The organism is Nonomuraea roseoviolacea subsp. carminata, assembly GCF_024172185.1.
GTDB classification, from domain to species: Bacteria; Actinomycetota; Actinomycetes; order Streptosporangiales; family Streptosporangiaceae; genus Nonomuraea; species Nonomuraea roseoviolacea.
Genome location: NZ_JAMZEC010000001.1, coordinates 2,050,927 through 2,166,269 on the forward strand (window position 1 = coordinate 2,050,927; position 115,343 = coordinate 2,166,269).

Below are 115,343 nucleotides of genomic sequence, written 5' to 3' on the forward strand. Positions count from 1 at the left end.
CTTCTTCCTCTGGCACGCGCCGGTGATCACCTTGTACTACAAGGTGACCGACAGCCGGCCGTTCAGCGGCGACTTCGTCAAGGTGGCGATCCTGACGTTCGTCGGCTCGCTCCTCGTGAGCGTGGCCAGCTACCACCTCATCGAGGAGCGGGCCCTCAAGCTGACCGGGCGCCGGTCAGCATCGGCTCCTCCGCCGGAAGCTCCGGCGGAGCGTCCGGCTGAGCCGGTTCGCTGACGAGCCGGCCGAACAGCACGCCCATGGCGGCACAGGCGACGAGCTGCGGGACGTGGTCGGTGAGCACGTCCACGTCCGCGCCGTAGTCGCGCAGCGCCATGGCCGCGGCCAGCGACGCGGTCGCGAGGCAGAACAGCAGCGCCGCGGCCCAGTGCGGGGCGAGCCACCGGGGCAGCGCCCGCCGGGCCGGGGCCCACAGGACGGCGACGACGACGGCGAGCACCACGAGCATGCCGGCCCAGCCCGCCACCCAGGCGCCGAAGGCCATGCCCGCGGCGATCGCGTACGGCATGCGCCAGCCCGAGAGCCGCGAGCGCCCGGCCGCGGCGGTCTCCATCACGTGCTCAGGGCGCGGCCCGCGCATCACCAGGGCGAGCAGCGCGAGCAGGGCGATGCCGCCCAGGCCCAGCGCGAGGGCCAGCCAGTACGGCCGGTCGGGCCCGTACTCCAGCCGGACGGTGCCCGAGGTGCCGGCGGGCAGCTCCCACGCCTGCTTCCAGCCGTCGATGCGGACCGGCCGCAGCGTCTGGCCGTCGAGGCTGGCCCGCCAGCCGGCGTTGTAGTTCTCGTTGACCACGAGGAAGGAGTCCTTGGGCGCGCTCACCCGGACCTCGCGCTCGGACTGCGTCCACGTGCCGGGGGCCGCGGCGCCCTCGACCTGGAGCGGCTGCTCGGGCAGCGCGCCGATCACCAGCCCCTCGACGGCGAACGGGTCCCAGCCGGCGGCCCGCACCCGGTTGTCGCCCGCCGACAGCGTCACCCTGCCGCAGGCGGTGAACCGGACGGGCCGCTGTTCGAGCAGGTCGGCGTAGGTGCCGGTGACCCGGGTCTGGACGACCTTGCCGTTGACCCGCAGCTCGGGGCCCTGGCCGCAGGGCAGCCGGAACGGGATGCCCTGGGGCCGGCTGGCCGGGCTGACCCCGGGGATGATCAGCTCGGTCACCTGGAGGCGCCGCGACACGGGGAAGAAGCGCAGCTTGAGCTGGGTCGTGGTGATGGGCTTGAACCTGATGACGCCTCCGGCGTCCACGCGGCCGCTGCGCACCACGCCCTTGTCGCCGGCGATGATGATGTCGAGCGGCTGCTTGTCGCCGCCGGGCCGGGCGACCTGGAGGCGGGAGATCGTCTTCTTGCCGTTCCAGCGCAGGGTGAGGGTGGGCTCGCCGTCGCTGGGCGAGGGCACCCAGGTGGTCGCGGCGTCGGCGTCGAAGGCCGACCTCGGCGCGACCACGGGGTCCTTGCTGACCTGCGAGGTGCCCTGGACGCGGGTGAGGTCGGCGCTGAGCCGGCTGTAGCGGTCGACGAGCCCGGCGTCGCGCAGGATCGCCGTGCCCTGGAGGGCGGCGGCGTGCCGGCGCTCGGCCGTGAAGGTGCGGTCGAAGCCGGCGCCCTCCTCCCCCGGCCGGGCGAGCAGCGGGTTGCACACCCACCGGTCGCGGTTGCGCATGCACTGGGGGCGCGCGTCGAGCCCGCGGTCCATGACGTACGCGTCGCCGCTCCTGCCGGGCAGCCGGATCGTGCGGCCGGGCAGCACGCCGGGGATCGTCATCTCGGTGATGCCGACCCGCTGCACGAAGCTCCAGTCGCTGTCGTAGGTGGCGAGGATCCTGATCCGCAGCCAGGTCGTCGTCCCGGGCGGGGCGTGCAGCGTCTGCGGCTCGTTGGTCTGCCGGACGTCCTGGACCAGCCGCCCGTTCTCGGTCTCCACGGCCACGCGCCTGATCGACTGGCCGAGCAGCACGTTGTTGGTGAAGGTGACCTTGAAGTCGGGGATCTCGCGGGGCTGGGGCAGGTCGACGCGCAGCCACTCGCCCTCGGGGCGGTGCCAGCCGCCGCTCTCCCAGCCGGTCTCGTAGTCGCCGTCCATGGCCGCCCACGGGCCGCGCCCGGGGGTGCTGAGGCCGGAGATCGCGTCGCTGTCGGCCACCGAGGAGGAGGCGGTGATGGCGGAGATGCCGTCGTACTCGGCGGTCGAGGTCTCCTCCAGCCAGCCCTTCTCCAGCAGGTCGAGCGCGCGCACGCCGGTGAAGTCGGCGCGCCGGTCGGCGGTCAGCGTGGGTGTCCAGTTCGTCCGGATCTCGCCGAACTGCCGCTCGCGCAGCCGCAGGGCGTCGCTGACGACGGTCGGCACCTCGTACGTGCTCGCGTCGTCGTTGACCAGCACCGGGCCGGTGCCGAGCAGCCCGAGGTCGCCCATCGTGAGCAGCGAGTCGGGGCCGCCGCGCACGCGCACCGCGTCGCCCGCGGCCTCCACGCCGACCAGGTCGGCGTTGCCCGCCACCTCGTACAGCTCCAGGGCGGGCGCCGGCCAGTCGACGGAGTCGACCGCGTCGTCGGTGAAGCCGTCGCCCACCTCGCCGCCGAACGCGCGGATCCGGCTGATGCCGGGCGACTCGCGCAGCGCCTCCTGGACACGGGCGGGCCAGGCCCCCTGGAGGTTGGCGCGCATGAGGTCGTTGCGGACGAGCAGGTAGTGGACGCCGAGGCGGCGCAGCACCTCGGTGAGGCCGGCCGAGCCCTCGCCGGAGGTGAGACGCTGGTCGACGGCGTCGAGCAGCCGGGTCAGGCCGACCGAGCCGGCGGCCGTGACCTGCCGGGCGGTCCAGCGGGCCTTGAACAGCGGCTGCATGGGGTCGTCCACCGGCCGGCCCCACAGGTACTCGCCGAACTTGGCGCCGGGCACGACGAGCACGCCGTCGTCGCCGGCGTTCTCGTTGATCCAGGCCGCGGCCTGCCGCCAGTAGAGCGGCACCTCCTTGAACGAGCCCGGCATGGCGAGGCCCTGGTTGAAGACCGGGAGCACGAGCCCGGCGAGGGCGGCCAGGGCGACCACCCGCACGGGCAGCCGGACGTTGGCCCGCAGGCGCGCGGCCAGCGGCAGCCCGGCTGTGGGCCGCGCGGCGCGGGCCCGGCGATGGGTGACGGCGAGCAGGTGGGCCAGGCCGAAGGCCATCGGCAGCCGCACCAGCGGGTCGAACTTGCGCAGGTTGCGCAGCGGCGCGAGCGGACCGTCGAGCAGCCAGCGCATCGGCTCGGCGACGATCGGCTCCAGCGCGCTCGTGTGCCCGGCGACCAGCGCGGTGACGCCCACGAGGAACAGCGTGATCACGAAGCCGCGGGCGGGCAGGTCGCGGCGCACCAGCCCGGCCAGGCCGAGCGCGGCGAGCACGCCGGTGACCACGACCATGGCGGCCGAGGTGGCGATGGCGTAGCCGGGCGGCTGCTGGTCCACCCCGTTGACGGTCAGGAAGCGCACCCAGTCGGAGGTGCCGCGCAGCACGTTCGTCAACGACGTGACGGCCGTCGTCGTAGACGCGTTCTCGGTGTAGGGCAGGAACGAGAACGCGTACCGGCCGACGAGCAGCAGCGGCGCCCACCAGAACAGCGTGGCCACCGCGACCGCGCCCGACCACCAGCCGAGCAGCCGCCAGCGCGGCACCGGCCGCGGCCGGGTCAGGATGTAGACGACGGGGGCGACGAGCACGGCGAGCACGGCGACGGCGTTCACGCCGCCGCACAGCGCGACGGCCAGCGCCGAGCGGATCGCGCCGCGGGCCCGCTGCCCGGTCTCCGACGCGGTCAGCAGCGGGACGAGGATCCACGGCAGCATCGCGGCGGGCAGCCACTCGATCGAGATCTCGCCGAGGATGGACAGCGCGCGCGGGGCCAGCGCGTACGCCAGGGCGCCGGCGATCCGGGTGCCCGGCGTACCGACGCCGAGCTGCCGCGTCAGCCGCTCCACGCCGAGGAACGCCACGCTGAGCAGCAGCGTCAGCCAGAGCCGCTGCGTCACCCACGGCTCGACGCCGGCCAGCTCGCCCAGCGCGAAGAAGGGGCCCATGGGGAACAGGTAGCCGGCGGCCTGGTTCTGGAGCTGGCCGAAGTGCTGGAGGTCCCACAGGTGGGCGGCCCGCTCCAGCCAGCCGAGCGGGTTGAGCGCCAGGTCGATCTTGGTGTCGCCCATGATGCTGCCGGGCCTGGTGGTGAACGACAGCACGGCGAAGCCGAGGCAGCAGAGCAGCAGCCACACCCGGTGCCGGGCCTTGTCGGTCACCACCGCTCGCGCTGTCTCGGAAGCGCCTACCACCGCTCCTCCCTCAGGGGCGCCGGGACGGCCCACATGGGGGCCGGCGCGGGACGGCCGCGGATCAGCTCGGCCATGCGTTCCGCGCTGCTCTGCCACGAGAACCGGGCCGCCCACGACCGGCACCGGTCGGCGTACGCGTCGGCGCGGCCGCCGGCCAGCTCGTCGAGCGCGGCGGAGACGCCCTTGGCCAGGTCGGTGCCCTCGGGCAGCAGCCAGCCGGTCTCGCCGTGCCGTACGGCGTCGCGCAGCCCGTCCACGTCGAAGGCGACCGTCGGGACGCCGAGCGCGGCGGCCTCCAGCACGCACAGACCCCAGCCCTCGCCCTGGGAGGCGTTGACCTGGAGCCAGGCGGAGGCGATGAGCCGTTCCTTGTCCGCTTCGGACAGGTATCCGTGCATGGTGACGCCCTCCGGCAGCCGGGCGCGCAGGCGCGCCTCCTCGGGGCCGCGGCCGACGACGTCCACGGTCAGGCCGGGCCAGCGCTCCCTCAGCTCGGTCACGGCGTCGATGAGCAGGTCCACGCGCTTGTGCGCGACGAGCCGGCCGACGCAGACGAGCCGGGGGGCGGCGCTCTTGCTGATCCCGGCGGGCGCGCCGACGCTCACGCCGTTGGGGACGATGTGGATGGGGCCGGTCCAGCCGAGCCGCTCGCGCATGGCCTCCACGGTGGACGGCGAGACGGCCACGCTCCGGTGCCGGCGGTAGGTCCAGCGGGAGACCGGCCCCTCCAGGAAGCGGCCGACCGCGGCGAGCCAGCGCGGCAGGTGGACGCCGAACTGCCGGTCGTGGACGTGGTGGACCACGCAGATCACGCCGGTGCGGCGGGGCAGCACCCAGGGGGTGAAGAACGGGATGCCGTTCTGGCAGTCGAGCACCGCGTCGAACCGCGAGCGGCGGGGCAGCAGCCAGGCCAGCACCCGGGCGTAGACGGAGAACGGCCCGCCCATGCGGGCCAGCCGTACCCCGTCGATCTCCTCGCGGGCGCGTTGCCCGGGAGCCCGCGCGGTCACGAAGTGAACGGTGTGGCCCGCCGCCGCGAGGCGGCGGGCCATCTCCCACGCGTAGGTCTCGGCGCCTCCCGCGGCCGGATGCCACGGATCACGCCAGTTGACGACGGCGATGTTCACGGATACCCGACGGGGTCGAGCGGCGGCTCCCAGGCGGGGGCGCCCGCCGCGCGCGGCTCCAGGCGCAGCGTCAGCCAGATCCGGCCGAGCTCCAGCACGATGCCGGCGCTGTGCCGGGCCGGTGAGAAGCGCGAGCCGGGCATGTCGCGCCACTGCACGGGGATCTCCAGGACGTTCGCGCCCCGGTCGGCGCACCGGGCGAGCAGCTCGACGTCGAAGGCGAAGCCGGGCGTGCGCAGCCGCGCGGCGACCTCGCGGACGAGCGCGCCGTCGAAGAACTTGAAGCCGCACTGGGTGTCGCTGACGCCGCGCACCAGCGCCCTGGCCAGGGCGCGGAAGCCGACGGCGCCCAGCTCGCGCACCCGGCTGTGCCGGTTCTCCACGTCGGAGAAGGCGTGGGCGCGGGAGCCGACGACCACCCGCTCACCGGAGAGCAGCAGGCCGAAGGCGGCGTCGATGGCGCTGAGGTCGGTGGCCATGTCGGCGTCCAGGAACCCGACGAAGGGAGCACGGGTCTCCAGCAGTCCGGCGCGGACGGCGGCCCCCTTGCCGGGGGTCTCGCACCGGGCCAGCCGGACCGGGACCGTCCCCCGCGGCCAGGTCCTGACGATCTCGGCGGTGGAGTCCGTGCTGTTGTTGTCGACGACGATGACGGCGGTCGGGAACGGCATGCGGGCAAGCTTCGCGCACAGCTGCAGGAGCCCCCCGGGGAGTCGTCCTTCCTCGTTGTAGGCGGGAATGACGATCTCGAGCAGTGGTGGTCGGCTCGTCCTCTCGTCCCCTTGGCGGGAGGGCGGCATGACGGTGGTATTTACCGGTCGCCGTAGTTGTAGAGCGGCTGGTTCACGGGCGTCGCGGTGGCGCCGGTGAAGGAGACCGTCGTGACGGTCGCGACGAGGGCGGCCACGGCGATGCCGATGATCGCTGCTAAGAGGATCTTTATCACTGGGGGGTTCCTCCTGGGGCGCGGCACTTGCGGGGGACCGTCACCAACCTAGAACCAATTCTCGCTACTCGGAAGTAGCTAAACGAAATCTTAATAAAGCCACTGATCAATGGACCTATTCGGACGAACCTTGAGCAATCGGCCCGCCGAAACGATACAGCCGCAGGTCAGGAGTGTCCACGAGCAGCCTCGCCCCCTGGAGCAGGCGGTCGAAGTCGCGGCGCTCGGCCGGGGTCCCGGCGTCCACGACGACGTACCGAAACCCCGCTCCGGCAAGGCTTGGCGAGGGCGCTTCTAGTACGCGTTCTACCATTTGCGCCCGTTCGTCCTCGCTGGGCACCACCATGGCGCCGACGCGCACCGTGTCGTCGGCGACCACCTCCCGGCCCCGGCCGGCGAAGAAGCGCTGTGCCGGGTCCAGCACCGGGCGCCCGCCGTTCCAGGGGAAGCGCCGGTAGGACTCGAACGGCAGGACGAGCACGTCGCCGGGCTCGGGGTCGCGCCGGATCGTCTCGCGGGCGGCCGTCCAGCCCGCCGGGTACGTCACCGCGCGCAGCGCCCCCGCCCCGCCCCACGCCATCGTGGGCAGCACGGCCAGGGGCACGGCCACGAGCGCGGCGACCCACCGGCCTCCTCCCGCCGACGACCGCCCCCCTCCCCCGAACGACCGGCCCGGGACCGCCCGGCCCGCGACCGACCGGTCGGCGAGCGCCCTGTCCGTGAGCGCCCTGTCCGCGAGCGCCCTGTCCGCGAGCGCCCGCGACGCCGCGGCGGCGGCCAGCCCCAGCCCGGCCGCCTCCAGCAGGGCGAGGGGCGCGACGAACTGCTGGGCGTCCCGGAACACCGCGAACCCGCCCCAGAGGTGGATCAGCCCGGTGAGCGCGGCCCGGCCCGGGGCGGTCACGCCCAGGCACGCCACCCCGAACCCGGCCACCGCCGCCGCCACCAGCCCCCACCGCCAGGGCAGCTCTCGCCGCACCACCCGTCCCCGCCAGGAGAAGCCGGCGAAGGCCGCGAAGCCCGCGATCCCGGCCAGGGCGAGCAGCAGCCGGACCGTGGCGCCGACCGGCGTGCCGTACCCGGCCGGCACCGCGTACGCGTTCCAGATCCCGCCCAGCGACAGCAGACTGCCCACCGCACCGAACGGCCCGTCCGCCCGCGCCGCGAACGCCTCCACCCCGACGCCGTCACCGGTCACCGCGGCGGGCCGCAGCAGGGCCGGCACCAGCCACGGCAGGCTGAACGCCCCCAGGACGACGGCCGCCACGACGACCCGCCGCACCCTCGGCCGCCAAGCCGGCGCGCCAGGAAGGGGCTCATCGCGAAGGGGCGCCCCGCGAACGGGCGCCCCGGAAAACGCCGCGACCGGAAGGGCCGTCAGTGCCGTGACCGTCATGGCCGCGAACCCGCCCACCGCCGCGGGCAGCGCCGCCACCGCGAGCCGCCCCGCCCGCGGGGCCGGGGCCCACGCCGCGGCCACCACCCACGGCAGCCCCGCGTACCCCAGCAGCAGCGCCCACTGCCCCATCAGCAGCCGCTCGGCCACGTACGGGTTCCACACGTAGAAGGCCCCCGCCACGAGCCCCGGTCCGATCCCCATCCCACGCCCAAGCCCGCGCCCGTCCGACGGCACCAGCCGCGCCGCCCCCGAGCAGCCGAGCACGAAGACCAGCAGCAGGACCACCTTCTGCACCAGCTCACCGGGCAGTACGGCCGACAGCGCCGTGACCACCGCGTCGCTCGGCACCACCCGCGGCGCGCCGCCCGACAGCCCGAACGTGAAGCGCGAGAACTCCGGGTCCGGCACGAACACCATGTCCTGCGCCAGCACGAACCCCCATCCCAGGGCGGGCCCGAGCGCGAGGCAGCCCAGCACGAGACCGAGCAGGGCGGCGGCCGGGGTGCGGGACATCCCGCTATGACATCACAACCGCACAACGGGCATTCCACCTCAATCCCCACCTGGATACGCTTCGCAGCGGGGAACCGGGGGGACCGCTGCAGCGGGAGGACGGGGTGACGAGCGAGGAGGCGGCCGCGGCCCGCCCGAGGCAGGACGAGCAGCCGGTGACGGCCCGGCCACGACAGGGCGAGGAGCCGGCGGCCCGCCCGCGGCAGCACGGCGACATCGTGCTGGCCGCGGCCATCGCCATGATCGCCGTGCAGCTCGTCTGGCGGTTCGACTTCATCCGCCGGACGTACTTCCGCCAGGACGACTTCACCTTCATCGCCCGCGGCCTGGAGCACGGCCTGACCTGGGACTACCTCATGCGGGTGGACTACGGGCACCTGATGCCGGGGCCGTTCGCCATCCACTGGGCGATGGGGCGGGCCGGCGTCTACAACGACGTGCTGGCCCACCTGGTCACGCTCGGCCTGCTCGCCGCCGCCGCGTTCGCGCTGCTGAGGCTGCTGCGGCTGCTGTTCGGCACGCGGCCGGCGATCCTCGTGCCGCTCGGGTTCTACCTGCTGACGCCGCTGCTGGTCTCGTCGCTGTCGTGGTGGGCGGTCGTCATCGAGACGCTGCCGTTCCAGATCGCGCTGGCCATGGCGCTGGGCTCGCAGGTGCTCCACGCCCGCACCGGACGCTTCCGGCACGCGCTGGCCGTGGCCGCGTGGGCGGTGTTCGCCATGGTGTTCTTCGTCAAGGCGCCGTTCATCCTGGTGCTGGCGTTCGTGCTGACGATCGGCTGGTTCCCCGGGGCGCGCCGCCGGGCCGGCGCCTGGCTGCTCTATCTCGCCGTCGTCGCGGGCTACGCGGTGGTCTTCTTCCGGCAGCTCTTCACGTCGGTGCAGCTCACCAACGACACGGTACGGCCGGCGTTCCCGGACCCGGGCGTGGCCGTGAGCTTCGCCTGGAAGCTGCTGTCCGCCGCGCTGGTGCCGGGCGCCCTGGGCGGGCCGTGGCAGTGGTACCCGATCAGCGAGGACTACGCCATCGCCGCCGCCCCGCGGGCGCTCGCCTGGGCCGCTCTGGGCGTCGCGGTCGTCGCGGTGGGCGTGTCGCTGTGGTACCGCAGACGGGCCTGGCTGGCGTGGCTGACACTGCTCGGCTACTTCGTGCTGGCCGACGTGGTGCCCGTCATGATCGGGCGCATCGTGCAGCTCGGCCCCGACCTCGGCGGGCAGGAGCTGCGGTACGTGTCCTCGACCGCGATGCTGCTGGCCGTCGTGATCGGCCTGGCGTACATCCCCGTGCTCGGGGAGCCGGACCCCTGGCGCCGCCCGGCGCCCGGACCGCGCCGGCTGCCGCGGGTGCGCGCCGCGCTGCGGTACGCGTGGGTGCCGGTGGCCGCCGCGTTCACCGCCGGCTCGGTGTGGACGGCCGTCGCGTACGCGCGGATGCCGCTCGGCGACCACGTGAAGAGCTACGTCGCGACGGGCCGCGCCGCGCTGGCCCGCGCCCCGATCAACGCGGTCATCCTGGACGCGCACGTGCCGGCCAGGGTCGTGCTGCCGCTGTTCTTCCGCGACTACGCGCTGGTCTCCCGGGTGCTCGGCCCCGTCGCGCCCAACCCGGTGACCTGGACGCGGCGGCTCACCGGCCCCGTGGCCAACCCGCTGGCCTTCGACGACGCCGGACGGCTGCGCCCCGTCGACATCCAGGGCATGACGATCCCCCAGCGCGGCGGCTGCACGCCGGTCTCGTCCCGGGAGAAGCGCTTCCGGCTGCCCGCGGCCGTGCCGGACGGCGAGTGGACCGTGCAGGTCGGCTACCTCAACCCCACGCCGTCCACGATCGCGGTGCGGCTCGGGGGCGCGGTGACGACGGTGCCGGCGGGCAAGGACTTCGGGTGGACGTTCGCCACGGTCGACGGCGGCGGCTCCGACGTGGGCATCCGGACGACCGACGGCCGTACGGTGTGCGTGGGCGAGATCAGGCTCGGCGTGCCGCGCCCGGCGGCGAACGGCACCCCGACCCCGCTCCAGCCGGTCAGCCCCTGAGCCGCCCGGCCTCTCCGCGCACCCCGTGAGTCCCCCGTAGGGGGCCGGTCGATCGGTGGCCGGCCCCCACCTCTACGCGGCCCCCGCGGTCAGCGGCCGGGCTCCGGGTCCCGGGGCAGGCCGAGCATGCGCTCGCCGATGATGTTGAGCTGCACCTCGGTCGTCCCGCCGTAGATGGTCATGGCGCGGGTGGCGAGCACGGCGCGGTTCCAGTAGCCGGCGTCGCCGAGCGACATGTCGGCCGCCACCACCGCCGCCTGGCCGAGCAGCGAGACCGCGGTCTCCGACACGTGCTGGGCGTGCGCGGTGGACAGCAGCTTGCGCACCGACGCGTCGGCGCCCGGCTCGGAGCCGGCGAGCTGCTTGAGCGTCACCCGCAGCGACAGCGCGTTGATCGAGTGGCCCTCGCAGATCACCTCGGCGACCTGGTGCGCCTCGACCGGGGTGAGCTCCCGCCCGAGCCGGCCGGCCAGCCCCAGCAGGTCGGGCACCGACGCGCCGGTGCCGCCCGAGCCGGAGGAGAGCGAGACGCGCTCGTTGGACAGCGTGTTGCGCGCCACCCGCCAGCCGTCGCCCACCGCGCCGACCACCAGGTCGTCGGGCACGAAGACGTCGTCGAGGAACACCTCGTTGAACAGGTTCTCGCCGGTCATCTCGGTCAGCGGCCGGACCGTCACGCCGGGCGCCTTCATGTCGACGAGGAAGTACGTGATGCCCTCGTGCTTGGAGCCGGCCGAGGAGTTGCGGGCGACGCAGATGCCCCACTCGGCGACGTGCGCGACGGAGGTCCAGATCTTCTGGCCGTTGAGCCGCCAGCCGCCCTCGACCCGCTCGGCCTTCATCTGCAGCGAGGCCAGGTCGGAGCCCGCGCCGGGCTCGGAGAAGAGCTGGCACCAGATCAGCTCGCCGCTGAGCGTCTTGGGCAGGAAGCGCTCCTGCTGCTCCGGCGTGCCGTACGAGACGATCGACGGCACCACCCACGCGCCGATGATCATGGCGGGGAGGCGGACCCGGGCGGCCTTCAGCTCCTGGGCGATCAGCACCTGCTCCAGGGGCGAGGCCGCGCGGCCCCACGGCTCGGGCAGGTGCGGCATGACGAAGCCGCGCGCGGCCAGCGCCCGCTTCTGCTCCACGCCCTCCAGCGCCTTGATCTCGGCGATCTCGGCGCGGAGGGACTCGCGCAGCTCCTCGGCGCCCTCCGGCAGGTCGATCTCCATCTCCCGGGACACGCCGCGCAGCGCCAGATCGGTGACCGTGGCCGCCCAGCCGGCCGACGGGCCGAGGAGGGCGCGCAGCGTCAGCGCGCGCCGGTAGTACAGGTGGGCGTCGTGCTCGAAGGTGTAGCCGATGCCGCCGAACGTCTGGATCGCGTCCTGGGCGCACCGCACGGCCGCGTCGGGCGCCATCACCCCGGCGATCGCGGCGGCGTACTCCAGCTCGGCGCCCTCGGCGCGGGTGGCGTCCCAGACGGTCGCGCGGGCCTGCTCCAGCGCCACCAGCATCCGCGACAGCTTGTGCTTGATGCCCTGGAACTGGCCGATCGGGCGGCCGAACTGGACGCGTACCTTGGCGTAGTCGGAGGCGGCGCGCACGCACCAGGCGGCCAGGCCGGCGGCCTCGGCGCCGAGCAGGACGGCGGCCAGGTTGCGCACGTCGAGGCCCTCGACGCCCTCCAGCACCCGCCCGGCGGGCACGGTCACGTCCGCCAGCTCCACCTTCGCCGACGACCGGGTGAGGTCCAGGGACTTCAGCGGGGTGACGGCAGCGGCGGCGGCGTCGAGCGCGATCCACACCTCGCCGCCGCCGGCGGACACGGGCAGCACCAGCACGTCGGCGGACGCCCCGCCCAGCACCGGCTCGACGGAGCCCGAGACCGCCAGCGACCCGTCGTCGGCGAGCGTCCCCGTCAGCCCGCCCGCGCCGCCGAAGGCCGCGCCGGTGAGCGCCACGGCGCCGGTGAGCGTGCCGTCGGCGAGGTCCGCGAGCAGGTCGTGGCGCTTGGAGGCGTGCACCACCGCGCTCGCGAGCACGGTCGGCACGTACGGGCCCGGCGCCAGCCGCTCGGCCAGCGCCTCGACGGCCACCGCGGCCTCCAGCAGCCCGTAGCCGGAGCCGCCGGCCTCCTCGGGCAGGTGCAGCCCCAGCAGCCCCTGCTCGGCGAGCCCCGACCAGAACGGGGGCCGCTCGTCCGTCGGGGTCCGCGGCAGCTCGGCGGGGATGTTCCGCTCGGCCCAGCCGCTCACCGACTCGCGGAGCGCCTCGTGCTCCTCGCTCAACCCGATCGCCATAGGTCATCCTCCAGCCGCGGTCCCGGTCATGCCAGAACCATATTCTAGAGGATGCTTCTGGGCTTAAGGGAAGACGTTCACGCGGCGAGGGCGGCCAGCATGAGACGCCGGGCACGGGCCCCCGCGGTGGCGTCGCCGAGCAACTGGATCTCCTGGTTGGCGGCCATCGCGATCCCCGTGAGCGTCGTCACGAGGTCGTCCGCGTCCAGGGACGCCGCGATGTCGCCCGCGCCCTGCGCGACCACGACCTGCTCGCGCAGGAAGGCCCGCCACCGGGTCACGACGTCGAGCAGGAGGCCGCGCAACTCGCCGGGCCGGCCGTCCAGCTCGCAGGACGCGGCGGTGACGAAGCAGCCGTTGGGGAACGGGCCGCCGTCCAGGTAGCCGCACCACAGGTCGATGACCGCGCGCAGGCGCGGCAGGCCCGGCTCCGCCTTCTCGCCCGGCGCCACCACGGCGGCCGTGAACATCTCGGCCGCCTCGGCCAGGACGGCGGCTTGCAGCGCGGCGCGGGAGCCGAAGGGGCCGACGACGCCCGCCTTGCTCATGCCGAGCGCCTCGGCCAGGGAGCCGATGGTCAGCGCCTCCAGGCCGTCGGTGGAGGCTCTCGTCACGCCGGTGGCGACGATGCGGTCGCGGGTCCGGCGGGCCTCCTCGGCGCACAGTGTGGTGATCGACCTGCTCGGACACCCGGAAGGAGTCCTGGAGGGCGGCCCCCTGTCGGCGCCCATGCCGAAGGTCGTCCCGCCCCGCACCCAGGGCGACGTGATCGCGGGGCTGTGCACCCACCTCCACCGCGACCACACCGACGCCGGGGCGCTGGCCGAGGCGCTGCGCCCCGACGGGCGGGTGCTGCACCCCGCGTCCTTCGGCGGCGACGACCACGAGAACCTCTGGACGCTCCAGGGCGACCGCGAACTCGACGAACGTGACCTGACCCGGCAGCCGATGGGGTACTGGGAGACCGTCACGATCGGCCCCTTCACGATCGCGGCCGTCCCGGCCGTCGACACCCTGGGTGACCCGCAGGTGTCCTGGGCCGTCGAAGCCGGCGGCAAGCGGGTGCTGCACCTGGGCGACAGCATGTTCCACGGCTACTGGTGGCGCGCCGCCCACCGGTTCGGGCCGTTCGACGCGGTGCTCACGCCCATCAACGGGCCCACCGTGTGCTTCCCGCACTGCCAGCCGCCGAGCCCCTACCCGGCCTCGCTCGACTCACGCCAGGCGGCCGTGGCCGCGCGCCTGCTGGGGGCGAAGGTCGTGGTGCCCATGCACTACGACGGGTTCCACATCGACACCTTCTACCACACGCAGCCCGACGAGCTGCCCCGGTTCCTGGACGCGGCCTCCGGCGAGACCTACGAGGTCGCCGCCCTCGAACAGGGCGAGCACCTCACCCTCTAGGCGGGGACGATCCGCCTCCGGGCGGGGCGATCCGGCTCTAGGCGGGGGCGATCCGGTCGGCCAGGGTGTTCAGGTCACGCCAGCGGGACTTGCCGCTCTCCGGGATCGAGGCGAACAGCATCGCGGGCTTGGCCCGGCCAGCGTTCACGACCGAGACGAGCCCCTGGGCCACCCGCCGCCCGCCGTCCGTCTCGTAGGCGACCTCGAAGGCGAGCGTCCAGCCCTTGCCGAGGGCGGCCCGCTCGGAGCCCGTCCAGGTCAGGGTGGCGCCGGGCGGGTACTGGGCGCCGAGCGCCCACTGCGCGGCGCGCGCGGCGAGCTTGCGGTAGTCCGACTCCTTCGACGGCGGGGTCGCGGGCGCCGCGCCCGGCAGCGGCGCCGAGCCGATCAGCGCGCCCGGGGTGCCCGGCGCGGTCGCCTTGCCGGCGCGCTGCGCCACCGTGAACGGCGCGACCGTGGCCGTCTTCCACGGCGAGCCGAGGCGCGGGTACGACAGGCCGGTCTTCTGGTCGTCCACCAGGCCGATGACGACCGAGGCCGTGCCGGGCAGCACGGCGTACTCCTTGGCGGCGGGCACGGACGGCAGCGGCGCCGCGGCCTTCGACTGCGCGGTCCTCGACGGCGCGACCTTCGACGGCGCGGCCGAGCCGGCGGCCGTCGGCTCCGAGGCGGGCGGAGGCGGGATCGAGCCGCCCTGCGGCTGCTGGTTCTTGGGCACGTCGCCGGAGAAGAGGATGAAGATGAGGACCACGGCCACCACGGTGGCGATGATCGCGCCTAGCAGATAGACGACCCGGATGGGGATGTCACCGATACGGCTGACGAGGCCGGTCCTGGGCGGCGCCGGGGGGAGGGTCGGCGGCAGGGGGTACTGCTGCTGCGGCGAGGCCCCCGGCCCGGCCCCGACCCGGGTCGCCGCGCCCGCCCACGTCCCGGCCTGGGGCCCGGAGCCGTACGACGAGCCGGCCTGAGGCCCGGAACGCGGCTGCGGGCCATAGGGGGAAGCGCCCTGCGGCCCCGAGCGCGGCTGCGCGCCGTAAGGGGAAGCGCCCTGAGGGCCGGAGCGCGGCTGCGTGCCGTACGGCGAGGAAGGCTGTGGCCCGGACTGCGCCTGAGCGCCGTGCGGCGAAGCCCCCTGGGGGCCGGAGCGCGGCTGCTGACCGTACGACGAACCGGCCTGGGGACCCGAGCGCGGCTGCGGGCCGTACGGCGGGGTGGGCTGGGGGCCGGACGGGCGGGGCGTGGGGGGCCGGGAGATCCAGACCGTCTCATCCGCGGGACCGGCCGTCTCCTCCGCGGGCACGACGATCTTCCGGAACGGGGTCGTGGGAGCATCTTGAGAGGGCTGCTGGTCACCGACGTCCGCCATGACCTTGAGGTTACGTCACTTCACGCCGGGATATTTCCGCCATATCCCAGCCAGAATTATATTCTGTAACCCACGGTCCCCACCCGCAGGCCCCAGACGTCCACGAAATCCCCGCGACCCCCGCCAACAGGACAAACGTCACAATGGCGTATCTTTCTCCGCCCATCGGGCAGGTATCACCGCATGAGGAAGATCGTCGCAGGATTCGCCATGACCATCCTGCTGACCGGTTGCGCGGCGCTCCAGTCCGCGGACACCGCCGGTCCCACGACACCCTCCGAAGGCACGGCCACCGCCACCGCCACGACCAGCCCTCCGGCCGGCGCGGGCGCCCCGCCGTCGCCCCAGGCGCTGGAATCCGCGTACGAGCAGGTCATCAAGGAGGTCCTGCCGTCGATCGTGCAGATCACCACCAAGGTGGGCCTCGGCTCGGGGATCGTGTACGACACGGCCGGCCACATCATCACCAACGCGCACGTGGTCGGGGAGGCCACGCAGATGCAGGTGACGCTGGCCACCGGCGGCGCCGGCCGCAGCGCCCGGCTGGTCAGGTCGTTCCCGGCCGGCGACCTCGCGGTGATCAAGGTGGACGACCCGAAGGGGCTGAAGCCCGCCCGGTTCGGTGACTCCGCCAGGCTGCGCGTCGGCCAGCTCGTGCTGGCCATGGGCAACCCGCTCGGCCTGTCGGGCAGCGTGACCGACGGCATCGTCTCCGCCCTCGGCCGCACGGTCAGCGAGCCGCAGGACCCGGAGTCCCCCGGCGCGACGATCGCCAACGCGATCCAGACCTCGGCCGCCATCAACCCCGGCAACAGCGGCGGCGCCCTGGTGGACCTGTCCGGCCAGGTCATCGGCATCCCGACGCTCGCCGCCACGGACCCGAACCTGGGCGGCGGGGCGGCGCCCGGCATCGGCTTCGCCATCCCCAGCAACACCGCCACGGACATCGCCGGCCAGATCATCCGCCAGGGCAAGGTCACCAACACCCACCGCGCCGCCCTCGGCATCCGGGGCAGCACGGTCGTCGGCCAGGACGGTCAGCCCGCGGGGGTCGGGGTGATCAGCGTCGAGCCCGGCAGCGGCGCCCAGAAGGCGGGCATCCGGGCGGGCGACGTGATCGTCTCGATCAACGGCACCCAGACGCCGACCATGGCGGCCCTGTCGGAGACGCTGACCACGCTCAAGCCCGGCGACCAGGTCAAGGTCGGCCTCGTCCGCTCGGACGGCGGCCAGGCCACGGTCACCGCCACCCTGGGCGAGCTGCCCGGCGACTGACCCGGCGGAGCGGTGCTCACTGGCGGGCGTCGAAGACGATCTCCACGCGGCGGTTGCGGGCCCGGTTGGCCTCCACGGGCTTGCCCTCGACGATGTTCGGCAGCTTGGGCCGGCTCTCGCCGTACCCCTGCGCCTGGAGCGCGACGTCCGCGCCCCCGAGCAGCCCGCGCAGCGCCTGCTCCACCGCCTGCGCGCGGCGCTGCGACAGCCGCAGGTTGTACGCGTCGGAGCCCTGGTCGTCGGTGTGCCCCTGCACCTTGACGGCGCCGCCCGCGCCCTCGGCCTTGACCCGCTCGGCGACCACCTGGAGCCGCTTGCGGGCGGCGCCGGTCAGCGTCCACCGGTCCAGCGCGAACAGCACGTCGCTGGTGAGCGCGACCGTGACCTGGGTGCCGCGCCTGGTCTCGCTCTGGGCGCCGTCGAGCGACTCGACCTCGCCGACGACGTCCTCGACGGGCAGCACGAGGTCCTCCACGGGCGCGTACGCGTCCGAGGGGACAGGCGGGACGGTGGGGCTGAACAGCGGGGTCGCCGGCAGGAGCAGCCCGGCGGCGACGCCGAGCGAGGCGACGCTAAGAAATCGGGACATCGGTGAGCACGCCGATCATCGGCATCTCCACGTTGATCTTCGTGACGTCCGCGGGCGGAGCCGCGAAGACGGCGTAGAGGGAGCTGGTGGCGCCGTTCTCCAGGAACTGCCCCTGGGTCTTGGAGCAGACGCACTCGCTGTCGGCGCTCGTGCCGTTGCGGGCCACGCGGTAGCGCTTGGCGTTGACCGGGTCGATGAGCGAGACGGCCGACACCGTCATGTCGAGGGTGGCGGTGCCCATGCCGTTGTGCAGGTTGACCTTGCCGTCGAGCGCGGTGACGGTCCAGGTGAGGGTGGCCGTCCGGCCCTGGCGCTTGAGGCCGGTGATGTCCACCCGCGCCTTGCCGCTCTGGCCGCCGGACGTCGTGCTCGCCTCGCGGCTGGCGATCACCTGGGTCTGCTGGGGCGCGGCGGGGGCGGTGGTGGCGGCGGTGGTGGTCTCGGTCCGCGCCGTGGTCTGCTGCGCCTGCCCGCCTTCGCCGCTGCCGCTGCCGCTGCGCTGACCACCGGGGATCACCCCGCAGCCGGTCAGCGCCACGGCCGTCACGGCCAGCGCGATCGTCTTCCGCATGATCGTGGATCACCTTTCGGGGGGGGAACGCCTCCGGCACCGGAACCCGGATGACCGCAGGAGTAAGACTGTCCCACAAGCGCCTCAAATGCCTCAACTTTCACCGTTGTCACTGGTCAGCGGCCGTCAAGGCCCTCGCAACCGGCCCGTCCCCATAATCAGGGGCCAACCAGGCAAAAAACCCAGACGCGGCCGCCAGACGAGGACACTGCCATGCGACGCCTACCGAGGGTGATCACACCCGCACTCGCCGGCCTGCTCATCGCGGGCCTGGCCGCCACCGCGCAGCCCGCCCAGGCCGCCCAGCTCTCCCCGGCCGCCCCGGTGGCGCGGAGCGCCCAGGTCGCCCAGGCGGCGCCGGGCACGCCCGCCGCGCTCACCGCGTACTACGGCCAGCGGCTGGCCTGGAAGGCGTGCGGCGGCGCGTACCAGTGCGCCAGGCTCAAGGTGCCGCTCGACTACGCCCACCCGGCCGGCGACCGGATCGAGATCGCGGTGATCCGCCTGCCCGCCACCGGCAGGCGGATCGGCTCGGCCGTCATCAACCCCGGCGGCCCCGGCGGGTCGGGCATCGAGGCGGCCAGGAACGCCGACGCCTTCCTGTCCCCCGCCGTCCGCGCCCGCTTCGACCTGGTCGGCTTCGACCCCCGCGGCGTCGGCGCCTCCACCCCCGTACGCTGCTTCACCGACGCCCAGCTCGACGCCTACTACGCGATCGACCGGACGCCCGACACCGCCTTCGAGGTCAAGAACCTCGACCTGGCCCAGAAGCAGTTCGCCCAGGCGTGCAAGGCCCGCTCCGGCAGGCTGCTGCCCCACCTCGGCACCCCCGACGCGGCCCGCGACATGGACGTGCTGCGCGCCGCCCTTGGCGAGTCGCGCCTGACGTACGTGGGCTTCTCGTACGGCACCTTCCTCGGCGCCACGTACGCCGACCTGTTCCCCGGCAGGGTGCGCGCCCTGGTGCTCGACGGCGCCATCGACCCCACCCGCACCGGCGACGAGGTCGGCACCGGCCAGTCCGGCGGCTTCGGCGTGGCCTTCGACTCGTTCCTGCGCGACTGCTTCAGGCGCGCCGGCTGCCCGTTCCGCACGCACAAGCTGAGCGCGGCCAACACGAAGCTGGAGGCGCTGCTCAAGCGGGTGGACAGGGCGCCGCTGCGCAACGAGTACGACGGCAGGCAGGCCAGCGAGTCGATCGTGATCACGGGGATAATGTCGGCCCTCTACAGCGAGTCGGCCTGGCCCGTGCTGCGCCAGGCGCTGGCCGAGGCGTTCCAGGGCGACGGGACCAGGCTGCTGCTGCTCGCGGACTCGTACAACGAGCGCCGGGCCGACGGGACGTACGCCAACAGCTTCGCCGCCCAGGAGGCCGTCGACTGCCTCGACCACCCCGCCACCCACAAGCCCGACCCCAGGAACGGCACCTCGCCGTGCGACTACTGGCCGGTCAGGCGCAGGACGTCGGTCCGGCCGCTGCGGGCCGACGGGGCGCCGACCATCCTGGTGATCGGCACCCTGCGCGACCCGGCCACGCCGTACAAGTGGGCGCAGGCGCTGGCCTCGCAGCTCTCGTCCGGCGTGCTGCTCACCTTCGACGGCGACGGCCACACCGCGTACCGCAAGGGCTCGGCGTGCGTGGACAGCTACGTGGACCGGTACCTGCTCACGCGGACCGCCCCCGCGAACGGCGCGAACTGCCCGAAGATCAAGGCCGTGACGTCCAGGTGACGACGTCCGGATGACACAGAGGACACGCCCCGGCGCCCGCCCTCGGCGCCGGGGCGTGCGGCTATTCACCGACCACGTACGGCATCGCCCGGTCGAGCCCGAGCCGCTCCCCGCCGCGGAAGGCCGCCGTGTACGCCCGCTGACCCAGCGCCTCGCGGGTGCGCGCCACGCAGTTCCGGTGGTCGCGCTGGTGCGGCCAGAACGTGGCGGGCGAGGCCCCCATCGCCTGCCAGAGCGCATGGGCCACGCCGAGCATGCGGGCGGCGCGCTCGTAGCGGCCGTACGACCCGGCGATCCAGGCCAGGACCTCGACGCACTCCGCGAGCCCCCACCGGTCGTTGATGGCCTTCCTGATGGCCATCGCCTCCTTCAGCATCGCCTCCGCCCGCTCCGGATTGCCCTGGTGCCAGGCGGTGATCCCGACGGCGAACAGGGCGTACCCGCGCGAGGGCTCGGCGCGCCGCTTCTCGCACAGCGTCAGGAACTCCTGGGCCAGCTCAGCGGCGCGCTCGGGGTCCAGCTCGGCGCTGAACGAGGCGTCGTAGTACAGGTTGATGCCCAGGGCGCTGAGGTCGCCGCGGTCGACGTGCGCGGCCCGGGCCTTCTCCATGAGCGTCATCCCGCTCCTGGAGTCGCCCTCCGAGAAGGCGACCATGGCGGAGACCTGCGTCGCGAACGCCCGCGTCTCGTCGTCACCTGCCTCGCGCGCCAGCCGCTGGGCCTCCTCCAGCATGTCCTCCGCCTCGGCGCGGTCGCCCTGGTACAGGGCGAGCGTCGCGGCCGCCCACAGCCCGGTCCGGCGGGCCCGCGAGTCCGGCGGCACGAGGTCGAGCCCCCGGTCCAGCCAGTGGCGACCCTCGGTCATGGAGCCCGCGAGGATCCAGTAGCCCCACATCGCGGCCACCATGTCGAGCCCGCAGGGGCAGTCCTCCGGCTGGGCGTACGACAGGTCGAGCGCGACGCGGATGTTGGCCAGCTCCGCCACCAGCTCGCGGTAGCGGGCGAGTTGCTCGGGCACCAGCCGGTCCACCCGCCGCTCGGTGACGAGCCGGTGGTAGTGGTCGCAGAAGCGCCGCCGCAGCGCCTCCTCCTCGCCACCGGCCGCCAGCTTCTCCCGGCCGTACGAGCGGATGCTCTCCAGCATGTGGTAGCGGACGCCGTCCTCGTGCGGCTCGGCGACCAGGATGGACTTGTCCACCAGCCCGGCCAGCAGCTCGAACACGTCCCCGGGCTCGATGCCGTCGCCCTGGCAGACCTCCTCGGCGGTGTCCACCTCCACCCCGCCCGCGAACACCGACAGCCGGCACCACAGCCGCCGCTCGGCCGGCGTGCACAGGTCGAAGCTCCAGTCCACGGCCGCGCGCATCGTCTGGTGGCGCGCCGGCCCGTCGCCGCCCGCGCCGGCGTCGAGGATCTCGAACCGCTCGTCGAGGCGGCGTTCCAGCTCATCCACCGGCGTGGAGGCGAGCCGCCCGGCCGCCAGTTCGATGGCGAGGGGGATGCCGTCGAGGCGGCGGCAGAGCCGGGCGAACACCCGGGCGTCCGCGCGGTCCAGGGTGAAGCCGGGGCGCACCCGCGCCACGCGGTCGGCCAGCATGCGGACGGACTCGCTGCGCGTGATGTCGCGGGGCGCGGCGGCGGGGTCGGGCACCGACAGCGAGGGCACCACGAGCACCTGCTCGCCCGCCACGCCGAGGATCTGCCTGCTGGTGGCCAGGACGCGCAGCCGGCCGGCGCCGCGCAGCAGCCCGTCCACGAGCTTCGCGCACGCGTCCAGCAGGTGCTCGCAGTTGTCGAGGACGAGCAGCATGCGCCGTTCGGCCAGGTAGTCGACCAGCACGCTCATGGGGGACGGTCCGGCGTCGCGCACGCCGAGCGCGGTCGCGACCGTCGGCACCAGCAGGTCCGGGTCCTCCAGGGAGGCCAGCTCGACGATCTCCACCCCGTCGTCGTACGCCGGCCCCAGCGCCTCGGCCACCCGCATCGCCAGCCGGGTCTTGCCGACCCCGCCGGCGCCGGTGAGCGTCAGCAGCCGTCCCCGCGCCAGCAAGCGCCGGGCCGCGGACACCTCGCCCCGACGCCCGATGAAGGTGGACGTCTCAGCGGACGTCAGCACTGGATGTAGCACGGCTTGTACACGCTCTCGCCGCCCCCTGCCGGCTTCCCCGCCGGTCGCGCGGTCAGCCGATGACCGGCACCGTTCCTCCAGGTTAAGCGCAGAGCGCGCGGAACGCACCAGCGCGTTCCCGTCGGCGGCTCGGTCGCCGGCGCGGCGGACGTGGGTCAGCCGCGCCGGCGACCGTTCTCACCACCAGTACCGCCGCCCGCCCACCGGCCGCCCGACCGAGCCGAGAACCAGGAAGACGACGCCGATGAGCAGCAGGATGCCGCCGATGGTGTAGAGGATCGAGATGCCGAGCAGCCATCCCAGCACCACGAGTATCAGACCGAGAATGATCACATTGCCCTCCATGGACAACCGGGACTGCCCCGGACTCGCATCTCCACTTCCCAGAGATCGGCCTCTATCACGATCTTGACCTTGTTGTGACGGAGATATGTGCGGAGCCGCCGCGGCGGGCGTCCCCGGTGGGCTCAACCCCGGGACGGCCCTGACGTCTACTGAGGAGCGAACTCGGGGCGCAGGCCCTTGGCGCGTACCTCGCTGGCCGGCGGGGAGGGAACAAACGGTTCTGCCTCGATGAGGTGTCGGCGGAACCACTCGGCCGCGAGGCTCATCGCCCGGCCGAGTCCGGGTTCCACGGACAGGCCGCGCTCGTCGTAGGGCAGGATCTCCAGGCGTTTCGGTTCGCGGGCCCGGTCGTAGGCGGCCAGGACCTCGTCGATGTCGTGGGTGAGGTCCTCACGACCGGTGACCAGGAGGAGCGGCCGGGGAGCGACGCGCTCCAGGAACGCCTCCGGCGTCCACAACAGGATCTGGGCCAACGACTCGGCCTCCACCTCGTCGTCGAAAGTCGGGAAGACCTCCTTGGCCAGTTCCAGGTAGTCCACGATGTGCGGATCTCCGGTGCCGAGCAGCGGCATGCGCATCCCGCAGCCCGTCTCGTACCGTTGCCGCAGATCCTGGTCGACCACGTCGAGCAGACCCTGGACACCGGCCCGGCCGCGGGCCTTCTCCATCGCGCGCCAGCCGTTGAACATGCTGGGGTTCTGGCAGACGACGCATCCGACTCGGCGGTCGATCGCGGCCGCCTGGATCGCCACTGTGGCGCCCAGGCTGTGCCCCCACAGCCCGATCCTGGCCGCGTCGACCTCGGGGCGGCCTTGCAGACAGGTGATGGCGTTGCGGACGTCGTCTACGTAGCGGTGCGGGAAGACCTGGCCGCGCGGCCGGCCCTCGCTGGCGCCGATGGTGCGGTAGTCGATGGCGAGGACGGCGAAACCTGCCTGAACCAGGTAGGCGGCGCCCGGCGCCAGTGCCTCTTTGACCATGTGGACGCTGTGGCCCATCACCACGCCGGGCACTGGCCCGTCGGCTTCCTGCGGTAGGTAGAGGTCGGCCGCGCAGTGTACGTCGCCGCTGCGGAACCTGACGTGCTCGATCGTCATCGTGTGCCTTCCGTGGACAGAGTGGGAGGGGTCCAGTCCCAGAGCCGGGCGCTCTTGCGACGGGCCACGCCGGAGGAGGCCAGGCGGGTCATCGTGGTCATGAGCCGGTAGGTGGTGCCGCTGGTGGACAGGCTGAGCTTGGGGTCGGCCCTGGCCATGCGCTGCACCTGCTGGGTGCGGGTGCGGCGGGCCTGGTCGTAACGGGCGAGGAACTGTGGGACGGAGCTCGTCGCGGCTGCCTCGGCGGCGAGCACGACGGCGTCCTCGAGCGCCTGGCAGGCGCCCTGGGCCAGGAAGGGGGTCATCGCGTGGGCGGCATCGCCCAGCAGCGCGATGCGGCCCTGGGCGTACGAGGGCAACGGGTCCAGGTCGTAGATGTCGTGGCACAGCACCGCTTCGGGCGGCGTGGCGGCCAACAGGGTCGGGATGGGCTCGTGCCAGCCGCGCGTCCTGGCCGACAGCTCACGGAGATCGTCGTCGAAGCGCAGGCCCGGCTGCTCCTGACGGACGGTGAGGAACCAGAACACCCGCTCGCCGATCAACGGGTGCGCGCCGAACCGGGCGCCGCGGCCCCAGGTCTGGAACCCGCGCACCGCCCGGACCGCGCCCGGCCTCGTCACCCCGCGCCAGCACAGGATGCGCTGGAAGACGGGCTCGGGCGCGTCGGGCCAGACGCGGCGGCGTACCGTGCTGTGGATGCCGTCGGCCCCGACCAGCAGATCGGCCCGCAGCTCGCCGCCGTCCCGGCAGGTGACCGTGACGCCGTCGCCGTCCTGGCGGACGCCGGTCACCTCGGCGCCGGTACGGATCCGCTCGGCCGGCACGTGGCCGGCCAGCACGCGCTGCAGGTCGGCACGGTGGTTGGCGAGCAGCGGCGCGTCGGCGGCCGGCTGGAACCGCATCAGGTGGGTCCCGTCCGGCAGTCGCATCGTGGCGCCGGCCTCGGTGGGCACCGAGCATGCCCGGAACTCCTCGCCGACGCCGAGGGCGTCGGCCGCGCGCAGCGCGTTGGGTGCGAACGACCAGCCGGCGCCCACCTCTCCCAGCTCCCGGGCCTGCTCCAGCACGGTCACGTTCCACCCGCTGCGCAGCAGGCCGACCGCCGCGGCCAGCCCGCCTATCCCGGCTCCGGCCACGATGGCGCTGCGGCCCTGCTCACGCCTCATCGGAATCTCCCTCGTGCCGCGGCCCGGGCATGCTCGCGAAGGCCTTGTCCATCCAGTCGAAGACGTTGTGCGCCGCGCGCAGCCGCCCGGTGCGCGCCGGATCGGAGCCGGCCAGCTCCATGCCCGCCGCGGTGATCTCACGGAACGCGGCCAGGCCCGCGACCCTGCGCCGGACGACCCGTTCCCAGGCGTCGTCGTCCACCCGGTAGTAGTGGGTCTTCTGCCCCGGACGGGTGCGGCGGCGCACGAATCCGGCGTCGATGAGCAGGCGCATGCTGGTGGCCAGCGACGCCCTGCTCGCGCCGATCGCCTCGGCGATCCGGCCCGCCGACTGCTCCGGCGGGTCGCAGATCATCAGCCAGGCCAGCACGCGGCCGGCGATGGGCGGCACGGCGTACTCGTCGATGCAGAACGCCGCCGCCTGCTCCACCCACTCCAGGATGCGCTCCCGGTCGTCTGTCATTCCAGCCGCCTGTCTGTATCGTCCATGATGTTCAGTATGTACTGAATATTGTGGAGATACAAGCAGCTTGCCGGGATGTACGTGGCCGTTACGCCGTCAGAAGATCCGCCAAGAACGAAACCGCATGGGCCATAAGTCCGGTCTGGGCTAGGTTGCCGGAATGCGTGAAGTGATCACCCCGGACGGCCGCACCCTCGCCGTCGAGGAATGGGGCGTGCCCGACGGCACCCCGGTCTTCTACCTGCACGGCACCCCGATGAGCCGGCTGGCCCGCCATCCCGACGACACCCTGTTCACGGGCCTCGGCATCCGGCTGATCACCTTCGACCGGCCCGGGTTCGGCGGCTCCACGGCCCGGCCGGGGCGGCGCGTCGTGGACGGCGCCGACGACGTCGCCGCCGTCGCGGACGCCCTCGGGCTCGGCCGGTTCGCCGTCTACGGGGTCTCCGGCGGCGGCCCGCACGCCCTGGCCTTCGCCGCCCGCCACCCGGACCGCGCCCTGCGCGTCGCCTCGCTGGCCGCGCTCGCGCCGCGCGACGCCGACGGGCTCGACTGGACGGCCGGGATGATGGCCGGCAACGTCCGCAGCGCCGAGGTGGCCCTGCTGGACCGCGACGCCATGACGGCCCACCTCGGCGCGGACGCCTCGGCGCCGCCCCGGCTGCCGGACACCGAGGCCGCCGTCCTCAGCCGTCCCGAGGTCAGCGCCATGCTCGGCGCCGCGTACGCGGAGGCGGTGCGCCCCGGCCTCGACGGCTGGGTGGACGACGCGTTCGCGCTGTTCGGCAGCCCGTGGGGCTTCGACCCTGGCTCCATCACCGTGCCGGTGCGGCTGTGGCACGGCGAGCTGGACACGGTCGTGCCGGTCGCCCACGCGCGCTGGCTCGCCTCCCGCATCCCCACCGCCACGCTCACGGCGCAGCCGGACGCGGGGCACGCCGGCCACTTCGACGCCACCCCGGCCATCCTCGCCTGGCTCCTGGAGCCGTCCGGCTGAGGCCGGGCCCGCTCAGCGGGCAGGAGCGCACAGGGCGGCGTCGAAGGCGGCGAACAGGTGGCCGTCGTCCTTCGGGGTGCCCGTGACGTAGACGGTCGCGGCCCGGCCGGCGCGGTCGCGCCCGCTGAGCACCCGCACGCCCGGCAGGCCGCCGTCGTGCATCCAGACGGGGCCGCAGCTCAGCGGGTAGGTGTAGACGCCCAGGCCGTAGCGGCTGCCCGCGGGGTCGTCGCCCGGGACGGCGTGGGCGGTCATGGTGCGCAGCGTCGCCTCGGGGACGGACTGCCAGAAGCGGTTCAGGTCCTCGGGGGTGGAGACCAGACCCCCGCCCGCCCCGAACGCGTGCCCGGGCAGCCGGGTCTGGTCCGCCTCCCCCGCGTCCGGAGCCGCGGGGTTGACGCCGTACGTGTGGGCGTGCCGGCCCCGGATGCCCAGCTCGCCGCTCCTGGGCCAGTACGTGCCGGGCAGGCCCTTCAGCACGCCCTCCTCGGTGACCCGGCGGAAGTCCTGGCCGGTGACCTTCTCGATGATCATGCCGGCGACCAGGTAGTTCGTGTTGGAGTAGGACCACCGCTCGCCGGGCTTCGCGACGGGCTCGCGGGTCAGGGCCAGCCTGAGGTGCTCGGCCGGGACCGCGGGCTTGGTCCAGTCGACCAGGTCGAAGTACTCGGGCAGGCCGCTGGTGTGCTGGAGGAGCTGGCGGACCGTGATCGGCGCGCCGCGCAGCGAGCCGGGCAGGTACCGCTCGACCTCGGCGTCCAGGTCCACCTCGCCCGCCTCGGCCAGGCGCATGAGCGCGGCCGCGATGACGGGCTTGGTGACGCTGGCCGCGCGGAACCGGCCGTCGCCGCCGACCATCGGCGCGCCGGTGCCGCGCCGCGCGGTCCCCGACGTCCAGGTGGTGGTCCGGCCGTTCCGGTCGCGTACGGACAGGACCGCTCCGGTCATGCCGTCCTGGGTGGTGAGCCGGTCCAGCCGTTGCTGGACGTCCGGGCGGTGGGCGGCGGCGAGGGCCGGGGAGGACGCGCTCAACAGGACGATCGCGGCGGTGGCCGCGGCGAGGTACTTACCCACCATCGTGGACATCTCCTTGTTTCCGGGTGACGTCCTCATCCTTGATCGTCCGCCGCCCGCGATCAGTCACGCGTCCCGGCCTCCCGTGGTAGGGCGGGCACCACCGTGAAAACCGATCGCCGTCGCGTCGCCCCGCCGACGACAATGGCGCGATGGTGAGCAAGCGCCCCTACGCCGACGCCGACCTGCCCCTGCTCCAGCGGAGCATGGCCGACTGGATCGCCCGCGCCGGCCGCTGCGGCTACGACCACATCGGCGAGCTGCCCCACCGCATCTACGAGAACCTGCGCGGGCGCCGTCCCGTCGGCGAGGTCGTCCACGTCTGGGAGCAGGCCGGCGCGCCGGCCGGGCTGACCGTCAACACCCGCTTCGGCAACGCCTTCGACGTCTTCACCGCCCCCGAGTTGCGCGGGACCGAAGCCGAGATCGCCATGATCGAGGACGCCGCCGCGACCACCGGCCAGGGCGCCGCCGAGGTGCTCACCGACGTCTGGGACTGCGACCACACCCGCATCGAGGTGCTGGAACGCCTCGGCTTCAGCCGCTTCCGCGTCTGGGACGACGTCCAGGAGATGGCGCTCGCCGACGCCCCGCCGGAGCCGGAGCCCCTGGCGGGCTTCACCGTCCGCCACGCCCGCCTGTCCGACGCCGCCCACCTGGCCGAGGCCCGCAACGGCGCCTTCCAGGCGGGCTGGACCGCCGCCGAGTATCGCGACGAGGTCATGCGCAAGCCCGGCTACGACCCCGCCCGCGAGATCGTCGCCGAGGCCCCGGACGGCCGCGTCGCCGCCTTCGCCGTCTACTGGACCGACGAGCGCAACGGCCTCGGCCACTTCGAACCCGTCGGCACCCATCCCGCCTTCCGGCGCCGGGGCCTGGCCCGTGCGGTGATGCTGCACGCCATGCACCGCATGAGGCCGCTGACCACCGTCACCGTCAACCACAACGCCGAGAACCTCGCGGCCCGCAAGCTGTACGAGAGCCTCGGCTTCACCCCGCGCCACCAGACCTACGGCTACCGCCGGCGGCACCCCTGAACCGTGATCAGCCGGGCCGGTTGCCGGTCGGGATCACGATCTTGGTCTGCGCGCCCTTGGTGAGGTAGTACGTGGTCCACGTCTTGACCGCCTCGTCGAGGAGCCAGGCGGCGGCGGGCACCAGCGGCAGCCCGATCAGCCCCTCCCGGAACTGCACGAGCAGCGGCCAGGCGGTCCTGACCACGGGGTCCCACAGCGGCTCGCGGGGGATGCCGTTCCAGTCGGCCGCCTGGTCGCCGGTGAGGTACCTGGCGAAGGCGTTGACGAGATGCCTGTCGATGCCGCCGGGACTGGTCAGCTCCGCGAGCATGCCCCGCAGGGTCGCGTTCAGCTCCACCCCCTCCGTGGTCGGCCCCATGTTCCTGGGCAGGACGATGTCCGACTGTGCGTACGCGGAGTCCCAGGTGGCGGGCATGAACTCGTCCCTGATGCCGAGCATGTGCCCCATCACCTGCAGGCCGTGCAGGTATCCCGCGGCCTCGGCGGAGGAGATGCGCACCCGCCACTCGCGCATCCCGCGCATGGAGTAGGTCGCCAGGGTGTGCCAGGTGACGAGCATGTCCTCCTGGCTGATCGGGACGGGGCCGGGCCAGTGGGGGGACGACTTCAGCAGATGCCGCACCGCCGCGTGCACCAGCCTGGTCTTCACGGCCTCGACCACGGCCGTGCCGCCGGCCGTCCAGGCGTTCCGGGGCCTGATCGCGTACGCCAGGATGTTGGTCTTGGCGACCCGGTCCTTCAGGTCCGCGCCGCCCGCGGAGTAGTAGACCGCGCGGGCCTCCTTGGGGATGGCGGTGGCCAGCATGCCGGCGCCGACGATGGCGAGGACGACGATGTAGTTGCCCTTGAGGGTGTGGAAGCGGGACCCGGCGTCCAACTTGGCGGGATCGGCCCACGACGGGAGCTGACGCGCCTGCTCGATGAAGGCGCGCAGGTCGTCCGGCAGTCCCGCGGGCAGGGGCTGGTCGTTGTGGTTCCAGTCGTACAGCAGCCGGTTGACCTCGGGGATGACGCCGCGGTCGAACAGCGAGGCGAGGAGCGGGTCGGCCACGTCGTCCCACACCCACCGGGGGTCGGCGCCGCTGCCGGAGCCCGCGACCGAACCGCCGGCCGGCCAGGTCCAGTCGCCGGACGGGGAGTCGGCCCGGGCCGGGGAGGCCACCCCTAACGCGCCGAGCGCTCCCAGGGCGGTGCCCGAGATCAGTATCTCGCGCCTGCTCAGCTCTGCCATGCTCTGCACTCCTTCGAGGTGGGGGGTCCCGCTCAGGGTGTGCGATCGGCGATCCGCGTCCGCGTTCGGCGCGTTCGCGAGAGGGTGATACTCAGAAACAGATCATGAGTCTATGTATCATCATCAGACCACAACGTGACGGAGATCACAAGACCGTGGTGAGGCAGAATCGACACAGGAGGTGATCGTGGAGTCTGTGCTGTCCGCGTTCATGGCGCCGTCGGACTCGGAGTCGTTGCTGGAGCGCGCCTACGTCGACGCCGTCGAGCGGGTCGACGACCTCGACGAGCTACGGACGCGCATCCTCGACGCGGCGTACGAGCAGTTCTGCCGGCTGGGGATCAGGCGCTCCACCATGGAGGACGTCGCCCGGCTGGCGAAGGTGTCGCGGATCACGGTCTACCGGCGGTTCGACTCCAAGGACACCCTGGTCGAGCACGTGGTGCGCCGGGAGTTCCGCCGCTACTTCGACCGGTTCCTCATCGACATCGAGCAGGCCGACACCGCGGCCGACAGGGTGGTCCTGGGCTTCGTGTCCTCGTTGCGGGCGATTCGCGGCAACCGGCTGATCGGCGGCCTCATCGCCACCGAACCGGACCTGCTCGTCCCCTCCATGACGGCCGACGGCGGCCAGACCCTCGCCACCGTGCGGCAGTTCGTCGCGGGGCAGCTCCGCCGCGAGCAACGCGCGGGCAACGTGCCGGACAGCCTGGACGCCGACCTCGTGGCCGAGATGATGGTGCGGATCTCCACCTCTTTCCTGACGATCCCCAGTGCCGTCGTCGACCTGGACGACGAGGGGCAACTGGCGGCGGTGGCCCGCCGGTTCCTCGTACCCATGCTGGAGCCGCCCACCCGTGGCCCTCAGTAAGACGGTGAACAGCATCAGCGACCCGAAGTGCCCGTGGTTCGACGAAATGGACGACTCGAGCCGGTGGTGACTGGTGAACGGCAGCCCGTTCCCGCAGGCCACGCCGGCCTCGGCGGGTCGAAGCAGGGGCCCTTCCTCGTCCGCGGGCCCCTGCACGAACGCGTCCACTACGTGGACCTGACGACAGGCAAGCTCTGGCGCCGCAAGCACTGACACGGTGGTGCCAGCCTTACCGGCAAGAGGCCGGTCCACAGGATCGAGACGGCGAGGGCCGATCCCTACGGTTGAACGCATGAACAAGCTCTCCCTACTGACGTTCGGCCTGGTCGCGGCGCTGGCCGCGCCGATTCTGGCCGCCCCGGCCCACGCCACTTCCGCCACTTCCGACAAGTCCGACAAGGGGGTCGTGGCCGGGCTCGACCGATACGCCCGCCCGCTCAGCGACTTGAACGCGCTGTCCGAGATGACCCGCGACGCCTCGATCGTGGGCATCGGCGAAGTGACCCACGGGTCAAAGGAGCTGTTCACCGTACGCAACCAGATATTCCGGCACCTGGTCAGAAACCAGGGCTTCACCACGATCGCCCTTGAGGCGCCCTGGTCGGCGGGCGTCCGGCTGGACGAGTACGTCCGCACCGGAAAGGGCGACCTGCGCACGATCATGCGCGAGGACTTCCAGCACTCCTACGGCTTCTGGCAGACCAAGGAGTGGATGGACCTCTACACCTGGATGCGCGAGTACAACCGCACGGCCCGCCACAAGCTGCGGGTCATGGGCTTCGACATGGGCGACGTCCATCCGGACCAGTACCGGCGAGTGATCGCCTGGGCCGAGAAGAACAAGCCCGCGATCGCGCCCGATCTGCGCCGCCGCTACGCCGATCTGCTCGCCCTCCCCGGCGGTACGGCGGAGCGCATGGAAGCCATCGCCGCCCTCCCGGCGGAGCGGCGCAAGACCCTGGCCGAGAACGCCGAGGCCGCCTACCGCCTGGTGGAGAAGGCTCCCCCGATCGTGGCCCAGGAGGCGCGGGTCATCGCGCAGATGGCCACGATGTACACCCTGGACGGCCCCGCCATGCACCGCCACCGCGACAGGTCCATGGCGGAGAACACGTGGTGGTGGAACCGGCACACCGGCCTGAAGACGGTGGCGGCGGCTCACAACGGCCACATCGGCTACGTCTCGGCCTGGCCGGAGATGTACCCGGTCACCCAGGGCGCCCATCTGCGCGCGATGGCCGGCAAGTCCTACGTCGCCATCGGCACCACCATCCACAGCGGCCGGTTCCGCGCCATGGATCCGAAGACCGGCAAGATCGGGGTCTTCGACACCGGCGCCCCGGGCACCGGCAGCAGCGAGCACACGCTCGACAAGGTCCGTCACCGCGACTATCTCCTGAGCCTGCGCCAGGCCGGCCAGAACCCGGCGGTGCGCACCTGGCTGGACACCGCCCGCCCCACCTACACGATCCCGGCCACGTACCTGCCCGAGATGTTCACCAAGCCCCTGGCCCTGGGCAAGGCCTACGACTCGCTGATCCACCTCCACCGCGTGAAGGCCGCCGACCCCCTCTGAGCCGCGCGACTCCTGCCCGTACAACGCAAAAACGGCGGTGTCCGTGAGGGCACCGCCGTTTTTGACATGAGTGGAGGTGGCGGGAATCGAACCCGCGTCCTTCAACCCCAAGACAGGGCTTCTCCGGGCGCAGCCTGCTGTGCTTTTCTCAGCCCCGGCGATCACGCAGGCGAGTCGCCGACGGGCTCAGCCACTGTTTGGTTTCCCGATCACCCCCGTGGCCGGGTTGATCGGTTGAGCCTTCTAGCGATGCCAGGTCCCGGGCCGAAGGCGCTCCCGGGCTGACAGTGGTTTCGCTACTTAGGCAGCGAGACCCAGGGAGTCCTGGGCCACCACAGTGCGCTTGGAATTGGCACTTGTTGTTTGCGGTCACAGGATTAACGAGGTTATGTCCGCAGTCCTCGGCCCGCTTCACCTGACTTGCAAGGTCAAAGTCGAAGCCAGTCACCCCCTGTGCAGTTGTCAACACGGTCTCCGCGCTTGCGCGCAGTGCTTCCGAGCGGGGACCGAGCAACATGAAGATACAACCCACAACGCCTGCGATGCCAACTTGATTCCCGGCGTTCCCCCCGCGTTCGCCCGCCGCCGGTGGGCGGAATACGGCGAAACCCCCGGGAACGCGGCCTGAAGCGCACGTTCCCGGGGGCCGACCGGCAGGGTCGAGCCGGTCCGACGGCAGGACTTCCCCCGAGATGAAGTCCTGGTCTCATCGCGATGACTGGAACCGCAACCCCCCGAGCGGCCCAGTCATTCTGTAAGACGCCGCCGGAGGCCCGGCGGGTTGCTCCGCGCCGTCAGCGTTGCGTCAGGACCTCGCCATGGAACGGCATGACCCTACGCGCCCCGCCTCCGGCGCTCCACGGGCCGAGCCGGCGGCCGACGGTGCGCCCACGGGCCGAGCGGCCGACGGTGCGCCCCACGGTCGGAGCCGACCGACAGTGCGCTCCACGGGCCGAGCCGGGTGGCCGCCGGCGCGTCCCGTGGGCCGCGCCGGCTCCTGCCGGGCCGAGCCTCAGCCCTGGTCGCGCAGCGCGCCGAAGAAGTCGCCCGCGATGGCCGCCGGGTTGTAGTTCTTGGCCAGGACGGCGATCGCCAGGTCGCCCTGCCAGCCCACGAACCAGCGCTGCCGGCTGCTCTCGTCACCCGCCGCCGCGGACACCCCGTACACCTGCCCCCGGCCCGCCTGCGCGGGCGAGCCCTTGGCGCCCGCCTGCATCATCGCGGTCAGCGTCGCGCGGACCTTCGGGTCGAGCGGCACCGGCTGCGGCGTCGGCGCGGGGGCGATCTCGCCCGTGGGGTCGGGCGACTTGGGGTCGGTCACGAGCACGGGCGGACGCCACGTGCCGGAACCGACCGCCGCCGCGACCAGCGCCATCGACAGCGGGCTCATCTGGACGCTCTCGCCCGCGATGGCCTTCGCCTTGTCCGCGTCGCTGCCGAGCTCGCCGACCGAGCCGCTGAACGACTTGAGCGGGAGCTGCCACGACTGCCCGATGCCGAACGCCTTGGCGCTCTGCGCGAGCGCCCCCGCGTCCACCAGGCGGGCCAGCGAGGCGAGGGCGGTGACGCAGCCCCTGGCGAAGTTCTCGGTGAGCGTCGGCGCCGGCTCGCTCACGCCGGCCGCCTGGCCCGCCTCGACGAACCGGGCGCCCCCGACCGTGCGCTCCGCCGGGCACGCCAGCCGCAGCTTCGGGCTCACGTTGCCCTTGACCAGGGCGTCGGTGGCGATGATGGAGAACGTGGTGCCGGCCGGGAACTTGCCGGCCAGGGCGTCCTTCTCCTGGTTCATACCGCTCGTGGCGACCGCCCGGATCTCGCCCGTCGCCTTGTCGACCGCGACGAGGGCGCTGGTCCGGCTCTGCTCGACCGCCTGGTCGGCGGCCTGCTGGACGGCGCTGTCGATGGTCGTCTTGACCGACTGGTTCGCGCGGCCGGGCCACTCCTTGAGCACCGCGACGTCCTTGCCGGTCTTGGCGTCGAGGATGACCACCTTGGTCTGCGTGGAGCCGGTGAGGTAGTCCTGGTACGCCTTCTGCAGGCCGCTCTGACCGATCGAGTCGCCCGCGCGCTGCGGGCCGCCGAGCTTCTGCTCGTCCTCGGGGGTGATGGCGCTGACCTTGCCGACCAGGTCCTTGGGCTCCTTGGGGGCGAGCGGCTGCGGCTGCGGCTGCACCGTGAGCTGCTCGATCTGGGCGAGCCGGTCCTTCAGCACCAGGTAACGGGTGCGGCCGAAGTGGGCCAGCGGCACCATCCGGTTCGGCGGGGACGACCGGATGCGGTTGAGCAGCCGGTCGTGGGGGAAGCCGGTGATCTGCGCCAGCCGCTGCACGACCTCCTCGGCCTGCGCGCCGAGCTGCGAGGGCACCACGCCGGCCACGTACAGCACCTGCGGGCTCTGCAGCGAGTCGCCGTTGCGGTCGTTGATCGGCTGGCGCGGGATCGCCTCGGGGTCCACGGCGAACCGCTGCCCCTCCTTGAGCTGCGGGTGGATGACCGAGGGCGACCAGCGCACCTTCCACAGGCCGTCGACCAGGTGCAGGGGCAGCACGCCGTCGTAGCCCCACAGCGGGCTGTTCTCGCCCAGGTCCACCTCGGCCCGGAAGTCGGCCTTCGCCTCGTCGCCGTTCAGGGTGACGTTCTTGATCTTGAAGCGGAAGGACGCGGCGTCCAGCTCCAGCTTCACGTCGGACAGCGTCTTGCGGACCGCCGCCTCGTCGCCGTCGGTGCGGCGGGCCGCGAGCTCGTAGTCGCCCGTCTGCCAGCCCACGAGGAAGTCGCGCAGCGCGTCGTGCGGCGACGACTCCTCGAAACAGCCGGTCAGAGTCGTGGACGCGACCGCGAGCGTGGCGAGCGCGGACAGCGTACGGCGAAGGCGGGGACGGCTCATCGGTTGCGGTGGCGCAGTGCCCTGGCCATCTCCCGCTTTGCCTGCTGCTCGGCCAGCGTCTGCCGCTTGTCCCAGTCCTTCTTGCCGCGCGCCACGCCGATCTCGACCTTGGCCCGGCCGTCCTTGAAGTACAGGGAGAGCGGCACGATCGTCAGGCCGCCCTCCTTCACCTTGGCGGCCAGCTTGGCGATCTCCTTGCGGTGCAGCAGGAGCTTGCGCTTGCGGCGGGCGGCGTGGTTGGTCCACGTGCCCTGGGAGTACTCGGGGATGTGCACGTTGAGCAGCCACGCTTCGCCGTCGTCGATGGTGGCGTATCCGTCGATGAGCGAGGCGCGCCCCTCGCGCAGGGACTTGACCTCGGTGCCCTGCAGCACGAGGCCGGCCTCGTAGGTGTCCTCGACGTGGTAGTCGTGCCGAGCACGCTTGTTCTGGGCGATGACCTTCCGCCCCGTCTCACGTGGCATGCCTCGACCTTACCGGCGTTCCTCTAGACCCTGAGATAGCGGCGGAGCGTGACGAACGACGCCAGGATACAGATCAGCACGCCGATCACCATCGTGAGGGAGATGGCCGTCGCCACCTCGTCCCAGCCCAGCGGCGCCCCGATGGCGATGAACTTGGTGATCTCCTCGAACATGAAGACCTTCGCCACGATGAGCAGGACCGCGGCCAGCACACCGCCGATCAGGCCGGCGATCATGCCTTCCATCACGAACGGGAGCTGGATGTAGAGGTTCGAGGCGCCGACCAGGCGCATGATGCCGGTCTCACGACGGCGGTTGAAGGCCGACAGCCGGACGGTGTTGCCGATCAGCAACGCGGCGGCGAGCACCAGGATGACGGCGATGGTGATGGCCGCCCATCGAAGCGTGTCGAGCATGCTGAAGAACTTGCCGATCAGCTCTCTCTGATTGATCACCTGAGAGACGCCCGGCAGCACCTCGGCCGCCTTCACGATCGGCTCGTAGTTCTCGGGATCGGTCAGCTTGAGCCGGAACGAGGTCGGCATGTCCTTGACCGTCGCGGCGTCGATCAGCGCCTTGTTGGTGGAGAAGGACTGCTTGAAGTTCTCGTAGGCCTGCTTCTGGTCCTCGTAGATCACCCCGCCGGGAGAGACACCGGGGATCTTCTCGAGCTGGGCCTTGAGAGCGGCGGTCTCCTCGGAGGTGACGCCCTTGCCCTTGCACTTCTCGGCAGCGGAACCCTGATTGCAGAGGAAGACCGAGACCTCGACCTTGTCGTACCAGTAGCTCTGCATCATCGAGACCTGCGAGTTGATCATCAGGCCGACGCCCAGCATCGCCATGCCGACCGCCACAGTGATCACCACCGCGATCGTCATGGTCAGGTTGCGACGGAGGCCGATCCAGACCTCGGAGAAGATGAAATTCGCCCGCATGGTTTGCCTGCTGCTCCCTGTCAGTACGCCTGGCCGTACACGCCACGCGACTGGTCGCGGACGATCTTGCCGTCCTCCAGCTCCACGACACGCTTGCGCATGGAGTCGACGATGGCCGCGTCGTGCGTGGCCATGACGACAGTAGTGCCGGTTCGGTTGATGCGGTCCAGCACCTTCATGATGCCGATGCTCGTCGCCGGGTCGATGTTGCCCGTCGGCTCGTCGGCCAGCAGGATCATCGGCCGGTTGACGAACGCGCGCGCCATGGCGACACGCTGCTGCTCGCCACCGGACAGCTCGTCGGGCATGCGGTGCGCCTTGCCCTCCAGGCCGACCAGCTCGATGACCTCGGGCACCACCTTGCGGATGAAGCGCCGCGGCTTGCCGATGACCTCCAGGGCGAACGCCACGTTCTCGTAGACGTTCTTGTTCGGCAGCAGCCGGAAGTCCTGGAAGACGCAGCCGATGCGGCGGCGCAGGTGCGGCACCTTGAAGTTGGAGAGGCGGGCCAGGTCCTTGCCGGCGACGTGGATGGCGCCGGAGTTGGGCCGCTCCTCCTTCAGGACCAGTCGCAGGAACGTGGACTTGCCTGATCCCGAGGGACCGACGAGGAACACGAACTCGCCCTTGTCCACGTCCACCGAGACGTGGTCGAGCGCGGGCCGGTTCTGGTTCGCGTAGACCTTGGTGACATTATCGAAATGGATCACGAGAGCATCACGGCATGCCAGTCTAGGGGTCAGGACGGAAGCGAGGGTGGCACATGCCCACTTCCCGCCGCGCGGCCGTCGGGGACGTCTTTCTTTACCGATGATCGACGTTCCGATTGGCCAGGGGACAGTCTAGGGGGAAGACTGGCATGGAACGTCCATAACGGAAACAAAACGATTGTGCGGCTACACTTGGGGCTGACATGAGTTGCCAACACCTCGTCTGCGCGCAGTGCGCCCACCCGGTCATCGAGGGTCGCTGCGCGGTCTGCCGCGCCAACCGCGAGCGGATGCACAACCACGGCTTCGCCGGGCTGTCACCCGCTCTCATCGTCGGGCTGCTGCTCGCGCTGTTGTTCCTGACCCTCGTGCTCAAGCACCTGAGCGGCCTCTAGGGGGCGCCGGGGGCGCCCGGACGGCTCTAGACGGCCGCCTCGGACTCCTGCCGGCGCATCCAGCGGATCTCCGACTCGATGAACCCGTCGAGGTCGCCGTCGAGCACGGCCGACGGGTTGCCCGCCTCGGTGCCCGTGCGCAGGTCCTTCACGATCTGGTACGGGTGCAGCACGTAGTTGCGGATCTGCGTGCCCCAGGACGTCGTCGTGGCGCCGCGCAGCTCCGACATCTTCTCCGCCTCCTCCTGGCGCTTGCGCTCCAGCAGCTTGGCCTGGAGCACGGCCATGGCGGTCGCGCGGTTCTGGAGCTGGGAGCGCTCGTTCTGGCAGGAGACCACGATGTTGGTCGGCAGGTGCGTGATGCGGACGGCCGAGTCGGTCGTGTTGACGCCCTGGCCGCCGGGACCGGAGGAGCGGTAGACGTCGACGCGGATCTCGTCCTCGTTGATGTCGATGTGGTCGGTCTGCTCGACCACCGGCACGATGTCCACGCCGGCGAACGACGTCTGGCGGCGGCCCTGGTTGTCGAAGGGGCTGATGCGCACCAGGCGGTGGGTGCCGTGCTCACCGCGCAGCGTGCCGTACGCGTAGGGGGCCTTGACCGTGAACGTGGCCGACTTGATGCCGGCCTCCTCGGCGTAGGAGGTCTCGTAGACCTCGGTCGGGTAGCCCTTGCGCTCGGCCCAGCGGAGGTACATGCGCAGCAGCATCTCGGCCCAGTCGGCGGCGTCGACGCCACCGGCCTGCGAGTTGATCGTCACCAGCGCCTCGCGGGCGTCGTACTCCCCCGACAGCAGGGTGCGGACCTCCAGCGCGCCGATGTCGGAACGCAGCGCGGCCAGCTCCTTGTCGGCCTCGGCGCGCGTGTCGTCGTCGCCCTCCTCGGCGGCCAGCTCGTAGAGCACGCCGAGGTCGTCGAGCCGGCGCGCCAGCCCGTCGACGCGGTTGAGCTCGCCCTGCAGGTGGGACAGCTTGCTCGTGACCTTCTGCGCCTGCTCGGGGTCGTCCCACAGGTCGGGGGCGGCCACCTGCTGCTCCAGCTCCTCGATCTGCTTGCGCATCGCGTCGAGGTCGAGCACGTCCTGGATGCTCCGGAGCGTGCCCGCGAGCTCGTTGATCTCTTCTGCCGGATCGATGACTGCCACGTCTCCCAAGGGTACGCGACCCTCACGCGCCCGAATAACATGGCGAGGTGCGTGCATCCGGTCGGCTCAGGACGCTGGCGCTCGCCGCCGGGCTGCTGGCCGGCGCGACCGCCTGCTCAGGCGGCTCCGCCGCGCCTCCGTCGGCGTCCGTGACGCGCGCCGCCGTCACCTCCTCGGCGACCGCCACGCCGGCGCCGCCGCCCCCCGAGGTCACCCGGGCCCAGGCGGGCGAGGTGTTCTCCACGCTGACGGCGACCGACGACGTGCTGCGGGCCGCCGCGCCCAAGCTGCGCGACGGCACGCTGCGCGACGCGCTCGACCTCACCCGCGACGCCGAGGCCCAGCTCACCACGGCCGCCTACCAGTCCACGGGCTACCATCCGCCTCGTTACGAGTGGGGCTCGCCCGTCCTGTACGTGCCCCGCTTCCCCGCCGGCGCGGAGTCGCCGTGGTTCACCGCCCTGGTGACCCGTGACGGTCATCCGACGCTGCTGACCTTCGCCAGGGTCAACAGGGGCGCCGAGTGGCAGATCAGCGCGGTGACCCGGCTGCTGGACGGGCAGGACCCGCCGCCGGTCCAGCTCGACTCCGAGGGCTACGCGACGGCGCTCGACCCGGGCGACAAGAGCGTGACCATCAGCCCGCAGTACATGGGGCCGCTGCACGCGACGGTGGCCGAGGCGGGCGCCACCGGGGTGGCGGCGGGCCTGATCGCGCCCGGCCCCTACACCACCGACCTGGCCGAGGAGATCAGCGACGAGCGCACGGCGGCCAAGGAGGACGGGCTCAGTTACGACTCGATCTTCAGCGGCAACGACTACCCGGTCTACGCGCTGCGCACCCGCGACGGTGGCGCGCTGATCCAGTACTCCCTGTCGCGCAACACGACCACGACGGCGCAGACCAACGTGAAGGACTTCATCCCGGTGCCCGACGACGCCCAGTGGGCGATCGACGAGCCGAAGGTCCGGCGCACGCTCAAGCTGACCGAGACGCACCAGTACGCCACGGCCGTGCCGCCGGCGTCGGCGCCGGCGGCCGCCCGGGTCATCGCCCACGAGGGCGGGCTCACCCGCGCCTCGGGCGAGTGAGCCGGGGCACGTGACACCGGCGCCGCGCGACGCCCCGGCACGTGACACCGGCGCGCGACGCCTTGGACCGGTGAGTCCCGCCACGTGACAGCGGCGCCTCGGACAGGTGGTCCCCGCCCGAGGCGTCCCCTGAGGCTGCGGCCTCACTCCTCGCCGTGCGGCAGGTTGCTGGTCGCGACGAGCGTGCGGACGGCGCGCAGCGCGACCGACAGCGTGGCCAGGTCGAAGTTGTCGCTCTCCCAGATCTCCGACAGCGTCTGCCGGGCCCGGGCCACGGCGGCCGAGTTGGCGTCCGTCCAGAGAGCCAGCCGCTCCTCCGGCGACAGGCCCGGCGTGCTGCGCGTCAGGACGTCGCGGGTGAGCGAGGCGTGCGCGGCGTAGAGGTCGTCGCGCAGCGCCGAGCGGGCCATCGAGTTCCACCGGTTGTCGCGCGGCAGGGAGATGACGCGCTCCCTGAGCCGGGCGAGCTGGAGCCGGTCGGCCAGGTCGAAGTACACCTCGGCCACCTCGTTGACCGGCCGCTCGGCGACCGAGGAGATCTCCACCAGGTCGAACGTCGAGTACGCGGGCACCATCGCCGCCACCCGCTCGGCCAGGTCCACGGGCACGCCCCGGGCCACGAAGGAGTCGCGGCGCTCCTCGAAGGCGGCCAGGTCCGGGCCGGTGAGGAGCTTGGGGATGTGCGCGAGCAGGCCGTTGACGCCCTTGACGAAGAACCCGGCCGCGGCGGCGAGGTCGAGCGGCGGGCGGCGGTTGGTGAGCAGCCAGCGGGTGCCCCGCTCGGCCAGCTTGCGCGCCTCCAGCAGCATGGCGATCTGGGTGCTCGTGTCGACGACGTTGTCCAGCGCCTCCACCTGGCGGTAGAAGCTGGGCAGGTCGAAGACCTCGCGGGCGACGAGGTAGGCGCGCACGATGTCGGGCGTCGAGGCGCCGGTCTCCTCAGCGAGGCGGAACATGAACGTGGTGCCCATGGAGTTGACCAGCTCGTTCACCACGCAGGTGGTGATGATCTCGCGGCGCAGCGGGTGGGCGTCCATGTAGTCGCGGAAGCGCTCGCGCAGCGCCGACGGGAAGTACGACACCAGCCACGAGGCGAGGTACGGGTCGTCGGGCAGGTCGGAGGCGAGCAGCTCGGCGTCCACCACCAGCTTGGTGTAGGCGAGCAGCACCGAGAACTCCGGCGCGGTGAGCCCGAGCCGGGCCTGGCGGCGCTCGGCCAGCGTCTTGTCCGACGGCAGGAACTCCAGCTCGCGGTTGACCAGCCCGTCGCGTTCGAGCCGGCGCAGGTAACGGGCGTGGATGTGGAGCATCTCCACGGCCTGGGAGCGGGCGGCGGCGAGCACCACGTTCTGCGCGTAGTTGTCGCGCAGGACGAGGTCGGCGACCTCGTCGGTCATCGAGGTGAAGACCTCGTTGCGCTGGGTGTCGGTGAGCCTGCCGTCGCGGACGACCTGGTCGAGCAGGATCTTGATGTTCACCTCGTGGTCGGAGGTGTCGACGCCCGCGGAGTTGTCGATGAAGTCGGTGTTGACCAGCCCGCCGTTGAGCGCGAACTCGATGCGGGCGAGCTGGGTGAAGCCGAGGTTGCCGCCCTCGCCGATGACCTTGCAGCGCAGCTCGGCGGCGTCGACGCGCAGCGGGTCGTTGGCCTTGTCGCCGACGTCGGCGTGGGACTCGACGCTCGCCTTGACGTAGGTGCCGATGCCGCCGTTCCACAGCAGGTCGACCGGGGCCTTGAGGATGGCGCTGATCAGGTCGTTGGGCGCCATGGAGCTGACGCCGGCCGGCAGGTCGAGCGCCTCGCGCATCTGCGGGGTGATCGAGATCGACTTGGCGGTGCGCGGGAAGACGCCGCCGCCCGCCGAGATCAGCTCGGACGAGTAGTCGGCCCACGAGCTGCGCGGCAGCTCGAACAGGCGCTGCCGCTCGGCGAACGAGGTGGCCGCGTCCGGGTCGGGGTCGATGAAGATGTGCCGGTGGTCGAAGGCGGCGACCAGGCGGATGTGCCGCGACAGCAGCATGCCGTTGCCGAACACGTCGCCGGACATGTCGCCGACGCCGGCCACCGTGAAGTCGGTGGTCTGGACGTCGACGCCGGTGGTGCGGAAGTGGTACTTGACCGACTCCCAGGCGCCGCGGGCGGTGATGCCCATGGCCTTGTGGTCGTAGCCGATGGAGCCGCCGGAGGCGAAGGCGTCGCCGAGCCAGAAGCCGTAGTCCTTGGCCACGCCGTTGGCGATGTCGGAGAACGTCGCGGTGCCCTTGTCGGCGGCCACGACCAGGTAGGGGTCGTCGCCGTCGTGCCGGACGACGTCGGCGGGCGGCACGACCTTGCCGTCGACGAGGTTGTCGGTGACGTCGAGCAGGCCGGAGATGAACGTCCGGTAGCAGGCCACGCCCTCGGCCAGCACCTCCTCGCGGGAGCCGGAGGCCGGGGGCCGCTTGACGACGAACCCGCCCTTGGACCCGGTCGGCACGATGACGGTGTTCTTGACCATCTGCGCCTTGACCAGGCCGAGGATCTCGGTGCGGAAGTCCTCCATGCGGTCGGACCAGCGCAGGCCGCCTCGGGCCACCTTGCCGAAGCGCAGGTGGACGCCCTCGACCCGCGGCGAGTACACGAAGATCTCGTACTTGGGCCGCGGCAGCGGCAGCACGCTGATCGCCTGCGAGTCGAACTTGAGGGAGATGTAGTCCTTGCGGACGCCGTCGACGCTCTGGAAGTAGTTGGTGCGCAGCGTCGCCTCGATCATCTCGAGGTACGCCCGCAGGATCCGGTCCTCGTCGAGCGAGGCGACCTCGTCCAGCGCGCCCAGGACCTCCTCCCGCAGGGCCTCGGCCAGGTCGTCGCGCGTGTCCTGGGGGCGGCGCGGGTCGAGCCGGGCCTCGAACAGCCTGACCAGCAGCCGCGACAGCCGGACGTTGCCGATCAGCACCCGCTCCATGTAGCGCTCGGAGAAGGCGCTGCCGGCCTGGCGCAGGTACTTGGCGTAGACCCGCAGGATCTCGACCTGCTCCCAGGTCAGCCCGGCGCGCAGGATCAGCGCGTTGAAGTTGTCGGCCTGGACGCGGCCCCGCCACAGCGCGAGCAGGCCGTCCTCGAACAGGCGCTTGACGTCGTCGCCCGCGGCCGAGTCGGAGGCGGTGAAGCGCAGGCCGAAGTCGTAGATCCAGCAGTTGCGCGTGTCGTCGTCGGCCGTGGCGGCCGGGGCGGCGGAGTCGGGGGCGGCCCTGCGGTAGGTGTCGATCTCGTACGGGCGCTCGTCCACGACCTCGACGCCGAGCCGCTGGATGAGCGGCAGCGCCTTGGACAGCGAGATGGGCTCGCCGACCTTGTAGATCTTCAGCCGGCGCTCGCCCTCCTCGGCGTCGTCCGGCACGTACAGGTCGATGTCGATGGGGCGCTCGTCGCCGGCGGTGGCCAGCCGCTCCAGCCGGAGCACGTCGGCGACGGCCGTCTCGGGCGCGAAGTCGGCCTTGTAGCCCTCGGGGAACGCCTGCTGGTAGCGGCGGACCAGCCGGGGCGCCTGGTCGTCGGGGACGGTGTCGGTGAGCGCGACCGCCAGGTCGTCGGCCCAGGAGCGGGTGATCGCGGCCAGCCGCGCCTCCAGCTCCTCGACGTCCACCTCGGGCTGCGGGAGCTGCTTGCCGCGCTCGCCGCGGATGACCACGTGCAGGCGGGCCAGCGCCGACTCGCCGATCATCGCGCTGTAGTCGAGCGACCGGCCGCCGAGCGCCTTCAGCAGCACCTCCTGCATCTTCAGCCGCACCTGGGTGGTGTAGCGGTCGCGCGGCAGGTAGATGAGGCAGGAGATGGAGCGGCCGTAGTCGTCGGGGCGCAGGAACAGCTTGACCTGCTTGCGCTCGCGCAGCCGCAGCACGCCGAGCGCGATCGGCAGGAGCTGCTCGACCGAGGTCTGGAACAGCTCGTCGCGGGGGAAGGTCTCCAGGATCTCGATGAGGTCCTTGCCGTCGTGGCTGTCGGCGGCGAGCCCGGCCATCTCCAGCACGGCGGCCAGCTTGCGGCGCAGCACGGGGATGCGGGAGATCGACTCGTTGTAGGCGACGTGGGTGAACAGGCCGAGGAAGCGGCGCTCGCCGATGACCTCGCCCTGGGGGGAGAACAGCTTGACCCCGATGTAGTCGAGGTAGGCGGCCCGGTGGACGGTGGCGCGGGAGTTGGCCTTGGTGATGATGAGCTGCCGCTTCTCGCGCGCCTTGGCGCGCACCTCGGGCGGCAGCACGGAGAAGCTGGTCGAGCCGATCTTGTCGTCGCGCAGGATGCCGAACGCGGTGCCGGGCAGCGCGCGCAGCGCGTCGCCCTCGTCGGTGCTCTCCAGGCGGTACTCGCGGTAGCCGAGGAAGGTGAAGTGCCCGTCGGCGAGCCAGCGCAGCAGGTCGATGCTGTCCTCGACCTCGGCCGGCTCCAGCGGCGGCGGGTTCATCGACAGGTCCTCGGCGGTCTGCTCGGCCAGCGCCCGCATCTTGGAGAAGTCCTCGACCGCGTGCCGGACGTCGGTCAGCACCCGCTGGAGGTCGTCCTCCAGCCGCTTGAGCACCTCGGGGTCGGACTGCCGGTCGATCTCGATGTGGATCCAGGACTCGACCATGAGCTGGCCGGTGACGTCCTCCTGGCCGCGGCCGAGCATGCGGCCCGTCATGTCGCGGCGCACCCGCATCTGGGGGTGGACGAGCAGGCGGATGCCGATGTCGTGCCGGTCGAGCTCCATCGTGACCGAGTCGACGAGGAACGGCATGTCGTCGGTGACGACCTCCACGACGGAGGCGCCGGGGTCCCAGCCGTGCTCGGCCACCGTGGGGGTGTAGGCCCGGACCGCGGCGCGGCCCTGCGGGCGCACGGCGGCCAGCCGGCGCTGGGACATCGCGGGGCCGTAGACCTCGACGGGGCCACGGTCGAGCAGGTCCTCCGGCGCCACGTGCCGGTAGTAGACCCGCAGCAGGCCCAGCGCCTCGTCGGGACTCGTGTCGTCGCTCACGGCCGCGAATCTCTGCGCGGCTCGCTGGAGCAACTCGTCCTTGGCCTCGTCGAGCTTGGCCTCGTCGAGCGGCATGTCGCTCTCACTCCTTTGTGAGGGTTTGCCATACATGTTCATAGCCAGGCCTCTGGTTCCCCGAAAGGCGGGAAATAGTGCGCGCGCGTCATCGCCCGCGCACGGGAGGGGCCCGCCGGTCCGCCCGTGCCCGGCACGGCGCCGGTCGGACGCCTGGCCGCGCCTCGTGGGCGCACGGGCACACCGGACGAATCCGGTGCCGCCGGCATGCCGGGGCCGCCGCTGTGGAGCGGCAGGCCACGCTGGGAAAAGGCGGTGACACCAGCATCCCACACCTGGGACGCGCCCGCCGTACGACGCGGACGCCGACGTGGGCCGCCGTCGTCGCCGGCCCACCTGTACGGGAGGATGGGCGCAGCCGTTTCGGGCCCCACCGAACACCTCCCCCAGATCGCCCGGCCATGGGCAGCCGGACGCATGCCTTGCCGTACCGATATCACCCGAAAAGGGCGAAGACGTCAACGTGACATCGACATGGGGGGATCGTCCTCGGAGGCGGAGGGGTGCTTGAGCTCGTCGAGCTGACCGGGGAGCGCGGCCAGTTCCCTGAGCTCCGCCTGGCATGAAAGGCACGTGTCGAGGTGGCGCTCGAACGCCTCCAGGTCCTCTTCGTCCAGGACACCGAGGACGTAGGCGACCACCTCTTCGTGCATCAGCCGGCTACCCCCTTGTCGCGCAGCAGCTCCCGCAGAGCCCGTATCCCGTAATAGAGCCTGGACTTCACCGTACCCGGCGGGATCCCCAGGATCTCCGCCGCCTCATTAATCGTACGGTCCCTGAGATAGGTCTGCTCAATGACTTCGCGGTGTTCTTCCGACAGGCTCCGCAGCGCCTCGGCGACGACTATCGCCGACAACGCCCGCTCGGATCCGTCGGGGACCGCCAACATGTCGACTTCGGGTGGCTCGACCTCGTGGGGCCGGACGCTCTTGCGCCGGCGGCCGTCGATCACGATGCGGCGGGCCACGGTCAGCAGCCACGCCCAGATGAGGCTCGGTTCCCATTGCAGTCTTGCCGAGTTGCGCCAGGCCCGGACGAGCGTCTCCTGTACGACGTCCTCGGCCCATTGCAGATCGTTGCCGGTCGACTTGCGTATGTGGCGCAGCAGAGGGCCGCCGAACTCCTGGTAGAGGACCGCGATGCGGTGCTCCGCCTCGGCATCCGCACTCTCGAACCTGCCGTCGAGGTGACTTAGCACGGGGCACATCTTTACACCTTCGTTATGAGTCCGGTAGCCACTCCGATAACTCCAGTCATTTCTGACTATTCGCCGCTAGAAGTGAACCGGTCCCCGAGGCCCCGCGTACCTCCGACCATGCACAGGCTTCTACGCGGTGAGGTCCTCATGTTCGGCGGCTTCGCCGTGGCCGCGGTGGCGACGATTTTCCTGGTCATGCCATCGTCGGCCGCGCCCGTGTCCGCCGAGTGGACGGTGCTGCCCTCCGGCCCGCTGGGGCCGGCCGACCGTGACCTTCTGGTCAAGGTACGTCAGGCAGGCCTATGGGAGATACCCGTCGGACGGTACGCGCAGGAACGCGCGGCGTCCGAGCGGGTCAAGGACGTCGGGCTGCACCTGGTGGAGGACCACACCAAGCTGGACGTGGTCACCCGCCAGTACGCGGCCAAGCTGGGCGTGCCACTGCCCGACCAGCCCAATCCCGACCAGCAGAGCTGGATGGCTCAACTGGCGGCCGAGAACGGCCCCGCCTTCGACCGGGACTTCGCCAACCTGCTGCGCGCGGCGCACGGGAAGGTCTTCACCGTCGTGGCGGGCGTCCGGGCGGGGACGCGCAACAGCGAGGTGCGCAAGTTCGCCCAGCAGGCGGTGAGCGTGGTCATGAAGCACATGACGCTGCTGGAGTCCACCGGGCTGGTGGACCACAACGCGCTTCCCGAGCCCCCCACCCCCTCGGCCACTCCACCCGCCCCCGCGGCGGTCGAAACGAGGAGACAACCATGAGTAGATCGAGACGCATGGCCGCGGCCGTGTCCGCCCTGGCCATGGTGGCCGGCGGTCTGGTGTCCGCGGCCGTCTTCAGCGTCAGTCCGGCCTTCGCCGACCACTGCGACCCCGCCGAGCAGCACCAGGGTCAGCAGACGACGCGGGCCCAGCGGCAGGGGCAGGACGATCAGGCGCCGGACGGCCAGGACCAGGGCCAGAACCAGGACCAGGGGCAGCAGGACCAGGGCCGGAACGACCAGGACCAGGGCCAGAACCAGGACCAGGGCCAGAACCAGGACCAAGGTCAGCAGCAGGATCAAGGCCGGCAGCAGGACCAGGGTCAGCAGGATCAGGGCCGGCAGCAGGACAACCAGCAGCGCGGCGACCGCCGTGACAACCAGCGGCAGGGATTCGAGCAGCAGGGCACCGGCGGCGGGGCGCTCTCCCCCGCGCCCGACCCGACCGGCCAGGACCAGAACGGCCAGACCCGCAACGGCCAGAACCGGAACGGCCAGGACCGCAACGGGCAGGACCCGGACAACAACCAGGACCAGGGCCGGAACAACCAGGACCAGGGCGACCAGCAGGCCGACCGCGACGGCCAGAACCAGGACGACCAGCAGGCCGGCGAGCCGACCCAGGACCCGAACACGCTGTTCCGCCGGCGCGGCCGGGGCAACCAGCAGCAGCCCACCCGCCGGCCCACCCCGTCGCCGTCCCCCACGGCCGGCGGCGAGGAGGAGTGCGCCGACCTCGGCCCGTTCCTGACCGACTTCGTCGACATCCGGCAGGTCCAGCCCACCTCGATCGACCCGCCGCGCGGCCGGGGCGGTTCCCGCGGCACGTTCGTCTCCGCGTGCGGCACCAACCGCAACGGCCACAACAACCCGGACAACTTCATCGTCGCGCCGGGTGTCTCGAACGGCGCCCACCACCTGCACGACTACGTGGGCAACGTGTCCACGAACGGCTTCTCCACCGACCAGAGCCTCGCCGCGGCGGGCACGACGTGCCGGTTCGGCGACAGGTCGACGTACTTCTGGCCGGTGCTGCGCGACCGCAAGGTCGACGTCAACACCGGCGACCCGGACGGCAACGTCGGCCAGGTGCTGCGCGCCCGCTCAGTGACGCTCCAGTTCCGGGGCAACGCGGTGTCCCGCGTGTCGGCCATGCCACGGTTCCTGCGGCTGATCACCGGTGACGCCAAGGCGGCCACGAACGGCGGGGCCAACGCCCGCGCGGCCTGGACCTGCACCGGGTTCCAGAACCGGATCACCACGAAATATCCGCTTTGCCCGCGCGGTAGTGGGGTCGTGCGTATTCTGGACTTCCCGAGTTGCTGGGACGGGCAGAACACCGACAGCGCCAACCACCGCACGCACGTGGTCTTCCCCGACCAGAGTGGTGCCTGCCCCGGAGGCATGAAGGCAGTTCCGCAGCTGCGGATGACCCTCGTCTACAGCGTTCCCCAGGGTCCCTCCTTCGCCGTGGACGCCTTCCCCGAACAGCAGCACAACCCCATCACCGACCACGCGGACTTCGCCAACGTCATGCCCGACCGGCTGATGGCCTTCGTGGTCAACTGCATCAACCGGGGCCGCCGCTGCTGACCTGACCACGCGCCGTCCACCGGGTCGCCCGCCGGCCCGCCACCCGACGCCACCCTCCCGCCGCACCGGCACGCGGGCCCGCCTCCCCGGGCCCGGCCGGACCCAGCCCGGCCCTCCTCCCCCGGAGGGGCCGGGCCGAGCGGAGCCGGGCCCCCTGTCCCACGGGGCCGGGCCCCACGGCGAGCCGGAGCGGCGGTCACCGGGCGGCGGAACCGGCGGGCGATCCGGGCGGACGGCGCGGTCAGGACGGTCCGGACCCTCCCGAGGCGCACCCTCAACCGACCTTGGAGGGAATGAATGCTCCACAGACGACACCCCCGGCACGCGCCGGCCAAGCTGGACACCCGCAATGTCCGGCTGGGCCTGAGCGTGGCCATCATGGCGCTCGGCCTGTCGGCCTTCGCCCTGACCAGGACCGACCGCGGCATGTCCGTGTTCGGTCAGGGGGTGAGCTTCCTCGAGTTCTACGCCGGGGTCTTCGCCCTGGTGCTGCTGACCGCCACCGTCGGGCTCGGCCTGCTGACGACCGAGCGCGTCTTCCTGTCCCCGTCCAACCGCGTCCGGGCGCAGCTCGCGCACCGGGCCACCGCCGCGATCGGCATGGGGTACATGTTCACCCACATCGGTCTCATGATCAGCCTCGGCCACGTCCCGCCGGCCGCGGCCGTGCTCCCCGTGGCCGGGGTCTGGGTGGGCTTCGGCGCCCTCGCCTCGAACCTCATGATCGCGGTCGTGGTGACGGGCGTCGTCCGCGGACGGTTCGCGGTGACGGGCAAGCCGTGGATGTGGCGGACGCTGCACGGTGGGGCGTACCTGGCCTGGCCGGTGTCCATCCTGCACGGGCTGACCGCCGGCCGTACCGCCGCCGGCTGGGTCACCTGGTCGTACGCGGCCTGCCTGGCCGCGGTCGGCTCGGCCCTGCTCGTCCGGGTGCTGGCCACGATCCTGCGGCCCGCCACGCGGGCCGAGATCGTGCCGACCCCCGCGGTCTCCGACGCGCCCGCGGCGCGCCGCCCCAAGGAGGTCAACGCGCCGGTCAGCCTGGCCGCCGCCGCCGCGCGGCGGAAGTACCGGGAGGCGGGATGATCCCGCTCCGCGCCTCCCAGGAGTCCCCCGCCCGAAGGGGACTCCGCAGCTCCCAGGAGCCGCCCGCCCCCGCGGGCCGCCGAGGCTCCCACGCGGAGACCCCCACGCCCAGGGGCCTTCGCACCACCAAGGAGAGCACTCTCCTCGCCCCCCAGGAGACGACCATCCAGGAGACGTCGTGATCCCGCACCGAGCACCGGACGTGCTACGGCTGGGCCCCGCCCGGCTGACCGCCGGGCTGGACCACACCAGGCGGCTCGACCTGCCGGCGCACCGCACGCTGCACGGCGAGCCCTCCCCCCGCGACGTCGAGACCCTCATCGCGGAGGTGAACGAGGTCGACATGCGCGGCCGGGGCGGCGCCGCCTTCCCCTTCGGCCGCAAGCTGCGCGCCGTCGCCGACGCCGCCGGCTCGCGCGAGTGCGTGGTGCTGGTCAACGGCGCCGAAGGCGAGCCGGCCAGCTCGAAGGACGCGATGCTGCTCATCCGCGCGCCCCATCTTGTCCTCGACGGCGCCGTGCTGGCCGCCGAGGCGCTGAACGCCCGCGAGGTGGTCGTCGCGACCGCCCGCGGCGAGGTGGCCGAGTCCTCCATCGCCGCCGCCGTGGCCGAGCGGCGCGCCGCCAAGGTGGCGGGCGCGGCCGAGAGCCACATCCCGATCCGCGTGGTCGGGCTGGAGGAGCGGTTCATCTCCGGCGAGGGCGGCGCGCTCGTCCGCGCCGTGAACGGCCTGGAGGGCATCCCGCCGGGCCGCAAGAAGCGCGCCGCGACGAGCGGCGTGGACGGCCTGCCCACGCTGCTGTCCAACACCGAGACCTTCGCCCAGCTCGCGATCCTCGCCGAGCTGGGCCCCGAGAAGTACGCCGAGGTCGGCACCAGCAGGGAGCCGGGGACCGTGCTGCTCACGGTCAGCGGCGGCGCCGCGACCAACGCGGTCATCGAGGCGCAGACGGGCACGCTGCTGGCCGACGTGCTCGACCTCTGCGACGCCGAGCCCGGCGAGGGCGTGCTCATGGGCGGCTACCACGGCGCCTTCCTGACACCGCAGGCGGCCGTGTCGGCGGTGATCTCCCGCGAGGGCATGAAGCAGGCCGGCGCCGACCTGGGGGCGGGCATCATCGTGCCGCTCGGCGAGGCGACCTGCCCGCTGGGCGAGGCGGCGCGGGTGACCGCCTACCTCGCCGCGCAGTCGGCCGGCCAGTGCGGCCCGTGCCGGCTGGGCCTGCCGGACGTGGCGCGCCAGCTCCTCGCGCTCGTGGACGGCACCGGCTCGACCGACGCCGTGCGCCGGTCCGTGCGGGCCGTCGAACGGCGCGGCGCGTGCTTCCACCCGGACGGCACGGCCAAGTTCGTGCTGTCGGCGCTGGACGCGTTCGAGAGCGACATCGCGCTGCACCTGGAGTTCGGCTCGTGCGGCCGGCCGGTGCTCGGCGTGCTGCCGCTGCCGGAGCAGGAGGTCGAGCCGGAGTACCGGCTGGACGTGGACTGGACCCGCTGCGAGGGGCACGGGCTGTGCGCCCACCTGCTGCCGGAGTTCGTGGCGCTGGACGAGTACGGGTTCCCGTCCTTCAAGACCGTGCCGGGCTGGATGGCGAAGGAGGCGCGCCGGGCGGTGGACATGTGTCCCGCGCTGGCGTTGCGCCTGGCCGAGTCGTCGATGGCCCGCACGGGCTGACCGCCCCGGGCCCGCCGGGAGGGGCTCCGGCGAGCCCGCGGGCCCCAGGGGTGGGTCAGCCGCGGGCGGGGACATCAGATCGTGATGAACCCCGCCATCCGCGGCCGCATCTCACCGGTTGTGCTGAACGACGACCGCGGGGAGCCGACCATGGACCGCCGCCACTTCCTCCGCGCCGCCGCGCTCGCCCCGGCGCTCATGACGGCGCCGGCCCTGACGGCCGCCCTGTCCACCGCCCGGCCCGCGCGGGCGCAGGCTCCCGACTGGGCGAAGCTGCGGCGCGGCCTGTCGGGCACGCTCGTGCTGCCCGGCGACGCCGCCTACGGCACGGCCCGCCGCCTGTTCAACCCGGTCTTCGACCGGATCAGGCCGAGCGGTGTCGCGTACTGCGCGAGCGCCGCGGACGTGGCGGCGAGCCTGGCGTTCGTGCGGGCGCACAAGCTGCCGGTCACCGCCCGCTCCGGCGGCCACTCCTACGCGGGCTGGTCCACCGGCACCGGCCTGGTCGTGGACGTCTCCCGGATGAACAAGGTCCGCTACGCGGGCGGCCGGGCGACGGTCGGGGCGGGGGCGAAGCTGATCGACGTGTTCTCCACGCTGGCCGGGCACGGGGTGGGCATCCCGGCGGGCACCTGTCCCACGGTCGGCGTGGGCGGCCTCGCGCTGGGCGGCGGCATCGGCGTGCTGTCCAGGAAGTACGGGCTGACCTGCGACGCGCTGGAGTCGGTGCGGATCGTGACGGCCGACGGGCGGGTCCTGGACTGCGACGAGCGCAACCATCCCGACCTGTTCTGGGCCTGCCGGGGAGGCGGCGGCGGCAACTTCGGCGTGGCCGTGTCGTTCACGTTCCGCACCCACGCGACCCGCGACCTCAACGTCTTCTTCCTGCGCTGGCCGTGGGCCAAGGCGGCGGCCGCGCTGACGGCCTGGCAGGCGTGGGCGCCCGGCGCGCCCGACGACCTGTGGTCCACGCTGCACCTCACCCGCGACCCGGGCGGTCCGGAGGTGCGGATCACCGGCGTCCACCTGGGCTCCAGGGCCGAGCTGGACCGGCTGCTCGCCCCCGTCGTGGCCCGGATCGGCCGGCCGGTCTCCCGCACCGTCTACCGGACGTCGTACCTCCAGGCGATGAAGGTGATGGGCGGCTGCTCCACGCTGACCGTGGACCAGTGCCACCCCTCGCCGCACGGCCGGCTGGGCCGGGCGAGCTTCGCCGCCAAGTCGCACCTGGCCTACCGACCGCTCACTCCCGACGGGGTGCGCGCGATGGTGGCCGAGGTCGGCCGGCCCGGTCCGCACTCGGTGCTGCTGGACGCCATGGGCGGCGCCGTGGCGCGGGTGCGGCCGGACGCGACCGCCTTCCCGCACCGGTCGGCGCTCTACAGCGTGCAGTACTACCAGGAGGGCAGCGACCGGTCCTGGCTGCGCCGCGTCCACACCGCCATGGCGCCACACCTCGGCGACCACGCGTACGTCAACTACATCGACCCGGACCTGAAGGACTGGCGCGCCGCCTACTACGGGCCGAACGCCGCCCGCCTGGCCCAGGTCAAGGCCGCCTACGACCCGTCACGCCTGTTCCGGCTCCCGCAGGGGGTCTGAGGGGCGGAAGTGCTCCAGCACCTCCGGGTTGGCCATGGCGTCGGGGTTGGCGGCCTGCTCGACGGGGGTGCCGAGCAGGATCTTGCGGACCGGCACCTCCAGCTTCTTGCCCGACAGCGTGCGCGGGATCCCCGGCACGGCCCGGATCTCGTTGGGCACGTGGCGGGGCGACAGCTCGTCGCGCAGCGCGGCGCACAGGGCCCGGGTCAGGTCGTCGGTCATCTCGGCGCCCTCGGCCAGCGTCACGTACAGGAGCAGCCGCCCCTCCTGGCCGAGCACGCCCGTGTCGATGACCAGGCTGTCGGCGATCTCCTCGAACCGCTCGACCACCCGGTAGAACTCGCTGGTGCCCATCCGGACGCCGCCCCGGTTGAGGGTCGAGTCGGAGCGGCCGTAGATGACGCAGCTCCCGTCGTCGTCGATCCTGATCCAGTCGCCGTGGCGCCAGACGCCGGGGTAGACGTCGAAGTAGCTGTCGCGGTAGCGCTCGCCGTCCGGGTCGTTCCAGAACATGACCGGCATCGACGGCATCGGCCGGGTGAGCACCAGCTCCCCGACCTCACCGGTGACCGACCGGCCCTCGGGGTCGTACGCCTCCACCGCGGCGCCCAGCGAGCGGCACGGGATGACGCCGGCCCGGATCGGGTGCAGGACGGTCGCGCCCACGAAGCCGGTGCACACGTCCGTGCCGCCGGAGAACGAGCCGATCGGCACGTCCGGCAGTTCCTCGTGCACCCAGGCGAAGCCCTCCGGCGGCAGCGGCGATCCGGTGGAGCCGACGCCGCGCAGCCGCTCCAGCCCCTCGGGGCGCAGCCCCGCCTTCAGCGAAGCCATGATGTACGGCGCGCCCACCCCGAAGTACGTGACGCCCTCGGAGGCGGCGATCCGCCACAGGGTGGCCGGGGAGGGATGGGTGGCCGAGCCGTCGTAGAGCACCGGGACGGCCCCCACCAGCAGGGCGCCGATGAGGTAGTTCCACATCATCCAGCCCGTGGTGGTGTACCAGAAGAACACATCCCCCTCGCCGAGGTCCTGGTGGAAGGAGAGGGACTTCAGGTGCTCCAGGACCACGCCGCCGTGGCCGTGGACGATCGGCTTGGGCAGGCCGGTGGTGCCGCTGGAGTACAGGATCCACAGGGGATGGCCGAACGGCACCCGCTCGAACTCCAGCGGCCCGGACTCCGCGCGCAGCCCCTCCCAGCCGATCACCTCGCCGTGCGGCACGGACCGCGCAGGCCCCGGGGCGGGCTCGGCCCGCTGGGGCGGCAGGCCCTCGGCCGCGGCCGACAGGTACGGGATCCACACGGTGGCGCGCAGCGAGGGCAGCGCGGCGGCGATCTCGTTCACCGCGTCCGAGCGGTCGTAGGCCTTGCCGTTGTAGCGGTAGCCGTCGACGGCGATGAGCACCTTGGGCTCGATCTGCCGGAAGCGGTCCACGACGCCGGCAACCCCGAAGTCAGGAGAGCCGGCCGACCAGATCGCGCCGAGGGAGGCGGTGGCCAGGAAGGCGACGAGCGCCTGCGGGATGTTGGGCAGGTACGCCGCGACCCGGTCGCCGCGGCCGACGCCGAGCCGTACCAGCCCGGCCCGCACGCGGGCGACCTCCTCGCGCAGCTCGTCGTGGCCGATCTCCTGGCGGGCGCCGTCCTCCGAGACGAACACCACGGCCGTGCCGCCGGAGTGGCGCAGCGCGTTCTCCGCGTAGTTGAGGCTGCTTCCGGCGAACCACTCGACGCCCGGCATCGTCCCGGACAGGACGGGCCCGTCGCCGCGCTCGCCGACCACCTGGAAGTGGTCCCAGATCGACGCCCAGAACTCCTCAGGGCGCTCGACGGACCACCGCCAGACCTCCTCGTACGACTGTCCCGCCCGCCCCGCCGACTCCAGGTACCGGGTCAGCTTGGCGCGCTTGACGATCTCTTCGGTCGGCTCCCAGAGAAGTGTCCCTTCAGCAACCATGTGCCCCATCCTGTCGCCCGGTCGGGCGGAAGTCATACCCGCTCCGCCACACAACTAGCTAGCGTCTTAGGTGGTCCACCGCCATACGCGCGGCCGTGCCGATCACCGCGTCGGCGCGCGGCTGGTTGACCGCCGGGCTGAAGGACCGGGTGAACACCGCCACCGCGTAGCGGCCGCCGTCGGGGTATTCGACCACCCCGGCCTCGGCGCGCAGCGTCGGCAGCGAGCCGGTCTTGCCGCTGACGTCCACGTCGTCGTACGGGAAGCCGGAGGCCAGCCGGTGCGGCCACACCTGCTTGTTGAGCACCGAGCGCATCCAGGCGCAGGAGGCGGGCGAGGCGGCCTCGTCGCGCCAGATGAGCCCGAACAGCTCGGCCGTCTCGCGCGGGGTGCTGCGGTTGGTGCGCGGCGGGTCCAGCACGCTCAGCCGGTCGATCTCCTCCAGGTCGAGGTACGGCCAGCCGTGCCCGGTGTCCTCGGCCATGCTGGTGTACAGGTCGGCCGACGTCTGCTGGACGAAGGTGCCCCGCAGCCCGAACCCCGCCAGCATGGTGTTGACCGCCTCGAACCCGACCCGGGCCGACAGCACGTCCGCGGCGGTGTTGTCGCTGACCGCGATCATCAGGTAGGCGAGGTCCCGCAGCGACAGCGTGGCGTCGTCCAGCATGGCCGACAGCCCGGTGGGCCCGAAGGCGCGCTCGTCCGGGCGCACGGTCACCGGCTCGGCCGGGTCGAGCAGCCCGGCGTCGGCCTGCCGGCAGAGCTCGACGAGCAGCGGCACCTTGAACACCGAGGCGGTCGGCACCGGCACGTCCGAGCCGTGCCCGACCTCCCGGCCGGTGTCGATGTCCGTCGCGTGCAGCCAGCCGGTGACGCCCGCCGCGCGGAAGACCGCACCGAAGTCCGGCTCGTTCATGCCAGCACCCCCGGCCGGCGGCTGACCCGCCGCACGGGCACCGCGCCCTCGTCCGCCATACCGGCGCGCTCCTTCAGCGTTCGTACGGCCACCGCCGAGAAGGCGGCGACCGCTTCCGTCTCGACCCGCCAGGCCGTGGAGACCCGACCGGCGATGGGCGAGCCTAGCAGCGGGCGCCAGGCCAGCCCCGGCAGGTCCGTGCGCGGTCCGAAGGCCACCGCGGCGCCCGCGAGCACCAGGCCCAGGCCGGCGCCCTCGTGCACCTGCGGCGGCACGTACCCGTGGCGGCGGCACTCGGCCAGCACCTCGGCGTGGACGCCCGGCTCGCCCTCGCGGGGCGGCATCAGCAGCTCACGGCCGCCCAGGTCGGCCAGGTGCAGCTCGCCGCCCCGGGCCAGCGGGTCGTCCTCGGCCAGCAGCACGCCCTGCGACTGGATCAGCGGCGGGCCGAACAGCATGCCGGGCGCGGCGAGGGGGTGGCGCACGATGCCCACGTCGATGGCGCCCTCGGCCAGCGCGGCGACCTGCTCGGCCGTCCAGATCTCGGCGGGCGCGAGGCGGACCTCGGGATGGCTCTCCCGGAAGCCCGCGACGAGTCCGGCGATCACGGCGGGCGCCAGGTCGGGCGGGACGCCGACGCGCAGCACGGTGCCCTGGCCGTGCCGGGCCAGCTCACGCAGCCGGTCGGCCCGGGAGACGATCTCGCGGGCCTCGCCGAGCAGCAGCCGCCCGGACTCGGTGAGCCGGACCTGCCGGGCGGAGCGGTCGAACAGCCGGACCCCGAGCTCCTCCTCCAGGCGCTTGATCCGCTGGCTGAGGGGCGGCTGCGCCATGCCGAGCCGGATCGCGGCGTTGCCGAAGTGGAGTTCCTCCGCGACCACGATGAAGTAGCGAAGGTGCCGGACGAGGTCCATGAGCAGCAACTATAGCCAAACTCATATGCAGGTTCGGCTCATATCGGTATTGGACAGAAAGGCGAGGGCTCTGGTCTTCTCACCCCATGGCACCACCAACGGGGACAATCTACGCCCACCTCAGGGAGGACGAGCGGCGTCCGCGCAGGCGGCGCAGGTGGCGATGGGTCGCCGCGGCGCTGCTCGTCCCGGCCCTGGCGGCCGGCGGCACGCTCTGGGTCCTGCGCACGCAGGGCACGCCCGAGCAGACCGCCGACGACTACCTGGACGCGTGGACGGCGCAGAGCTACGCCACGATGCGCGAGCTCGTCGCCGACCCGCCCGCCGACTTCGAGCAGTGGCACCGGCGCTTCCTCACCGACCTCAAGGCCGAGCGCGCCACCTTCCACCGCCCCATCCCGAACGGGGTCTTCGCCAGGACCGTGGGCGACGACGGCACCGTGTCCTTCCAGGCCAGGATCCAGGGACCGAGGGACTGGGACTACGACGGCGAGCTGAAGCTGGTCGAGCGCGGCGGCAGGTGGAAGGTCGCCTGGACCCCGGCCACCCTCCACCCCCGGCTCAGGAAGGGCGGGTCGCTGCGGGCGGTCACCCGGCCGGGCGAGCCGGCGCACGTCCTCGCCGCCGACGGCCGGCGCATCGACACCCCGGACACGCCCGGCTCGGTGCAGCAGCTCGTCGAGGGCCTCAAGCAGACCTACCCGGACTGGTTCGCCGCCTACAAGGAGACGACGATCGAGCTGTACGAGGGGGACCGGCCGGTCGAGACGCTCGTCGCGGCCGGCGGCAAGGTGCCGCTGAAGACCACGATCGACCTGAAGGTGCACCGGGCGGGGGCCGCCGCGCTGGAGGGCGTGGACAAGCCCGCCTCGCTGGTGGCGCTGCGGCCCTCCACCGGCGAGATCCTGGCCGTGGTCAACAAGCCGGGCGGCTTCAACCGGGCGCTGCTCGGCAAGTACCCGCCCGGCTCCACGTTCAAGGTCGTGACCGCCTCCGCGCTGGTGGCCGACGGCGCCAAGCCGGACGCCCGGGTGCAATGCCCCGCCGAGCAGAACATCGGCGGCTTCCCCTTCCACAACGCCGGCTTCAAGGACTACGGCACGCTGGCCTTCCGCGACGCCTTCGCCCACTCCTGCAACACCACGTTCGGCGCGATGAGCGTGGACCGGCTCGGCGCCGACCGGCTCGCCGGGGTGGCCGCCAGCTTCGGCTTCGGCGCGGCGATCACGCCGGGCGTGCCGGCCGTGAAGGCGGAGTTCCCGGCGCCGAAGGACGACACGGACCTCGCCTCCGCCTCCATCGGGCAGGGCCGGGTGCTGGCCAGCCCGCTGAACATGGCCTCCGTGGCCGCGGCCATCGCCGCCGGCGCCTGGTGGCCGCCCCGGCTGGTGCCGGAGGAGCGGATGCCGGACCACACGCTCCGGCCGCGCCCCCTGGAGAAGAACGTGGTGCGGGCGCTGCGCGACCTCATGCCGGCCGTCGTCACCGACGGCACGGCCCAGGCCGTCAGCTTCCCGGAGGGTACGGCGGGCAAGACCGGCACGGCGGAGTACGGGTCGGGCAAGGAGCCGCCCGCGCACTCGTGGTTCGTCGGCTACCGGGGCGACCTGGCCTTCGCGGTGATCGTCGAGGGCGGCGGGGCCGGCTCGGCCGTCGCGGCCCCGGTCGCGGCCCGCTTCCTCAAGGCGCTCGCCTGACGGGCGCCCGGCCGCGCCGTGGATGGTCCGGGGTCAGGCCGGGGTGGTGAGGCGGGCGACGGCGGCCACCACCTCGGCGGCGTCGGACAGGTCGGGCAGCACGACGTCGGCCCCCGCCTCGCGCAGCTCGCCCGCGGTCGAGCGGCCCGACGCCACCGCGATCATCGCCGCGCCGCCGATGCGGGCGGCCTGGACGTCACGGGCCGAGTCGCCGATGACCACGGTGTTGGCCGCCGTGAACGGCGTGCCGAGCCGCTGCCCGGCCCGCCCCTGCGCGACCTGGAGCAGCGTCGCCTTGGGGTAGGCCTCCTCGCCGTAGCCGCCGAGCTCGAAGTCGATGTGCTTGTCCAGCCCGAACGCCTTGAGCTTGAGGACGGCGTTGCCCTTGACGGTGCCGGTCAGCACCGACTGGACCACGCCGTCGAGCCGGGCCACGGCCTTGAGCGCGGCCTTGGCGCCGGGCATCGCCCGGCCCTCCCGCGGCAGCCTGCCGCGCCGGTCGGCGAAGGCCGCGGCCAGCGCGTCGAGGAACTTGGGCAGGTGGGCGTCCTCGGCCACGACGCCGTTGAGGGCGAGGGTCTCGAAGACGATCTCGGAGTCGGGGCGGCCCAGCGCCGGGGCCAGCTTGACCAGCGGGCGGCCGGTCACGGCGCGGAACGCCTCGGCGTAGGCGTCACGGGTGACGATGGCCACGTCGACCAGGGTCAGGTCGATGTTCCAGAGCACTAGGCGGTTGATGGCGGCCTCCTGGGGGGACCCTGCAAGCGTAGGGCCAACGGGGTGGCCTCTGTCAGGGGTGGCCGCCGTCAGATGTGGTCGACGGCCTCGGCCAGCGTGTCGACGACCGGCAGGCCCGTGGCCTCCAGCTCGGCCCGCGAGGTCATGCCGCCCGTATAGAGCACGGCCCGCGCGCCCACGTGGCGGGCGGCGATGCCGTCGTCGACGCTGTCGCCGATCACCAGCACCTGCCCGGGCTCGACGTCGAGCGCCTGGATGTGGGCGGCCATGTGCGCGGCCTTCTCGCCGCCGGTGGCCCCGACCAGCCCGTCGACCCGGTTGAAGTGGCCGGTGATGCCGAACGACTCGATGATCGTCAGGAGATGGGAGTGGGGGGCCATCGAGCACAGCGACTGCGTGCCCGTCCAGCCCGCCAGCGTGGCCAGCGCGTCCTCGGCCAGGCCGCACACCGCGCTCAGCCGGAAGTAGTGCTCGTGGAAGCCCGCGTCGAGCGTCTCCCACTCGCCCTCGTTCAGCGGACGGCCGAGCAGCCGCTCGTAGGCCAGCCAGATGGGGCGGGTGTAGACGGCGCGGAAGCCGTCGGCCGTGAGGGGGGCCAGCTCGTAGGCCCTGAAGACCTCGTTGGTGGCTCCGACGACGGCGTCGATGTCGTGGAAGAGGGTGCCGTTCCAGTCCCAGATGATGTGTTTCGTCATGACAGGCTTCAGGGTAGCCGGGCCCTGCGACAGAACGGTGAACGGACCGCCGCGGCGCACGGGGCCGCGGCGGTAGTCCGTGCGAGCGGAATTACTTGCAGGCCTGGCCGGTTCCGCCGGAACCGCGCTGGCCGCCCATGCCGCTGCCCCACTTCACGCTGGCGCTGCCCCAGGCGCAGATGTTGTTGCCGTTGACCATGTTGCCCCAGTGGCGGCCGCCGTTGCCCTTCTTGAACTGGAAGGTGTCGACGGTGCCCCTGGCGTTCTGGACGGTGATCGAGCCGTAGCCGGCGGTGATCGTGTTGATCTCGATCCAGTTGGTCTTGCACGAGAACGAGTACATCAGCTTGATCGTGCCGATCTTGCCCTCAAGCTGGCTGTTGATGTTCGCGGTGCGCACCGCGCGGGCCGAGTTGCCACAGCCGGTCTGGTACGGGTCCTTGTGGTCGTATCCGCGGGCCTGGGCCGTGGCGGCCTGGGCGGGCGACATGACGACCAGGGCCGCGGCCACCGCGCCGACGGCGGTCACGACTGCTCGGAGCTTCACGAGAACCGACTCCTTCTGTAGGGGACGTGGTCCGGCCTGAGATCCTAGCGACCTTGGTCAAGAAAAGGTCAAGGACCCTTACTCCCGATTTAACACGGCCCTAATGATCGCCATGCAGAAGATGCGGAATCTCCTGCGTCGCGTACCACATGAGCTCGTGCGCCTCGGCGCCGTCCACGGTGAAGCGGGCGTCGTCGTCGCCCGCGTCGGAGGCGGGCAGCGCGGCGACGGCCGCCCCGACGTCGGGCACGGCGTACAGGTCGTCCACGTGCACCGCCGCGACCTTCGTCATCGGCACCGGCCGCGACAGGCGTACCGTCGCCCGCTCCTCCAGGCCGGCGCCGGCCGTCAGCGTGCCGTCGGGCACCTCGGCGGCCACGACCACGCGCCGGGGCACCCACACGGAGCCGTCCTCGTCCTTGACCGGCTCCGTGCCCTGCCCCGAGCCCCCGGCGGGGCGCTCGGCGGCCAGCAGCCGCAGGGAGGCGCGGGCGGCCTCGGTGAGCGCGACGTACTCGAGCTCCTCGGTGTCGCCCGAGGCGTACCACTCGGTCAGCGCGGGCGTCACCGCGTAACCGGTCAGCGGGGCCGGGCCGAGCTCGCCCGCCTCCACCGCGCGGGCGAGGGCGGACAGCGTGCACGGCAGGTAGACGCGCATCAGAAACCTTTCACAACGTGCGGAGGACCATCATGCCGGTCGGAGGGGGATCTGGAGCAGCGACTCGAGCTGCGCGATGGTCGTCTCGGCGTCGCGGTGGTGGATGCCGTGGATGCCCAGGGCACGGGCCGCGGCGATGTTGGCCTCGAAGTCGTCGATGAACACGCACGACTCGCCCGGCAGCGCCAGCAGGCCGAGGGCGTGCCGGAAGATGCGCGGCTCCGGCTTGCGCATGCCGACCTCGCCGGAGATGACCACCGCGTCGAACAGCTCGTCCCAGCCGTCGCGCGGGTAGGCGTTGGACCACGAGTTGGACAGCAGGCACGTGCGCAGCCCGTGGCCTCTGACCGCGCGCAGCATGTCGTGCATGGCCTCGACCCGCTCGAAGCCGGCGAACATCCGCTCCAGCAGGCCCTCCGCCTCCGGCGGCACCCCGTCGAGGGTCAGCAGGCGGGCGGCCAGGTCGCGCTCGAAGACCGAGCCGTCGAGCTCGCCGCGCTCCAGCGCGTGGACCACCGTCTCCTGCGCGCCGTCCGCCGCGCCGTCGTACGCCTGGCGGACCAGCTCGCTCATCACCGCGTGGTAGTGGTCGTGGTCGATGCGGTCGGCCACGATCCACCTGGCGATGGAGTCGGACAGGCTGGTGGTCAGCACGCCGCCCCAGTCGATGAGAACCCCGGCTACCACACCGCCTCCTCGGACAGGTCAGGCTCCAAGCCTAGAGCGTCGCGCGGGGAGGCTAGCTGCCCTCCCTCGTCACCCGGGCGGCCAGCCTGCGGTGCTCGGCGGAGCGCAGCACGCCGGCCGCCTCGGAGGCCGAGGCGCGCGGCGCCGCGCGCAGGAAGCCGCGCTTCTGACGCAGGGTCAGCAGCCGCGTGACGGACTGGTCGAGCCGGGCGCGGCTGATCCGGCCGGACTTCACGGCCGCCGTCACCGCGGTGTACGCCTTCGGCAGGTCGTTCGGCATGAGGAGCAGGTCGGCGCCCGCCAGCACGGCCCGCACGGCCACCTCCCCGTCGCCGTACTTCTTGCGCACGCCCTCCATGTTGAGCGCGTCGGTCGAGACCACGCCCTTGAAGCCGAGCTTCTCGCGCAGCATCCCGGTCAGGATGGGCCTGGACAGCGTCGCCGGGTCGCCGGACGGGTCGAGCTTGGGGAAGACGATGTGCGCGCTCATCACCGCGTCCACCCCGGCCGCGACCGCGGCCCTGAACGGCGGCGCGTCGATCCGCTCCCACTGCGCCCGCGTGTGCTTGATCACCGGGAGCCCGGTGTGGCTGTCGACGTCGGTGTCGCCGTGGCCGGGGAAGTGCTTGGCGCTGGAGGCCACGCCCGCGTCGCCGAAGCCCTTGACCGCGCCCGAGACCATCGCGGCGACCTTGGCCGGGTCGTCGCCGTAGGCCCGCCGGCCGATCACCGGGTTCTTCGGGTTGACGTTGACGTCGGCGACCGGGGCGAAGTCGAGGTTGACGCCGAGCGCGCGCAGCTCCTCGCCGGTGGCCTTGGCCACGGCCCGCGACCGCGCCGGGTCGCCGGTGGCGCCCACGGTGGAGGCGCCGGGGAACTTCGTCATCAGCGCCCCCATCCGGGACACCAGGCCGTTCTCCTGGTCGGTGCCGATGATCAGCGGCACCCGCGGGGAGGCCGCCTGCAGGCCGTTGGTCAGCGCGACGACCTGGGAGACGCTCGTGACGTTGGCCGGGAAGAGGATGACGCCGCCGAGGTGGTACTTCGCGATCACCTTGGCCGGGGTCTGGGCGCCGTACCTGGCCTGGTTCTCGCCGGAGACCGAGTCGGCGGACGTGCCGTACAGGACGGGCATGAAGAGCTGGCCGACCTTCTCCTCCACGCTCATGCGGGCCAGCACCCGGCTCACGTCGCCGTTCGCGGCGGGGACGCGGCTCGGCACGGCGGCGCTGGTCGTGGCCGCCGGGGTGTCCTGTCCCGTGGTGTCCTGAGCCGTGGGGACCGCCGGGGCGGTGGGTGTGACGGGAGCGCGCGTGCCGGGGGCCGCCCCCGCCGTGCCGCCTCCCCCGCACGCCGTGAGCGCGAACACGAGCAGCCCTGCCATGCCGATCCGTCCAGACATGCCCTCCACCGTATCCAGGCGGCGGCACCCCTGAAGCCCGATCCCGCCCCGTCCCGGGGTCTCCCCCGGTGTCCGATCGCGGCCACCCCCGGCCGCCCGCGGAGGTGCGGGCGCTCAGAGGCCCAGGCGATCCAGGGCGGGAAGGCAGGCACGGGCGGCGGCGCGGGCCTCTCCCGGGCCGGCGGCCGAGCGGGCCGCCTCGGCCGCCTCGCGGCACTGCTCCAGCGTGTGCTCGCCCAGCCCGGCCCGTACGGCCGGCAGCGCCGCCGCCGCCATCGACAGCGACGTGACCCCGAGCCCCACGAGCACGCAGGCCAGCGCCGGATCGGCCGCCGCCTCGCCGCAGACCCCGCACGGCCGGGCCGTCTCGGACGCCCCGGCCGCCGCCAGGCGCACGAGGTCGAGCAGGGCGGGCTGCCACGGGTCCTGGAGGTCGCCGAGCGTGCCGAGCTCCCGGTCGGCGGCGAACGCGTACTGCGCCAGATCGTTGGTGCCGATCGACAGGAAGTCCACCTCGGCGGCCAGGCTCGCGGCCCGCAGCGCCGCCGCCGGCACCTCCACCATCACCCCGGCCCGGGCCAGGCCCCTGGCCCGGCACGCCCGCGCGAACCACGCCGCCTCCTCGGCCGTCGCCACCATGGGCGCCATGACCTGGAGCTCGGCCGTCTCGGACGCGGCCGCCCGCGCCAGGGCGCCGAGCTGGGCGTCGAGGACGTCCTCGAAGCGCCGCAGCAGCCGCAGGCCGCGCTCGCCCAGCGCCGGGTTCGGCTCCGCGCCGGGCGGCGGCAGGAAGGCCAGCGGCTTGTCGGCTCCGGCGTCGAGCGCGCGCACCACGACCGTGCGGCCGGGGAAGGCGGCCAGCGCCGCCCGGTAGGCCCGCTCCTGCTCCTCGGCCGCCGGCGCGTGCCTCCTGCCCAGGAAGAGGAACTCGGTCCGGTAGAGGCCGACGCCCTCCGCCCCGTGGCGCAGCGCGGCGTCGAGGTCCTGGGGGCCGCCGATGTTGGCCAGCAGCGGCACGGGGTGGCCGTCGCGGGTCGCGCCGCTCTCACCCGCCCGGGCCAGCGCCGCGCGCCGGGCCCCCTCGACGCCCGCCACCCGGGCCAGCTCCTCGGCCGGCGGATCCGGCCGTACCTCTCCGGAGGAGCCGTCGACCAGCACGGTGGTGCCGGGCGGGATGGCGGTCGCGCCGGCGCAGCCGACGACGGCGGGCACGCCCATCGCGCGGGCGAGGATCGCGGTGTGACTGGTCGGGCCGCCCCGCTCCGTGACGAACGCGGCGACCACGTCCCGCGACAGCAGCGCGGTGTCCGCGGGGGCCAGGTCGCGCGCGACCAGCACGTACGGCCGGGGCGCGCCGCCGGGCTCGGCGGGCGGCGCGGGCTCGGCCGGGACGCCCGGCAAGGGGTGGCCGGTGAGCACGGCGATGGCCCGGTCACGGACGTCGTCGAGGTCCGCGACCCGCTCTGCCAGGTACCCGCCCGCGCCCGCGAGCACGTCGCGGTACTTCGCGAAGGCGGAGAAGACCGCCCGCGGCGCGGCGACCCCCTCGTCCACGAGCGCCTCCACCCCCACGGCCAGACCGGGGTCGGTGGCCATGAGCGCCTGCGCCCGCAGGATGTTGGCCCCCTCGCGGCCCGCGCCGCCGGAGGCATGGTCGTCCGGCCGGTCGAGCCGCGCCGCGCGGGCCTCCAGCTCGCCCGCCACCTGGCGCAGCGCCGCCAGGGCGCGTTCCTTCTCGGCGTCCGCGTCGCCCGTGTGGGCGGAGTCCTCGGGGGGTTCGGGAACGGATGCCGTCAGGATGTACGCGGGGCCGTGTCCGGCGCCCGGGCTCACCCCCGCCCCCGTCAGCGTCACGGCGATCCGGCGATGCTCGCGAGCTCGTCGAGGACCGCCTCGGCGCCGTCGCCCTCGGCCTTGATCACGACCATCTCGTCCTGCTGCACGTCGAGCGCGAGGATCTGCAGGATGCTCTTGGCGTTGACCGGGTCGCGGCCCGGCTTGGCGATCCAGACGTCCATCGGCGCCTTGGCCGCCGCCCGTACGAACGTGGCCGCCGGTCTGGCGTGCAGCCCGACGTCCGCGACCACGGTGACCTTGCGTTCAGGCATGGGTCTTCTTCCTCCTTCGCCGGTCCGGACCACGCCGGACCCGTCTGCCGTCCCGGCCTGGTGCCGGGGCCGTCTGCCGTCCCGGCGGAGCGCCGGGCCCTTCTGCCGTCCCGGTGGAGTGCCGGGTCTCGTACCATCATCGGCGTCGGCGCGGCGCCGGAGCCACACGGGTCAGAGCCAACGGAACAACTCCTCCCCTGCCCGCACGCTTCCCGGTGCCACACCGCTGACCGCGGCGGCGTCCGCGTCGAGCGCGACCACGGCGCAGACCGGCGACCGGCCGCCCGCCTCGATCGCGGCCGGGTCCCAGGCGACGACGGGCTGACCGGCGCCGACCCGGTCGCCCTCCGCCGCGAGCAACTCGAAGCCCTCGCCCTTGAGCTGCACGGTGTCGATGCCGAGGTGAACCAGCACACCTCTGCCGTCGTCCCCGACGATCACATAAGCATGCGGATGCAGTTTCATGATTTTTCCGGCGATGGGGGCCACGGCCTCGCCGGGCTCCCGCAGCGGGTCGATCGCCGCTCCGGGGCCCACCATCCCCGCGGAGAACACCGGATCGGGCACGGCCGCCAGCGCCACTGCCGCCCCCTCGACGGGGGCGAGAACAGTCGTCATGGTCTCGCCCTCTAGCCGATGAGGTCCTCGATGTCGCTGGCGATCGTGTCGGCGTCCGGACCCACGACGACCTGAACGACGTTGCCGGCGGCCATCACGCCATGGGCGCCGGCCGCGTACAGGGCGTCACGGTCGATCTTGGACACGTCACGCACCTCGGTCCGCAGCCGGGTGATGCAGGGCTCGATGTCGATGATGTTGCCGGCACCGCCGAGCCCGGCGATGATCGCGCTCGCATCCGCCGCCATCCGTCCTCCTCCTCACTGTCCGACCAGAGTAGACGGCCGTCCGGCCACGCTGGACGAACGCGCGCGATCAGTCGGTCTGCGTCACCTTGTTCAGGCCGCGCGGGGCGTCGGGGTCCACGCCGAGCCGCCGGGCCAGGGCCTCGGTCAGGAGCTGGCCGGGGACGATCAGGCCCATCGGCGCGACCCACTCGGGCAGGTCGGGGCCGTTGAGGGCGGCCGTGCCCGCCCCGGCGAGGGCAGCGCCGCCGCCGATCGTGAACGCGGGCGCGCCCGCCGCGACGACCCGCTCGGCCAGGGCGACCGTGCCGGGCAGCGTGGGGCTGTTCTCGGCGGCGAGCAGCAGCGCCGGGGTCTCGGCGTCCACGACCGCGATCGGGCCGTGCAGCAGGTCGGCGTACGACAGGCCCATGGCGTGCAGGTAGCACGCCTCCTTGAGCTTCAGCGCGGTCTCCAGCGCGGTGGAGAAGGCCAGGCCGCGGGCCGAGACGACCGCGCCGGGCTTGTCGGCCAGGCCCTCGACCACGGCGTCCAGGTCGCCCGGCGCGTCGATGAGCTTCTCGACCGCGTCCGGCACCCGCTGGAGGTCCTGCTCGTCCACCTCGGCGCCGAGGCCGAGCGCGAGCACCGCCAGCGCGGCGAGCTGGGTGGTGTAGGTCTTGGTGGCCGGCACGGCCTTCTCCTCGCCGGCCAGCGTGCACAGCGCCAGGTCGGCGGCCTGCGCGAGGGGGCTGTCGGGGCCGCCGTTGGTGACGCCGACGGTCTTCGCCCCGCAGTCGCGCGCCCAGGCCAGCGTCTCGACGATCTCCTCCGTACGGCCGGACTGGGAGATCGCCACGGCCAGGACGCCGTCCAGGTCGAGCTTGCGCCGGTAGGTCGTCGCGATGGACGGCGCGGCGAGCGCGGACAGCCGCCCCGCGCGCGACTCGATGAGGTAGCGGCCGTAGACTGCGGCGTTGTCCGACGTGCCGCGGGCGATGAACAGCAGCTGGCGGGTCCGCTCGCCCAGCGCCCGCACCTCGTCCACGCGGGGGAGCAGCGCGTCGAGTGTGGCCCTCAGCGCCGCGGGTTGCTCGGCGATCTCGCTGCGCATTCTGCTGGTCATCTCACGCTCGCAATCGTTACCGTTCGGACTTGACCCTGTTTTGCGACATGTGGTCTAGTCCGGACTAGACCAGTACGAACCATAGCCCATTGCCCAGGTCAGATCGAGGGGAGGATCCGTGGCCCGCATCGATCCGGACAGCCCGGTGCCCAAGTACTTCCAGCTGCGCGAGATCCTGCTGGACCTCATCGACAGCGAGGAACTGCGCATCGGCGCCGCCATCCCCTCCGAGCGGGAGCTGTGCCAGCGCTTCGGCCTGTCCCGGATGACCGTGCGGCAGGCGGTCGACCACCTGGTGTCCGAGGGGCGGCTGCACCGGGTGCCCGGCAAGGGCACGTTCGTCGCCCGGCCCAAGATCGAGCTGGCCCTCCAGCTCACCTCGTTCACCGACGACATGCGCGCCCGCGGCATGGAGCCCGGCTCGCGCGACCTCGACCGGCGCATCGTGCGCGCCAGCGCCCACCTGGCCAAGGAGCTGGGCATCCAGCCGGGCGAGGAGGTCCACTTCATCGAGCGGCTGCGCACCGCCGACGGCGAGCCGCTGTCCATCGAGCGCGCGCACATCCCCGTGCGCCTCGCCCCCGGCCTCGGCGACCTCGACCTGGCCGACAAGTCGCTGTACGAGCTGCTGGAGACCCGCTACGGCCTCGTCATGGACGCGGGCGAGCTGACCATCGACGGAGGCATCGCCGACCCGAGCGACGCCGACCTGCTCAAGCTGCCGCGCGGCGGCGCCGTGCTGCTGCTCCAGCGCAGGTCCTTCTCCGGCGGCGTCTGCGCCGAGCTGGGGGTCTCGACCTACCGCGCCGACCGCTACCAGTTGCGCACCAGCCTGGAAATGCCCGCCAGACGGGGGTGAGGGCCCGGCTCCCACCCTCAGGAGGAACGTCCGGTGAACGAGACCACCGCCCGGCCTTCGCCGTTCGCCCGCGCCCTGACCGCCCTCCGGCCCCGGCTCGCGCGGGTGATGACCGTACTCCAGCGGCTGGGCCGCTCCCTCATGCTGCCCATCGCCGCCCTGCCGGCCGCCGCGCTGCTCGTCCGCTTCGGGCAGCCCGACATGCTCGGCTCCAACGGCCCGGCCCCCGGCGGCCTGGCGGACGTGGCCGGGTTCGCGTGGATGGCGCGGGTCGCGCCGGTGCTGGCCGCCGCGGGCGCGGCCCTGTTCGACAACCTGCCGCTGGTGTTCGCCGTGGGCGTGGCCATCGGGTTCGCGCGCAAGGCCGACGGGACGACCGCGCTGGCCGCCGTGGTCGGCTATCTGGTGTTCGACCGGGTGTCCAAGGTGATGTTCCTCGGCTCGTCCATCCGCGGCACCGTGCTGCTGCGCAAGGTCGAGGACGGCGGGATCAACGAGGTCGTCGACTACGGGCTGCAGAACCCGACCAAGGTGCTCGGCGGCATCATGATGGGGCTCGTCGCCGCCCTGCTGTGGCAGCGCTTCCACCGGATCAAGCTGCCGTCGTGGCTGGCGTTCTTCGGCGGGCGGCGCTTCGTGCCCATCGTCACCGCCATCGTGGCGCTGCTGCTCGGCGTCGTCATCGGGTGGATCTGGCCGGTGCTCGGGGGCTGGATCGGCGACGCCGGCCAGGCCCTCAGCACGCTCGGACCGCTCGGCACCGGCATCTACGGGTTGATCAACCGGTTGCTCATCCCGCTGGGGCTGCACCACTTCGTCAACTCGATCGTGTGGCACGTGGTGCCGCAGTGCGAGGTGGGCGGGCGGGTCCTCGGCGGCGACTGGAACTGCTACTTCGGCGGGGCCGAGCACTCCGGGCAGTTCATGGCCGGGTTCTTCCCCGTCATGATGTTCGCGCTGCCGGCCGCCGCGCTGGCCATGTGGCGGGCCGCGCCGCCGCACCGGCGCCGGGCCGTGGGCGGCATCATGCTCTCGGCCGCGCTCACCTCCGTGGTCACGGGCATCACGGAGCCGATCGAGTTCGCGTTCATCTTCGTCGCGCCGCTGCTGTTCGTCGTCCACGCCGTGCTGACCGGGATCGCGATGGCGGTGACGATGCTGGTCGGCGGCCAGCTCGGGTTCGGCTTCTCCGCGGGACTGCTCGACATGCTGCTGAACGCGAGCAAGTCCAACACCCGCAACCTGCCGGGGATCCTGGCGATCGGGGTCGTGTACGGGATCGTGTACTACGTGGTGTTCAGCTTCCTCATCCGGCGGCTGAACATCCTGACGCCGGGACGCGAGCCGGAGCCGGACGTGGACTCCGGCGAGCCGCGCACGCCCCGCGACGGCGCCGCCCGCCCGCGCCCTTCGCAGCCGGACCCGTCGGGAACGGCCGGTGAGCCGGAGTGAGGGTTTCCCGCCTGGCCGTTTCACCCTTCCGCGCCGGGCCTTAAGCCTTACGGACGGCCCGGTGTCATGACGGGCACGACCGGAAGGCCGCGGGTGACGGCCGGGCACCGCTCCAGCTCCGGGTGATCTTCTCCGCCAACTCCCCCGAACCGCCGCTGCGCCGGGGAAAGCTGGCGGGCGACGTATTCGGGGGCCGGGCCGAAAACTCCTTGTAGCGATCGTCTCCCCCGCGATTCTGGAGGGCCCATGCCATCCCTTCCCCGTCCGCCTTTCGCCCGTGCCCGGGCCGCCCGTGCCGCCCGAGCCGACCGCACCGGCACTGCGACCGGCAGCACCGCCGCGACCGGGAACACTGTCGCGACCGGAAGCACCGTCGCGACCGGAAGCACCGTCACGACCGGCAGCACCGTCACGACCGGCAGCACCGTCACGACCGGAAGCACCGCCGCCGCCGTCGCCGCCGGGAGCGCCGCTGTCGCCGCCCGTCCCGAGGCCGAGCCGCCCGCGGTGGTGGGCTCCCTCGCCCTGGACACGCGGCACCTGGTGTGGGGCCCTCCGGGCGCGGCGCCGGACGAGCGGGGCCTGCGCCTGCTCGGGCAGGCCCTGGCCGAAGTGCTCACCGGCCGCCGGCCGCCCGAGACGGTGGCCGACCGGCTCACCGACCGGGCGTACCGGGAACTGGTGCGGGCCGGCCGCATGCTGGACACGCACCGCCCGCCGTTCGCGGCCGTCCCCCGCGTGACCGAGCCCGCGGACGGCGTGATCGAGATGTGCGTGCTGCTGCACTGCGGCGAACGCAGCCACGTGCTGGCCGTACGCCTGGAGCGACGCGGCGTGCAGTGGCTCGTCACCGACTTCGAGACCGCCTGACGACCTCCTGAGGGCCTCCCGAGACGGGAACGGCCCCGTTGCTCTCACCTGGGCGAGAGCAACGGGGCCGGGAAACCTCGGCCGCGAGAGCGGGTCAGGCCGCGTTGCGCGGGTCGCCGTGGCAGCGCTTGTACTTCTTGCCGGAGCCGCAGGGGCACGGCGCGTTGCGCTCGACGTTGCCGTAGGCCGCCCGCTCCGCCGCGGTGGTGCGGACGCGGGTGTGCTCGACCTCGCCCTGCTCACCGGGCGCGGAGTACTCCAGCTCGGCGGGCCGCTCGGGGCCGCGCAGGCCGCGCGCGATGATGGAGCGGGTCTCCGCCACCATCGCGTCCTCCTCGGCCTCCTCGACGATCGGGTTCTGCTGGACCTCGACCTCGATGTTGAACAGGAACCCGACCGAGTCCTCCTTGATGCCCTCGAGCATCGCGGCGAACATCTCGAAGCCCTCGCGCTGGTACTCGATCTGCGGGTCCTTCTGCGCGTAGGCCCGCATGCCGATGCCCTCGCGCAGGTAGTCCATCTCGTACAGGTGCTCGCGCCACTTGCGGTCGAGGACGGACAGGATGACCCGGCGCTCGAACTCGCGCATCGCCTCGGAGCCGAGCTCCTGCTCGCGACGGTCGTAGGCCGCCAGCGCGTCCTGCTTGATCTTCTCGCTGATGAACTCGGCGGTCAGCTCCTCGCGCGAGCCGGCCTCCTCGACCAGGTTGTCGATGGTGACCTGGATCGGGTAGAGCTCGCTGAACGCCTTCCACAGCTTCTCGAGGTCCCACTCCTCGGCGAAGCCCTCGGAGGTGGCGCCCGCGACGTAGCCGTCGATCACGTCGCCGACGAAGCCGCGCACCTGCTCGTGCAGGTCGGCGCCCTCCAGCACCCGGTGGCGCTCGGCGTAGATGACCTTGCGCTGGCGGTTCATCACCTCGTCGTACTTGAGAACTTCCTTGCGGATCTCGAAGTTCTGCTGTTCGACCTGGTGCTGGGCGGAGGCGATGGCCTTGGAGACGATGCCCGACTCGATCGGCTGGTCGTCGGGGATGTTGAGCCGCGTCATGATCATCTCGACGCGGGCCGAGTTGAACAGACGCATCAGGTCGTCGCCGAGCGAGAGGTAGAAGCGCGACTCGCCGGGGTCGCCCTGACGGCCGGAACGGCCGCGGAGCTGGTTGTCGATGCGGCGCGACTCGTGGCGCTCGGTGCCGAGGACGTACAGGCCGCCGATCTCGACGACCTCGTCGTGCTCGGCCTGGACCGCGGCCTTGGCCTTCTCCAGCGCCTCGGGCCAGGCCTTCTCGTACTCCTCCGGCGTCTCGACCGGGTCGAGGCCGCGCTGGCGCAGCTCCAGGTCGGCGCGGAACTCGGGGTTGCCGCCGAGCATGATGTCGGTGCCGCGGCCGGCCATGTTGGTGGCGACGGTGACGGCGCCCTTGCGGCCCGCCTCGGCGATGATCGCGGCCTCACGCGCGTGGTTCTTCGCGTTGAGCACCTCGTGCGGAACGCCCTGGCGCTTGAGCGCCCGCGACAGCCGCTCGGACTTCTCGACCGAGGTGGTGCCGACGAGCACCGGCTGGCCCTGCTCGTAGCGGTCCTTGATGTCCATGACCACGGCGTCGAACTTGGCGTCCTCGGTCTTGTAGACCACGTCGGCCTGGTCCTTGCGGATCATCGGCCGGTTGGTGGGGATCGGGACCACGCCGAGCTTGTAGGTCTTGTGGAACTCGTTGGCCTCGGTGACGGCGGTGCCGGTCATGCCGGACAGCTTCTCGTAGAGGCGGAAGTAGTTCTGCAGCGTGACGGTGGCGAGAGTCTGGTTCTCGTCCTTGATGGCCACGCCTTCCTTGGCCTCGATGGCCTGGTGCATGCCCTCGTTGTAGCGACGGCCGTGCAGGATGCGCCCGGTGAACTCGTCGACGATCAGGACCTCGCCGTCGGCGACGATGTAGTCCTTGTCCTTCTTGAACAGCTCCTTGGCCTTGAGCGCGTTGTTCAGGAAGCCGACCAGGTGGGTGTGCTCGGGCTTGTAGAGGTTGTCGATGCCGAGCCAGTCCTCGACCTTGGCGACGCCCGCCTCCAGCACGCCGACGGTGCGCTTCTTCTCGTCGACGACGTAGTCGCCGGTGCTCTCCTCGCCGGGGTTCTTCGCCTCGACGCCCCGGCGGAGCCTGGGCACGATCTTGGCGAACTCGGCGTACCACTTGCCGGACTGCTCGCCAGGGCCGGAGATGATCAGCGGCGTGCGGGCCTCGTCGATGAGGATGGAGTCGACCTCGTCGACGATCGCGAAGTAGTGGCCGCGCTGCACGCACTCGTCGAGCGACCAGGCCATGTTGTCGCGCAGGTAGTCGAAGCCGAACTCGTTGTTGGTGCCGTACGTGATGTCGGCCTCGTACTGCTTGCGGCGCTCGTCGGGCTGCTGCCCGGAGATGATCACGCCGACCTCCAGGCCGAGGAAGCGATGGATGCGGCCCATCTTCTCGGCGTCGCGCTTGGCGAGGTAGTCGTTGACCGTGATCACATGGACGCCCTTGCCGGCCAGCGCGTTGAGGTAGGCGGGCAGGGTGCAGGTGAGGGTCTTGCCCTCACCTGTCTTCATCTCGGAGATGTTGCCCATGTGGAGGTTGGCGCCGCCCATGATCTGGACGTCGTAGGGGCGCTGTCCGAGCACGCGGCGGGCCGCCTCGCGCACGGTGGCGAACGCCTCGGGAAGCAGGTCGTCGAGCGACTCCCCGTCTTTGTGACGCTGCTTGAACTCGTCCGTCAGCGCGCGCAACTCCGCGTCGGACAGGCTCGTGAAGTCGTCCTCGATGGAGTTGACCTGGTCTGCGATCCGCTTGAGCTTGCGCAGGGTCTTGCCTTCGCCGGCACGCAGGATCTTGTCGAGAATGGCTGCCACTTTATGTAAAGCTCCTCGCAGGTCTACCCCGGCGGCGCCGCCAGGAGGAGAGGCCGAGACAAACTTCCCCGTTGCCATGGTAGGCGGTTCCGCCAGCAGACACAGCCACCGCGACATCGAGGGCGCAGGTGATGTCTGGGAGAATGGGCCGAGGCAGAGGGTATGCCGGTTGACAGCCGGCTCGCACCAAATAGCGGGATATCCGGCAAAGGGAAGGATTTTGTCATGGTAGAGGGCCAGAAGAGCGAGCAGACTGAGCATCTCGGCAGTCACGGCGGGCGCGCGTCTTCGTGGCTCGCGGTCACCGTCATGCTGATCGGGTTCATCGTCGGCGGTGTCGGGCTGACCATGTCGAGCTGGACGCTCGTCTGGGTCGGCGCCGGGGTGATCGTCGTGGGCGGCATCCTGGCGCTCGTCTTCGACATCTTCTCCGACGTCGTGATCGACGCGCCCCGCGTCGGCATGTCCGTCGAAGACCACCGCTGAGCCCGAGCCACGACGGTCTTCCGAGCGCGGGAGCGGCGTCACACCACGCGACGCCGCTCCTTCGCATGTCGTCGTTCTGTCGCTGACACCCCCGGGCGCGCCACGCGGGTGATGGTTCCCCGAGCGCGCCACGCCGGTCGTCTTCTCCGGCTTCTCGGGCGCGCCGCCGGGCCTGCTGACCTACGTTCTCCCCCGGGTACGCGCCTGAGGTGGATCCCTGACGGGAAGGCCGCGAGCTTGGTGCCGTTCTCCTTCAGGCGCTCCCTCCTGTCGTTCTGCGCTGGGGCGCGAACAGGGGCAGTCACCGTCCCCATCGAGCCTCGGGCGCGCCGCCGACCCGGCGTCCTTTCCCAGGCCGCCCGGCCCGATGTCTGCTCTCGGGCGTGCGGCGGGCCCCACATCACGCTGCCGGGCGCGCCGCGAAGCCGGCCGCGGTTTCTCGGGCGCCGCCGTTTCGCGGGCCTTCGGGTGCAGACGGCCTTGGGCGTGGAGAGCCTCGTTCTCGGAGGCGGTGCGTGCGGCAAAGCGGCCAGGTTTGTGGTGGACGCTCCGACCCGGCCACCTCCGGAGGGGTTCCTCCAGATTTTCCCCAGCCGCCCCGCGCTCGCGTTTCTGTCGGTGGGCGGCGCTAGCATGCGCCGCATGCTCGCCTGCCGTACGGAATCGCTGACTTGACTTCCTCCCCATGCCTAAGGGCGGGGGATGCCAACCTTCACAGGTTGGGGTTCCTGCTTCCCAGGCGACTGCACCCCGAAGGCCCCGGAATGTCTGACGTCACCTCCACAGGCGGACACGGCAAGACCTGCCGCCAGGATGTTCTTCGCGGCGTTGATGTCCCGGTCGTGCCGGGTGCCGCAGGACGGGCACTGCCACGTCCGGGTGCTGAGCGCGAGTTGCGTGAGCAGGTGCCCGCAGGTCGAGCAGGTCTTGGAGCTGGGCAGCCAGCGGTCGACCACGATCAGACGGCGACCGTGTCGGGCCGTCTTGTAGCCGAGCATGCGGCGGAAGGCGCCCCATCCGCAGTCGGAGATGGCCTTGGCCAGCGTGCGGTTGCGGACCATGTTGGCCACGGCCAGGTCCTCGATCACGATCACGTCGTGGTCGCGCACCAGCCGCGTGCTGGTCTTGTGCAGGAAGTCTGTCCGGGACGCGCGTACCTTCCGGTGGGCGCGGGCGACCTTGGCCTTCGCCTTCCGGTGATTGTTCGACCCGCGGGTCTTGCGTGCTTGGCGGCGCTGGTAGCGGGCCAGGTTGCGCTCCCGTTTAGCCAGATGACGCGGGTTGGGGATCTTGTCGCCGTCGGAGGTGACGGCGAAGTCCGTCACCCCGAGATCGACGCCGACCGCTGCTCCCGACGTCGCGAGCGGGTCGGGGGCGGTGATATCGACGGCGAAGGAGACGTACCACCGCCCGCACGGGTCCCGGGAGACGGTCACCGTGGTCGGGTCGATCGCTGTCGGGTCCACGTCGGGCCAGGGCCAGACGAAGGCCAGAGGCGCGTCCATCTTCGCGAGGTACAGCCGCCCCTCGCGGTAGCGGAACCCCGAGCGGGTGTATTCAGCCGACTGCCGTCCGGTTCGGGACTTGTAGCGCGGGTGCCTGGCGCGTCCGGCGAAGAAGTTCGCGAACGCCGTCTGCTGGTGCCGGATCGCCTGCTGCAACGGCACCGACGACACCTCGTTCAGCCATGCCAGCTCGTCGGTGGCCTTCATCGCGGTGAGATAGGCATTGGCCTGGACGAAGCCGATCTTCGCCTGCTGGGTGCGGTATCGGTCACGCCGCCAAGCCAGGGTGCGGTTCCAGACGACGCGTACGCAACCGAACGTGCGACTCAGCACGCCGGCCTGCTCGGGCGTCGGGTACGCCCGGCACTTGTACGCCGTCCTCACAGATCCATTTTGACGAATCGCCCACTCAAGAACACCCGCTTGGTGTGAAGCACGTGCAGGTGGTGTCCAGCTTTTCGTCCCCAGGGCTGAGGCCCAGGGGCTCCAGCCTTAAGGAGTTTTGATGACCGACCTGACCGCCGACGAGGCGCGCCGGATCATCCTGCGCGCGCAGGGCCTGCTCGGCGCCGAGGGGCGCCAGGGCGGCCCGCGCGGCATGCTGCGCAGACTCGGCGCCGTGCAGCTCGACACGATCTCGGTCCTCGCCCGGTCCCATGAGCTGGTCGCCTACGCGCGCCTGGGAGCCGTCGGCAGGGCAGCGGTCGAGCGCGCCTACTGGCACGAACCGGCGCAGAGCTTCGAATACTGGTGCCACGCCGCCTGCATCCTGCCGATCGAGCACTGGCCGCTCTACGCCTTCCGCCGCCGCGCGTACCGGGAGCGGGGCTTCCGCTGGCACGACGTCCCCAACGGCCAGGTCGAGAAGCTGCTGCAGCAGGTGCGCGAGTCCGGCCCCGTCACCACCGCCGAGGTGGGCGGCGCGCGGGCGGCCAGGCGTTCCGACGGCGACGGGCAGGCCGGCGAGTGGTGGGACTGGTCCGAGTCCAAGATCGCGCTGGAGTGGCTGCTCGACATCGGCGAGCTGGTCTGCACCCGGCGCGTCGGCTGGCGGCGGGTCTACGACCTCGCCGAGCGCGTGGTGCCCGCCGACCTCCTGGCCGAGGACCTCACCGACGAGGAGTGCGTCGTACGGCTCGCGCGGATCGCGGGCCGCGCGCTGGGCGTCGCGACCCGGGGCGATCTGATCGACTTCCTGCGGCTCAAGGGCAAGCACGCCGCGATGCTGGACGAGTGCCTGCTCAGCGGCGCGGCCGGGCTGGTGCCCGTGACCGTGTCGGGCTGGCCGGCCCGCGACGCGTCCCGGGGCGGCGGGAGCGCCAACGGCCGAGGCGCGGGCGACGGCGATGCGAGCGGCAGCGCCGGCAGCGGCAGCGGCAGCGGCAGCGGCAGCGGCAGCGGCAAGGTGACGATCGCGGTCAACGGGCGGGCCGCCGCTTCAGGCCGGGCCGCCGTCAGGGCGAAGACCGTCAAGGGCGCCGCCGCGTGGGCCGACCCCGAGGCGCTGGCCTCCGAGCCGCGCGGCCGGCACCGCACCACGCTGGTCTCGCCGTTCGACTCGCTGATCTGGCACCGCGGCCGCACCGAGCGGGTCTTCGGCTTCGCGTACACGCTGGAGCTGTACGTGCCGCGCCACAAGCGCGTGCACGGCTACTTCACGATGCCCGTGCTGGCCGGAGGCAGACTGATCGGGCGGGTCGATCCCGCGCGCGAGGGTTCCACGCTGGTGGCGCGGCAGCTCAGCCTGGAGGCCGGGCTGAGCGGCGCCCGGTGGGCCGACGCGCTGCGCGACGCCCTCTGGTCGGCCGCCGAGTGGGTGGGCTGCGACGCCGTGCGGGTCGAACGGGCCGACCCGGGCCTCGCCGCCCACCTGCAGACGGCCGTCAGGTGATCTCCAGCATGCGCTCGCGCACGGCGTAGACCACGGCCTCCATGCGCGAGTGCAGCTGCAGCTTGTCCAGGATGTTGCGGACGTGGTTCTTCACTGTGTTCTCGCTGATGAACAGCTGCTTGGCGATCTCCCGGTTGTTCATGCCCTTGGCGACCAGGCGCAGCACCTCCATCTCGCGCTCGGTGAGCCGCGGGACCGGCAACTGCGGGGGTCGCTCGGCCTCCTTGCGGCTCATGTTCGCGAACTCGGTGATGAGCTTGGCCGCCATCGCCGGGTTGATGAGCGACTGGCCCTCGTGGACGCCGCGCACCGCTGCCGGGACGTCGTTGATCTGGACGTCCTTGAGCAGGTAGCCCGTCGCGCCGGCCTTGATGGCCTCGAAGAGGTCCTCCTCCTCGTCGCTCACCGTCAGCATGATGATGCGGGTGCTCGGCACCGAGGCCCGGATGCCTCTGGTGGCCTCGATGCCGTCCTGCCGGGGCATGCGGACGTCCATCAGCGCCACGTCGGGCATGAGGCGGTCGGCCAGTTCGACCGCCTCCTGCCCGTCGCTCGCCTCTCCGACCACGTCGATGTCCGGCTCCGCGGCCAGCGCCAGAGCCAGGCTCCGCCTGATCAGCTCGTGGTCGTCCACGATCAGCACACGGATCGGCTCGCCGCCGGGCGCGCCGCCCTCGTCGGGCTCGGTCACGAGGCCTCCTGGGTCAGCATCGCGACCTCGCTTCGCTCGCTCACACGCACCTGACTGAGCTCGCTCACGTCTCCTCCTCGTCGGGGGGCCAGAGCCGGTGGACCGATGATGACACGAGTGCCGGGTCCTCGGGTGGTCGAGAAGATCCTTTAAGACGCTATCAGGGCTCGACGAGCCGCAACACGCCGTAGTTGTACCCGCGCCGGTTGTAGACGACGCACGGCTGGCCGCTCTCCTTGTCTCGGAACAGGTAGAAGTCGTGTCCGACCAGCTCCATCTCGAGGAGGGCCTGGTCGATGGTCATGGGCTCGGCTCGGTGGAACTTCTCCCTCACGATGAGGGGGCCGTCACCTTCCATCTCGATGGGGACGATGTCGTCGTAGCGCCGGTCGTCGTACTCGGCGTCGTCGGGAAGCTCGCCGGTCTCGGGCTCGGGGGCCTCGGTGGCGAGCGGGGATGGGGCGGGTGCGAGATCCGCGGCGTCAGGGAGCGACGCGGTGAGCTCCGCCACGGACGGCGGGCAGTGGTTGCCGTGGTGGACCTTGCGCCGGTCGGCGAGCCTGCGCAGGCGGCCTTCCAGCTTGTCCAGGGCGATGTCGAGGGCGGAGAAGCGGTCGTCGGCGGAGGCCTCGGCCCTGATGGCGGGCCCCCGGGAATGGATGGTCAGCTCGACGCGCTCGCGTTGCGCGGCGAGGCGTGGATTGCGCTCCTTCGACACCTCCACGTCGACTCTGATCAGTTTGCTGTCGAGACGCTCGATCCTGGCCAGCTTGGTCGTCACTTGGTCGCGGAACCGATCACTCACTCCTGTGTGCCGGCCCTTGACGATGATGTCCATGCAACAGCCCCCCTTCGCCTAACGACTGAGATAGAGCGCCCGGCGACGCGCCTGCCGGGCAGGGTCTTCTGTTTGCCTCCTGTTCACCGTTCCCCGCTTTCGGCCTTCCATCACCGGAGTTTCGGGCGGCACCCGTTCGGCCGACCTGGTCTTCGACCCCACATCCGCCTGCTGAGGGTTTCGCAGCTCTGATGCCACTACTGCCCTTCTCTTCTGACGAGGGACATCTGGACCCTCGGGAAGGCAGGACTTACCCCTAAGCCGCACCGTGATCGGTCGACAAAGAGTCGCCTTACGTGGACCGTTTCGCCTGCGGCTGGCATCGGCTAGCAGAGCCGGGACTCCCGGCTCTGCGCAACCACGGACCCGAACGGGTGCCATGTCAGAACGCTATCCGGATCGGACCCGAATGTCAGCCTGGGGATTGCCCAAAGGATCACTTTCTGTGATTTTCGCTTGGTGTGACTCGGGGGAAAGTTGCCCCCGTTTAGGATCTCCCTACCTTTATGTACCCCGTGATGATCTCTCTGAGCTGGCCTTCATCCGTACGGGGGGTAGTCAGATATGACCCGCACGTGAGCACGTCATGACGTCGATCGTCACTCACCGTGACATTCGGGCATTTCAGGATCTTCGGCGTGTCGCGGCCACGGTCGCGGCGCACGTCACGTCCCACCCCTGCTCGCGGAGCGCACGGGCGGCCTCGGCCAGGGTCGCGCCGGTGGTCACCAGATCGTCCACGAGCACCACGGGCATGCGGGGGGTGCCGGGCGTGCCGGGCGTCCGAAAGTTGTCCGTCCCGTGACCGTGGAGGGCGATCGGCGCCCCCGCCGCGCGTGTCCCCGTCGGCCCGGCCGGGCGTGCGGTGACGCGCAGCGAGCCGGCCAGGTTCGCGGCGCGTTCGGCCGCGCCGAGCCCCGCCTGGTCGGCCACGCGGCGCGCCGGTGTCAGGGCCCGCCACAGCACGGCCGGACGGCCGAGCCGCGCCAGGGCCTGGACGGCCAGCTCGGCCAGGCGCCCCATGGGGTCGTGGCCGCGCGAGCGCAGGGCGCGGCGGGCGCTCGGCACGGGCACGACCGCGAACGGACCCTCGATCGGGCGGCCCGCCCCGAGGGCCGAGGCCACGGTCATGGCGAGCAACGCGGCCAGGGGGACGGCCAGGCCGGTCTGGGCGCGTTCCTTGTAGGCGATCACGGCCCGCCGCAGCGGGCCCTCGTACCAGGCGGCGGACCAGCAAGCCGGCAGCCCGGCGGGGCGCGGGGACGGCGTCCGGGGCTCGGGGGCGACGAGCGGCGCCAGGCACGCGTCGCACAGGGCCGCCCCGGCCGCGCCGCAGCCCACGCAGGGACGCGGCAGGAGGACGTCGAGCACGGCGGTCAGCACGCGCCCCAGCATGCAGGAAGCCACCGACATTCCCCCGCGATCCACACGTCCCCGGTCCGGGTTCTGCGCCGGGCGCCTTTCCCCGTCCTTCGCGCCTCCGCCCACGCCCCGCGCCGGTCGCGTTTGCGTCCCGCTGCCCCCTCTACGCGCCCGGGCGGGGCGGCGCGGCAGGGCGGCCTTGGGGTGCGTGGTGGCGGGGTGCGGGGTCGGGGGTGGTGGCGTCCAGGCGGTCCGGTCAGCCCAGGGAGAAGATGGGGTTGGCGGCGTCGCCCCCGTCGACCTTGGACACCCATCCCTGCTTGTCCTGGTTGAACTCCAGGATCTCCTTGCGCCCCTCCGTGGCCGCGAGCAGCCGCTGCCCCAGCGCGCTGATCGACTCCAGCCGCTTGTTGGTCGCCGGGAGCTCCGTGCTCTGCCCGTCGCCCACGTAGATCTCCCTGACGCTCTGCGCGTTCTTGCTCTGGACGAGCACCAGCAGCCGCTCGCCGTCGCGCCAGGCGATGTCCCTGATCTCCTCGTCGGTCACCCTGGTCAGCGTCTGGAAGTTGCCCAGCATGGGCGCGCCCCCTCCGCCGGTGATCGCGCCGACCCGTACCTCGTTCTTGCCGACCGTCACCGCGACCCGCACGCCGTCGCGCGAGACGCGCAGCCGCGTGACGTCGAGCCCGTCGAGGCCAGGCGCGGCGACCCGTTCGGGACCGCGGCCCGAGGCGGGGTCGCACCGCAGGACGGTGCCGTTGGCCCGGTCGTAGGTCCACAGGGTGCCGTCGCGGTGCCAGGAGGGCGGGGTGAGGTCCTCCTGGCGGCCCTGGATCCAGCGCTGCCAGCGGCCGTCGGGGGCGACGCGGGTGACCCAGATGCCCCCGCCGGCCGCCGGGGTGCCGCGCGCCGCCACCATGGCGCCGCCGTCGGACATCGCCAGGCGGCTGTAGAGCTCGTTCGGCTGGCCGGCGGGGCCCTGGACGGCGTTGCCCGCCCGCTCGTCGCCCAGGGAGCGCACGGCGCCCTTGCTGACGTAGTAGGCGGGGCTGACGTTGCTGCCGAGCCAGTCCTCGCGCATGTCGTCGGCGCGGATGACGAACGGGTCGGAGGAGTAGAACGGCTCGCCGTCGAGCTGTACCTCGACGGTGCGGCCGTTGGCCATGTCGTTGTTGTTGAGCGTCCACTTGAGCTGCGCCTTGAGCCCGTCGGTGTACAGCTCGTCGGGCGCGATGGGGCCGTGCAGGTCGACCACGACGCGGTCGTCGTCGGAGCGGACCGAGCGGACGCTCATGCCCTGCGGGAAGACGCTGCCGACCGCGCCGTGCAGCGCCTTGCTCGGGCCCTCCAGGAGGCGGCGGACGATGGTCTGCGCGAAGTTCTCGGTCGGCTTGACGCGCAGCCACACCCGGTCGACGACGAGCCGCCGCTCGGCGAACAGCCGGCTCGGCCCGGGCGGCCCGGCCAGGAAGTACAGCTTGGTCGGCCGGTAGGCGCGGGCCACGTCGTCCATGGTCAGCAGCAGCCCCGCGCCCCGCTCGACCGACTGGACGTGGTAGCCGCCCTGCGCGTCCTTGACCAGGGTGAAATCGATGGAGATGTCGCCCACGCCGGTGTACGGCATGTACGTGTCGTCGGCCTCGATGCGGGCGATCGGGGTGCCGACGAGCCGGATGACCACCTGGTCGCCGTCGCTCTTGCCCACGTAGTCGTACTTGGGACGGTTGGCGATGACCGTGACGGGTCCGTCCGGTCTCCAGGTCTTCGCGGCGGCGGGCGTGAGGTACGTGGACAGCACGTCGGGCTCGTCGGCGTAGGCGGCCATCGCGGCCTGGAGGCCCTGGACGACCTGGAGGGGCGCCCAGGCCGGCTGCGGCGGGACGGCGATCATGCGCTGGAACGGCTTGCTCATGGGGTCGCCGCCGCCGGCCTCGTCCACCGGGAACGGGCCGCCGACCGGGATCACCGCGCACCCGGAGCCCGCCCACGCCACGACGGCGACGGCCAGGGCGGCGGCCAGCCGCCTAGAGCTCCTCATGCCCGGCCCCGTCTCCCGACGCCGGCAGCAGCACCGGGGTCATCTGGCCGCGCCAGGTGCGGCGCATCTCGATCTCGGGGGGCACCAGCGACAGCGGCGACCCCTTGAGGTCGGCGCCCGCCGTCCTCGGCAGCGTGAGCCTGAACTGGGAGCCCTCGCCCGCCTGACCCCATGCCTGGAGCCAGCCGCCGTGGAGCGTGGCGTCCTCGCGCGAGATCGCCAGCCCGAGCCCGGTGCCGCCGATGGTGCGCGCCCGCGAGGGGTCGGCCCGCCAGAACCGGTCGAACACCATCGTCTCCTCGCCGGCCTTCAGGCCGATGCCGTGGTCGCGCACGGCCACGGCGACGGCGTCGCGGTCGGCGCCCACGGTGACCACCACGTCGCGGCCCTCGCCGTGCTCGATCGCGTTGAACAGCAGGTTGCGCAGGATCCGCTCGACCCGGCGGTTGTCGATCTCGGCCATGCAGGGCTCGTTGGGCAGCCGCAGCTCGAAACGGGTGGAGTGGCGCTCGGCCAGCGCCTCGGAGTCGGCGATGGCGCGCAGCACGACGTCGCGCACGTCGACGGAGTCGAGGTCGAGGGTGGCGGCGCCGGCGTCGTAGCGGCTGATCTCCAGCAGGTCGGCCAGCATGGACTCGAAGCGTTCGAGCTGGGCCTGCATGAGCTCGGCGGAGCGGGCGGCCATCGGCTCGAAGTCCTCGCGGGCGTCGTAGAGCAGGTCGGCGGCCATCCGCACCGTGGTGAGCGGGGTGCGCAGCTCGTGGGAGACGTCGGAGACGAACTGGCGCTGCACCTGGGACAGCTCCTCCAACTGGTGGATCTTGAGGGCCAGGTTGCCCGCCATCTCGTTGAACGAGGTCGCCAGCCGGGCCAGGTCGTCCTCGCCGCGCACCTTGAGCCGTTCGTCGAGCTTGCCGGCGGCCAGGCGCTCGGCGGCCTGGCGGGCCAGCCGAACGGGGGTGACGACCTGGCGCGCCACGAGGTAGGCGATCGCGGCGAGCAGCAGCACGAGCCCGAAGCCCACCACGACGATGGCGAGGCGGACGTTGGAGAGCATCTGCTCTTCGTCGTTGAGCGGGAAGAAGTGGTAGACCTCGTAGCTGGCGCCCGCGTCGGGTGGGATGAGACCGCCGATGACCAGCGTCAGCCGGGGCTGGGTCTCGCCGCTGAAGCGGATGAGCGCCTGGTGGCGCAGCGGCTTGTCGTAGCGCAGGTTCTTGGCCTGCCGTTCGAGGCCCTGCCGCAGGGCGAGGGGCACGTCACGCGGCGACACCTTGCCCGAGGCGCGCGAGGCGCCGGGGGTGGCGGTGTTGAGGACGAGCACCTCGTAGCGCTTCTTGGAGCCGTTCTCGCCGGAGCCGGTGATGGTGTTCATCACGGCGTCGAGGGGGTCGGCGGGCGCGCTCTTGCCGGCGTCGGCGGGCTTGGCCTGGTCGTCGGGCTCCAGGCTGAGCGCGGCGGCGATCTGGACCCGGTCGGCGAACGCCTCGCTGGCGGCCGACGCCTGGCTGCTCGCGATGACCGACTTGTTGATCTGGTCGGACAGGAACACGCCGAGGACGACCACGACCGTCACGGAGATGACCAGCGTGCTCGTGACGACCTGGAGCTGGAGCGAGCGCCGCCAGGCCCGGCGGACCGCGCCGACCGCACGCCGCGCCCGCCGGCGGACCCCGCCCAGGATCTGGCGGAGCGTCCGCCGACGCAGGACATTCCTCGTCGTCGGGGGCATGGCGCGCGTGAGGGCCCGCTAGGCGGGGCCGGCCTTGTACCCCACGCCGCGGACGGTGACGACGATCTCGGGGTGCTCGGGGTCCTTCTCGATCTTGGCGCGGAGGCGCTGCACGTGCACGTTGACCAGGCGCGTGTCGGCGGCGTGCCGGTAGCCCCAGACCTGCTCCAGCAGGACCTCGCGGGTGAAGACCTGGCGCGGCTTGCGGGCGAGCGCGACGAGCAGGTCGAACTCCAGCGGCGTGAGGTTGATGGTCTCCTCGCCGCGCTTGACGGAGTGGCCGGCGACGTCGATCGTGATGTCGCCGATCTGCAGGATCTCGGGGGTCGGCTCGTCGGTGCGGCGCAGCCGCGCCCGCACCCGCGCCACGAGCTCCTTGGGCTTGAACGGCTTGACGATGTAGTCGTCGGCGCCCGACTCCAGGCCCAGCACGACGTCGATCGTGTCGCTCTTGGCGGTGAGCATGACGATCGGGACCCCGGATTCGGCCCTGATCCTGCGTGCCACGTCGATGCCGTCGGCCCCCGGCAGCATCAGGTCGAGCAGCACCAGATCCGGGCGCGTGTCCCGGAACGCGTCAAGCGCCTTGTCGCCGTCGGAGACAAAGGATGGTTCGAAGCCCTCTCCGCGCAACACGATGCCCAGCATCTCGGCGAGAGCGGCATCGTCATCGACGACCAGCACGCGACCTTTCATGGCCCCTCATTCGTTCTACGCATTCTGGGACATACCCGCACGATCGCTGAAGGTTACCCTTGGTCGGCTCATGTGTGGGACAGGGCACCTTCAAAAGACCAATTTTAGACTCGCCCCACGATCGCCATATCAGTCTGCGGTAACCGACCGCCTTTCTGCCATCCCTGGACGAGATCACGCTGTGATTCGCCCGGGAATGCGGGCAACCGTCGCGCCGAATGCCCTCCCCGACACCACCGCGTCCCCCAGCGTGCCAGGATTGGGATATGTCTGACGGTCACGGCCCCTCGCCCGAGACGCCACCAGGCTGGGCGGCCGAGCAGCCCCCACCCTACGGCCCTTCGCAGGCCTCGCCGTGGACCGCCCCCGGCTCCGCCCCGGGAGCTCCGCCCGGCGCCGGCCCGGAAGCCCCCTTCCAGCAGGGCCCTCACGCTCCGTACCCGCCCCACCCCCAGCAGCCGCCGGGCGCCCCCGGCTACGCGCCGGGCTACGGCTACGGCATCCCGCAGGCCCCGCGCCCCGGGATCATCCCGCTGCGCCCGCTGCGCCTCGGCGACATCCTCGACGGCGCCATCAAGCTGGTCCGCTCCAACCCCAAGGCGGTGCTCGGGCTCTCGGCCGTCGCCGCGCTGCTGGCCTCCCTGCCGGTCGCCGTGGGCCAGGCGTTCGTGCTCGGCTCGATGCGCTCCACCCTCCGCGACCCCTACGCCGACCCGTACGCGGCGTCCGACCCCACCGGCGTCTACGGCACCTTCGCCGCCCAGTACGGCGGCGCCCTGGTCTCCATGGCCGTCAGCTTCGTGGTCGTGACGGTGCTGACCGGCGTGCTGACGCGCATCCTCGGCCGGGCCGTCTTCGGCGGCTCCATCACCGCGGGCGAGGCGTGGCGGCTGACCCGGGGGCGTCTGCCCGCGCTCTTCGGCATGGTGGGGCTGCTCGTCGCCGTGCTCCTGGTTCCGCTGGTGGCCTTCGCCGCGATCCTCGTGGCGCTGTACGCCACCGGCTCGGTCTCCGGCGGCCCCCTGGCGGCCATCCTGCTGGTGATGGTCCTCCTGTACCTGCCCTACCTGGTGTTCTTCCGCACCAAGTTCGGCCTCGCCGCCCCGGCGGTGGTGCTGGAGGGCATGGGCCCGGTCGCGGCCCTGCGGCGCTCCTGGCAGCTCGTCAGCGGCGACTTCTGGCGGGTCTTCGGCATCATGCTGCTCACCTCCCTCATCGTGGGGGTCGTCGCGAGCATCCTGCAGGTGCCGTTCACCTTCGTCGGCACGTTCCTGGGCCTGCTGGGCGACGGCGCGGGCGCCGCGATCGGCGCCACGGTGCTCATCACCATCGGCGGCACGGTCGGCGCCATGATCAGCTACCCGATCGAGGCGGGTGTGTCGGGCCTGCTGTACGCCGACCGCCGCATGCGCAGCGAGGCGTTCGACCTCGTCCTGCAGAGCGCGGCCGTGGAGCAGCAGCGGCAGGGCTGGGTGCACGCGTCGGCGGACGACCTCTGGCGTCCGACCCACACCCCGGCTCCGTGATGCCGTTCCTGGCGGGCCCGATCGGCCGCGACGAGGCCGCGCACCGGGCCGCCGAGGAGCTCGCCCGGCCCGAGTACGCCCACGAGTCGCTGCTCGACCAGCTCTACCGGCACTTCACGCAGTTCCTCAGCGATCTGCTGGACGCGGTGGCCGGCGGCGGCACCGCCGGCGGCTTCGTCGCGGCCGTCGTCATCACGCTCGTCCTCGTGGGCCTGGTCGCGCTGGGCGCCTGGCGGCTGCGGCGCGCGGCCCGCGACAGAGCCCCCGTGCACGGCGTGTTCGGCGCGCGGGTGATGACGGCCGCCGAGCACCGGGAGGCGGCCGAGCGCGCCGCCGCCGAGGGCCGCCACACCGAGGCGATCCAGGAGCGGCTGCGCGCTATCGCCCGCGACCTGGAGGAGCGCGCGCTGGTCGACGGCCAGCCCGGCCGCACGGCCGACGAGCTGGCGGCGGAGGCGGGCCGGGCGCTGCCGGGCTTCGCCGGAGACCTCGCCGCCGCCGCGCGCTCGTTCGACGACGTGACGTACGGCGGCGTGGCCGGTACCCCGGCCGCGTACGCGGCGATGCGCGACCTCGACGAGCGCCTGCGCCAGGCCCGGCCCGCGCCCCTGGGAGCCCCGGCATGAGCGGCCCTGGCAGCCCTGGCGTGAGCGTCCCCGGGAGCCCTGGCATGAGCGGCCCTGGGAGCCCTGGCATGAGCGGCCCTGGGAGCCCCGGCGTGAGCGTCCTGGAGCGGCTGGGAGAGCGTGGCACGCACGTCCTGGAGCGGCGCGGGGAGGGCCGGGCATGAGCCTCACCGGCATGGGACCGGCCGAGACGCGGCAGTCGGCGCCCGCCTCGCCCACGGCCCGCTCCATGTGGCGGGCGAGCCGGATGGCGATCCTGCTCGGCCTGCTCGTCGTGGCCGCCGCCGTCGTCACCGTCGCCCTCGGCGGCGGGGCCGCCCCGTCGCGCCGGCTCGACCCCGACGACACCTCCCTCGACGGCTCCAGGGCGCTGGCCCAGCTCCTGCGCGCCCGCGGCGTGAGCGTGGACCGGGCCGACTCGGTGACGCGCGCCCGCGAGCTCGCGAAGGGCGGCGACCGGCTGCTGCTGGTCACCGACACGAGCTTCGTCCTGGACCCGGCCGGGGTGGCCGCCATCCCCGGCGACCGGGTCGTGGTGGGCGACCTCTACCGCCTCGACCTGCTCGCCCCGGGCGTGCGCAGCTCCGCGCAGGTCGGGCAGCGCTCGCGCGAGCCGGAGTGCCCGCTGCCCGCCGCGAGGGCCGCGGGCAGCGCCTTCATGGGCGGCGCGGCCTTCACCGTCCCGCGCGGCGCGACCGGCTGCTACCCGGCCGGCGACGACGGCTGGACCCTGGTCAGCCTGCCCAACGCGGGCGGCACGACCACGGTCGTCGGCGACGGCGCGTTCATGACCAACCGGCGCCTGGCCGAGGACGGCAACGCGGCGCTCGCGCTCGATCTGCTGGGCACGGCCAAGGCCGTCACCTGGCTGGTCGAGCCCCCGGAGGAGGACACGGTGGCGGGCCCCGCCGGGCAGTCGGTCTACGACCTGATGCCGCCGGGCGTCCCCTGGGCCGTGGCCATGGCGGCCGTGGCCGTGCTGGTCACCGGCCTGTGGCGGGGCAGGCGGCTCGGCCCGGTGGTGACCGAGCGGCTGCCGGTCGTGGTGCGGGCCGCCGAGACCGTCGAAGGGCGCGGGCGGCTGTACCGGGCCAGGCGCGCGCGGGGCCGCGCGGCCGACGTGCTGCGGGCCGGCGCGATCGACCGGCTCCTCCCCCGGCTCGGGCTGGCGCCCGACGCGGGCCGCGACGAGGTCGTCGCGGCCGTCGCCGCGCGCACCGGTCACGCCCCGGGCCAGGTCGGCGCCGCCCTGTACGGACCGGAACCCGCCGACGACGCCGGGCTCGTCGCCCTGGCCCACTACCTGGACTCCATCGAAAGGACGGTCGGTGAACACTGAGGAGACCACCCGCGTGACGGGCCGCGGCGAGGCGGCCCGCGAGGCGCTGGGGGCGCTGCGGGCGGAGGTGTCCAAGGCCGTGGTCGGCCAGGACGCGGTCGTGACCGGGCTGGTGATCGCGCTGCTGTGCCGGGGGCACGTGCTGCTCGAAGGCGTGCCGGGCGTCGCCAAGACGCTCATGGTCCGCACGCTGGCCAAGGCGCTCGACCTGGGGTCCAAGCGGGTGCAGTTCACGCCCGACCTGATGCCGGGCGACGTGACGGGCTCGCTGGTGTACGACGCGCGGACGGCGGAGTTCGAGTTCCACGAGGGGCCGGTGTTCACCAACCTGCTGCTCGCCGACGAGATCAACCGCACCCCGCCGAAGACGCAGGCGGCGCTGCTGGAGGCCATGGAGGAGCGGCAGGTCACGGTCGAGGGCGACGCCCGCCCGCTGCCCGACCCGTTCGTGGTCTGCGCCACCCAGAACCCCGTCGAGTACGAGGGCACCTACCAGCTCCCCGAGGCCCAGCTCGACCGGTTCCTGCTCAAGCTGACCGTGCCGCTGCCGCCGCGCGAGCAGGAGATCGCGGTGCTGGAGCGGCACGCGCTCGGGTTCGACCCGCGCGACCTGTCGCACGTGCGCGCCGTGGCGACGGCGGCCGACCTGGCCGCCGGCCGTGAGGCGGTGGCGGCCGTCCACGTGGCCCCCGAGGTGCTCGGCTACATCGTGGACGTGTCGCGCGCCACCCGTAACTCGCCGTCGCTCCAGCTCGGCGTCTCGCCGCGCGGCGCGACCGCGCTGCTGGCCGCCGCGCGGGCCTGGGCGTGGCTGTCGGGCCGCGCGTACGTGACGCCCGACGACGTCAAGGCGCTGGCCCGGCCCGCGCTGCGGCACCGGGTGCAGCTGCGGCCCGAGGCGGAGCTGGAGGGCGCCACCGCGGACGGCCTGCTCGACGGCATCCTGGCCTCGGTCCCGGTCCCGCGCTGATGGCTCTGACGGGACGCGCCGCGCTGGTCGCGGCGCTCGGCGTCGTGGTGGTGCTGGTCGCGCCCCGGCCGGGGTCGGCCCTGGCCGGGGTGTGCCTGGTGCTGGCCGCGGCGATCCTGGTGGACCTCGCGCTGGCGGGGTCCGTCCGGCCGCTGCGCTTCCACCGCTCCGGCGAGACGCTCGTGCGGCTCGGTCAGCGGGCCACGGTGGAGCTGGTCGTGGAGAACCCGGGCTCGCGCCGGGTCCGCGGCGTGCTGCGCGACGCCTGGCCGCCGTCGGCGGGGGCGTCGCCGCGGGTGATGCGGCTGGACGTGCCGCCGGGCGAGCGGCGCCGGCTCACCGTGACGCTCACCCCGACCCGGCGCGGCGACCGCGAGTCCGTGGCGGTGACCGTACGCTCCGTCGGCCCGCTCGGGCTGGCCGCGCGCCAGGGCCGCCACCGCTCGCCGTGGGCGGTGCGCGTGCTGCCGCCGTTCCTGTCGCGCAAGCACCTGCCCGCCCGGCTGGCGCGGCTGCGGGAGCTGGAGGGCCGGCATCCGGCGCTCGTGCGCGGCCAGGGCACCGAGTTCGACTCGCTGCGCGAGTACGTGGTGGGCGACGACGTGCGCTCGATCGACTGGCGGGCCACCGCCCGCCGCCACGACGTGGTCGTCCGGACCTGGCGGCCAGAGCGGGACCGGCGGGTGCTGATCGTCCTCGACACCGGCCGCACCTCGGCGGGCCGGGTGGGCGAGGCGCCGATCCCGCTGGCCGGGGCCCCCGCCGACGGAGGCGGGCCGGGGAGCGGGCGCGGGGCGCGGCCGGTGCCCGGCTGGCCGCGGCTCGACTGGTCGATGGACGCGGCGCTGCTGCTGAGCGCGCTCGCCGCCCGCGCCGGCGACCGGGTGGACTTCCTCGCCCACGACCGTGCGGTACGCGCCTGGGTGTCGGGCGCCTCCCGCACCGAGCTGCTGTCGTCGCTGGTCAACGCGATGGCGCCGATCGAGGCGGAGCTGGTGGAGGCCGACTCGCGCGGCATGGTGTCCGCGATCCTGGCCCGGGCCAAGCGGCGCTGCCTGGTCGTGCTGCTGACCGACCTCAACGCGGCCGCGCTGGACGAGGGGCTGATGCCGGTGCTGCCGCAGCTCTCCTCCCGTCACCTGGTGCTGGTCGCCGCCGTCTCCGACCCGCGGGTGGCGGACATGGCGGCGCGCAAGGGCACGGCCGAGGAGGTGTACGACGCGGCGGCGGCCGAGCGCACCCGGCTGGACCGGCGCCGGATCACCGCGCGGCTGCGGCGGCACGGAGTCGAGGTGGTGGACGCGCCGCCGGACGACATCGCGCCCGCCCTGGCCGACGCGTACCTCGCGCTCAAGGCGGCGGGCCGCCTCTAGCCCTCGCCCACGAGAGCGCCGGAGCAGGGCGTCAGGCGGCGCTGAGGGCGACGCCAGAGGCGGGCGTCAGGCGCTGGGGGCGACGTCGGGGGCGTGCTCGATGTCGCCCGTCTCGTCCCGGCGGGCGGCCCGCCGCCCGAAGACCAGCACGTACGCGATGAACACCGCCTCGGCCAGCACCCCGATGCCGATGCGCGCCCAGGTCGGCAGCCCCGACGGCGTGACGAACGCCTCGATCAGCCCCGACGCGAACAGCACCACGACCAGCCCGAGCGCCACGCTCATCACGGCCCGCCCCTGCTCGGCCAGCGCCTCGGCGCGCCTGCGCGGCCCCGGGTCGATGACCGTCCAGCCCAGCCGCATGCCGACGGCCGCCGCGAGGAAGACCGCGGTCAGCTCCAGCAGCCCGTGCGGGGTGATCAGGCCGAAGAAGATGTCGAGCTTGCCGCGCGAGGCCATGAGGCCGCCGGAGACGGCGACGTTGGCGGCGTTCTGCCACAGCACGTACGGGATGGGCAGCCCGAGGAAGACGGCGTAGACGATGACCTGGGCCGACACCCACGCGTTGTTGATCCACACCCGGCCGGCGAACGACGCGGCGGGATTCTCGGAGTAGTAGTCGGCGAAGTCGTGCTCGACGAGCCGCTTGATCTCCTCGGGGCCGGCGATCGCGGCCTGCACCTGCGGGTCGCCGGCGATCCACGCGCCCATGACCCACGACACGGCGAGGAACACCACGGCGGTGGTGAGCCACCACCACCGCGCCCGGTAGGCCACCACGGGGAACGAGACGGTCGCGAACCTGGCCAGCTCGCGCCAGGCCGGCGCGTGCGCCCCGGTGACGGCCGACCTGGCGCGGGCGACCAGCGCGGACAACCGGCCGGCCAGCATCGCGTCGGCCGACGACGAGCGCACGATCGACAGGTGGGTGGACACCCGCTGGTAGAGGTCGACCAGCTCGTCCACCTCGGCCCCGCTCAGGGACTTGCGGTGCTTGACGAGATGGTCGAGCCGGTCCCAGGTCGCCCGGTGCGCCGTGACGAACGCGTCGATGTCCACCCGACCATTGTGGCCGGTCGATCAGCGGGCCATTGCCGTTAGGCTCCACATATGTCTGAGGTCGTGACCGGGGACGCGGTCGTCGTCGAGGTGCGGGTGGCGCAGCTCCCGTCCCGTGCGCTGGCGCTCGCCATCGACATGATCGTGCAGGTGACGCTGCTGGTCGGCGCGCTCGTCGCGGTGCAGGCGTTCGCGATCGTCAGCGACCCGGCGCTGCTCGCCGCGGTCATGATCATCTTCACGGTGCTGGTGCTGGTCGGCTATCCAGTGATCTTCGAGACGGCCACCCGGGGGCGCAGCCTCGGCAAGCTGGCGCTGGGCCTGCGGGTCGTGGGCGACGACGGCGGGCCGGAGCGGTTCCGGCAGGCGCTGTTCCGGGGGCTGGCGGGCATGCTGGAGATCTGGGCGTTCACGGGGGCGCCGGCGCTGATCTCCTCGCTGGTCTCGCAGCGGGGCAAGCGGCTGGGCGACGTGTTCGCCGGCACGATCGTGATCGCCGAGCGGGCGCCGCGCGACAACGGCCACCTCATCGTCATGCCGCCGCCGCTCGCGGCGTGGGCGGCGACGCTGGAGCTGTCGCAGCTTCCCGAGGAGGCGGCGACGGCCGCCCGGCAGTACCTGCTGCGCTGGCACGACCTCGCGCCCGCCGTGCGGCACGAGATGGGGGTGCGCATCGCCACGCAGGTCGCCGCGTACGTCTCGCCCGCGGCCCCGGCGGGGGTGCCGCCGCACGCGTACCTGAGCGCCGTGCTGGCCGAGCGGCGGCGGCGCGAGGAGATCCGGCTGGCCCGCGTGGCGGGCCCCTGGGGCCCGCAGGGGCCCCGGCCTCACCTGCCGCCGCACCCCGCACCACCGCAGCCTTACGGGACCCCGCAGCCTTACGGAGCCCCTCAGCCGTACGGGACTCCGCAGCCTTACGGGGCCCCTCAGCCTTATGGGGCCCCGCCGCCCGCCGCGCCCTCGCAGCCGGTCGCGGCTCCTCAGGGATCCCCTGCGCCGCAGGGGTTCCCGCCCCCGCCGCCCTTCACGCCGGAGCCGCCCTCCGAGGGGCCGCGGAGCACGCCCGGAGGGTTCGCCCCTCCGCAGTGAGCGCCCGCCGGCCGGGAAGGGGGGCCGCCGCGAGGTGGCCCCTGGCAGGGCCGTCCTACTGGGTCTGCGGGTTGAGGACCTTCAGTCGCTTCCCGGCCGCCGACGCCGTGCGCGGGTCGGTGATGCGCAGCACGTCCAGCCCCTTCTGGATGTCGCTGCTGTAGATGTGGCCGTTGTAGTAGTACGCCGACCACGAGCCGCCGAAGTCGCGCGGCGAGAGCGGCCCCCGGTCGAAGTAGCCGATCTCCTGGGGCTTGGCCGCGTCGGTGAAGTCGATGACGGACACGCCGCCCTGGTACCACGCCTGGACCATGATGTCGCGGCCCTTGGCCGGGATCAGCGAGCCGTTGTGGGCGACGCAGTTCTCGCCGGCGCTCTGGTGCCGCGGGATCTTGAAGTACGCCTGCTTGACGAGCTGACCGCCCGTGACGGTGTAGATGGCGTCCGCGCCGCGCTGCGGGCCGACGGCCTGGGTGCAGACGGCGCCGAGGCCGCCGCCGAGCTCGTCGGTGAAGACGACCTTGTCACCGGTGGCGTTGAAGGTGGCCGAGTGCCAGAACGCGAAGTTGTCGTCGGTCACCCGGGCGGTGACCTTCGGGCGCTCGCGGTCGGAGATGTCCATCAGCACGCCGTCGCCCATGCAGGCGCCCGCGGCGAGGTTCTTGCTCGCGAAGACCGTGATGTCGTGGCAGCCGCTGGTGGGCGCGAGGAGCGTCTCCTGCTTCTCGTTGCCGCCCTCGGGGAAGAGCACGGGCTTGGCGACCACCTTGGCGGTCGTGGGGCGGTCCAGCGGCACCTTGACGATGGAGATGCTGTCGTGGGGCGGCTTGCAGTGCGGGAAGTCGTTCTGCGGCCCGTACGAGGACACGTACAGGTAGACCGCCTTGCCCGTCTTGTCGGGCACGAGGGTGTTGGTGTGCGAGCCGCAGTCGGTCCTGACGGACTTGATGTACTTCGGGCGGGCCTTGTCGGAGATGTCGAAGATCCGGATGCCCTCCCACGCCGACTTGAACGCCGGCGACGTCGGCTCGGCGCGGCAGGAGTCGCCCTTGACCGGGTCGTCCACCGACAGGAACAGCAGGTCGCCGTGGACCGACACGTCGTTCTGGCCGCCGGGGCAGGAGACGCGGCTCACCACGGCCGGCTTGGCCGGGTTCTTGATGTCGTAGACGGTGAAGCCGTAGTAGTTGCCCTGGTAGGCGTAGCGCCCCTGGAAGGCCAGGTCCGTGCTGTAGGCGTCGGACGCGGTGAAGCCGCCCTGCTTGGGGACGGTGGCCACGTGCTTGATATTCGAGCTGGTCCTGGCGCCGTCGTCGCGGGCCTGGGCCGCGGATGTCGCGAGACCCAGCACCGCTCCCGTCAGCACGAGGACACGGCCCAGCTTGAGGGCACGGCCGATTCTGGACGCCACAGAGGACCTCCTGGTCGGGGATGAAGTCAGCCGCCCCACTATCGCAGGAAAAATCATCTTCTGTGGGGTACGGGTGGCGTCCGGGCATGGCGAGGGCCGGCCCGCGGAGGAGGCGGGCCGGCCCCGCGCTCACGAGACCGCCCGGCACGCCGGGCCGGTCACGCCTGTGAGGTCAGCCGGTTCGGGAGAGGGTCAGTCGTGGCCCCAGCCGCCTCCCCGGTACGACTCCTGGGTCTGGACGTTGAGGCGGTCCGTACGGACGCGGTCGGCGCCCCGGACGAGCGGGTCGTCGATCGTGATGATGTCGAGGCCCTGGTGGAAGTCCGCCGCGTAGATGTTGCCGTTGTAGTAGTACGCCGACCAGATGCCGCCGCCGCTGCCGTCGGCGCGCGGGCCGCGCTCGAAGTAGCCGATCTCCCTGGGCTTGCTGGAGTCGGTGAAGTCCCAGATCGAGACGCCGCCCATGTACCACGCCTGGACCATGATGTCCTTGCCCTTGACCGGGATCAGCGAGCCGTTGTGGGCGACGCAGTTCTCGCTGTCGGCCTGGTAGCGGGGGATCTTGAAGTAGCTCTTGAAGACGAGCCCGCGCCGCGTGACGTCGTAGATGGCGTCGGCGCCCCGGTTCGGGCCGGTGGCCTCGTTGCAGGTGGCGGCGCCGCCGCCGCCGAGCTCGTCGGTGAAGACGACCTTGCGGGCGTCGTTGCTGAACGTCGCCGAGTGCCAGAAGGCGAAGTTCGGGTCGGTGACCCGGGCGGTGACCTTCGGGTTCAGCCGGTCGGAGATGTCGAACAGCACGCCGTCGCCCATGCAGGCGCCCGCCGCGATGTCCTTCTCCGCGTACGCGGTGATGTCGTGGCAGCCGCTGGTGGGCAGCAGCAGGCCGGGCTGGGTCTCGTTGCCGCCGTCGGGGAAGACGACCGGCGTCGCCGCGACCGCGGCGGCGGTCGGGTCGTCCAGCGGCACCTTGATGATGGAGATCTTGTCGTGCGGCGGCTGGCAGTCGGGGAAGTTCGCCGCCGGGTTGTACGACGAGACGTACAGGTAGACGTTGTGGCGGCGGTCACGGCCCTTGCCCGGCACCAGGGTCAGGGTGTGGGAGCCGCAGTTCGTCTCGACCGACTTGATGTACTTGGGGGCGGCCTTGTCGGTGATGTCGAAGATGCGGACGCCTTCCCAGGCCTCCTTGTGGTCGGCCGACAGCGCGGTGCTGTTGCACGAGTCGTCGCTGCGCGAGCTGTCCACGGCGGTGAAGAGCAGGTTGCCGTAGACGGTGACGTCCATCTGGCTGCCCGGGCAGACGACCGAGCTGACCGGCTTGGCCTGCTTCGGGTCGCGGACGTCGTAGATGGAGAACCCGCCGTAGTTGCCGACGTACGCGTACCCGCTCTGGAACGCGATGTCGGTGTTGATGGTGCCCGCGATGGGCGCCGGCTTCGGGATGTTGAGCACGTGGGAGACGTTCGGGCTGGTCACCACGGTGTCGGCCGGAGGGATGTCCGCGGCCGAGGCGGGCATCGCCATCGCGCCTAAGGCGACGGCCGCAGCCGCGGCCACGAGACTCCTTCGCAGGGTGAGCACTCGGAGGCTCCTCTCGGAGGATAAAGCCTATATAAATGACAAAATTCTGACCCGTCGTGTCATCCTGCGCCTAGCGAGCACTATGTCAAGAAATTTGCTGACTTGCCGTATTTACGGGCGGTTGCCGGACCGTCTACAGTGCAACGTCGCAACTCCCCGCGGTCAAGGAGGTCGGGTGCGCAGCGCACTCATCGTCGGCGCCTGCGCCTTCCTGCTGGTCACCGGCTGCACGGACACCCCCGCGGCGGCTCCGCCGGTCCCCACGGTGACCGACACGGCGCCCGTCCTCGCCCCCGGCAAGCCCGGCGAGGAGGCCCGCACGCTGGCGCCGAGCGAGGCGGCCACCGCCGTGCCGCCCCAGCGGGCGAACGCGGCCGACGTCCGCTTCATGCAGAACATGATCGTCCACCACCGGCAGGCGCTGGACATGAGCCTGCTGGCCGGTTCCCGGGCCGAGAGCGACGCCGTCAAGCGGCTGGCCGCCCGCATCAACGACGTGCAGGGCCCCGAGATCGCGATGATGACCGACTGGCTCAGGGCGCAGGGCCAGCAGGTGCCCGACCACCACGCCGCGCACCAGGGCATGCCGGGGATGGCCACGCCCGAGCAGATGGAGGCCCTGAAGGCGGCCAAGGGCGCCGCCTTCGACCGCCTGTTCGTCCAGCTCATGACCGCCCACCACCAGGGGGCGCTCACGATGTCGGCCGAGGTCCTCACCAAGGGCTCGCACCAGCGGGTCCAGGAGATCGCCGAGGACATCTCGGTCAGTCAGTCCGCCGAGATCCGCCGCATGTCGGCCATCCGCTGAGGGACGGCCGCGCCGGTCCCGGTCAGGAGCCGGCGCGCCAGGAGTGCAGGTACGACTCCTGCTCCTCCGTGAGCGCGTCGATGCCGATGCCCGTGGCCGCCAGCTTGAGCCGGGCCACCTCCTGGTCGATCGACTCGGGCACGTCGTAGACCCCGGGCGCGAGCCCGGCCCGCTCCCCGACGAGCCAGGCCACCGCGAGCGCCTGCGCCGAGAACGACATGTCCATGACCGCCGCCGGATGCCCCTCCGCGGCCGTCAGGTTCACCAGGCGGCCCTCGGCCAGCAGCAGCAGCCTCCGGCCGTCGGGCAGCACGTACTCGTCGGTGTTGGGCCGCACGCCGCGGTGGACCTCGACGGCCAGCTCGTCCAGCGCCCGCACGTCGATCTCCACGTCGAAGTGCCCCGCGTTGGCCAGGATGGCGCCGTCCTTCATGACGGCCAGGTGCTCGCCCCGGATCACGTCGCGGTTGCCCGTCACGGTGATGAACAGGTCGCCGGCCGCCGCGGCCTCCGCCATGGGCCGCACCTCGTAGCCCTGCAGGGTCGCGTCGAGCGCCTTGACCGCGTCGATCTCGGTCACCACGACCCGCGCCCCGAACCCCTTGGCCCGCTCCGCCACGCCCCGCCCGCAGAACCCGAACCCCGCCACCACCACGGTCCGCCCCGCGAGCATGGTGTTGGTGGCCCGCATGATCCCGTCCAGCGTGGACTGCCCGGTGCCGTAGCGGTTGTCGAACATCCGCTTCGTCCGCGTGTCGTTCACCGCCACGACCGGGAACCGCAGCGCGCCCTCCGAGGCCATCTGCCGCAGCCGGATGATCCCCGTGGTCGTCTCCTCGCAGCCGCCGCTCACTCCGCCGAGCAGGTCGGTGCGCTCGGTGTGCAACGTGTTGACCAGGTCGCACCCGTCGTCGAGCACCAGGTCGGGCCCGAGGTCGAGGGCCTGGTGGATGTGCCGGTAATAGGTGGCCCGGTCCACGCCGGCCCGCGCGTGGACCGCGATGCCGTAGCCGCGCAGCGCCTCGGCCACGTCGTCCTGCGTGGACAGCGGGTTGGAGGCGGCCAGCGCGATCTCGGCGCCGCCCGCCCTGAGCGCGCCCATGAGCACCGCGGTCTCGGCGGTCACGTGCAGGCACGCGGCGATCCGCAACCCCTCCAGCGGCCGCTCGGCCCCGAACCGCTCCCCGATCGCCGTCAGAACAGGCATCGACCGAGCGGCCCAGGAGATCTGCCGCTCACCACTGTCCGAGAGATCCACGTGCCAAGCCCCAACCGAAGAACACGGCCAAGAGTGCGCTCGTCACGGCGCGCATGCCGTGAGCCCTCACGACCGGCCATGACAGACGGAGGGGACGTCGGCGAGTGCGGGTGACTTGGCCTGCCGTAAAAGAAAATGATCTTAAAACCGGCTCCGGAGGGAAAGCCCCTCCGAAGCCTCGGCACGAGAAATCAGTACCGGTAGTGGTCGGGCTTGTACGGGCCCTCGACGTGGACGCCGATGTAGGCGGCCTGCTCCTTGGTCAGCTCGGTGAGCTTGACGCCGAGGGCGTCGAGGTGGAGCCGGGCGACCTTCTCGTCCAGGTGCTTGGGCAGCGTGTAGACGCCGATCGGGTACTCGCCGGTCTTGGTGAACAGCTCGATCTGCGCGATCACCTGGTTGGTGAACGAGTTGGACATCACGAAGCTCGGGTGGCCGGTGGCGCAGCCGAGGTTCATCAGGCGGCCCTCGGCCAGCACGAGAATCGAGTGGCCGTCGGCGAAGACCCACTCGTCGACCTGCGGCTTGATGTTGCGCTTCTCGATGCCCGGCAGCTTGGCGAGGCCGGCCATGTCGATCTCGTTGTCGAAGTGGCCGATGTTGGACACGATCGCCTGGTGCTTCATCCGCGCCATGTGGTCGGCGGTGATGATGTTGAAGTTGCCCGTGGTGGTCACGAAGATGTCGGCGATGCCGACGACCTCGTCGAGGGTGGTGACCTGGAAGCCGTCCATGGCGGCCTGCAGGGCGCAGATCGGGTCGATCTCGGTGACGATGACGCGGGCGCCCTGGCCGCGCAGCGCGTCGGCGCAGCCCTTGCCGACGTCGCCGTAACCGCAGACGACGGCGACCTTGCCGCCGATCAGCACGTCGGTGGCGCGGTTCAGGCCGTCGATGACCGAGTGGCGGCAGCCGTACTTGTTGTCGAACTTCGACTTGGTGACCGAGTCGTTGACGTTGATGGCCGGGAACAGCAGCTGGCCGTTCTTGTGCATCTCGTACAGGCGGTGGACACCGGTGGTGGTCTCCTCGGTGACGCCCTTGATCTGCTCCGCGATCCGGGTCCACTTCTTGTCGTCGCCGACCGTGCGGGTGAGCAGGTCGATGATGACGTGCCACTCCTCCGGGTCCTCGGCCGTGGCGGCGGGGACGGCGCCGGCCTTCTCGTACTCGGCGCCCTTGTGGACGAGCAGGGTGGCGTCGCCGCCGTCGTCGAGGATCATGTTGGGGCCGTCACCGCCGGGCCAGGTCAGGGCCTGCTCGGTGCACCACCAGTACTCCTCCAGCGTCTCGCCCTTCCAGGCGAAGACGGGGACGCCCTTGGGGTCGTCGACCGTGCCGTCGCGGCCGACGACGACCGCGGCGGCGGCGTGGTCCTGCGTGGAGAAGATGTTGCAGCTCACCCAGCGCACCTCGGCGCCGAGGTCGACCAGCGTCTCGATGAGGACGGCGGTCTGGATGGTCATGTGCAGGGAGCCCATGATCTTCGCACCGCGGAGGGGCTGCGCGGCCGCGTACTCCTTACGGATCGCCATGAGCCCGGGCATCTCGTGCTCGGCGAGCCTGATCTCCTTGCGGCCGAAGTCGGCAAGTGAAAGGTCGGCGACCTTGAAGTCCATTGTTTCCCCTCGCATCGGGACGGTGTCTCGCATCGGGACGGTGTCGCCGACGAGTCTAGGCGCCATCCCGGCGAGGTCGCATCTCGGCGCCCCCGAAACTGACGTAAGAATGTAAGGATGCGTATCACGGAGGCCGCGCGGCGGCTCGGCATGTCCCCTCGGATGCTGCGCTACCGGGAGGCGCTCGGCCTGCTGCCCCCGGTCCGCGAGCAGGGCGCCCACCGCCGGTTCGGGCCGGAGGAGCTCGCGGCCGTGGCCCAGGGCGTCGAGCTGGAGAGACGTTTCGACGTCTCCCCCGCCGAGCTGGCCTTCGCGCTGCGGGTGCTCAGCGAGCCCGCCGTCGCCGCGGCGGTGCGCGACCTCGGCATCCGGATCGGGCGGATCGCGGTGCCGCGCCGCGCGCTCGACTTCGAGAAGGAGAAGGCACTGCGGCTGCTTCGAACCAGCGCCCCAGCGCATACGTCTAAGAAATCATGAAAGAGCTCTTAGTGGCCACCGTGCTCGCGCTCTCCCCGGCGCAGGCGGCGGGCTCCCCGGCGGCGCACGCCCCGGACTCCCCGGTCCAGGCCGCCGCGCCGCAGGCCGGCGGCGCGGCCGGCAAGCCCCGCGAGGTCAAGGTGTACTTCTCCAAGGGAAACGGCATCCCCGGCAAGGTCGTGGCCGTGACCCGCAGGGCGCCGGGCCAGGGGGTGGCCAGGTTCGCCGTCCAGCAGCTGATCGCCGGCCCCACCAAGGCGGAGCGGCGGCGCGGCCTGCACTCGGAGCTGACCGGCAACCTGCGCGGCAGGTCGTCCTGCGGCGCCGACTTCACCGTCGCGATCAGGAAGGGCGTCGCGACGCTGCGCTTCTGCCGCACCGTCGTCAGCGACGGCATCGGCGGCGACGCCCGGGCCCTGTACTCGATCGACAGGACGCTCAAGCAGTTCGCCGGCGTCCGCGACGTGATCAGCCTCGACAAGAAGGGCCGCTGCCTGTTCGACCAGAGCGGCACCGGCAAGGCGTGCCTGACCGCGCACGAGTAGGACACCCCCGCGGCACTCTCGGGCGGGTCAGCCGGGGGTGCCGGTGGGGGACGGGGTTTCGCCGCCGGGGGCGTGGAGCTGCTGGGCCAGCCACGGCAGGGCCTGCGGCAGCTCCCGGTTCCAGGTGTTGAAGTTGTGGCCGCCGCTGGGCAGGATCAGCGACGACGCCTGCATGGGCGGCTTGACCGCGGCCAGGAAGGCGAGCGTCGAGCGGTAGTCGCTCTCCCCCTTCCTGCTGCTGGTGACGAGCACGCTGACCGGCGGCGCGGGCAGCGTCGCCAGCCGCCACATCAGGTCGTTGTCGTGCTCGACGGCCTGCTGCCCGCCGAACAGGTCGCCCGTGGTGCCGTCGATGATCGTGCGGTAGTAGCCCGACAGCGACACCGCCGCCGAGAACGCCTGCGGATGGGTCATCGCGAGCTTGAGCGCGCAGTACCCGCCGGTCGAGCCCCCGAGGACCCCCCAGTACTCCCTGCCCGGCGCGACCCGGTACGCGGTCGTCATGTCGCGCCGCACGTCGTCGGCGAAGTACTTCTGGACCTGCGGCCCGCCCGGCACGTCCACGCACTCGGTGTCGCGCGGCAGCACCACGCTGGGCCGCATCATCACGAGGACCGTGGGCGGCACCTGGTGGCGGCTGATGGCGGTCGCGAGCCGTCCGGGCAGGTCCAGCCGGGTCATCAGGTTGCGCGGGTCGCCCGGGTAGCCGGTCAGCGCGAGGATCGCGGGGAAGCGCCGCCGCTGGTCCCTGAGGTAGGCCGTGGGCAGGAACACGTACGCCTGCTCGCTGAGATGCGTGGTGGGGCCGGGCATGATGACCTGCTCGATCCGGCCGCCGCGCACCGCCTGGCTGTCCAGCACCTGGAGGCCCTGCCCGGCGATCGTGATGGCCGCCGTGCCGGGGTCGGTGCCGAGCAGGTCGTCCCAGGAGCCGTAGAAGCCGAAGTAGTTGTTGACCAGCAGCCCGAGCGCCGCCAGGGTCAGCACCTGATTCCCCGCCAGCACCCCCGTCCGTGCCAGCACGGCGGTCCAGCGTCGTCCGGCCAGCCGCGGCCATGCCCACACCGTGGCGACGAGCGCGCCGATCGCGAGCGCGGCCGTCATAAGCTGGAGGGGCAGCGAAGTGAGTCCCATCCTCCAGAGGCTTACTCGCCACGCCGTAAGACCGCGGTTAACGCGGGGATTATCGCCATGGGCGTTGAATCCGGATGGTGAAGAAGATCTCGCATCCCTGGGTGCCCGCCGTGGCGGGTTACGCGGCCCTGATGGTCGGGCTTCTCGACATCGTCAAGGCCGTGGCCCCCCGCCTGGGCCGCAGCGGGATGGCCGCGTGGTCGGACGCGCTGCCCGGCATCGCGACGACCGTCGCCCGGGCGACCTCCCTCGTGGTGGGCATCCTGCTCATCATGCTCGCGCACGCCCTGCGCCGCCGGAAGGTGCGCGCCTGGCAGGCGGTCGTGGCGCTGCTGCCGGTCAGCGCGGTCATGGCCCTGGTCCATCTCCGCCCCGTCACGGCGGCCATCAGCCTGCTCTTCCTCGTGGCGCTGCTGCTGAACCGCAGCGAGTTCTACGCGCTGTCCGATCCGCGCAGCCGGTGGCGGGCGCTGTGGAACCTGCTCGCCTTCGGCGCCCTCGACCTCGTCCTTGGGTACGTGATCGTCAGTGTGCGTCCCCGGGCCATCGCCGGCGACCCCGGCGTCGTGGAGCGGCTCCAGCACGTGGTCCTCGGCCTGGTCGGCATCGAGGGCCCGGTCACCTTCGTCTCGCCGCGCGTGGGCGACCTGGTCTACCTCTCGCTGCTCGCGCTCGGCACCCTGACCGCCGTCACCACGGCCTACCTGGCCCTGCGCCCCGAACGCCCGGTCGCCGAGCTGACCGACCAGGACGAGAGCCGCCTGCGCGAGCTGCTCGACCGGCACGGCGCGCGCGACTCGCTCGGCTACTTCGCGCTGCGCCGCGACAAGAGCGTCATCTTCTCGCCCTCCGGCAAGGCGGCGATCGCCTACCGGGTGGTCTCGGGCGTCATGCTGGCCAGCGGCGACCCGATCGGCGACCGGGAGGCGTGGCCCGCGGCGATCAAGGTCTTCATGACCGAGGCGCGCAGGCACGCCTGGGTGCCGGCCGTGATCGGCTGCGGCGAGACGGGCGGCGAGGTGTGGACCCGCGAGGCCGGGCTGTCGGCGCTGGAGATCGGGGACGAGGCGGTGGTCGAGGTCGCCGACTTCACCTTGGAGGGACGGGCGATGCGCAACGTCCGCCAGATGGTCAACCGGACGGAACGGGCCGGCTACACCTGCCTCGTGCGCAGGGTGGGCGAGCTCACGGAGGACGAGAAGGAGCGGATCAGGGCGGCCTCCGCCTCCTGGCGCGGCGCGGAGACCGAGCGCGGGTTCTCGATGGCGCTCGGCCGCTTCGGCGACCCCGGCGACGGCCGCTGCGTGGTGGTCACGGCGCACAAGGACGGCCAGATCAGGGCCGTGCTGCACTTCGTGCCGTGGGGGCCGCGCGGCATCTCGCTCGACCTGATGCGCCGCGACCGCGACGCCGATCCCGGCCTCAACGAGCTGCTGATCGTCAAGACCCTGCAGGCGGCGCCCGCGATGGGCGTCAGCCAGGTGTCGCTCAACTTCGCGATGTTCCGGGCGGCCCTGGCGCGCGGCGAGCGGCTCGGCGCCGGGCCGGTGCTGCGGGCCTGGCGCGGCCTGCTGCTCTTCCTGTCGCACTGGTTCCAGATCGAGTCGCTCTACCGGTTCAACGCCAAGTTCCGGCCGGTCTGGGAGCCGCGCTTCGTCGTCTACCCGAACGCGCGCGACCTGCCGCGCATCGGCGTGTCGGCGCTGCAGGCCGAGGCGTTCATCACCCTCGGCCGGCCGCGCCTCAGGCGCCGGAGCGCACGCCTGCTCGGGAAGGAGGCGGCGCCGCTCACCTGAACCCGGCGCGCGGTCGTGTGCCAGGGATCAGGCGGTGGTGGTGCGGGAGCGGTCGAGGTCGGGCTCCAGGTAGATGACCCGGGCGATCGGCACGGCCGCGCGGATGCGCCGCTCGGCCTCGTCGATGCCGCGCGCGACCTCCGACGCCGTGTCGTTGTGCGCGACCGCGATCTTGGCCGCCACCAGCAGCTCCTCCGGCCCGAGGTGCAGCGTCCGCATGTGGATCACCCGCTCGACCTCGTCGGCGGCCTCCAGCGCGTCGCAGATCTGGCGCTCCATCTCGGGGGTGGCGCTCTCGCCCAGCAGCAGCGACTTCGTCTCGACGGCCAGGATGACGGCGATCACCGCGAGCAGCAGGCCGATCATGATCGTGCCGATGGCGTCCCAGACGGGGTTGCCCGTGATGACCGCCAGGGAGACGCCGAACAGCGCGAAGAGCAGACCGAGCAGCGCGCCGAGGTCCTCCAGCAGGATGACCGGCAGCTCGGGCGACTTGGAGCGGCGGATGAACGCGAACCACGACTGGTTCCCGCGCAGCGGGGCGGCCTCGCGGATGGCCGTGCGGAACGAGAAGCCCTCCGCGATGATCGCGAAGATCAGCACGGCGAACGCCCAGACCGGCGACTCCACCCCCTCGTCCGAGGAGAGCTTGTGGATGCCCTCGTACAGGGAGAACACCGCGCCGATCGTGAACAGCACCACGGCCACCACGAACGCGTAGAAGTAGCGCTCGCGGCCGTAGCCGAACGGGTGCTCCCGGTCCTGGCCGCGCTGCGCCCGCTTGCCGCCGATCAGCAGGAGCAACTGGTTGCCCGAGTCGGCCACCGAGTGGATGCCCTCGGCCAGCATCGACGACGAGCCGGTGAAGAAGGCGGCCACGAATTTCGACGCGGCGATGGCCAGGTTGGCCGACAAGGCCGCGATGATTGCTTTCGTACCGCCGCTCGCGCTCACCGGTCTGCTCCGCTCGTGAAGATCATGTACTCATTGCCCCGGGACTGGGATCCTATTCCGCAATCCTGGCCTTCAACTCGGTGATGGCCGACACCGGGGTCGGGTCAATGCCGTACCCGAGGGCGAGGTAGACACTCGCGTAGTCGGCGATCCCGACGAGCGAGGCCATCCGGACCAGCGGATGCTCGCCCTCGGCGGCCAGCTCGCTGACCGGCACGTCGCGCTCGTGGGCCAGCCGCGCCGACGCCTCGCGGCGGCGCGTCACCTGGGGATGCTCCTCGTCGTCGCGCACCAGCACCAGGCGCAGGCCGCGGCCGGGCTCGTCGGAGAAGATGTCGCGCTGGGCGAACGGGCCGTCGAAGGCCACCACCTGGTTGTGGTTGGCCTCGGGCAGCTCGCCGAAGACCGCGGGGTACTTCGCGTTCTCGTTGAGCTGGCAGGCCAGCCGGTAGCCGGCGACCGCGGCGAGCGGCGAGGTGCCCCAGATCATCGGCACGCTCTCGGCCAGCTCCATGGCCAGCGTCTTGCCCGGGTTGATGAACGACTCGCTGGAGGGCCGGCACCGGTGGGCGATCCCCTCCAGCGTCGTGGCCACCTCCTCGAACAGCCCCTCCTCGGCCCGGACCAGGCCGAGCGCGGACGCGGCCACGATCAGCGGGACGGTCAGCAGCCAGACGTTCGCGCGCGGCTGGCCGACCGCGGGCACCGGCACGAACGGCGCCGACGCCTGCCGGGCGATCGCCTCCAGCGGCGATCCCGCGCCGCCCACCGCGATGAGCCGGCAGCCGCGCCGCACGGCCTCCGTGGCCGCCGACAGCGTCTCCTCGGTACGGCCCGAGCAGGAGACGGCGATCACCAGGTCGGCGGCGCCCACCCAGCCGGGCAGCTGGTAGGAGCGCACGGTGACGATCGGCAGCGGCGCGCCCCGGCCGCACACGGCGGCGAGGATGTCGCCCGCGATGGCCGAGCCGCCCATGCCCGCGACGACGACGGCGCGCGGCCGGGACTGGCCGGCCGAACCGGGCAGCCCCGCCTCGACGGCGACGCGGTGGCCGGTGCGCACCTGGGCCGCGGACGCGGCGACCGCGAGCAGCATGCCGCCCGGGTCGCCGTCGGTCAGGTGTTGCTGGTCGTCGAGCCGGTCGGGCTCCCAGTTCACGACTTCCTGGCCTCGTCGACCAGGAGCACCGGGATGTCGTCGCGCACGGGGTAGACGAGGCCGCACCCGGTGCAGGCGAGCTCCCCGGCCTCGTCGCCGGCCCCGCCCTCGGCCCGCAGGGGGGACTTGCACGCCGGGCAGGCCAGGATCTCCAGCAGCCAGTCGTCGATCTTCACTCTGACACCCTTCTTACGACGGCGAGCACCTCGTCGGTGACCGCCTTCATCGTGGTCTCGTCGGCCGCCTCGGCATTGAGCCTGAGCAGCGGCTCGGTGTTGGACGCGCGCAGGTTGAACCACCAGCCGGAACCGGTGACGGTCAGCCCGTCGAGCTCGTCGAACTCGCCCCGGCCCGCGAACTGCGCGCGCACCCGGTCCAGCGCGGCCCCCTGGTCGGCGACCGTGCTGTTGATCTCGCCGGAGGCGTGGTAGCGGGAGTACGCCCCGACCACCTCGGACAGCGGCCGGTCCTGCTCGCCGAGCGCGGCCAGCACGTGCAGCGCGGCCAGCATGCCGGAGTCGGCGTACCAGAAGTCGCGGAAGTAGTAGTGGGCGGAGTGCTCGCCGCCGAACACCGCGCCGGTGCGCGCCATCTCGGCCTTGATGAACGAGTGGCCCACGCGGGTGCGCACGGGCCGCCCGCCCTGCTCGCGGACGATCTCGGGGACGCCGAGCGAGGTGATGAGGTTGTGGATGATCACAGCGCCGGGGTGCTTGGCCAGCTCGCGGGTGGCGACCAGCGCGGTCACCGCCGACGGCGGGACGGACTCGCCCCGCTCGTCCACGACCCAGCAGCGGTCGGCGTCGCCGTCGAAGGCCAGGCCGAGGTCGGCGCCGCTGTCGACGACCGCGCGCTGTAGGTCGCGCAGGTTGGCCGGCTCCAGGGGGTTGGCCTCGTGGTTGGGGAAGGCGCCGTCGAGCTCGAAGTAGAGCGGCACGGTCTCGATGGGCAGGCCGTCGAGGACGGCGGGCACCGTGTGGCCGCCCATGCCGTTGCCCGCGTCGACGGCCACCTTGAGCGGCCGGATGCCGGACAGGTCGACGAGGGTGCGCAGATGCCCCGCGTAGCCCTGGAGCAGGTCCTTCTCGATCAGCGCCCCGGTGGCGCCGCCGCCCGCGAGCGCGCCGCCCGAGGCCAGCAGCTCGGCGGCCCGGTCGCGGATCTCGGTCAGGCCCGTGTCGCCGCCGATCGGCACCGCGCCCGCGCGGCACATCTTCATGCCGTTGTAGCGGGCCGGGTTGTGGCTGGCGGTGAACATCACGCCGGGCAGCCCGAGGCTGCCGCTGGCGTAGTACAGCAGGTCGGTGGACCCGAGCCCGGCGTAGACCACGTCCACGCCGCGCGAGCGCGCGCCCCGCACGAACGCCGCGCTCAACGGCACGGACGACTCGCGCATGTCATGGGCGACCACGGCCGACTCCGCCCCGGTCACCTCCGCGAACGCCGCCCCCACGGCCTCCGCCGCCGGCTCGTCCAGCTCGTCGGGCACCACGCCGCGTACGTCGTAAGCTTTGAAGATCTTGGCGAGGTCGCCCACTCTCCAGCTCCGCCCCTAGGTCTGCTACGTCTGGACGAGCCTACCGGTCACGGTGCTGCTGGGCGGAACGAAGAACGCGCAGATGCCCGCGGCGGCCGACCTCGACGCCCTGCCCGACCGGCTCGCCGCCGCCGGGGGTGGGCCGGGCGGCCTCGCGCACGGCGTTGGCCAGCGCCTCCAGGTCGTCGGAGCTGGGCGAGGCGCCGTCCGTCGGCAGGCGCACCACCTCCCAGCCGCGGGGGGCGGTCAGCCGCTCGGCGTGTTCGGCGCACAGGTCGTAGCAGTGTGGCTCCGCGTACGTCGCCAGGGGGCCGAGAACAGCGGTCGAGTCGGCGTATACGTACGTGAGCGTGAAGACGGCAGGCTGGCTGCAGGCGGTGCGGGAACAGCGGCGGACGGGGCTCACGGAGGGACCGTATCCGGTAAGGGGGCGGGGCGCCACTATCTGAGCGCTCTTAACGAGCGTGTCGCCACAATTCGGACAGCTGTCGCAGCGTTCGGACGCCTGTCACAGTGTTCGCACGGCTGTCAGAGCGTTCGGACGGCTGTCGCAGCGTTTCCACCCACATGCCCGCGATGGCCGTCGTCCTCGGCCCCGGAGGCCGGGTCCCCTTAGACTTGCCGTGTGACACATGAGCGGCGCCCGAGGCGGCGCGATCGGCATGGTCGCGGCCTGCGCGGTCCACTGGCGCCCTCCCACGTGCCCATGGCGCGCTCGCGCAGCGAGCGGTTCGACGACCTGGTGCTCGACGCGGTCGACCGGCTGCGCCCGCAGTGGGGCAAGCAGCTCTCGGCGGTGGAGTTCGCGGTGGAGGACGTGCCGCCGCTGAGCGAGCTGGGCGACGGGCCGGGCATGGGCGCCGATCCCGTGCCGTTCGGCCGGGCCGAGGTCGCCAAGGGCGCCGACCCGGCGTCGATCGTGCTCTACCGCCGCCCGCTGGAGGCGCGCGCCCGCGACCGCGACACGCTAGGGGCGCTCGTCCACGACACGGTCGTGGAACAGGTCGCCACACTGCTCGGCCTCTCGCCGGAGACGGTCGACCCCGGCTACGACGACCGCCGCTGACCGGCCCGGACACCGCATGAGAAAGGGCCACGCGGAGTTCCGCGTGGCCCTTTCGGCAGATATCTCTAAACGGCCTGGCGCTTGATCCTTCTGCGCTCCCGCTCGGACAACCCACCCCAGATGCCGAACCGCTCGTCGTGCTCAAGCGCATATTCCAGACACTCTGCACGTACTTCGCAGGATCGGCAGACCTTCTTGGCCTCTCGGGTGGAGCCGCCTTTTTCCGGGAAGAACGCCTCAGGATCAGTCTGCGCGCACAAGGCGCGCTCCTGCCATCCGAGTTCTTCAGCGTCAAGCTGATCCTGTGCGATGACCAGATCGGTCACTGCACACCTCCCTGCCGCCCGCCCGCAATGGAGCCCCCCATGAACGCCTCCCTACTACCCACCCACGGGAAGGCGTAACAACATGGTGGTAATTACACGCGTGTGCTGTACGTGACGTCAAGCGGCATGCCGGTATCCGGGGAAAGGCCAGCTCTCGCCCCGGTGTGCATGGCATGTGATGTTCGCACCTGACCCATCACCACGTGATCCATGGCGTTGGCCTGGCGTGTTCAACGCTGTCAGCGGTCGGAACCGTACCAGGGCGGTATAGAGCCCCGCCCGTGGCCCACCTACTCTCTAGCCGTGCTTTGCCGGTTCGTTACCTGCGTGGCTCGTTGGGGGTGTATATGGCTGTGGGGTCGATCGGGTCGTCGCCGTCGCGCGACCGGTCGGAGCCGCCCGTTCCGTAGGGCTGCTGCTGGTCGAGCCGGATCGTCGACTCGGGGTTGCCCTGCGGCCAGCCCTGCGCGGGCGGCTGCTGCTGGTAGGGCTGCGGCTCGTAGTGCGCCGGCTGGGGCTCGTAGCCCTGCTGGGCGTGCTGGCCGTAACCCTGCTGCTGCGGGGCGCCGGGCTGCTGCTGGGGGTTCCCGTACAGCGCGTCGTACGGGCCGGGCTGCTGCTGCTGCGGGCTCCCGTAGCTGGAGTGCTGGTACGTCTCGGCCTGCTGGTAGGCGTCCAGGAGCTGCTGCGAGCGCGGGTCGACGGGCGGGTCCGGCTCCTGGTAGGCGGACTGGGCGTACTCGTGGCCGGAGTAGCCGGTGAACGGCTGACCGCCCTGCGCCTCGTACGCGGGGCGGGATTCCTGACCGGCCGGAGGGTACGGCACGCTCGGGGAGGTCTCGCCGGAGCTGTAGACGGGGTCGGCGGGGCTGTTGAAGGCGTTCGGCTGCCCGCCCTGGGGCTGGTAGCCGGCTCCGGCGTCGTGGGAGGGGGTGTAGGGCGCCGCCGGCTGGACGCCGCTGGGGGGCTGCGGCGTGTAGGGCGTGTACGGCGCGCCGCCCTGCGGGTCCGTGGCGTAGGGGTTCGCCTGGGACTCGGGGGCCGGGGCGTAGACGTCGGGCTGGGAGTGGGTGGGGGTGTAGCCGCCGGGCCGCGTGTCGGCCGGGGTGTAGCCGCCGCCCGGCTGGGAGTCGGCCGGGGTGTACGGGGTGAGCGGGGTGTCCAGCGTCGGGTAGGTGCCGGGGCCCGAGTCGGCCGAGGAGTAGACGTTCGGCGAGGACGACGACGACGGCGACGGGTCCAGGGAGTCGAGCGAGTCGAGGGAGGAGTACGGGCTCGACTGGCCGTAGGCGCCGGGGTGGCTGTCGGCGGGGACGTACGGCGCGGGCTGGTACTCGGTCTGCTGGTAGTCGCTCTGCTGCGGGTATGCGCCGCCGGGCGCGGTGTCGGCCGGGGTGTAGTCGGCGGTGTTGTAGCCGGGCTGGGCCTGGGCCTGTCCGCCGTAGGTCTGCTGGCCGGGCTGCGGCGGGAACGCCTGGGTGGGGCTGGTCTGGCCGAAGCCCTCGGGCTCCGCGGGGCCGCCGTACGGGGACTGCTGCGCGGCCTGGCCGGCGGGCGCGCCGTGCTGACCGCTCGGCGGAGCCGGGGCGTAGCCGGGCTGCTGGTCGTGCTGGCCGGTCGGCGGGACCTGGCCGTAGCCGGGCTGCTGCTCTTGACGGCCGTAGGCGTTCGCGGAGTCGGTCCGGCCGTAGGCGGGCTGCTGGTCGGCCTGGCCGTAGGCGCCGGCGGGGTCGGCCTGGCCGTAGGCGGGCTGCTGGTCGGGCCGGCCGTGAGCGGGGTCCGGCTGGCCGCCGAACGGCTGCTGCTGGTGGTCCGGCTGCCCGCCGAAGGGCTGGCTTCCGAAGGGCTGCTGGTCCGGCTGGCCTACGAACGGCTGCTGGTCGGGCGGGGTGAAGCCCGGCTGGGGCTGGCCGTATCCGGGCTGCTGGTGCGCGTCGGGCTGGCCGAACGGCGTCGCGCCGGACTGGCCGAACGGCTGCTGCTGGTCGCCCTGTCCGTAGGCGGGCTGGTCACCCTGCCCGAAGGCCGGCTGCCGCTCACCCTGTCCGTAGGGGGCCGCCGGGTCGCTCTGCCCGTAGGGGGCGGCGGGGTCGGTCTGGCCGAAGGAGGCCGCGGGGTCGGCCTGCCCGTAGGCGGGCTGCTGGTCCGGCTGGGCGAAGCCCTGGTCGGCGTGGCCCGGCCGGTCGGAGTCGGCGTCGGCCTTGCTGTCGCCCGGCGCGGCGGGGAGCGCGGCGCGCGGCTGGGGGACGGGCTGCTGCGGGGTCTGCGGCCGCTGGTAGGGGTCCTGCGGGCCGTGGGGGGCGCCGTCGGGCTGGCCGAAGCCCTGCTGCCCGTACGCGGGCTGCCCGCCGTACTGGCCGGGCCGGCCCTGCGGGTCGGGGGTGTAGCCGGGGCCGAACGCGTCGGAGCCGCTGCCGTGGACCGGGTTGCCGTACGGCGTCGCGCCGAAGCCGGGACGCTGGCCCGTGCCGCCGGAGTTCGCGGCCAGGGCCTGAGGGAGCAGGTAGACCAGCGCGATGGCCGTCAGGCCGAGCAGCGGCACCCCGGAGAGCAGGAACTCCACCGTGAGCCGGGCGCCGCCGCCCGAGAGGAGCCCGAGCAGCAGCGCGAGCGCGCCGAACAGCGTCGCGAGGCCGAGCGCCCCGGTCGCCCCGAGGACGATCGGCCGCGCCTTGGGCGACGGCGGCCCGAACCGGGTGACCAGCAGCACGGAGCCGAGGAGCAAGGCCACGGTGACGGGGCTGGTGAAGCTGGAGAAGTTGGTGAAGGCGCGGTCCATCAGGGACGAGCCGCCGCCGTACGGGGTCGTCGTGCCGATCAGCACCCGGCCGATGGCCAGCAGGACGTCGATCGCGCCCGCCGCCAGCATCAGCCAGGCGGCCGGCTCCCTCAGCCGCGCTGCGTCAAGTTTGTTCACGACTACTCCCATCGGACCCTTTAGCCCGAAGGGAGTTTGCCACATCACCGCCATGGATGACGGGAGTCCCGCCAACCACTTATCCCCCAAAAGCACCACATCGCCTGCTATGCCGTGTTTTTCGGAGGGTTGCGGATCGGCAACACCGAGGCCGTCTCGGGCGTGTCAGAGGCCGGTGGAAGACTGGTCGGCATGCACATCGTGTCCCTCGCCGGCGGCATCGGCGGCGCCCGCTTCCTGCGCGGACTGCGCGAGACCGCGCCCGACGCCCGGATCACCGTGATCGGCAACACCGGTGACGACATCACCCTCTTCGGCCTGCGGGTCTGTCCCGACCTCGACACGGTCATGTACACCCTCGGCGGCGGCATCGACGAGGAGCAGGGCTGGGGCCGGGCCAAGGAGACCCACGTCGTCAAGGACGAGCTGGCCGCCTACGGCGTCGAGCCGCAGTGGTTCGGCCTCGGCGACCGCGACTTCGCCACCCACATCGTCCGCTCCCAGATGCTGGAGGCCGGCTTCCCGCTCTCGCAGATCACCCGGGCGCTCTGCGCGCGCTGGCAGCCGGGCGTCGAGCTGCTGCCGATGAGCGACGACCGCTGCGAGACGCACGTCGTCGTCACCGACGAGCGCGGCCGGCGGGCCGTCCACTTCCAGGAGTGGTGGGTGCGGCTGCGCGCCTCGGTACCCGCCGAGTCGATCGCCCTGGTCGGCGTGGACAGCGCCAAGCCCGCCCCCGGCGTGCTGGAGGCCATCGAGGAGGCCGACGTGGTGATCCTGCCGCCGTCCAACCCGGTGGTCAGCATCGGCACGATCCTCCAGGTGCCCGGCATCCGCGAGGCGCTGCTGCCCAAGACGGTCGTGGGGGTCTCCCCCATCATCGGCGGCGCCCCGGTGCGCGGCATGGCCGACGCCTGCCTCACGGCGATCGGCGTCGAGACCACGGCCCAGGCGGTGCTCGACCTGTACGGCGCGGAGCTGGTCGACGGCTGGCTGGTGGCGCCCGAGGACTCCGGCGTCCGGCTCGACGGCGTGCGCGTCGTCGCCCGGCCCATCCTCATGCGCGACCCCGAGACGGGCGCCGACGTGGCGGCCGACATCGCCCGCGACGCGCTCGACCTGGCCCTGGAGCTGGCCCGATGACCACCCACCCGACGACCGCCGACCCCAAGACCTCCGGCGGCATCGAGGTCGTCCCCGTCAGCGGCATCGGCGAGGTCCGGCCGGGCGACGACCTGGCGCTGCTGCTCCGCGACGCCGGCCTGCGTGACGGCGACATCGTCGTCATCACCTCCAAGATCGTCAGCAAGGCCGAGGGGCGGGTGCGCCGCGCGCCCGACCGCACGGCCGCCATCGAGGAGGAGACGGCCCGGGTCGTCGCCCGGCGCGGCGACACCGTGATCTCCCAGACCCGCCACGGCTTCGTGATGGCCGCGGCCGGGGTCGACGCCTCCAACACCGAGCCGGGCACCGTCCTGCTCCTGCCGGAGGACGCCGACGCCTCCGCCCGCCGGGTCCGGGCCGGGCTCGGCGCCCGGGTCGGGGTGATCGTCTCCGACACGTTCGGCCGTCCCTGGCGCAACGGCCTGACCGACCTGGCCGTGGGCGCCGCCGGCGTCGTCCCGCTGGAGGACTTCCGCGGCGGCGCCGACACGCACGGCAACCCGCTCAACGCCACGGTCACCGCGCTGGCCGACGAGATCGCCTCGGCCGCCGAGCTGGTCAAGGGCAAGCTGGCGGGCGTGCCGGTCGCGATCGTGCGCGGCCTCGGGCACCTCGTCACGGACGACGACGGGCCCGGCGTGCGCCCGCTGATCCGGCCGGCCGACGACGACCTGTTCCGGTACGGGTCGCGGGACGTGGTGTTCGCCCGCCGGACGATCCGCGCGTTCTCGGACGAGCCGGTGGACCCGGCCGCGGTGCGGCGGGCCGTCGCCGCGGGCATCGCCGCGCCGGCGCCGCACCACACGACGCCGTGGCGGTTCGTGCTGGTGGAGTCGGCCGCGGCCCGGCTCAAGCTGGTGGACGCGATGCGCGAGGCGTGGATCGCCGACCTGCGCGGCGACGGCTTCACCGAGGAGTCGATCGCCAAGCGGATCCGGCGGGGCGACGTGCTGCGCGACGCGCCGTACCTCGTGGTGCCGTGCCTGGTCATGGAGGGCTCCCACACCTACCGCGACGACCGGCGCAACGCCTCGGAGCGGGAGATGTTCGTGGTGGCGATGGGCGCCGGGGTGGAGAACCTGCTCATCCAGCTCGCGGTCGAGGGGCTGGGGTCGGCGTGGGTGTCGTCCACGATGTTCTGCCGTCCGGTGGTGCGCGAGGTCCTGGACCTACCGGAGACGTGGGACCCGATGGGGTGCGTCGCCGTCGGCCACGCCGCCGCGCCGCCCCGCGACCGGGCCCCGCGCGATCCGGAGGACTTCATCGTCACGCGCTGACAGAGCATGTCATCGGGCATTTACCGTTAGGAAAGTTTCCTTTACATTTAGGGCAACCCCCCAGGTAAAGGAGCACTTTCAATGCGAAGGACGCTCACGTTAGTCACCGTGGCGGTGATCACGATCGCCGCCACAGTGTTCGTGGCAGAGCCCGCCATGGCCCACGGGTACGTCAACTCGCCGCCGAGCCGTCAGGCGTTCTGCGCCCGCGGCCAGGTGCCCGACTGCGGCGACATCATCTACGAGCCGCAGAGCGTCGAGGGCCCGAAGGGGCTGCGCACCTGTCACGCCAACGTCTCCCGCTTCGCGCAGCTCAGCGACGAGAGCAAGCCGTGGCCGGCCACCTCGGTCGGCACCAGCGTGACGTTCACCTGGACGTTCACCGCCCGGCACGCCACCAGCTCGTACGAGTACTACATCGGCAACACGAGGGTGGCCTCCTTCAACGGCAACGGCCAGCAACCGCCCGCGACGATCTCCCACACGGTGAACCTCTCGGGCTACTCGGGCAGGCAGAAGGTCCTGGCGATCTGGAACATCTCCGACACCGCCAACGCCTTCTACTCCTGCATCGACCTCCAGATCGGCGGCGGTGGCGGCAACCCGACGCCCACCCCGACCCCGACCGTCACTCCCACGCCCACCCCCACGCCGACGCCGACCTCGAACCCCGGCGACACGTGGAAGGCGGGCACCGCCTACGCCGCGGGCGCGGTGGTGACCTACGGCGGCGCGTCCTACCGCTGCCTCCAGGCGCACACCGCGATCGCCGGCTGGGAGCCGCCCAACGTCCCCGCGCTCTGGCAGCGCGTCTGACCCTCCGATGACCGGGCCCGACGGATGGGCCCCGATGACCGGGCCCGAAGATGGCCCTGATGACCGAGCCCGATGGGCCCCGATGATGGGGCGCCGCCCCGCGCACCCGGGGCGGCGCCTTTCACGTGCCGGGACTCAGGGCGTCTGCTTGCAGGTGGGATGGCACAGGCGGCGGGCCAGCGCGGCGAGGAAGACGTCGATGATCTCGCCGGGCTGCCGCGCGACGTGCAGCGACCCGTTCGTCGCGGCCGTGATCTGGCCGAGGCTGTCGCGGTCCGCGCCCGCGCCGAACGCGATGACGACGATCTGCACCGGCCGGTCCGGCCGCCACTCGTTCTTGAGCTTGCCCACCAGCTCCTGGAGCGTCACGCCGCGCCCGTCGTCCTTCCCGGAGGTGATCACGAGGAGCGTGTTGTTCATCTCCTCGCGGTACTCCCGGGTCACCAGGCGGAACCCGGCGAGGATCCCGTCGTAGAGGGAGCTGTCGCGGTCGGGGTGCGCGGTGATCGTGCTGGTCAGCTCGTCGAGCACGCTGCGCCGGATGACCTGGCCGGTGTCGGGCCTGGTGATCGGCCCGAGCGAGACGCGCTCCTGGTAGCCCTTCGTCCCGCCCAGCCCGTCGGCGAACTCCCACATGCCCATGTGCGTCGAGTCGGGGAACAGCCGCAGCCCGATCTTGGCGGCCTGGAGGGCGATGCCGACCCGCGTGGTGTCCTTGACCCGCTCGGCCATGTGCCGGGAGGTGTCGGCCAGCACGAGGATGTTGGTCGGCGGGGCGAGCCTGCTCCACGCCTGCAACGCCTCGTCGATGTCCTCCGGCGACACCGACGGCCGGGTCATCGGCGTCTCGGCCGGCACCTGCGGGCCGGGCGAGACGGGCCCGCGCGCGCCGTCGCCGGACCAGAACCCGGCCCGCCGCACGAGGTCCTGGGCCTGCTCGCCGCGCAGCCAGTCGGCGAAGACCTTCGACGCCTCGGCCACGTCCGGGTCGGTCGCGGTCACCACGTACGGGTAGTCCAGGATGATCGTGCCCTCGCGCGGGCGCAGCGCGACGACCGGGTCGGCCGAGGCCGCCCGCCGGTTGTGCTCCCACACCGACTGCTCGGGCACGATGACGACCGGCCGCTTCCAGAACGCCCGGTCGTCCACGGCGGCCATCATCGTGCGGTAGTCGGGGGCGGAGCCGGCCTGCGCCCAGCGCACGAACGCCGTGAGCGCCTTGTCGGCCTCCGCCCCGGCGCCCACCACGTCCCGGGCCGCGGCCACGGTGGCGATGCCCGCGCCGACCAGCGACGGGTCGGGCACGCGCACGACGTCCGGCTCCTGCTCGGTCGGCAGCAGCCGCCCGCGCACGGTCGCGGGGAAGACCATCCGCCAGTTCATCTGGGTGCCGCCGACGGAGAACGTCCGCGCGAGCGAGGAGCGGGTGGCGAAGACCAGCGGCGAGGTGGCCACCACGCTCTCCCCGGCGGGCAGCCCGCTCGCGCCCTGCTTGCGGGCCAGCCGGATCCAGGCCGAGGAGTCGGCGATCCAGCCGTCCGGCCGCTGGCGCAGCACGCCCGCCCGGTCGCCGATCAGCGTGCGCAGCACGGTGGCCGGCGGCTGCTCGGTGACCTGCACGAGCACGCACCGGCCGCCCGAGGCGGTCCTCGTCTCGTTGAAGCGGGAGGCGGCCTCCATCGCCACGGGCGCCACGTCGACCGCCGCCGCGACGTTGACCAGAACAGGCTCTCGTGTGGCGCAGAGCGCCC

Annotated in this window: 98 protein-coding genes and 1 other RNA gene (2 of these 99 only partly in view); 37 read left to right on the plus strand and 62 right to left on the minus strand. The window is 72.5% G+C overall.

The features are described 5' to 3' along the window. Window positions 1–235, plus strand: partial view of an acyltransferase family protein gene (locus tag HD595_RS09310; RefSeq protein WP_253767578.1) — the 3' portion only. The gene continues 1,094 nt to the left of window position 1, outside the view; 235 of the gene's 1,329 nt are visible here — the last part of the coding sequence; the start codon falls outside the window, past its left edge; the stop codon is at window positions 233–235. Here HD595_RS09310 and HD595_RS09315 read toward each other — a convergent pair. The 5 genes from HD595_RS09315 to HD595_RS09330 form a co-directional block, all read right to left on the minus strand. After that, window positions 156–4,322, minus strand: coding sequence for an alpha-(1->3)-arabinofuranosyltransferase domain-containing protein (locus tag HD595_RS09315; protein ID WP_253767580.1), 4,167 nt, complete (start codon window positions 4,320–4,322; stop codon window positions 156–158). The genes HD595_RS09310 and HD595_RS09315 overlap by 80 nt on opposite strands. Further along, the gene (locus tag HD595_RS09320; RefSeq protein ID WP_253767582.1) at window positions 4,316–5,449 is read right to left on the minus strand and encodes a glycosyltransferase family 4 protein; all 1,134 of its coding nucleotides are present in this window, start codon (window positions 5,447–5,449) and stop codon (window positions 4,316–4,318) included. Before HD595_RS09320 ends, HD595_RS09315 begins: the two co-directional genes overlap by 7 nt. Continuing rightward, a complete protein-coding gene (locus HD595_RS09325; protein WP_253767584.1) occupies window positions 5,446–6,249 on the minus strand; it encodes a glycosyltransferase in 804 nt (267 codons plus the stop codon). The genes HD595_RS09320 and HD595_RS09325 overlap by 4 nt, the downstream gene beginning before the upstream one ends. 11 nt (window positions 6,250–6,260) lie before the next feature. Next, on the minus strand, window positions 6,261–6,395 hold the full coding sequence (locus HD595_RS45710; protein ID WP_268959883.1) for a hypothetical protein: 135 nt from the start codon (window positions 6,393–6,395) through the stop codon (window positions 6,261–6,263). A gap of 115 nt (window positions 6,396–6,510) precedes the next feature. Then, window positions 6,511–8,307 carry an MmpA family trehalose lipid delivery protein gene (locus HD595_RS09330; protein WP_253767586.1) on the minus strand — a complete coding sequence of 599 codons (1,797 nt, stop codon included), beginning with the start codon at window positions 8,305–8,307 and terminating at the stop codon, window positions 6,511–6,513. A gap of 104 nt (window positions 8,308–8,411) precedes the next feature. Between HD595_RS09330 and HD595_RS09335 the strand changes: the two genes are divergently transcribed. Then, entirely contained in the window at window positions 8,412–10,340 is a 1,929-nt protein-coding gene (locus HD595_RS09335) for a hypothetical protein (RefSeq protein ID WP_253767589.1), read from the plus strand. Between the two features lie 89 nt (window positions 10,341–10,429). On the opposite strand, the gene HD595_RS09340 is transcribed toward HD595_RS09335, so the two are convergent. Together HD595_RS09340 and HD595_RS09345 are read right to left on the minus strand one after the other, a co-directional pair. Next, on the minus strand, window positions 10,430–12,628 hold the full coding sequence (locus HD595_RS09340) for an acyl-CoA dehydrogenase family protein (RefSeq protein ID WP_253767591.1): 2,199 nt from the start codon (window positions 12,626–12,628) through the stop codon (window positions 10,430–10,432). A 77-nt stretch (window positions 12,629–12,705) separates the two neighbouring features. Beyond that, window positions 12,706–13,242 carry a TetR/AcrR family transcriptional regulator gene (locus HD595_RS09345; RefSeq protein WP_253767593.1) on the minus strand — a complete coding sequence of 179 codons (537 nt, stop codon included), beginning with the start codon at window positions 13,240–13,242 and terminating at the stop codon, window positions 12,706–12,708. A 13-nt stretch (window positions 13,243–13,255) separates the two neighbouring features. Between HD595_RS09345 and HD595_RS09350 the strand changes: the two genes are divergently transcribed. Beyond that, window positions 13,256–14,032 (plus strand): MBL fold metallo-hydrolase, encoded by a 777-nt coding sequence (locus tag HD595_RS09350; protein WP_253781110.1) that lies wholly within the window; start codon window positions 13,256–13,258, stop codon window positions 14,030–14,032. Window positions 14,033–14,069: 37 nt separating this feature from the next. Here HD595_RS09350 and HD595_RS09355 read toward each other — a convergent pair whose 3' ends face one another. After that, the gene (locus HD595_RS09355) at window positions 14,070–15,401 is read right to left on the minus strand and encodes a hypothetical protein (protein WP_253767595.1); all 1,332 of its coding nucleotides are present in this window, start codon (window positions 15,399–15,401) and stop codon (window positions 14,070–14,072) included. A 183-nt stretch (window positions 15,402–15,584) separates the two neighbouring features. Between HD595_RS09355 and HD595_RS09360 the strand changes: the two genes are divergently transcribed. Further along, window positions 15,585–16,676 carry a S1C family serine protease gene (locus HD595_RS09360; RefSeq protein ID WP_253767597.1) on the plus strand — a complete coding sequence of 364 codons (1,092 nt, stop codon included), beginning with the start codon at window positions 15,585–15,587 and terminating at the stop codon, window positions 16,674–16,676. 16 nt (window positions 16,677–16,692) lie between these two features. Here the strand turns inward: HD595_RS09360 and HD595_RS09365 are convergent, their stop codons facing one another. After that, the gene (locus HD595_RS09365) at window positions 16,693–17,265 is read right to left on the minus strand and encodes an OmpA family protein (protein WP_253767599.1); all 573 of its coding nucleotides are present in this window, start codon (window positions 17,263–17,265) and stop codon (window positions 16,693–16,695) included. Then, window positions 17,249–17,836, minus strand: coding sequence for a hypothetical protein (locus tag HD595_RS09370; RefSeq protein ID WP_253767601.1), 588 nt, complete (start codon window positions 17,834–17,836; stop codon window positions 17,249–17,251). The genes HD595_RS09365 and HD595_RS09370 overlap by 17 nt, the downstream gene beginning before the upstream one ends. Before the next feature lie 213 nt (window positions 17,837–18,049). On the opposite strand from HD595_RS09370, the gene HD595_RS09375 reads away from it, so the two are divergent. Further along, window positions 18,050–19,567: an alpha/beta hydrolase gene (locus HD595_RS09375; protein ID WP_253767603.1), complete on the plus strand. Its 1,518-nt coding sequence runs from the start codon at window positions 18,050–18,052 to the stop codon at window positions 19,565–19,567. A gap of 61 nt (window positions 19,568–19,628) precedes the next feature. Here the strand turns inward: HD595_RS09375 and HD595_RS09380 are convergent, their stop codons facing one another. The 5 genes from HD595_RS09380 to HD595_RS09400 all read right to left on the minus strand — a co-directional run bounded on the left by HD595_RS09380 (window position 19,629) and on the right by HD595_RS09400 (window position 24,766). Further along, window positions 19,629–21,683, minus strand: a complete 2,055-nt coding sequence (locus HD595_RS09380) for an ATP-binding protein (protein ID WP_253767605.1) — start codon at window positions 21,681–21,683, stop codon at window positions 19,629–19,631. 189 nt (window positions 21,684–21,872) lie between these two features. Then, window positions 21,873–22,028, minus strand: coding sequence for a hypothetical protein (locus HD595_RS09385; RefSeq protein ID WP_175587533.1), 156 nt, complete (start codon window positions 22,026–22,028; stop codon window positions 21,873–21,875). Window positions 22,029–22,186: 158 nt separating this feature from the next. Next, window positions 22,187–23,137 (minus strand): alpha/beta hydrolase, encoded by a 951-nt coding sequence (locus HD595_RS09390; RefSeq protein WP_253767607.1) that lies wholly within the window; start codon window positions 23,135–23,137, stop codon window positions 22,187–22,189. Further along, complete coding sequence (locus tag HD595_RS09395) at window positions 23,134–24,303, minus strand: FAD-dependent monooxygenase (protein ID WP_253767609.1); 1,170 nt, start codon at window positions 24,301–24,303, stop codon at window positions 23,134–23,136. The genes HD595_RS09390 and HD595_RS09395 overlap by 4 nt, the downstream gene beginning before the upstream one ends. Continuing rightward, on the minus strand, window positions 24,293–24,766 hold the full coding sequence (locus HD595_RS09400) for a GbsR/MarR family transcriptional regulator (RefSeq protein WP_253767611.1): 474 nt from the start codon (window positions 24,764–24,766) through the stop codon (window positions 24,293–24,295). Before HD595_RS09400 ends, HD595_RS09395 begins: the two co-directional genes overlap by 11 nt. Before the next feature lie 160 nt (window positions 24,767–24,926). On the opposite strand from HD595_RS09400, the gene HD595_RS09405 reads away from it, so the two are divergent. After that, window positions 24,927–25,763: an alpha/beta fold hydrolase gene (locus HD595_RS09405; protein WP_253767613.1), complete on the plus strand. Its 837-nt coding sequence runs from the start codon at window positions 24,927–24,929 to the stop codon at window positions 25,761–25,763. Between the two features lie 12 nt (window positions 25,764–25,775). Here HD595_RS09405 and HD595_RS09410 read toward each other — a convergent pair whose 3' ends face one another. Then, window positions 25,776–26,849, minus strand: a complete 1,074-nt coding sequence (locus HD595_RS09410; RefSeq protein WP_253767615.1) for a serine hydrolase domain-containing protein — start codon at window positions 26,847–26,849, stop codon at window positions 25,776–25,778. A 140-nt stretch (window positions 26,850–26,989) separates the two neighbouring features. On the opposite strand from HD595_RS09410, the gene HD595_RS09415 reads away from it, so the two are divergent. Next, complete coding sequence (locus tag HD595_RS09415; protein ID WP_253767617.1) at window positions 26,990–27,874, plus strand: GNAT family N-acetyltransferase; 885 nt, start codon at window positions 26,990–26,992, stop codon at window positions 27,872–27,874. A 7-nt stretch (window positions 27,875–27,881) separates the two neighbouring features. Here the strand turns inward: HD595_RS09415 and HD595_RS09420 are convergent, their stop codons facing one another. After that, complete coding sequence (locus tag HD595_RS09420; RefSeq protein WP_253767619.1) at window positions 27,882–29,105, minus strand: oxygenase MpaB family protein; 1,224 nt, start codon at window positions 29,103–29,105, stop codon at window positions 27,882–27,884. A gap of 211 nt (window positions 29,106–29,316) precedes the next feature. Here HD595_RS09420 and HD595_RS09425 point away from each other — a divergent pair, with 211 nt between their 5' ends. The 3 genes from HD595_RS09425 (at window position 29,317) to HD595_RS09435 (ending at window position 31,552) form a co-directional block, all read left to right on the plus strand. Next, window positions 29,317–29,976 carry a TetR/AcrR family transcriptional regulator gene (locus tag HD595_RS09425; protein ID WP_253781111.1) on the plus strand — a complete coding sequence of 220 codons (660 nt, stop codon included), beginning with the start codon at window positions 29,317–29,319 and terminating at the stop codon, window positions 29,974–29,976. Window positions 29,977–30,042: 66 nt separating this feature from the next. Beyond that, the gene (locus HD595_RS09430) at window positions 30,043–30,189 is read left to right on the plus strand and encodes a hypothetical protein (RefSeq protein WP_253767621.1); all 147 of its coding nucleotides are present in this window, start codon (window positions 30,043–30,045) and stop codon (window positions 30,187–30,189) included. Window positions 30,190–30,268: 79 nt separating this feature from the next. Then, window positions 30,269–31,552 carry an erythromycin esterase family protein gene (locus HD595_RS09435; protein ID WP_253767623.1) on the plus strand — a complete coding sequence of 428 codons (1,284 nt, stop codon included), beginning with the start codon at window positions 30,269–30,271 and terminating at the stop codon, window positions 31,550–31,552. A 68-nt stretch (window positions 31,553–31,620) separates the two neighbouring features. Here HD595_RS09435 and ssrA read toward each other — a convergent pair. The 5 genes from ssrA to ftsE form a co-directional block, all read right to left on the minus strand. Beyond that, window positions 31,621–32,004, minus strand: a transfer-messenger RNA (tmRNA) gene (gene ssrA / locus HD595_RS09440). Window positions 32,005–32,564: 560 nt separating this feature from the next. Then, window positions 32,565–34,439, minus strand: coding sequence for a penicillin-binding transpeptidase domain-containing protein (locus tag HD595_RS09445; RefSeq protein ID WP_253767626.1), 1,875 nt, complete (start codon window positions 34,437–34,439; stop codon window positions 32,565–32,567). Further along, complete coding sequence (gene smpB, locus HD595_RS09450) at window positions 34,436–34,903, minus strand: SsrA-binding protein SmpB (protein ID WP_175600672.1); 468 nt, start codon at window positions 34,901–34,903, stop codon at window positions 34,436–34,438. The genes HD595_RS09445 and smpB overlap by 4 nt, the downstream gene beginning before the upstream one ends. 23 nt (window positions 34,904–34,926) lie before the next feature. Further along, complete coding sequence (gene ftsX / locus HD595_RS09455) at window positions 34,927–35,838, minus strand: permease-like cell division protein FtsX (RefSeq protein ID WP_253767628.1); 912 nt, start codon at window positions 35,836–35,838, stop codon at window positions 34,927–34,929. A 20-nt stretch (window positions 35,839–35,858) separates the two neighbouring features. Then, window positions 35,859–36,548 carry a cell division ATP-binding protein FtsE gene (gene ftsE, locus HD595_RS09460; RefSeq protein WP_020541427.1) on the minus strand — a complete coding sequence of 230 codons (690 nt, stop codon included), beginning with the start codon at window positions 36,546–36,548 and terminating at the stop codon, window positions 35,859–35,861. Between the two features lie 203 nt (window positions 36,549–36,751). On the opposite strand from ftsE, the gene HD595_RS09465 reads away from it, so the two are divergent. Then, complete coding sequence (locus HD595_RS09465) at window positions 36,752–36,943, plus strand: hypothetical protein (RefSeq protein ID WP_253767630.1); 192 nt, start codon at window positions 36,752–36,754, stop codon at window positions 36,941–36,943. A 26-nt stretch (window positions 36,944–36,969) separates the two neighbouring features. Here the strand turns inward: HD595_RS09465 and prfB are convergent, their stop codons facing one another. Beyond that, entirely contained in the window at window positions 36,970–38,088 is a 1,119-nt protein-coding gene (gene prfB / locus HD595_RS09470; RefSeq protein WP_253767632.1) for a peptide chain release factor 2, read from the minus strand. Between the two features lie 47 nt (window positions 38,089–38,135). On the opposite strand from prfB, the gene HD595_RS09475 reads away from it, so the two are divergent. Continuing rightward, window positions 38,136–39,179, plus strand: a complete 1,044-nt coding sequence (locus HD595_RS09475; RefSeq protein ID WP_253767634.1) for a DUF8094 domain-containing protein — start codon at window positions 38,136–38,138, stop codon at window positions 39,177–39,179. A 143-nt stretch (window positions 39,180–39,322) separates the two neighbouring features. Here HD595_RS09475 and HD595_RS09480 read toward each other — a convergent pair whose 3' ends face one another. The 3 genes from HD595_RS09480 to HD595_RS09490 all read right to left on the minus strand — a co-directional run bounded on the left by HD595_RS09480 (window position 39,323) and on the right by HD595_RS09490 (window position 45,449). Continuing rightward, complete coding sequence (locus HD595_RS09480) at window positions 39,323–44,251, minus strand: NAD-glutamate dehydrogenase (protein WP_253767635.1); 4,929 nt, start codon at window positions 44,249–44,251, stop codon at window positions 39,323–39,325. Between the two features lie 458 nt (window positions 44,252–44,709). Next, a complete protein-coding gene (locus HD595_RS09485; RefSeq protein WP_253767637.1) occupies window positions 44,710–44,904 on the minus strand; it encodes an anti-sigma factor family protein in 195 nt (64 codons plus the stop codon). Then, window positions 44,904–45,449 (minus strand): sigma-70 family RNA polymerase sigma factor, encoded by a 546-nt coding sequence (locus HD595_RS09490; protein WP_253767638.1) that lies wholly within the window; start codon window positions 45,447–45,449, stop codon window positions 44,904–44,906. Before HD595_RS09490 ends, HD595_RS09485 begins: the two co-directional genes overlap by 1 nt. 117 nt (window positions 45,450–45,566) lie before the next feature. Here HD595_RS09490 and HD595_RS09495 point away from each other — a divergent pair, with 117 nt between their 5' ends. From HD595_RS09495 to HD595_RS09515, 5 genes are all read left to right on the plus strand, one after another. After that, entirely contained in the window at window positions 45,567–46,211 is a 645-nt protein-coding gene (locus HD595_RS09495; protein WP_253767641.1) for a DUF4142 domain-containing protein, read from the plus strand. Then, entirely contained in the window at window positions 46,208–47,803 is a 1,596-nt protein-coding gene (locus HD595_RS09500) for a DUF1996 domain-containing protein (protein WP_253767643.1), read from the plus strand. Before HD595_RS09495 ends, HD595_RS09500 begins: the two co-directional genes overlap by 4 nt. A 297-nt stretch (window positions 47,804–48,100) precedes the next feature. After that, window positions 48,101–48,889 carry a hypothetical protein gene (locus tag HD595_RS09505; RefSeq protein ID WP_253767645.1) on the plus strand — a complete coding sequence of 263 codons (789 nt, stop codon included), beginning with the start codon at window positions 48,101–48,103 and terminating at the stop codon, window positions 48,887–48,889. Between the two features lie 178 nt (window positions 48,890–49,067). Continuing rightward, complete coding sequence (locus HD595_RS09510; RefSeq protein ID WP_253767647.1) at window positions 49,068–50,564, plus strand: NADH-ubiquinone oxidoreductase-F iron-sulfur binding region domain-containing protein; 1,497 nt, start codon at window positions 49,068–49,070, stop codon at window positions 50,562–50,564. 84 nt (window positions 50,565–50,648) lie between these two features. Further along, window positions 50,649–52,166, plus strand: coding sequence for an FAD-binding oxidoreductase (locus tag HD595_RS09515; RefSeq protein ID WP_253767649.1), 1,518 nt, complete (start codon window positions 50,649–50,651; stop codon window positions 52,164–52,166). Here HD595_RS09515 and HD595_RS09520 read toward each other — a convergent pair. Genes HD595_RS09520 through HD595_RS09530 form a run of 3 tightly spaced genes read right to left on the minus strand, consistent with a single transcriptional unit; the run spans window position 52,134 to window position 55,955 of the window. Next, window positions 52,134–54,125: an acetoacetate--CoA ligase gene (locus tag HD595_RS09520; RefSeq protein ID WP_253767651.1), complete on the minus strand. Its 1,992-nt coding sequence runs from the start codon at window positions 54,123–54,125 to the stop codon at window positions 52,134–52,136. The genes HD595_RS09515 and HD595_RS09520 overlap by 33 nt on opposite strands. A gap of 58 nt (window positions 54,126–54,183) precedes the next feature. After that, a complete protein-coding gene (locus HD595_RS09525; RefSeq protein WP_253767653.1) occupies window positions 54,184–55,041 on the minus strand; it encodes a serine hydrolase in 858 nt (285 codons plus the stop codon). Further along, window positions 55,038–55,955: a LysR family transcriptional regulator gene (locus HD595_RS09530; RefSeq protein ID WP_253767655.1), complete on the minus strand. Its 918-nt coding sequence runs from the start codon at window positions 55,953–55,955 to the stop codon at window positions 55,038–55,040. The genes HD595_RS09525 and HD595_RS09530 overlap by 4 nt, the downstream gene beginning before the upstream one ends. Window positions 55,956–56,041: 86 nt before the next feature. On the opposite strand from HD595_RS09530, the gene HD595_RS09535 reads away from it, so the two are divergent. Continuing rightward, complete coding sequence (locus tag HD595_RS09535) at window positions 56,042–57,652, plus strand: penicillin-binding transpeptidase domain-containing protein (protein ID WP_253767657.1); 1,611 nt, start codon at window positions 56,042–56,044, stop codon at window positions 57,650–57,652. 33 nt (window positions 57,653–57,685) lie between these two features. Here the strand turns inward: HD595_RS09535 and HD595_RS09540 are convergent, their stop codons facing one another. The 11 genes from HD595_RS09540 to HD595_RS09590 form a co-directional block, all read right to left on the minus strand. Further along, complete coding sequence (locus HD595_RS09540) at window positions 57,686–58,378, minus strand: HAD family hydrolase (protein WP_253767659.1); 693 nt, start codon at window positions 58,376–58,378, stop codon at window positions 57,686–57,688. A gap of 80 nt (window positions 58,379–58,458) precedes the next feature. Continuing rightward, window positions 58,459–59,085: an HAD family hydrolase gene (locus HD595_RS09545; RefSeq protein ID WP_253767661.1), complete on the minus strand. Its 627-nt coding sequence runs from the start codon at window positions 59,083–59,085 to the stop codon at window positions 58,459–58,461. Between the two features lie 91 nt (window positions 59,086–59,176). Further along, window positions 59,177–59,632, minus strand: coding sequence for a DUF2690 domain-containing protein (locus HD595_RS09550; protein WP_253767663.1), 456 nt, complete (start codon window positions 59,630–59,632; stop codon window positions 59,177–59,179). A gap of 100 nt (window positions 59,633–59,732) precedes the next feature. Then, window positions 59,733–60,290 (minus strand): DUF6912 family protein, encoded by a 558-nt coding sequence (locus HD595_RS09555; RefSeq protein WP_253767665.1) that lies wholly within the window; start codon window positions 60,288–60,290, stop codon window positions 59,733–59,735. Window positions 60,291–60,320: 30 nt separating this feature from the next. Further along, entirely contained in the window at window positions 60,321–60,977 is a 657-nt protein-coding gene (locus HD595_RS09560) for an HAD family hydrolase (RefSeq protein ID WP_253767667.1), read from the minus strand. Window positions 60,978–61,029: 52 nt separating this feature from the next. Then, the gene (locus HD595_RS09565) at window positions 61,030–62,379 is read right to left on the minus strand and encodes a glycoside hydrolase family 3 protein (protein ID WP_253767668.1); all 1,350 of its coding nucleotides are present in this window, start codon (window positions 62,377–62,379) and stop codon (window positions 61,030–61,032) included. A 114-nt stretch (window positions 62,380–62,493) separates the two neighbouring features. Then, window positions 62,494–64,233, minus strand: a complete 1,740-nt coding sequence (ptsP, locus tag HD595_RS09570) for a phosphoenolpyruvate--protein phosphotransferase (RefSeq protein ID WP_253767670.1) — start codon at window positions 64,231–64,233, stop codon at window positions 62,494–62,496. After that, window positions 64,230–64,487, minus strand: a complete 258-nt coding sequence (locus HD595_RS09575) for an HPr family phosphocarrier protein (protein WP_253767672.1) — start codon at window positions 64,485–64,487, stop codon at window positions 64,230–64,232. The genes ptsP and HD595_RS09575 overlap by 4 nt, the downstream gene beginning before the upstream one ends. 171 nt (window positions 64,488–64,658) lie before the next feature. Further along, on the minus strand, window positions 64,659–65,105 hold the full coding sequence (locus tag HD595_RS09580) for a PTS sugar transporter subunit IIA (protein WP_253767674.1): 447 nt from the start codon (window positions 65,103–65,105) through the stop codon (window positions 64,659–64,661). Between the two features lie 11 nt (window positions 65,106–65,116). Next, entirely contained in the window at window positions 65,117–65,353 is a 237-nt protein-coding gene (locus tag HD595_RS09585; RefSeq protein ID WP_253767676.1) for a PTS sugar transporter subunit IIB, read from the minus strand. Window positions 65,354–65,420: 67 nt separating this feature from the next. Next, window positions 65,421–66,455 carry an SIS domain-containing protein gene (locus HD595_RS09590; RefSeq protein WP_253767678.1) on the minus strand — a complete coding sequence of 345 codons (1,035 nt, stop codon included), beginning with the start codon at window positions 66,453–66,455 and terminating at the stop codon, window positions 65,421–65,423. Window positions 66,456–66,573: 118 nt separating this feature from the next. On the opposite strand from HD595_RS09590, the gene HD595_RS09595 reads away from it, so the two are divergent. The 3 genes from HD595_RS09595 to HD595_RS09605 all read left to right on the plus strand — a co-directional run bounded on the left by HD595_RS09595 (window position 66,574) and on the right by HD595_RS09605 (window position 69,636). Continuing rightward, on the plus strand, window positions 66,574–67,314 hold the full coding sequence (locus tag HD595_RS09595) for a GntR family transcriptional regulator (RefSeq protein ID WP_253767680.1): 741 nt from the start codon (window positions 66,574–66,576) through the stop codon (window positions 67,312–67,314). Window positions 67,315–67,347: 33 nt separating this feature from the next. Then, window positions 67,348–68,766 (plus strand): PTS transporter subunit EIIC, encoded by a 1,419-nt coding sequence (locus HD595_RS09600; RefSeq protein ID WP_420540697.1) that lies wholly within the window; start codon window positions 67,348–67,350, stop codon window positions 68,764–68,766. Window positions 68,767–69,012: 246 nt separating this feature from the next. Then, window positions 69,013–69,636 (plus strand): Rv3235 family protein, encoded by a 624-nt coding sequence (locus tag HD595_RS09605; protein ID WP_253767682.1) that lies wholly within the window; start codon window positions 69,013–69,015, stop codon window positions 69,634–69,636. 94 nt (window positions 69,637–69,730) lie between these two features. Here HD595_RS09605 and secA read toward each other — a convergent pair whose 3' ends face one another. Further along, window positions 69,731–72,526, minus strand: a complete 2,796-nt coding sequence (gene secA / locus HD595_RS09610; protein ID WP_253767684.1) for a preprotein translocase subunit SecA — start codon at window positions 72,524–72,526, stop codon at window positions 69,731–69,733. Window positions 72,527–72,751: 225 nt separating this feature from the next. Between secA and HD595_RS09615 the strand changes: the two genes are divergently transcribed. Beyond that, window positions 72,752–73,012: an HGxxPAAW family protein gene (locus tag HD595_RS09615; RefSeq protein WP_253767686.1), complete on the plus strand. Its 261-nt coding sequence runs from the start codon at window positions 72,752–72,754 to the stop codon at window positions 73,010–73,012. Window positions 73,013–73,701: 689 nt separating this feature from the next. On the opposite strand, the gene HD595_RS09620 is transcribed toward HD595_RS09615, so the two are convergent. Then, window positions 73,702–74,901, minus strand: coding sequence for an RNA-guided endonuclease InsQ/TnpB family protein (locus HD595_RS09620; protein WP_253767688.1), 1,200 nt, complete (start codon window positions 74,899–74,901; stop codon window positions 73,702–73,704). A 121-nt stretch (window positions 74,902–75,022) separates the two neighbouring features. Here HD595_RS09620 and HD595_RS09625 point away from each other — a divergent pair, with 121 nt between their 5' ends. Then, entirely contained in the window at window positions 75,023–76,408 is a 1,386-nt protein-coding gene (locus HD595_RS09625; RefSeq protein WP_253767691.1) for a winged helix-turn-helix domain-containing protein, read from the plus strand. On the opposite strand, the gene HD595_RS09630 is transcribed toward HD595_RS09625, so the two are convergent. From HD595_RS09630 to mtrA, 6 genes are all read right to left on the minus strand, one after another. Then, window positions 76,401–77,099, minus strand: coding sequence for a response regulator (locus HD595_RS09630; protein ID WP_253767693.1), 699 nt, complete (start codon window positions 77,097–77,099; stop codon window positions 76,401–76,403). The two genes, HD595_RS09625 and HD595_RS09630, sit on opposite strands and share 8 nt — an antisense overlap. Window positions 77,100–77,259: 160 nt before the next feature. Then, a complete protein-coding gene (hpf, locus tag HD595_RS09635; protein ID WP_253767695.1) occupies window positions 77,260–77,937 on the minus strand; it encodes a ribosome hibernation-promoting factor, HPF/YfiA family in 678 nt (225 codons plus the stop codon). Window positions 77,938–78,561: 624 nt separating this feature from the next. Next, a complete protein-coding gene (locus HD595_RS09640; RefSeq protein ID WP_253767698.1) occupies window positions 78,562–79,344 on the minus strand; it encodes a ComF family protein in 783 nt (260 codons plus the stop codon). A 211-nt stretch (window positions 79,345–79,555) separates the two neighbouring features. Continuing rightward, a complete protein-coding gene (locus tag HD595_RS09645; protein ID WP_253767701.1) occupies window positions 79,556–81,337 on the minus strand; it encodes an LpqB family beta-propeller domain-containing protein in 1,782 nt (593 codons plus the stop codon). Next, window positions 81,324–83,069 carry an MtrAB system histidine kinase MtrB gene (gene mtrB / locus HD595_RS09650; RefSeq protein ID WP_253767703.1) on the minus strand — a complete coding sequence of 582 codons (1,746 nt, stop codon included), beginning with the start codon at window positions 83,067–83,069 and terminating at the stop codon, window positions 81,324–81,326. The genes HD595_RS09645 and mtrB overlap by 14 nt, the downstream gene beginning before the upstream one ends. Before the next feature lie 18 nt (window positions 83,070–83,087). Continuing rightward, on the minus strand, window positions 83,088–83,765 hold the full coding sequence (mtrA, locus tag HD595_RS09655; protein ID WP_043620615.1) for an MtrAB system response regulator MtrA: 678 nt from the start codon (window positions 83,763–83,765) through the stop codon (window positions 83,088–83,090). Between the two features lie 266 nt (window positions 83,766–84,031). Between mtrA and HD595_RS09660 the strand changes: the two genes are divergently transcribed. From HD595_RS09660 to HD595_RS09680, 5 genes are all read left to right on the plus strand, one after another. Then, window positions 84,032–85,291 (plus strand): DUF7847 domain-containing protein, encoded by a 1,260-nt coding sequence (locus HD595_RS09660; protein ID WP_253767705.1) that lies wholly within the window; start codon window positions 84,032–84,034, stop codon window positions 85,289–85,291. Continuing rightward, window positions 85,291–85,917, plus strand: coding sequence for a DUF4129 domain-containing protein (locus HD595_RS09665; RefSeq protein WP_253781113.1), 627 nt, complete (start codon window positions 85,291–85,293; stop codon window positions 85,915–85,917). Before HD595_RS09660 ends, HD595_RS09665 begins: the two co-directional genes overlap by 1 nt. Window positions 85,918–86,077: 160 nt before the next feature. Continuing rightward, complete coding sequence (locus tag HD595_RS09670; protein ID WP_253767708.1) at window positions 86,078–87,256, plus strand: DUF4350 domain-containing protein; 1,179 nt, start codon at window positions 86,078–86,080, stop codon at window positions 87,254–87,256. Then, entirely contained in the window at window positions 87,246–88,226 is a 981-nt protein-coding gene (locus HD595_RS09675) for an AAA family ATPase (RefSeq protein WP_253767710.1), read from the plus strand. The genes HD595_RS09670 and HD595_RS09675 overlap by 11 nt, the downstream gene beginning before the upstream one ends. Beyond that, the gene (locus tag HD595_RS09680; protein ID WP_253767712.1) at window positions 88,226–89,599 is read left to right on the plus strand and encodes a DUF58 domain-containing protein; all 1,374 of its coding nucleotides are present in this window, start codon (window positions 88,226–88,228) and stop codon (window positions 89,597–89,599) included. The genes HD595_RS09675 and HD595_RS09680 overlap by 1 nt, the downstream gene beginning before the upstream one ends. A 66-nt stretch (window positions 89,600–89,665) precedes the next feature. Here the strand turns inward: HD595_RS09680 and HD595_RS09685 are convergent, their stop codons facing one another. Further along, window positions 89,666–90,658 carry a stage II sporulation protein M gene (locus tag HD595_RS09685; protein ID WP_253767714.1) on the minus strand — a complete coding sequence of 331 codons (993 nt, stop codon included), beginning with the start codon at window positions 90,656–90,658 and terminating at the stop codon, window positions 89,666–89,668. 51 nt (window positions 90,659–90,709) lie between these two features. On the opposite strand from HD595_RS09685, the gene HD595_RS45715 reads away from it, so the two are divergent. Next, window positions 90,710–91,747 (plus strand): RDD family protein, encoded by a 1,038-nt coding sequence (locus tag HD595_RS45715; protein WP_301309481.1) that lies wholly within the window; start codon window positions 90,710–90,712, stop codon window positions 91,745–91,747. A gap of 55 nt (window positions 91,748–91,802) precedes the next feature. Here HD595_RS45715 and HD595_RS09700 read toward each other — a convergent pair whose 3' ends face one another. Both HD595_RS09700 and HD595_RS09705 read right to left on the minus strand, forming a co-directional pair. Continuing rightward, window positions 91,803–93,215: an LVIVD repeat-containing protein gene (locus HD595_RS09700; protein WP_420540698.1), complete on the minus strand. Its 1,413-nt coding sequence runs from the start codon at window positions 93,213–93,215 to the stop codon at window positions 91,803–91,805. A 135-nt stretch (window positions 93,216–93,350) separates the two neighbouring features. After that, window positions 93,351–94,739, minus strand: coding sequence for an LVIVD repeat-containing protein (locus HD595_RS09705; protein ID WP_253767717.1), 1,389 nt, complete (start codon window positions 94,737–94,739; stop codon window positions 93,351–93,353). Window positions 94,740–94,914: 175 nt separating this feature from the next. On the opposite strand from HD595_RS09705, the gene HD595_RS09710 reads away from it, so the two are divergent. Further along, entirely contained in the window at window positions 94,915–95,547 is a 633-nt protein-coding gene (locus HD595_RS09710) for a DUF305 domain-containing protein (RefSeq protein ID WP_253767719.1), read from the plus strand. Window positions 95,548–95,569: 22 nt separating this feature from the next. On the opposite strand, the gene HD595_RS09715 is transcribed toward HD595_RS09710, so the two are convergent. Then, window positions 95,570–96,805: an adenosylhomocysteinase gene (locus HD595_RS09715; RefSeq protein WP_308211113.1), complete on the minus strand. Its 1,236-nt coding sequence runs from the start codon at window positions 96,803–96,805 to the stop codon at window positions 95,570–95,572. Window positions 96,806–96,996: 191 nt separating this feature from the next. Continuing rightward, complete coding sequence (gene ahcY, locus HD595_RS09720) at window positions 96,997–98,424, minus strand: adenosylhomocysteinase (protein WP_253767722.1); 1,428 nt, start codon at window positions 98,422–98,424, stop codon at window positions 96,997–96,999. Between the two features lie 117 nt (window positions 98,425–98,541). On the opposite strand from ahcY, the gene HD595_RS09725 reads away from it, so the two are divergent. Together HD595_RS09725 and HD595_RS09730 are read left to right on the plus strand one after the other, a co-directional pair. Then, on the plus strand, window positions 98,542–98,901 hold the full coding sequence (locus tag HD595_RS09725) for a MerR family transcriptional regulator (protein WP_253767724.1): 360 nt from the start codon (window positions 98,542–98,544) through the stop codon (window positions 98,899–98,901). After that, window positions 98,898–99,446: a GerMN domain-containing protein gene (locus HD595_RS09730; protein ID WP_253767726.1), complete on the plus strand. Its 549-nt coding sequence runs from the start codon at window positions 98,898–98,900 to the stop codon at window positions 99,444–99,446. The genes HD595_RS09725 and HD595_RS09730 overlap by 4 nt, the downstream gene beginning before the upstream one ends. Window positions 99,447–99,473: 27 nt before the next feature. On the opposite strand, the gene HD595_RS09735 is transcribed toward HD595_RS09730, so the two are convergent. Continuing rightward, complete coding sequence (locus HD595_RS09735; protein WP_253767728.1) at window positions 99,474–100,580, minus strand: alpha/beta hydrolase; 1,107 nt, start codon at window positions 100,578–100,580, stop codon at window positions 99,474–99,476. Between the two features lie 74 nt (window positions 100,581–100,654). Between HD595_RS09735 and HD595_RS09740 the strand changes: the two genes are divergently transcribed. Further along, window positions 100,655–102,376 (plus strand): phosphatidylglycerol lysyltransferase domain-containing protein, encoded by a 1,722-nt coding sequence (locus tag HD595_RS09740; RefSeq protein ID WP_253767730.1) that lies wholly within the window; start codon window positions 100,655–100,657, stop codon window positions 102,374–102,376. Window positions 102,377–102,403: 27 nt separating this feature from the next. Here HD595_RS09740 and HD595_RS09745 read toward each other — a convergent pair whose 3' ends face one another. The 5 genes from HD595_RS09745 to HD595_RS09765 are packed head-to-tail and all read right to left on the minus strand — an operon-like array spanning window position 102,404 to window position 106,432. Next, on the minus strand, window positions 102,404–103,330 hold the full coding sequence (locus tag HD595_RS09745) for a cation diffusion facilitator family transporter (RefSeq protein ID WP_253767732.1): 927 nt from the start codon (window positions 103,328–103,330) through the stop codon (window positions 102,404–102,406). 52 nt (window positions 103,331–103,382) lie between these two features. After that, window positions 103,383–104,489 (minus strand): bifunctional phosphoglucose/phosphomannose isomerase, encoded by a 1,107-nt coding sequence (locus HD595_RS09750; RefSeq protein WP_253767734.1) that lies wholly within the window; start codon window positions 104,487–104,489, stop codon window positions 103,383–103,385. Further along, complete coding sequence (locus tag HD595_RS09755; protein WP_253767736.1) at window positions 104,486–104,665, minus strand: Trm112 family protein; 180 nt, start codon at window positions 104,663–104,665, stop codon at window positions 104,486–104,488. The genes HD595_RS09750 and HD595_RS09755 overlap by 4 nt, the downstream gene beginning before the upstream one ends. Continuing rightward, the gene (locus HD595_RS09760) at window positions 104,662–106,026 is read right to left on the minus strand and encodes a phosphomannomutase/phosphoglucomutase (RefSeq protein ID WP_253767738.1); all 1,365 of its coding nucleotides are present in this window, start codon (window positions 106,024–106,026) and stop codon (window positions 104,662–104,664) included. Before HD595_RS09760 ends, HD595_RS09755 begins: the two co-directional genes overlap by 4 nt. Before the next feature lie 40 nt (window positions 106,027–106,066). Further along, the gene (locus HD595_RS09765; RefSeq protein WP_175587591.1) at window positions 106,067–106,432 is read right to left on the minus strand and encodes a DUF3499 domain-containing protein; all 366 of its coding nucleotides are present in this window, start codon (window positions 106,430–106,432) and stop codon (window positions 106,067–106,069) included. Between the two features lie 219 nt (window positions 106,433–106,651). Here HD595_RS09765 and HD595_RS09770 point away from each other — a divergent pair, with 219 nt between their 5' ends. Beyond that, the gene (locus HD595_RS09770; protein ID WP_253767740.1) at window positions 106,652–107,092 is read left to right on the plus strand and encodes a metallopeptidase family protein; all 441 of its coding nucleotides are present in this window, start codon (window positions 106,652–106,654) and stop codon (window positions 107,090–107,092) included. Window positions 107,093–107,157: 65 nt separating this feature from the next. Here HD595_RS09770 and HD595_RS09775 read toward each other — a convergent pair whose 3' ends face one another. Together HD595_RS09775 and HD595_RS09780 are read right to left on the minus strand one after the other, a co-directional pair. Beyond that, window positions 107,158–107,418: a WhiB family transcriptional regulator gene (locus tag HD595_RS09775; RefSeq protein WP_049564653.1), complete on the minus strand. Its 261-nt coding sequence runs from the start codon at window positions 107,416–107,418 to the stop codon at window positions 107,158–107,160. A 319-nt stretch (window positions 107,419–107,737) separates the two neighbouring features. Then, window positions 107,738–110,335, minus strand: coding sequence for a hypothetical protein (locus HD595_RS09780; RefSeq protein ID WP_253767742.1), 2,598 nt, complete (start codon window positions 110,333–110,335; stop codon window positions 107,738–107,740). A 192-nt stretch (window positions 110,336–110,527) separates the two neighbouring features. On the opposite strand from HD595_RS09780, the gene cofD reads away from it, so the two are divergent. The 3 genes from cofD to HD595_RS09795 all read left to right on the plus strand — a co-directional run bounded on the left by cofD (window position 110,528) and on the right by HD595_RS09795 (window position 113,592). After that, complete coding sequence (cofD, locus tag HD595_RS09785) at window positions 110,528–111,478, plus strand: 2-phospho-L-lactate transferase (protein WP_253767744.1); 951 nt, start codon at window positions 110,528–110,530, stop codon at window positions 111,476–111,478. Then, window positions 111,475–112,776 carry a coenzyme F420-0:L-glutamate ligase gene (locus HD595_RS09790; RefSeq protein WP_253767746.1) on the plus strand — a complete coding sequence of 434 codons (1,302 nt, stop codon included), beginning with the start codon at window positions 111,475–111,477 and terminating at the stop codon, window positions 112,774–112,776. Before cofD ends, HD595_RS09790 begins: the two co-directional genes overlap by 4 nt. Before the next feature lie 81 nt (window positions 112,777–112,857). Then, window positions 112,858–113,592 (plus strand): lytic polysaccharide monooxygenase, encoded by a 735-nt coding sequence (locus HD595_RS09795; protein ID WP_253767748.1) that lies wholly within the window; start codon window positions 112,858–112,860, stop codon window positions 113,590–113,592. A gap of 135 nt (window positions 113,593–113,727) precedes the next feature. On the opposite strand, the gene HD595_RS09800 is transcribed toward HD595_RS09795, so the two are convergent. Then, window positions 113,728–115,343, minus strand: the 3' portion of a protein-coding gene (locus HD595_RS09800; protein ID WP_253767751.1) for a substrate-binding and VWA domain-containing protein. Its footprint extends 46 nt past the window's final position; only the last 1,616 of its 1,662 coding nucleotides appear in the window; its start codon lies beyond the right edge, outside the window; its stop codon occupies window positions 113,728–113,730.

Coding starts and splice junctions, on each gene's coding strand:
- HD595_RS09625 (WP_253767691.1), top strand. CDS start 75,023: ATGACCGACCTGACCGCCGACGAGGCGCGCCGGATCATCCTGCGCGCG.
- HD595_RS09735 (WP_253767728.1), bottom strand. CDS start 100,580: ATGGGACTCACTTCGCTGCCCCTCCAGCTTATGACGGCCGCGCTCGCG.
- HD595_RS09645 (WP_253767701.1), bottom strand. CDS start 81,337: ATGAGGAGCTCTAGGCGGCTGGCCGCCGCCCTGGCCGTCGCCGTCGTG.
- HD595_RS09365 (WP_253767599.1), bottom strand. CDS start 17,265: ATGTCCCGATTTCTTAGCGTCGCCTCGCTCGGCGTCGCCGCCGGGCTG.
- HD595_RS09615 (WP_253767686.1), top strand. CDS start 72,752: ATGGTAGAGGGCCAGAAGAGCGAGCAGACTGAGCATCTCGGCAGTCAC.
- HD595_RS09360 (WP_253767597.1), top strand. CDS start 15,585: ATGAGGAAGATCGTCGCAGGATTCGCCATGACCATCCTGCTGACCGGT.
- HD595_RS09515 (WP_253767649.1), top strand. CDS start 50,649: ATGAACCCCGCCATCCGCGGCCGCATCTCACCGGTTGTGCTGAACGAC.
- ftsX (WP_253767628.1), bottom strand. CDS start 35,838: ATGCGGGCGAATTTCATCTTCTCCGAGGTCTGGATCGGCCTCCGTCGC.
- smpB (WP_175600672.1), bottom strand. CDS start 34,903: ATGCCACGTGAGACGGGGCGGAAGGTCATCGCCCAGAACAAGCGTGCT.
- HD595_RS09505 (WP_253767645.1), top strand. CDS start 48,101: ATGCTCCACAGACGACACCCCCGGCACGCGCCGGCCAAGCTGGACACC.
- HD595_RS09405 (WP_253767613.1), top strand. CDS start 24,927: ATGCGTGAAGTGATCACCCCGGACGGCCGCACCCTCGCCGTCGAGGAA.
- HD595_RS09535 (WP_253767657.1), top strand. CDS start 56,042: ATGGCACCACCAACGGGGACAATCTACGCCCACCTCAGGGAGGACGAG.
- HD595_RS09580 (WP_253767674.1), bottom strand. CDS start 65,105: ATGACGACTGTTCTCGCCCCCGTCGAGGGGGCGGCAGTGGCGCTGGCG.
- HD595_RS09435 (WP_253767623.1), top strand. CDS start 30,269: ATGAACAAGCTCTCCCTACTGACGTTCGGCCTGGTCGCGGCGCTGGCC.
- HD595_RS09590 (WP_253767678.1), bottom strand. CDS start 66,455: ATGACCAGCAGAATGCGCAGCGAGATCGCCGAGCAACCCGCGGCGCTG.
- HD595_RS09485 (WP_253767637.1), bottom strand. CDS start 44,904: ATGCACGAAGAGGTGGTCGCCTACGTCCTCGGTGTCCTGGACGAAGAG.
- HD595_RS09445 (WP_253767626.1), bottom strand. CDS start 34,439: ATGAGCCGTCCCCGCCTTCGCCGTACGCTGTCCGCGCTCGCCACGCTC.
- HD595_RS09495 (WP_253767641.1), top strand. CDS start 45,567: ATGCACAGGCTTCTACGCGGTGAGGTCCTCATGTTCGGCGGCTTCGCC.
- HD595_RS09740 (WP_253767730.1), top strand. CDS start 100,655: ATGGTGAAGAAGATCTCGCATCCCTGGGTGCCCGCCGTGGCGGGTTAC.
- HD595_RS09565 (WP_253767668.1), bottom strand. CDS start 62,379: ATGTCTGGACGGATCGGCATGGCAGGGCTGCTCGTGTTCGCGCTCACG.
- HD595_RS09355 (WP_253767595.1), bottom strand. CDS start 15,401: ATGGCGGACGTCGGTGACCAGCAGCCCTCTCAAGATGCTCCCACGACC.
- HD595_RS09790 (WP_253767746.1), top strand. CDS start 111,475: ATGACCACCCACCCGACGACCGCCGACCCCAAGACCTCCGGCGGCATC.
- HD595_RS09545 (WP_253767661.1), bottom strand. CDS start 59,085: ATGACGAAACACATCATCTGGGACTGGAACGGCACCCTCTTCCACGAC.
- ahcY (WP_253767722.1), bottom strand. CDS start 98,424: ATGGACTTCAAGGTCGCCGACCTTTCACTTGCCGACTTCGGCCGCAAG.
- HD595_RS09400 (WP_253767611.1), bottom strand. CDS start 24,766: ATGACAGACGACCGGGAGCGCATCCTGGAGTGGGTGGAGCAGGCGGCG.
- cofD (WP_253767744.1), top strand. CDS start 110,528: ATGCACATCGTGTCCCTCGCCGGCGGCATCGGCGGCGCCCGCTTCCTG.
- HD595_RS09700 (WP_420540698.1), bottom strand. CDS start 93,215: ATGATTTTTCCTGCGATAGTGGGGCGGCTGACTTCATCCCCGACCAGG.
- HD595_RS09350 (WP_253781110.1), top strand. CDS start 13,256: ATGCGGTCGCGGGTCCGGCGGGCCTCCTCGGCGCACAGTGTGGTGATC.
- HD595_RS09480 (WP_253767635.1), bottom strand. CDS start 44,251: ATGCCGCTCGACGAGGCCAAGCTCGACGAGGCCAAGGACGAGTTGCTC.
- HD595_RS09730 (WP_253767726.1), top strand. CDS start 98,898: ATGAAAGAGCTCTTAGTGGCCACCGTGCTCGCGCTCTCCCCGGCGCAG.
- HD595_RS09525 (WP_253767653.1), bottom strand. CDS start 55,041: ATGAACGAGCCGGACTTCGGTGCGGTCTTCCGCGCGGCGGGCGTCACC.
- HD595_RS45715 (WP_301309481.1), top strand. CDS start 90,710: ATGTCTGAGGTCGTGACCGGGGACGCGGTCGTCGTCGAGGTGCGGGTG.
- mtrB (WP_253767703.1), bottom strand. CDS start 83,069: ATGCCCCCGACGACGAGGAATGTCCTGCGTCGGCGGACGCTCCGCCAG.
- hpf (WP_253767695.1), bottom strand. CDS start 77,937: ATGGACATCATCGTCAAGGGCCGGCACACAGGAGTGAGTGATCGGTTC.
- HD595_RS09425 (WP_253781111.1), top strand. CDS start 29,317: ATGGCGCCGTCGGACTCGGAGTCGTTGCTGGAGCGCGCCTACGTCGAC.
- HD595_RS09390 (WP_253767607.1), bottom strand. CDS start 23,137: ATGACGATCGAGCACGTCAGGTTCCGCAGCGGCGACGTACACTGCGCG.
- HD595_RS09410 (WP_253767615.1), bottom strand. CDS start 26,849: ATGTCCACGATGGTGGGTAAGTACCTCGCCGCGGCCACCGCCGCGATC.
- HD595_RS09555 (WP_253767665.1), bottom strand. CDS start 60,290: ATGCGCGTCTACCTGCCGTGCACGCTGTCCGCCCTCGCCCGCGCGGTG.
- HD595_RS09530 (WP_253767655.1), bottom strand. CDS start 55,955: ATGGACCTCGTCCGGCACCTTCGCTACTTCATCGTGGTCGCGGAGGAA.
- HD595_RS09465 (WP_253767630.1), top strand. CDS start 36,752: ATGAGTTGCCAACACCTCGTCTGCGCGCAGTGCGCCCACCCGGTCATC.
- HD595_RS09340 (WP_253767591.1), bottom strand. CDS start 12,628: ATGGCGATCGGGTTGAGCGAGGAGCACGAGGCGCTCCGCGAGTCGGTG.
- HD595_RS09330 (WP_253767586.1), bottom strand. CDS start 8,307: ATGTCCCGCACCCCGGCCGCCGCCCTGCTCGGTCTCGTGCTGGGCTGC.
- HD595_RS09575 (WP_253767672.1), bottom strand. CDS start 64,487: ATGCCTGAACGCAAGGTCACCGTGGTCGCGGACGTCGGGCTGCACGCC.
- HD595_RS09395 (WP_253767609.1), bottom strand. CDS start 24,303: ATGAGGCGTGAGCAGGGCCGCAGCGCCATCGTGGCCGGAGCCGGGATA.
- HD595_RS09420 (WP_253767619.1), bottom strand. CDS start 29,105: ATGGCAGAGCTGAGCAGGCGCGAGATACTGATCTCGGGCACCGCCCTG.
- HD595_RS09660 (WP_253767705.1), top strand. CDS start 84,032: ATGTCTGACGGTCACGGCCCCTCGCCCGAGACGCCACCAGGCTGGGCG.
- HD595_RS09375 (WP_253767603.1), top strand. CDS start 18,050: ATGCGACGCCTACCGAGGGTGATCACACCCGCACTCGCCGGCCTGCTC.
- HD595_RS09665 (WP_253781113.1), top strand. CDS start 85,291: ATGCCGTTCCTGGCGGGCCCGATCGGCCGCGACGAGGCCGCGCACCGG.
- HD595_RS09670 (WP_253767708.1), top strand. CDS start 86,078: ATGAGCCTCACCGGCATGGGACCGGCCGAGACGCGGCAGTCGGCGCCC.
- HD595_RS09370 (WP_253767601.1), bottom strand. CDS start 17,836: ATGCGGAAGACGATCGCGCTGGCCGTGACGGCCGTGGCGCTGACCGGC.
- HD595_RS09585 (WP_253767676.1), bottom strand. CDS start 65,353: ATGGCGGCGGATGCGAGCGCGATCATCGCCGGGCTCGGCGGTGCCGGC.
- HD595_RS09500 (WP_253767643.1), top strand. CDS start 46,208: ATGAGTAGATCGAGACGCATGGCCGCGGCCGTGTCCGCCCTGGCCATG.
- HD595_RS09415 (WP_253767617.1), top strand. CDS start 26,990: ATGGTGAGCAAGCGCCCCTACGCCGACGCCGACCTGCCCCTGCTCCAG.
- HD595_RS09605 (WP_253767682.1), top strand. CDS start 69,013: ATGCCATCCCTTCCCCGTCCGCCTTTCGCCCGTGCCCGGGCCGCCCGT.
- HD595_RS09725 (WP_253767724.1), top strand. CDS start 98,542: ATGCGTATCACGGAGGCCGCGCGGCGGCTCGGCATGTCCCCTCGGATG.
- HD595_RS09520 (WP_253767651.1), bottom strand. CDS start 54,125: ATGGTTGCTGAAGGGACACTTCTCTGGGAGCCGACCGAAGAGATCGTC.
- HD595_RS09680 (WP_253767712.1), top strand. CDS start 88,226: ATGGCTCTGACGGGACGCGCCGCGCTGGTCGCGGCGCTCGGCGTCGTG.
- mtrA (WP_043620615.1), bottom strand. CDS start 83,765: ATGAAAGGTCGCGTGCTGGTCGTCGATGACGATGCCGCTCTCGCCGAG.
- HD595_RS09325 (WP_253767584.1), bottom strand. CDS start 6,249: ATGCCGCCCTCCCGCCAAGGGGACGAGAGGACGAGCCGACCACCACTG.
- HD595_RS09795 (WP_253767748.1), top strand. CDS start 112,858: ATGCGAAGGACGCTCACGTTAGTCACCGTGGCGGTGATCACGATCGCC.